At 60.6% G+C, this 115,055-nt stretch carries 103 protein-coding genes and 2 pseudogenes (1 of these 105 running past the window's edge); 51 read left to right on the forward strand and 54 right to left on the reverse strand.

The genetic code is table 11. The features are described from left to right. A partial coding sequence (locus tag CXQ93_RS15405; RefSeq protein WP_146073235.1) for an MFS transporter occupies positions 1-866 on the reverse strand: 866 nt, incomplete at its 3' end. A gap of 30 nt (positions 867-896) precedes the next feature. On the opposite strand from CXQ93_RS15405, the gene CXQ93_RS15410 reads away from it, so the two are divergent. Next, a complete protein-coding gene (locus tag CXQ93_RS15410; RefSeq protein WP_104111320.1) occupies positions 897-1,454 on the forward strand; it encodes a TetR/AcrR family transcriptional regulator in 558 nt (185 codons plus the stop codon). A 166-nt stretch (positions 1,455-1,620) separates the two neighbouring features. Here CXQ93_RS15410 and CXQ93_RS15415 read toward each other — a convergent pair whose 3' ends face one another. The 3 genes from CXQ93_RS15415 to CXQ93_RS15425 form a co-directional block, all read right to left on the reverse strand. Next, entirely contained in the window at positions 1,621-2,559 is a 939-nt protein-coding gene (locus CXQ93_RS15415) for a MerR family DNA-binding transcriptional regulator (RefSeq protein ID WP_104111321.1), read from the reverse strand. 362 nt (positions 2,560-2,921) lie between these two features. Then, entirely contained in the window at positions 2,922-3,236 is a 315-nt protein-coding gene (locus CXQ93_RS15420) for a PadR family transcriptional regulator (RefSeq protein WP_104111322.1), read from the reverse strand. Continuing rightward, positions 3,233-4,237 (reverse strand): hypothetical protein, encoded by a 1,005-nt coding sequence (locus tag CXQ93_RS15425; protein ID WP_104111323.1) that lies wholly within the window; start codon positions 4,235-4,237, stop codon positions 3,233-3,235. Before CXQ93_RS15425 ends, CXQ93_RS15420 begins: the two co-directional genes overlap by 4 nt. A 357-nt stretch (positions 4,238-4,594) precedes the next feature. Between CXQ93_RS15425 and CXQ93_RS15430 the strand changes: the two genes are divergently transcribed. The 4 genes from CXQ93_RS15430 to CXQ93_RS15445 all read left to right on the forward strand — a co-directional run bounded on the left by CXQ93_RS15430 (position 4,595) and on the right by CXQ93_RS15445 (position 9,204). Next, positions 4,595-5,041 (forward strand): cytidine deaminase, encoded by a 447-nt coding sequence (locus tag CXQ93_RS15430; protein ID WP_104111441.1) that lies wholly within the window; start codon positions 4,595-4,597, stop codon positions 5,039-5,041. A gap of 725 nt (positions 5,042-5,766) precedes the next feature. After that, on the forward strand, positions 5,767-6,357 hold the full coding sequence (locus CXQ93_RS15435; protein ID WP_104111324.1) for a hypothetical protein: 591 nt from the start codon (positions 5,767-5,769) through the stop codon (positions 6,355-6,357). Positions 6,358-6,567: 210 nt separating this feature from the next. Further along, positions 6,568-8,949, forward strand: a complete 2,382-nt coding sequence (locus CXQ93_RS15440) for an Ig-like domain-containing protein (RefSeq protein ID WP_146073236.1) — start codon at positions 6,568-6,570, stop codon at positions 8,947-8,949. A gap of 63 nt (positions 8,950-9,012) precedes the next feature. Continuing rightward, positions 9,013-9,204 (forward strand): hypothetical protein, encoded by a 192-nt coding sequence (locus CXQ93_RS15445; protein WP_104111326.1) that lies wholly within the window; start codon positions 9,013-9,015, stop codon positions 9,202-9,204. Here the strand turns inward: CXQ93_RS15445 and CXQ93_RS15450 are convergent. Further along, positions 9,199-9,651, reverse strand: coding sequence for a GNAT family N-acetyltransferase (locus CXQ93_RS15450; protein ID WP_104111327.1), 453 nt, complete (start codon positions 9,649-9,651; stop codon positions 9,199-9,201). The two genes, CXQ93_RS15445 and CXQ93_RS15450, sit on opposite strands and share 6 nt — an antisense overlap. A gap of 279 nt (positions 9,652-9,930) precedes the next feature. Here CXQ93_RS15450 and CXQ93_RS15455 point away from each other — a divergent pair, with 279 nt between their 5' ends. After that, the gene (locus tag CXQ93_RS15455) at positions 9,931-10,578 is read left to right on the forward strand and encodes a LysE family translocator (protein WP_104111328.1); all 648 of its coding nucleotides are present in this window, start codon (positions 9,931-9,933) and stop codon (positions 10,576-10,578) included. A gap of 80 nt (positions 10,579-10,658) precedes the next feature. On the opposite strand, the gene CXQ93_RS15460 is transcribed toward CXQ93_RS15455, so the two are convergent. Both CXQ93_RS15460 and CXQ93_RS15465 read right to left on the reverse strand, forming a co-directional pair. Then, a complete protein-coding gene (locus CXQ93_RS15460) occupies positions 10,659-11,549 on the reverse strand; it encodes a hypothetical protein (RefSeq protein ID WP_104111329.1) in 891 nt (296 codons plus the stop codon). A 249-nt stretch (positions 11,550-11,798) separates the two neighbouring features. Beyond that, positions 11,799-12,431: a recombinase family protein gene (locus CXQ93_RS15465; protein WP_104111330.1), complete on the reverse strand. Its 633-nt coding sequence runs from the start codon at positions 12,429-12,431 to the stop codon at positions 11,799-11,801. 482 nt (positions 12,432-12,913) lie between these two features. On the opposite strand from CXQ93_RS15465, the gene CXQ93_RS20410 reads away from it, so the two are divergent. Beyond that, positions 12,914-13,423: a hypothetical protein gene (locus CXQ93_RS20410; RefSeq protein ID WP_146073237.1), complete on the forward strand. Its 510-nt coding sequence runs from the start codon at positions 12,914-12,916 to the stop codon at positions 13,421-13,423. Between the two features lie 1,520 nt (positions 13,424-14,943). Here CXQ93_RS20410 and CXQ93_RS21280 read toward each other — a convergent pair. From CXQ93_RS21280 to CXQ93_RS15475, 4 genes and pseudogenes are all read right to left on the reverse strand, one after another. After that, positions 14,944-15,561 (reverse strand): PDDEXK nuclease domain-containing protein, encoded by a 618-nt coding sequence (locus CXQ93_RS21280; protein ID WP_308470633.1) that lies wholly within the window; start codon positions 15,559-15,561, stop codon positions 14,944-14,946. Then, a pseudogene (locus CXQ93_RS21285) lies at positions 15,538-15,804 on the reverse strand (DUF1016 N-terminal domain-containing protein); the annotation flags it as partial. The gene CXQ93_RS21280 and the pseudogene CXQ93_RS21285, both read right to left, overlap by 24 nt. A 12-nt stretch (positions 15,805-15,816) precedes the next feature. Further along, positions 15,817-15,990, reverse strand: coding sequence for a hypothetical protein (locus CXQ93_RS21290; protein ID WP_308470632.1), 174 nt, complete (start codon positions 15,988-15,990; stop codon positions 15,817-15,819). 313 nt (positions 15,991-16,303) lie between these two features. After that, on the reverse strand, positions 16,304-16,693 hold the full coding sequence (locus tag CXQ93_RS15475) for a MerR family transcriptional regulator (protein WP_104111442.1): 390 nt from the start codon (positions 16,691-16,693) through the stop codon (positions 16,304-16,306). A 180-nt stretch (positions 16,694-16,873) separates the two neighbouring features. Between CXQ93_RS15475 and CXQ93_RS15480 the strand changes: the two genes are divergently transcribed. Beyond that, positions 16,874-18,397, forward strand: coding sequence for a SulP family inorganic anion transporter (locus CXQ93_RS15480; RefSeq protein ID WP_104111331.1), 1,524 nt, complete (start codon positions 16,874-16,876; stop codon positions 18,395-18,397). 92 nt (positions 18,398-18,489) lie between these two features. Here the strand turns inward: CXQ93_RS15480 and nhaA are convergent, their stop codons facing one another. Continuing rightward, entirely contained in the window at positions 18,490-19,830 is a 1,341-nt protein-coding gene (gene nhaA, locus CXQ93_RS15485) for a Na+/H+ antiporter NhaA (RefSeq protein ID WP_104111332.1), read from the reverse strand. A 412-nt stretch (positions 19,831-20,242) separates the two neighbouring features. Here nhaA and CXQ93_RS15490 point away from each other — a divergent pair, with 412 nt between their 5' ends. The 4 genes from CXQ93_RS15490 to CXQ93_RS15505 are packed head-to-tail and all read left to right on the forward strand — an operon-like array spanning position 20,243 to position 23,439. Continuing rightward, positions 20,243-20,839 (forward strand): recombinase family protein, encoded by a 597-nt coding sequence (locus CXQ93_RS15490; RefSeq protein ID WP_104111443.1) that lies wholly within the window; start codon positions 20,243-20,245, stop codon positions 20,837-20,839. Positions 20,840-20,854: 15 nt separating this feature from the next. After that, complete coding sequence (locus CXQ93_RS15495) at positions 20,855-22,321, forward strand: Mu transposase C-terminal domain-containing protein (protein ID WP_258069050.1); 1,467 nt, start codon at positions 20,855-20,857, stop codon at positions 22,319-22,321. Continuing rightward, positions 22,318-23,130 (forward strand): AAA family ATPase, encoded by an 813-nt coding sequence (locus tag CXQ93_RS15500; protein WP_104111333.1) that lies wholly within the window; start codon positions 22,318-22,320, stop codon positions 23,128-23,130. The genes CXQ93_RS15495 and CXQ93_RS15500 overlap by 4 nt, the downstream gene beginning before the upstream one ends. Before the next feature lie 54 nt (positions 23,131-23,184). After that, positions 23,185-23,439, forward strand: a complete 255-nt coding sequence (locus tag CXQ93_RS15505) for an SHOCT domain-containing protein (protein ID WP_219817367.1) — start codon at positions 23,185-23,187, stop codon at positions 23,437-23,439. A gap of 40 nt (positions 23,440-23,479) precedes the next feature. Here the strand turns inward: CXQ93_RS15505 and CXQ93_RS15510 are convergent, their stop codons facing one another. The 4 genes from CXQ93_RS15510 to CXQ93_RS15530 form a co-directional block, all read right to left on the reverse strand. Beyond that, on the reverse strand, positions 23,480-24,952 hold the full coding sequence (locus CXQ93_RS15510; protein WP_258069051.1) for an AarF/ABC1/UbiB kinase family protein: 1,473 nt from the start codon (positions 24,950-24,952) through the stop codon (positions 23,480-23,482). Between the two features lie 155 nt (positions 24,953-25,107). Further along, positions 25,108-26,646 (reverse strand): DUF4389 domain-containing protein, encoded by a 1,539-nt coding sequence (locus CXQ93_RS15515; RefSeq protein ID WP_104111336.1) that lies wholly within the window; start codon positions 26,644-26,646, stop codon positions 25,108-25,110. Between the two features lie 340 nt (positions 26,647-26,986). After that, positions 26,987-28,066 carry a zinc-dependent alcohol dehydrogenase family protein gene (locus tag CXQ93_RS15525; RefSeq protein ID WP_104111337.1) on the reverse strand — a complete coding sequence of 360 codons (1,080 nt, stop codon included), beginning with the start codon at positions 28,064-28,066 and terminating at the stop codon, positions 26,987-26,989. Between the two features lie 40 nt (positions 28,067-28,106). After that, positions 28,107-28,676 carry a pyridoxamine 5'-phosphate oxidase family protein gene (locus CXQ93_RS15530; RefSeq protein ID WP_258069052.1) on the reverse strand — a complete coding sequence of 190 codons (570 nt, stop codon included), beginning with the start codon at positions 28,674-28,676 and terminating at the stop codon, positions 28,107-28,109. Positions 28,677-28,784: 108 nt separating this feature from the next. On the opposite strand from CXQ93_RS15530, the gene CXQ93_RS15535 reads away from it, so the two are divergent. Both CXQ93_RS15535 and CXQ93_RS15540 read left to right on the forward strand, forming a co-directional pair. After that, on the forward strand, positions 28,785-30,506 hold the full coding sequence (locus tag CXQ93_RS15535) for a GAF domain-containing protein (RefSeq protein ID WP_104111339.1): 1,722 nt from the start codon (positions 28,785-28,787) through the stop codon (positions 30,504-30,506). Then, the gene (locus CXQ93_RS15540) at positions 30,496-31,767 is read left to right on the forward strand and encodes a wax ester/triacylglycerol synthase domain-containing protein (RefSeq protein WP_146073238.1); all 1,272 of its coding nucleotides are present in this window, start codon (positions 30,496-30,498) and stop codon (positions 31,765-31,767) included. Before CXQ93_RS15535 ends, CXQ93_RS15540 begins: the two co-directional genes overlap by 11 nt. Before the next feature lie 159 nt (positions 31,768-31,926). Here CXQ93_RS15540 and CXQ93_RS15545 read toward each other — a convergent pair whose 3' ends face one another. From CXQ93_RS15545 to CXQ93_RS15570, 5 genes are all read right to left on the reverse strand, one after another. Continuing rightward, the gene (locus tag CXQ93_RS15545) at positions 31,927-32,826 is read right to left on the reverse strand and encodes a LamG domain-containing protein (protein WP_104111341.1); all 900 of its coding nucleotides are present in this window, start codon (positions 32,824-32,826) and stop codon (positions 31,927-31,929) included. Further along, positions 32,823-33,164, reverse strand: coding sequence for a hypothetical protein (locus CXQ93_RS15550; protein ID WP_104111342.1), 342 nt, complete (start codon positions 33,162-33,164; stop codon positions 32,823-32,825). The genes CXQ93_RS15545 and CXQ93_RS15550 overlap by 4 nt, the downstream gene beginning before the upstream one ends. Positions 33,165-34,014: 850 nt before the next feature. Further along, on the reverse strand, positions 34,015-34,383 hold the full coding sequence (locus tag CXQ93_RS21140) for a helix-turn-helix domain-containing protein (RefSeq protein ID WP_104111344.1): 369 nt from the start codon (positions 34,381-34,383) through the stop codon (positions 34,015-34,017). A 173-nt stretch (positions 34,384-34,556) separates the two neighbouring features. Next, entirely contained in the window at positions 34,557-35,084 is a 528-nt protein-coding gene (locus tag CXQ93_RS15565) for an IS30 family transposase (RefSeq protein WP_146073239.1), read from the reverse strand. Next, positions 35,081-35,488 carry a hypothetical protein gene (locus tag CXQ93_RS15570; RefSeq protein WP_104111346.1) on the reverse strand — a complete coding sequence of 136 codons (408 nt, stop codon included), beginning with the start codon at positions 35,486-35,488 and terminating at the stop codon, positions 35,081-35,083. The genes CXQ93_RS15565 and CXQ93_RS15570 overlap by 4 nt, the downstream gene beginning before the upstream one ends. A gap of 506 nt (positions 35,489-35,994) precedes the next feature. Here CXQ93_RS15570 and CXQ93_RS15575 point away from each other — a divergent pair. Next, positions 35,995-37,407 carry an alpha-L-fucosidase gene (locus CXQ93_RS15575; protein WP_104111347.1) on the forward strand — a complete coding sequence of 471 codons (1,413 nt, stop codon included), beginning with the start codon at positions 35,995-35,997 and terminating at the stop codon, positions 37,405-37,407. A gap of 79 nt (positions 37,408-37,486) precedes the next feature. Here the strand turns inward: CXQ93_RS15575 and CXQ93_RS15580 are convergent, their stop codons facing one another. Further along, entirely contained in the window at positions 37,487-38,521 is a 1,035-nt protein-coding gene (locus tag CXQ93_RS15580) for a LacI family DNA-binding transcriptional regulator (RefSeq protein ID WP_181036182.1), read from the reverse strand. Positions 38,522-38,615: 94 nt separating this feature from the next. On the opposite strand from CXQ93_RS15580, the gene CXQ93_RS15585 reads away from it, so the two are divergent. The 6 genes from CXQ93_RS15585 (at position 38,616) to CXQ93_RS15610 (ending at position 47,585) form a co-directional block, all read left to right on the forward strand. After that, on the forward strand, positions 38,616-41,690 hold the full coding sequence (locus tag CXQ93_RS15585; protein ID WP_219817368.1) for a glycoside hydrolase family 2 TIM barrel-domain containing protein: 3,075 nt from the start codon (positions 38,616-38,618) through the stop codon (positions 41,688-41,690). 57 nt (positions 41,691-41,747) lie between these two features. Further along, complete coding sequence (locus CXQ93_RS15590) at positions 41,748-43,148, forward strand: extracellular solute-binding protein (protein WP_181036183.1); 1,401 nt, start codon at positions 41,748-41,750, stop codon at positions 43,146-43,148. After that, positions 43,145-44,134, forward strand: a complete 990-nt coding sequence (locus CXQ93_RS15595) for a carbohydrate ABC transporter permease (RefSeq protein ID WP_258069053.1) — start codon at positions 43,145-43,147, stop codon at positions 44,132-44,134. Before CXQ93_RS15590 ends, CXQ93_RS15595 begins: the two co-directional genes overlap by 4 nt. After that, positions 44,131-44,979: a carbohydrate ABC transporter permease gene (locus CXQ93_RS15600; RefSeq protein ID WP_219817369.1), complete on the forward strand. Its 849-nt coding sequence runs from the start codon at positions 44,131-44,133 to the stop codon at positions 44,977-44,979. The genes CXQ93_RS15595 and CXQ93_RS15600 overlap by 4 nt, the downstream gene beginning before the upstream one ends. A gap of 156 nt (positions 44,980-45,135) precedes the next feature. Continuing rightward, on the forward strand, positions 45,136-46,779 hold the full coding sequence (locus CXQ93_RS15605; RefSeq protein ID WP_104111350.1) for a hypothetical protein: 1,644 nt from the start codon (positions 45,136-45,138) through the stop codon (positions 46,777-46,779). Between the two features lie 53 nt (positions 46,780-46,832). Further along, the gene (locus tag CXQ93_RS15610; RefSeq protein WP_258069054.1) at positions 46,833-47,585 is read left to right on the forward strand and encodes a copper homeostasis protein CutC; all 753 of its coding nucleotides are present in this window, start codon (positions 46,833-46,835) and stop codon (positions 47,583-47,585) included. 756 nt (positions 47,586-48,341) lie between these two features. Here CXQ93_RS15610 and CXQ93_RS21145 read toward each other — a convergent pair. From CXQ93_RS21145 to CXQ93_RS15645, 7 genes and pseudogenes are all read right to left on the reverse strand, one after another. Continuing rightward, a pseudogene (locus CXQ93_RS21145) lies at positions 48,342-48,558 on the reverse strand (transposase); the annotation flags it as partial. Between the two features lie 1,000 nt (positions 48,559-49,558). After that, positions 49,559-49,990 carry a nuclear transport factor 2 family protein gene (locus CXQ93_RS15620; RefSeq protein ID WP_104111352.1) on the reverse strand — a complete coding sequence of 144 codons (432 nt, stop codon included), beginning with the start codon at positions 49,988-49,990 and terminating at the stop codon, positions 49,559-49,561. Continuing rightward, positions 49,981-50,787: an MBL fold metallo-hydrolase gene (locus tag CXQ93_RS15625; protein WP_104111353.1), complete on the reverse strand. Its 807-nt coding sequence runs from the start codon at positions 50,785-50,787 to the stop codon at positions 49,981-49,983. The genes CXQ93_RS15620 and CXQ93_RS15625 overlap by 10 nt, the downstream gene beginning before the upstream one ends. A gap of 118 nt (positions 50,788-50,905) precedes the next feature. Continuing rightward, the gene (locus CXQ93_RS15630) at positions 50,906-51,400 is read right to left on the reverse strand and encodes a MarR family winged helix-turn-helix transcriptional regulator (protein WP_219817370.1); all 495 of its coding nucleotides are present in this window, start codon (positions 51,398-51,400) and stop codon (positions 50,906-50,908) included. Between the two features lie 604 nt (positions 51,401-52,004). Then, complete coding sequence (locus CXQ93_RS15635; RefSeq protein WP_104111355.1) at positions 52,005-52,607, reverse strand: TetR/AcrR family transcriptional regulator; 603 nt, start codon at positions 52,605-52,607, stop codon at positions 52,005-52,007. Continuing rightward, on the reverse strand, positions 52,604-53,653 hold the full coding sequence (locus CXQ93_RS15640) for a saccharopine dehydrogenase (RefSeq protein WP_104111356.1): 1,050 nt from the start codon (positions 53,651-53,653) through the stop codon (positions 52,604-52,606). The genes CXQ93_RS15635 and CXQ93_RS15640 overlap by 4 nt, the downstream gene beginning before the upstream one ends. Positions 53,654-53,880: 227 nt before the next feature. Beyond that, positions 53,881-54,693, reverse strand: a complete 813-nt coding sequence (locus CXQ93_RS15645; protein ID WP_104111357.1) for an SDR family oxidoreductase — start codon at positions 54,691-54,693, stop codon at positions 53,881-53,883. Positions 54,694-54,792: 99 nt separating this feature from the next. Between CXQ93_RS15645 and CXQ93_RS15650 the strand changes: the two genes are divergently transcribed. Then, positions 54,793-55,392, forward strand: a complete 600-nt coding sequence (locus tag CXQ93_RS15650; protein ID WP_104111358.1) for a TetR/AcrR family transcriptional regulator — start codon at positions 54,793-54,795, stop codon at positions 55,390-55,392. Between the two features lie 913 nt (positions 55,393-56,305). On the opposite strand, the gene CXQ93_RS15655 is transcribed toward CXQ93_RS15650, so the two are convergent. The 4 genes from CXQ93_RS15655 to CXQ93_RS15670 are packed head-to-tail and all read right to left on the reverse strand — an operon-like array spanning position 56,306 to position 60,526. Then, positions 56,306-57,625 carry an enterochelin esterase domain-containing protein gene (locus CXQ93_RS15655; RefSeq protein WP_104111359.1) on the reverse strand — a complete coding sequence of 440 codons (1,320 nt, stop codon included), beginning with the start codon at positions 57,623-57,625 and terminating at the stop codon, positions 56,306-56,308. After that, complete coding sequence (locus CXQ93_RS15660) at positions 57,622-58,479, reverse strand: ABC transporter ATP-binding protein (protein WP_258069057.1); 858 nt, start codon at positions 58,477-58,479, stop codon at positions 57,622-57,624. Before CXQ93_RS15660 ends, CXQ93_RS15655 begins: the two co-directional genes overlap by 4 nt. 23 nt (positions 58,480-58,502) lie before the next feature. Further along, entirely contained in the window at positions 58,503-59,510 is a 1,008-nt protein-coding gene (locus CXQ93_RS15665) for an iron chelate uptake ABC transporter family permease subunit (protein ID WP_258069058.1), read from the reverse strand. After that, positions 59,507-60,526 carry an iron ABC transporter permease gene (locus tag CXQ93_RS15670; protein WP_104111361.1) on the reverse strand — a complete coding sequence of 340 codons (1,020 nt, stop codon included), beginning with the start codon at positions 60,524-60,526 and terminating at the stop codon, positions 59,507-59,509. Before CXQ93_RS15670 ends, CXQ93_RS15665 begins: the two co-directional genes overlap by 4 nt. A gap of 508 nt (positions 60,527-61,034) precedes the next feature. Here CXQ93_RS15670 and CXQ93_RS15675 point away from each other — a divergent pair. The 10 genes from CXQ93_RS15675 to fepB all read left to right on the forward strand — a co-directional run bounded on the left by CXQ93_RS15675 (position 61,035) and on the right by fepB (position 78,455). After that, a complete protein-coding gene (locus CXQ93_RS15675) occupies positions 61,035-61,820 on the forward strand; it encodes an SDR family oxidoreductase (RefSeq protein ID WP_104111362.1) in 786 nt (261 codons plus the stop codon). A gap of 42 nt (positions 61,821-61,862) precedes the next feature. After that, complete coding sequence (locus CXQ93_RS15680) at positions 61,863-63,056, forward strand: isochorismate synthase MenF (protein WP_104111363.1); 1,194 nt, start codon at positions 61,863-61,865, stop codon at positions 63,054-63,056. Continuing rightward, positions 63,056-64,687 (forward strand): (2,3-dihydroxybenzoyl)adenylate synthase, encoded by a 1,632-nt coding sequence (locus tag CXQ93_RS15685; RefSeq protein WP_104111364.1) that lies wholly within the window; start codon positions 63,056-63,058, stop codon positions 64,685-64,687. Before CXQ93_RS15680 ends, CXQ93_RS15685 begins: the two co-directional genes overlap by 1 nt. A gap of 43 nt (positions 64,688-64,730) precedes the next feature. Then, positions 64,731-65,642: an isochorismatase family protein gene (locus tag CXQ93_RS15690; protein WP_104111365.1), complete on the forward strand. Its 912-nt coding sequence runs from the start codon at positions 64,731-64,733 to the stop codon at positions 65,640-65,642. Beyond that, a complete protein-coding gene (locus tag CXQ93_RS15695; protein WP_104111366.1) occupies positions 65,639-65,869 on the forward strand; it encodes an MbtH family NRPS accessory protein in 231 nt (76 codons plus the stop codon). The genes CXQ93_RS15690 and CXQ93_RS15695 overlap by 4 nt, the downstream gene beginning before the upstream one ends. A 21-nt stretch (positions 65,870-65,890) precedes the next feature. Next, positions 65,891-74,464 carry an amino acid adenylation domain-containing protein gene (locus CXQ93_RS15700; protein WP_104111367.1) on the forward strand — a complete coding sequence of 2,858 codons (8,574 nt, stop codon included), beginning with the start codon at positions 65,891-65,893 and terminating at the stop codon, positions 74,462-74,464. Next, on the forward strand, positions 74,461-75,294 hold the full coding sequence (locus CXQ93_RS15705) for a siderophore-interacting protein (RefSeq protein WP_104111368.1): 834 nt from the start codon (positions 74,461-74,463) through the stop codon (positions 75,292-75,294). The genes CXQ93_RS15700 and CXQ93_RS15705 overlap by 4 nt, the downstream gene beginning before the upstream one ends. After that, complete coding sequence (entS, locus tag CXQ93_RS15710) at positions 75,272-76,612, forward strand: enterobactin transporter EntS (protein WP_219817372.1); 1,341 nt, start codon at positions 75,272-75,274, stop codon at positions 76,610-76,612. The genes CXQ93_RS15705 and entS overlap by 23 nt, the downstream gene beginning before the upstream one ends. A 47-nt stretch (positions 76,613-76,659) precedes the next feature. Further along, complete coding sequence (locus tag CXQ93_RS15715) at positions 76,660-77,334, forward strand: 4'-phosphopantetheinyl transferase superfamily protein (RefSeq protein ID WP_104111370.1); 675 nt, start codon at positions 76,660-76,662, stop codon at positions 77,332-77,334. A 116-nt stretch (positions 77,335-77,450) separates the two neighbouring features. Then, a complete protein-coding gene (gene fepB / locus CXQ93_RS15720; RefSeq protein ID WP_104111371.1) occupies positions 77,451-78,455 on the forward strand; it encodes a Fe2+-enterobactin ABC transporter substrate-binding protein in 1,005 nt (334 codons plus the stop codon). Positions 78,456-79,483: 1,028 nt separating this feature from the next. Here fepB and CXQ93_RS15735 read toward each other — a convergent pair. The 3 genes from CXQ93_RS15735 to CXQ93_RS15745 are packed head-to-tail and all read right to left on the reverse strand — an operon-like array spanning position 79,484 to position 82,628. Continuing rightward, on the reverse strand, positions 79,484-80,305 hold the full coding sequence (locus CXQ93_RS15735; RefSeq protein WP_104111372.1) for a DUF2177 family protein: 822 nt from the start codon (positions 80,303-80,305) through the stop codon (positions 79,484-79,486). Next, positions 80,302-82,170: a long-chain fatty acid--CoA ligase gene (locus CXQ93_RS15740; protein ID WP_104111373.1), complete on the reverse strand. Its 1,869-nt coding sequence runs from the start codon at positions 82,168-82,170 to the stop codon at positions 80,302-80,304. Before CXQ93_RS15740 ends, CXQ93_RS15735 begins: the two co-directional genes overlap by 4 nt. Continuing rightward, positions 82,167-82,628 carry a MarR family winged helix-turn-helix transcriptional regulator gene (locus tag CXQ93_RS15745; RefSeq protein ID WP_258069060.1) on the reverse strand — a complete coding sequence of 154 codons (462 nt, stop codon included), beginning with the start codon at positions 82,626-82,628 and terminating at the stop codon, positions 82,167-82,169. The genes CXQ93_RS15740 and CXQ93_RS15745 overlap by 4 nt, the downstream gene beginning before the upstream one ends. Positions 82,629-82,770: 142 nt before the next feature. Here CXQ93_RS15745 and CXQ93_RS15750 point away from each other — a divergent pair, with 142 nt between their 5' ends. After that, positions 82,771-83,640, forward strand: a complete 870-nt coding sequence (locus CXQ93_RS15750) for a DUF1295 domain-containing protein (RefSeq protein WP_104111374.1) — start codon at positions 82,771-82,773, stop codon at positions 83,638-83,640. A 506-nt stretch (positions 83,641-84,146) separates the two neighbouring features. Here CXQ93_RS15750 and CXQ93_RS15755 read toward each other — a convergent pair. Both CXQ93_RS15755 and CXQ93_RS15760 read right to left on the reverse strand, forming a co-directional pair. Next, entirely contained in the window at positions 84,147-84,998 is an 852-nt protein-coding gene (locus tag CXQ93_RS15755; protein ID WP_104111375.1) for an NAD-dependent epimerase/dehydratase family protein, read from the reverse strand. Between the two features lie 135 nt (positions 84,999-85,133). Next, positions 85,134-85,661: a DUF427 domain-containing protein gene (locus CXQ93_RS15760; protein WP_181036184.1), complete on the reverse strand. Its 528-nt coding sequence runs from the start codon at positions 85,659-85,661 to the stop codon at positions 85,134-85,136. A 635-nt stretch (positions 85,662-86,296) separates the two neighbouring features. On the opposite strand from CXQ93_RS15760, the gene CXQ93_RS15765 reads away from it, so the two are divergent. The 3 genes from CXQ93_RS15765 to CXQ93_RS15775 all read left to right on the forward strand — a co-directional run bounded on the left by CXQ93_RS15765 (position 86,297) and on the right by CXQ93_RS15775 (position 88,854). Continuing rightward, the gene (locus tag CXQ93_RS15765) at positions 86,297-86,869 is read left to right on the forward strand and encodes a Dps family protein (protein ID WP_104111376.1); all 573 of its coding nucleotides are present in this window, start codon (positions 86,297-86,299) and stop codon (positions 86,867-86,869) included. A 165-nt stretch (positions 86,870-87,034) separates the two neighbouring features. Next, positions 87,035-87,400 carry a hypothetical protein gene (locus CXQ93_RS15770; protein ID WP_104111377.1) on the forward strand — a complete coding sequence of 122 codons (366 nt, stop codon included), beginning with the start codon at positions 87,035-87,037 and terminating at the stop codon, positions 87,398-87,400. Positions 87,401-87,876: 476 nt separating this feature from the next. Beyond that, complete coding sequence (locus CXQ93_RS15775) at positions 87,877-88,854, forward strand: DNA topoisomerase IB (protein ID WP_104111378.1); 978 nt, start codon at positions 87,877-87,879, stop codon at positions 88,852-88,854. Positions 88,855-88,914: 60 nt separating this feature from the next. Here the strand turns inward: CXQ93_RS15775 and CXQ93_RS15780 are convergent, their stop codons facing one another. Next, positions 88,915-89,136, reverse strand: a complete 222-nt coding sequence (locus CXQ93_RS15780) for a hypothetical protein (RefSeq protein ID WP_104111379.1) — start codon at positions 89,134-89,136, stop codon at positions 88,915-88,917. Between the two features lie 125 nt (positions 89,137-89,261). After that, positions 89,262-89,591 (reverse strand): hypothetical protein, encoded by a 330-nt coding sequence (locus tag CXQ93_RS15785; protein ID WP_104111380.1) that lies wholly within the window; start codon positions 89,589-89,591, stop codon positions 89,262-89,264. A 241-nt stretch (positions 89,592-89,832) separates the two neighbouring features. On the opposite strand from CXQ93_RS15785, the gene CXQ93_RS15790 reads away from it, so the two are divergent. From CXQ93_RS15790 to CXQ93_RS20700, 5 genes are all read left to right on the forward strand, one after another. Next, complete coding sequence (locus CXQ93_RS15790; protein WP_104111381.1) at positions 89,833-90,105, forward strand: DUF4235 domain-containing protein; 273 nt, start codon at positions 89,833-89,835, stop codon at positions 90,103-90,105. 1,010 nt (positions 90,106-91,115) lie between these two features. Continuing rightward, positions 91,116-91,589: a hypothetical protein gene (locus CXQ93_RS21150; protein WP_256939558.1), complete on the forward strand. Its 474-nt coding sequence runs from the start codon at positions 91,116-91,118 to the stop codon at positions 91,587-91,589. Positions 91,590-92,011: 422 nt separating this feature from the next. Then, positions 92,012-92,335, forward strand: coding sequence for a hypothetical protein (locus tag CXQ93_RS15800; RefSeq protein ID WP_104111382.1), 324 nt, complete (start codon positions 92,012-92,014; stop codon positions 92,333-92,335). Positions 92,336-92,449: 114 nt separating this feature from the next. Beyond that, complete coding sequence (locus CXQ93_RS15805) at positions 92,450-93,514, forward strand: aromatic acid exporter family protein (RefSeq protein WP_104111383.1); 1,065 nt, start codon at positions 92,450-92,452, stop codon at positions 93,512-93,514. A 1,196-nt stretch (positions 93,515-94,710) separates the two neighbouring features. Next, on the forward strand, positions 94,711-94,884 hold the full coding sequence (locus CXQ93_RS20700; RefSeq protein WP_181036185.1) for a hypothetical protein: 174 nt from the start codon (positions 94,711-94,713) through the stop codon (positions 94,882-94,884). Positions 94,885-95,067: 183 nt separating this feature from the next. Here CXQ93_RS20700 and CXQ93_RS15810 read toward each other — a convergent pair whose 3' ends face one another. Beyond that, positions 95,068-95,946 carry an SDR family oxidoreductase gene (locus CXQ93_RS15810; protein ID WP_104111384.1) on the reverse strand — a complete coding sequence of 293 codons (879 nt, stop codon included), beginning with the start codon at positions 95,944-95,946 and terminating at the stop codon, positions 95,068-95,070. A 102-nt stretch (positions 95,947-96,048) separates the two neighbouring features. Here CXQ93_RS15810 and CXQ93_RS15815 point away from each other — a divergent pair, with 102 nt between their 5' ends. Continuing rightward, positions 96,049-96,423 carry a helix-turn-helix domain-containing protein gene (locus CXQ93_RS15815; protein WP_104111385.1) on the forward strand — a complete coding sequence of 125 codons (375 nt, stop codon included), beginning with the start codon at positions 96,049-96,051 and terminating at the stop codon, positions 96,421-96,423. Positions 96,424-96,439: 16 nt separating this feature from the next. Here the strand turns inward: CXQ93_RS15815 and CXQ93_RS15820 are convergent, their stop codons facing one another. The 3 genes from CXQ93_RS15820 to CXQ93_RS15830 are packed head-to-tail and all read right to left on the reverse strand — an operon-like array spanning position 96,440 to position 98,504. Continuing rightward, on the reverse strand, positions 96,440-97,762 hold the full coding sequence (locus CXQ93_RS15820; protein WP_104111386.1) for a replication-associated recombination protein A: 1,323 nt from the start codon (positions 97,760-97,762) through the stop codon (positions 96,440-96,442). A gap of 2 nt (positions 97,763-97,764) precedes the next feature. Continuing rightward, entirely contained in the window at positions 97,765-98,118 is a 354-nt protein-coding gene (locus tag CXQ93_RS15825) for an MmcQ/YjbR family DNA-binding protein (protein ID WP_104111387.1), read from the reverse strand. Beyond that, entirely contained in the window at positions 98,115-98,504 is a 390-nt protein-coding gene (locus CXQ93_RS15830; protein ID WP_104111388.1) for an MmcQ/YjbR family DNA-binding protein, read from the reverse strand. Before CXQ93_RS15830 ends, CXQ93_RS15825 begins: the two co-directional genes overlap by 4 nt. Positions 98,505-98,583: 79 nt before the next feature. Between CXQ93_RS15830 and CXQ93_RS15835 the strand changes: the two genes are divergently transcribed. After that, entirely contained in the window at positions 98,584-98,964 is a 381-nt protein-coding gene (locus CXQ93_RS15835) for a hypothetical protein (RefSeq protein ID WP_146073240.1), read from the forward strand. Positions 98,965-99,005: 41 nt separating this feature from the next. Here CXQ93_RS15835 and CXQ93_RS15840 read toward each other — a convergent pair whose 3' ends face one another. Next, positions 99,006-99,401, reverse strand: a complete 396-nt coding sequence (locus CXQ93_RS15840; RefSeq protein ID WP_104111390.1) for a nuclear transport factor 2 family protein — start codon at positions 99,399-99,401, stop codon at positions 99,006-99,008. An 84-nt stretch (positions 99,402-99,485) separates the two neighbouring features. On the opposite strand from CXQ93_RS15840, the gene CXQ93_RS15845 reads away from it, so the two are divergent. Continuing rightward, a complete protein-coding gene (locus CXQ93_RS15845; protein ID WP_104111391.1) occupies positions 99,486-99,851 on the forward strand; it encodes a helix-turn-helix domain-containing protein in 366 nt (121 codons plus the stop codon). Between the two features lie 70 nt (positions 99,852-99,921). Here the strand turns inward: CXQ93_RS15845 and CXQ93_RS15850 are convergent, their stop codons facing one another. Then, the gene (locus CXQ93_RS15850; protein WP_258069063.1) at positions 99,922-101,190 is read right to left on the reverse strand and encodes an MFS transporter; all 1,269 of its coding nucleotides are present in this window, start codon (positions 101,188-101,190) and stop codon (positions 99,922-99,924) included. Next, positions 101,187-101,708 carry a PaaI family thioesterase gene (locus CXQ93_RS15855; protein WP_104111392.1) on the reverse strand — a complete coding sequence of 174 codons (522 nt, stop codon included), beginning with the start codon at positions 101,706-101,708 and terminating at the stop codon, positions 101,187-101,189. Before CXQ93_RS15855 ends, CXQ93_RS15850 begins: the two co-directional genes overlap by 4 nt. Before the next feature lie 174 nt (positions 101,709-101,882). Here CXQ93_RS15855 and CXQ93_RS15860 point away from each other — a divergent pair, with 174 nt between their 5' ends. Beyond that, entirely contained in the window at positions 101,883-102,371 is a 489-nt protein-coding gene (locus CXQ93_RS15860; RefSeq protein ID WP_104111393.1) for a helix-turn-helix domain-containing protein, read from the forward strand. Positions 102,372-102,373: 2 nt separating this feature from the next. Here the strand turns inward: CXQ93_RS15860 and CXQ93_RS15865 are convergent, their stop codons facing one another. Then, on the reverse strand, positions 102,374-102,976 hold the full coding sequence (locus CXQ93_RS15865) for a TetR/AcrR family transcriptional regulator (protein WP_104111394.1): 603 nt from the start codon (positions 102,974-102,976) through the stop codon (positions 102,374-102,376). A 170-nt stretch (positions 102,977-103,146) separates the two neighbouring features. Here CXQ93_RS15865 and CXQ93_RS15870 point away from each other — a divergent pair, with 170 nt between their 5' ends. Both CXQ93_RS15870 and CXQ93_RS15875 read left to right on the forward strand, forming a co-directional pair. After that, a complete protein-coding gene (locus CXQ93_RS15870; RefSeq protein WP_104111395.1) occupies positions 103,147-104,223 on the forward strand; it encodes an alkene reductase in 1,077 nt (358 codons plus the stop codon). A 31-nt stretch (positions 104,224-104,254) separates the two neighbouring features. Next, positions 104,255-104,968: an SDR family oxidoreductase gene (locus CXQ93_RS15875; protein WP_104111396.1), complete on the forward strand. Its 714-nt coding sequence runs from the start codon at positions 104,255-104,257 to the stop codon at positions 104,966-104,968. Positions 104,969-105,113: 145 nt separating this feature from the next. Here the strand turns inward: CXQ93_RS15875 and CXQ93_RS15880 are convergent, their stop codons facing one another. Together CXQ93_RS15880 and CXQ93_RS15885 are read right to left on the reverse strand one after the other, a co-directional pair. Beyond that, positions 105,114-105,947: an SDR family oxidoreductase gene (locus CXQ93_RS15880; RefSeq protein ID WP_104111397.1), complete on the reverse strand. Its 834-nt coding sequence runs from the start codon at positions 105,945-105,947 to the stop codon at positions 105,114-105,116. Then, positions 105,944-107,653, reverse strand: a complete 1,710-nt coding sequence (locus tag CXQ93_RS15885; RefSeq protein WP_104111398.1) for an FAD-binding oxidoreductase — start codon at positions 107,651-107,653, stop codon at positions 105,944-105,946. The genes CXQ93_RS15880 and CXQ93_RS15885 overlap by 4 nt, the downstream gene beginning before the upstream one ends. A 17-nt stretch (positions 107,654-107,670) precedes the next feature. Between CXQ93_RS15885 and CXQ93_RS15890 the strand changes: the two genes are divergently transcribed. The 3 genes from CXQ93_RS15890 to CXQ93_RS15900 all read left to right on the forward strand — a co-directional run bounded on the left by CXQ93_RS15890 (position 107,671) and on the right by CXQ93_RS15900 (position 110,409). Next, positions 107,671-108,336, forward strand: coding sequence for a TetR/AcrR family transcriptional regulator (locus CXQ93_RS15890; RefSeq protein WP_104111399.1), 666 nt, complete (start codon positions 107,671-107,673; stop codon positions 108,334-108,336). Between the two features lie 2 nt (positions 108,337-108,338). Then, the gene (locus CXQ93_RS15895) at positions 108,339-109,931 is read left to right on the forward strand and encodes a glycerol-3-phosphate dehydrogenase/oxidase (RefSeq protein WP_104111400.1); all 1,593 of its coding nucleotides are present in this window, start codon (positions 108,339-108,341) and stop codon (positions 109,929-109,931) included. A gap of 85 nt (positions 109,932-110,016) precedes the next feature. Continuing rightward, positions 110,017-110,409, forward strand: coding sequence for a RidA family protein (locus CXQ93_RS15900; RefSeq protein ID WP_104111401.1), 393 nt, complete (start codon positions 110,017-110,019; stop codon positions 110,407-110,409). An 11-nt stretch (positions 110,410-110,420) separates the two neighbouring features. Here CXQ93_RS15900 and CXQ93_RS15905 read toward each other — a convergent pair whose 3' ends face one another. The 4 genes from CXQ93_RS15905 to CXQ93_RS15925 all read right to left on the reverse strand — a co-directional run bounded on the left by CXQ93_RS15905 (position 110,421) and on the right by CXQ93_RS15925 (position 114,625). Further along, a complete protein-coding gene (locus CXQ93_RS15905) occupies positions 110,421-111,548 on the reverse strand; it encodes a sorbosone dehydrogenase family protein (protein ID WP_219817373.1) in 1,128 nt (375 codons plus the stop codon). Between the two features lie 67 nt (positions 111,549-111,615). Beyond that, the gene (locus CXQ93_RS15915; protein WP_104111404.1) at positions 111,616-112,173 is read right to left on the reverse strand and encodes a cyclophilin-like fold protein; all 558 of its coding nucleotides are present in this window, start codon (positions 112,171-112,173) and stop codon (positions 111,616-111,618) included. A 55-nt stretch (positions 112,174-112,228) separates the two neighbouring features. Beyond that, the gene (locus tag CXQ93_RS15920) at positions 112,229-113,269 is read right to left on the reverse strand and encodes an NAD(P)-dependent alcohol dehydrogenase (RefSeq protein ID WP_104111405.1); all 1,041 of its coding nucleotides are present in this window, start codon (positions 113,267-113,269) and stop codon (positions 112,229-112,231) included. Between the two features lie 105 nt (positions 113,270-113,374). Continuing rightward, positions 113,375-114,625, reverse strand: coding sequence for an MFS transporter (locus CXQ93_RS15925; protein WP_258069064.1), 1,251 nt, complete (start codon positions 114,623-114,625; stop codon positions 113,375-113,377). A gap of 167 nt (positions 114,626-114,792) precedes the next feature. Between CXQ93_RS15925 and CXQ93_RS15930 the strand changes: the two genes are divergently transcribed. Further along, positions 114,793-115,055, forward strand: partial view of a helix-turn-helix transcriptional regulator gene (locus CXQ93_RS15930; protein WP_104111406.1) — the beginning only. It continues 679 nt past the right edge of the window; the window shows 263 of its 942 coding nt (coding positions 1-263); it begins with the start codon at positions 114,793-114,795; its stop codon lies off the right edge, out of view.

Genomic DNA, 115,055 nt, shown 5'->3' on the forward strand with positions numbered 1-115,055 from the left:
GCGAAGGCCAGTGCGAACGCGAATGTGGCACTGGATAGCGCGGCGATAGCGGAGACCCTGCGCCGCCCGATGCGCATTGTGAGCCGGTGCGCGGGCCCTGGTATCAGACTCATCACAATGGCTCCAGGCAGGAACACCAGCGCGATGGAAACCACGTCGAGATCGAAGGCCTTTTGAAGGTGTAGCAGCAACAGCAATCCAATGGCCGCTTCAGCCAGCGAGGTTAGCGCGGTGGCAACCAGCATCGGCCGTAACCGTTGCGTCGGAAAGGCCGACTCTGCCTGTTTCGGGGACGCAGAGGGGCGTCGAGGAATGATTGCGATCATCACCGTCGCGACGAAGCATGCGCCGGAGGCGGCCAAGAAAACACCTTGGAAATTAAGCGAACTTATCAGTGTCAGGCCGGCGACGAAGGCCACCCATGATCCGGTTTCCTGCCACGTCATCAGCTTAGGGAAGGCAAACGAATCTGAGCCCGCCGACTCGCTGACTATAGCTCGCAAAGACACCCAGAACAGTGCACCCCCAAGCCCTCCGAGCACCGCGGAGATAAATGCCATCGCCGGATCGGTAGATAGTGCGTATCCAGCGCACGAAATCCCATACAGCGCTGCGCCAGCAGCTGCAATATTCCGGCGCTCCCACACATCGGCCAGTAGCCCGGCGGGGAACCTGGCAGCAAAGGAGACAAGTAGTTCCGTAGCAAGCAACAGCCCGATCACCGTCGCATCCAGCCCGAGTGCCGCGCCCGCCCATAAGGGAATCAGGAAATCTAGCAAGTCCGCCGGGCCACCGACCAAAGCGGCCGCCCACCTCGCTGAGGATTGGCGCACGGGAGCACTTTTGGTACTTGACGGCGATTTCATGATCCTAGAATACACACGTATTCTAGGATCATGAGTACGGAGGTAAACAAGAGGGACGTCTTTGCCGCATCGGTCCTGGACCTAATAGTCCGCGGTGGCATCCAAGCCGTCAGCATTCGTGCAGTGGCAGCAGATTCGGGCTGGTCCGTCGGAGCCTTGCAAAAGACGTTCTCCACTAAGGAAGCCCTGCTACGCGCCGCCGTCGATTTGGTTGTTTCCCGGGCCGAGGCACGCATGGACGCCATCCCTTTCGACGGAGACCCCGTGGACTACCTGGTTCGCATGATCGAGGAGACGTTACCCCTCGACCCGCTGCGTAGGGTGGAGGCCATAGCGTGGAACGCGTTCGCCGCCGAGGCCGTCCACACACCTTGGATCGCCGACATCCTTATAAGCCAGGACCAGCGGACTTCTGAGCAGCTCGTAGAGGCCTTGCGGACTTTCGGCATATCACAGCCGAAAGCCGCTGCGGCTGGCATCATTGCAGTTTCAGACGGCTTCGCCCTCCGGCTGCTGTATGACCCAAAACAGGCAGAAGAATTCTGCACGGCGCTACGTCCGATCATCAGTCATTTGCTCACCATCTAGGCCGTACCTAACAAGGAATCCCGCAAAATGAACGTCTAGCGGGACGGTATTGGTTCGACGAATTGTGCCTTGATTCTTTATGTCTGCGTAGCCTAACGCCAGCAACGGCCGAAGGCGTGTCCGCCAGATGGGGCATGCAAAGTGGCTTGGATTTCCTGGTGGCTAGCTAGCTCCGCAGCCATTCCAGAACCTGCTGGGCATGAGTGTTGGGTGGAAAGATCGGGTAGAACACGTGCTCGATGGTGCCAGCGTTCACGACCAACGTTAGGCGCGTGTAGAGCCGAGCATGGCCCGGTGCGCTAAAGGTTGGAAGTTTCAAAGCGTCGGCAAGGGAGAACTCTGGGTCTGACAACATGGGGAATGGCAGGCTGAGCCTGTCAACGACCTCACACTGGTAGTGAGGATCCTGGCTTGATAGCCCGTAGACCTCTTCGGCCCCAGCCTCCCGTAGCGTCGCGTGGTGGTCACGGAAATCGCAGGCCTCTGTGGTGCAGCCACGTGCACCAGGAATGGATTCCCATCCATCTGGTAGATCCGCTCCAGGGACACCAGTCAGTGGGTACAGATAGATAATCGACCGGCCGTTTCCGAGTGCCGCGAGGTTTACCGTGCTGCCGTCCGTCGCGGAAAGGGTCAGCGATGGCATGGCAAGCCCCCCTAAATGGTCGGCTGCGCCGTCGTCTTCCGGTATGGGGAGATTGTTGGGAAGGGTCAATGAGCTATCGGCCATGGTTTGGCTCTCTGTTCGGAAGGTACGGGACGCGCCGTGATGGAGTCTTTCGGCTAGGTGCTCGCGTCGGGAAGTCAGGGAGGCAATGGTTCGATCCAGCTCGGCGATGCTGGCTCGATAGGCCGCTAGTGAGGCAGGGCATTCATCGCTGTGTTCATGGCCCATGTCAAGGCATTCGATGAAGGGGTTGGCCCGAGCAGGATTGATGCCGACCCCGGCCAGCACGCGTATTTCTCCGACGACTTTCAGGTCATGATCCGAGTAATCGCGGTACCCATTGGACAATCGATTTGGTTGTATTAGGCCCAGCTGTTCGTAGTAGCGAATAGCTTTGGTCGAGACTTGGGCCAATTCAGCCAACTCACTTATGCGCATTCTTTCCTCCTGCCTTTACCCTAAACGTTGCCCTGAGGGGCAGAGTCAAACTGGGGCCAAAAGACCAAGTTCTACAGCGTCCCGCAAGCCGGTCCGGCTCCGGAACGTTGAACCGCCCAGCTCAGCAGTCGATGCCTGATCGATGGTGCTGCCCGCAGGGAACCCCCAACGGCCCTGAAGTGACTCAACCGGTGGTCGGACCGGGTTTCGCGACAAAGACAACTGGCATCTCTAGTGAGCTAAGCGCGACACCCGCTGGCGCATACGGAGATGCGCGACGTGCGTGTTCGCCACTCCCTTCCGACCAGTCACTAGCGCTGCTCCCTTTTGCTTCTCCATCGAACTCGACGAGATCGCCGCGTTTACACGCCGAGCGCTCGGGCTGCTTTGCTAAAATTCTCCCACTCCAGCCTCAAGGTCGCGAGTTGCTCGCGACCCGGACCGGAGATGGAATAGACCTTGCGTGCAGGACCTGATGCTGCCGGCTCCCAGGTCGCGGAGATTGCTCCGTCTGCTTCAAGCTTCACGAGTGTCGGATACAACTGAGCTCCTTTGATGGGCTGGAGGCCAACCTCAACAAGCGCTTGCGAGACGCCGTATCCGTGTCGGGGCTGACTTTCCAGCACGCTGAGGATCAGCATCGGCAGAGATGTCCGCTGCCAGGCTGCGAGACTCATCTTTTCTGTTCCGCCGGGCGATGGCGCCAGCTCGTGTAGGCGGTGACTATGCCGCTCACAAAGAGGAAGATCATTGCGGGTGATCGCCAAGCGCCAAATGACTCGCTGAACGAAATCAGGACGCACATCAACAGAGGCACCGCCACCTGGAAAGAGCTGCTCCATCGCCACCGGCGAATGGCGGCGCGGTTATCGTCCACGGCCAAGGATCGCGCGAACACGACAGGGTGACCGAACTCGACATAGTAGCCACCTTCGCCCTCATCGATCCCGGCCCGCACGCTGCGCTCGTGCTCCCGAGCGACATCCCCGTACACTCCCTGGCTGCGCATCGCGCCGCGAAAGCGTCTGAGCCACTCATCGTCTGCCCATGCGGATCGAAGGGGGCGCCGAGGAACCAAGCGGGCGACGAGTAGGACAAGAACACCGGGCAAAGCCATCCCGATCATCAGCGCCCAGAGCGGAACCCCTGCAATCAGCAAATAGCCAGGCCCTACGGCCGCCGCGAGCCAGATGCACCCGGCCATGTAAGCAAGACCTCCAGCGCCGACCACAAGAGTCCATCCAGTGCTACCTGCGACAAAGAGCGTCCACGCGAGATTCGCCGCGATCGACACTCCTAGAATGCCGAGCACGATGCACAATGGGCCGAGCTCGACATCAATTTGCCAGACACCGCGGGTCAGCATGACTAGCGCGCTGGAGACTCCTAAGAATGTGAGTGCGGTGCCGATAAAGCTCAGCCCCTGACGAGGGCCGCCACCCTCCGAAGCTGAGACGGCCTCCTCATTGGTGCCGAGGACGCGGACATCCTCTTCGGCGATCTCGCCGGGGTCGCCGAAGAGCACATCGGCGGGGGCATCCGCCTCACGCAAAGCGGAGATCAACTCGCGTGCTCGGGCATCGATGGCCGCTGATGACACTTCGGGCCGCGACACTACAACCATGTACCGAGCCGCCCACGGGCGGTCGCGCTCGGGCCATTCGTCGATCAGATTCATGCGCACTCCAGTATCTAGGTATAGATTATATCTAGATACTGTCTCAAAACTGGTGCAGATACAACACGGACATCACGTACCCCCATTCCGCGATTCGATAGACGCTACTCTGGGTGCACTTTGGTGACTCACCTCGACGTAGCGGCCTGGGGACGTCAGGTGCCGCACAGCTTGGGGTTCGCGACAGGAGAGATAGGTACCAGGTCGGATTTGCGCGGCGACGATGCGCTCTTGGTTGTGTCCCCCCGTAAGCGGAACGCTCAGAGGGACGCACGACGGAATGGACAGACGAGGGACCTTGAAAGGTTAGAACTAGCCAATGACATTTTGCTGAGTGGTTCGTGCCAGAATGCGTTAATGAAACTTAACCAAGAACTCGTCAATGCGGCAATAGAACACATCAATCGTCGCTGGCCGGATGCGGAGCAGGCCGTCGCTGCCGCCTTGTACCTCGAAGATGGACAAATACTAACTAGCATCAGTCTCGACAATTTTAATGCTGCGGCTAACCTGTGTGCTGAAACGGGTGCCATCTGTCAGGCGTACAACATGGATCAACGGGTAACCGCCTCAGTTTGCGTGAGTAAGGCAGCCGGTGAAGACCAAGTTAGGATTCTTGCTCCTTGTGGTCTTTGCCAAGAAAGACTCGCACTTTGGGGGCCTGGCGTTCAAGTCGCGGTATCAGATTCCAGCTCAGCTGGAGGGTGGGCTGCTCGTACTCTGCTTGAAGTCAATCCGTACTACTGGGCCACGGAGTTCACCGATGATGGGGCATGGCCAACTACTGCGGACCACAACGGATAGCCGAAGGTAACATTTCTTTCTCGCGTTATTGGCATTTCGTAACTCATGCATTCCACCGGCTAATACAAGGCCACGCTTTACAAACTGCAAAGCCATGTTGCACTAAGTGGACCATTTGGAGTCGTGCCAGCTTTTAGGTTCCCTAGAAATCAGAGTCTACATCTGTCCCGTAGGCCGGTCCGTACACGTGCCAGTTTGGCTTAGAAGGCACCACTTAGGTCCCAGTGCACATGGTGTTCCACTGGGGAACGCTCTACGGGACGCTGGCGTGTGGGAGCCGTGTCGGTGTCTGACAGGTGAGGACATCCAGTGCGACTGGCGGGGATTGGAAGAAATTTTAACCGCATGCGTTATTCGGTGCAGGCCACAGGCCCGAGGCTTAGGCAACCTCCTGCTCTTCCTCCCCGTGGCGGAAGTGCGCGTGGATCTTTTGGTTGGATGGATCATTTGGCTAACGTTTTGGGCCATTTTCGTCATCGAAATGCAGTTCTCAAAAACGGTTGATTAACTGTCTCTTGAGCTGGTGTGGATGAGAGCTGTGGCCTTTAGTACAGATAGTGGATTAAAATTGTCGTCACCCTTAGAGTGGAAGTGTTAGTGCTTGGGGGCGTCAACATCTTGATGATGTTTGATGGGCGGACCGAGCAGTAAAAAATCTCTTATTCGGTCTAACTGCAAGGTCTCAGAAAATGCGTACTCCCTCCTCTCTTACACGTAGAATCAGCATGTTTGCTGCTGCTCCCATCGCGATTTTGATCGCTGGGGGTATGGTCTGGCAAGGCTCACAGGCCGCGTTCACGGCCTCCACCCGCAATGCGGGAAACTCTTGGAGCTCTGGCAATGTGACCCTCACCGATGATGATTTAGGTGCCGCAGCGTTCACGGTGAACAATATTGTTCCGGGCCAGACCGGCCAGAAGTGCATCGTTGTCACTTCTAACTCCACCGTTCCTGGCGTAGTCCGCGCCTACACGCAGAACCTAGTTCCTTCTAAGGGACTAGAAGCGAAGATCTTCTTCGACCTAGAACCAGGCACCGGTGGCTCGTTCAATGACTGCACTGGATTCACCCCGACCGCCAACGATGTTCCTGAGCTTCCGCTGTCTACATTAGCCACTGTTAATCGGGACTTCGCCACCGGCGGTGCAGAGTGGGACACGGCAGGAGCCCCGGGGGAAACCCAAAGTTACCGTGGTACGTGGCGCTTCGACACCACCGGAATGAGCCAAGATCAGGTCAACGCTATGCAGGGTGCAGTTGTGAGTATCGACCTCGTGTGGGAACTCCAGTCAAACGATTCTCCGGTCATCCCGTAACCTGAGAGCTCATAAATAGTGATCCGGGACAGGACCGGCTCTGTGCCGGGTCCGTCTTGGGTTGCAGAGCTTTTCGCTGCTGATGGTTGGGTGCGTTTTTTGGCAGCGCTCACCTCGCGGTTGTATCTAGGCGTGATGCTTTGCCTTGCGTTTTTTGCCGTAGTACCAGTGCTCGTCGGTTGGCATGGCACCGTGGTGCAAAGTGGCTCTATGGAACCGCACATCTCACGCGGTGACGTAGTCTTAGCGGCCCCGTTAGATGCTGGCAGTCCTGTTCCCATGGGTGGGGTGGTGGAATACCGCAGCCCTGCGGAGGCCGAACCAAGCGGGGTTGAGAAGACCCGTTTGCACCGCATCGTGGGAGAAAACGCGGACGGCACGTTCGTGACGGCCGGTGATGCCAACGTTGACGTTGATAGCACCCCGATCACCAGGGAACAAATTAGCGGACAGGCGCGCTTGCTCATCCCATGGGTGGGACTACCGGGCTTGTGGTTAGCAAGCGGGGACTTCCCCTCCCTTGCCTTATGGTCGCTGCTGACACTAACTGCCGTGGCAGCCGCAGTTCTCGGGGTCACTAACCGCCGGCCATTGGAGGATGTCGGTGACAATGCTCCCCGTGACGACGGAGACGACGGAGACGACGGAGACGGTGAACATGACGGAAATGATCTAAACGACTGCGATGATGATGATGATGATGATGATGACGCATCGGGATTGGAAGAATCCGAACAAATCCAGCAAGCTACGGGTTGGCCCGATGAGACTGTTCCTTCACCTATTCAGAGGTTCGGTGCAGCTTTTGGAATTGTGACGGCTTTGGTTGCTATGACGGTGATGGGAGCCAGCGCTTTCTCCTCGGCAGCATTTACAGCCACTACAGCAAATACTGCTAATATTTTTCGTGCTGCCACCGACTGGGTGCCACCCACGGTGGCTTTAGCGAGCCCCGGGACCACGGTCAGGGAAACGGTGCTTTTGAGCGCTACAGCTTCGGATGCTGTCAGTGGTATCCGTAAAGTAGTCATCCAGTATGCTCTGGCATCTTCCGGTACATGGGTCACCCTGTGCACATCTGAATCCATACCCTATGAATGCGCGTGGAACACGACGACTCTCGCAGATGGCGCGTACCTCCTGCGTGCCACAGCGACGGATAAAACCGGTCTCAGCACCGCGACCGAGCCGATCCGCACGACAGTGGCCAACTCCTTTGCCGTGGTGCTAGCCGATCTAGGTGAAACTGCCCGCGGTACTATCAACCTCAGCACAACTCTTAGTAGCCCTGGAACCATCCCTTACACGGTACGGGTGGAATACTCCCTCGCTGACACCAATAACTGGAAACCGATCTGTCAGAAACTCACAGCGCCTTACAACTGTGCGTGGAATACGACATCGATCGCTGATAACGACTACGACCTTCGTGCCGTGGCTGTCTCTGGAACCAGTACTACATATTCCAATATTGTCCCAGATGTACTGGTGGACAATACTGCACCCTTGGTTTCCTTGAAAGATCCAGGAGTCACGATCCGCGGCACCACCACCTTCGAAGCAACTGCCTCAGATGCGACCTCTGGAGTGGCTCAGGTAGAGGTACAGTATCTCCGTTCCGGCACCTCCACATGGGTCACCATGTGCAGTATGGAGGAAGAACCATACTCCTGTCGATTCGATACCACCACCATGGCTTACGGCACCTACAGCTTCCGTGCCGTTGCCACCGACGAAGCAGGAAATACCTCGCTCTCATCTGCTACTTCTTACCGCACAGTTGATAACACAGTGGCCACAGTCTCAGCAGAAGATCCCGGCGCATACCTTACGGGTACCGTCACCCTTCGAGCTTTCGCCAACTCCACCGCTGGCATCAACAATGTCCGTATTCAAACAGCACCAGCGGGGACCACAACCTGGACCACGCGATGCAGCGTAAATGCGGCGCCTTTCTCCTGTCCTTGGAATACTGCCACGGTGACCGATGGACTATTCGACGTCCGCGCAATCCTGCTAGATGCCACCGGCAAAGAAACCGTCTCCAGCACCATTACCAATCGCCGGGTGGATAACAGCCCCTTGCGAGCAGCCGATATTCAAACCATTAACGGTCCCGGGACCGCCGGCCGAATCGACAATGGCGACACCATGAATTTCAGCTATAGCCAACTGGTGAACCTCCACACCGTGACACCCAGCTGGAACGGAGCACCGGTCCCCGTGACCATGCGCGTACGTGACGGGAATCTATTGGGGCAGGGGAACAGTGGGGACACCATAGACATCCAACGCTCTGGTAGCTCTGTTAACTTGGGATCGGTCAATACCAAGGGAAACTTCGCCAAGACTTTCAGGACTATCTATTTGAACGCAACCATGACTGCTTCAACGGTCACGATCAATGGAATTCCCCGCACCGTTATTAGCGTCACGGTGGGCAGTGTAGCCAGTGGTTCCGGCAGCCTGCGCACGAACACGACATCGGCCAACATGGTGTGGAGTCCCCTCTCCTCCGTACGAAACACCAACGGTGCTGCTTCATCCACAACACCAGTGACAGAGACGCCTCCCTTGGACCGGGACTTCTAATCTCACAACTTCAGCCGATCGGAACGCGGTACGGTCAAATCCATTAAGGATTGAAAACTCAAGATGCAACATGAGTATCCCGCAGAGGGCCAGGGAGCCGGTCAGGCGCCGGGTGGTCGGATCGCTCAAAGCATCGACGGCAACGATATCGATGGCGTGCCCACGCGGGAACGCTCAGTGGGACAGCATTTTTTCGAACAAGAGGTTGGGTTCGTCGTAGTAGGCGTCGGTGACACCGAGCGGCTTCATTCATAGGCGTTGGCATACTCGTTGTGAGGGTGCATTGAGCGGATCAGTAACTGCGACGACGGAGTGGAGCCCGTTGTTCGCTGCGTCCGTCATGACAGCACTGGCTGCTTCAGTTGCATAGCCTGCGCCTTTGGCGTCGGGATGTAGATGCCAGCCGATCTCCACGGGAGCTTCATCTTCTACACCTGCCGAGAGCGGGATCGGTTTGAGCAGGATATTCCCGATCAAATCACCCGATTCGCGAGAAGTAATGATCCAGATCCCGTGAACCGGGTCGTCAATAGCGCGACGACGAATGATCGATTGGACAGCTTCGGAGCGATCCGTCATCGGCTTAGCCTGAGGCCCGAGGAATCTAACAGTCTCCCATCGGGACTCTAGGTCAAATAGAAAGTCGGCGTCGCCTAACTCCCATGGCCGCATGATCAATCGCTCGCTGCTGATAGTTCGCATGTGTCAAGTATCTATTAGGACTACGCCAGAGTCAGTGAGCCCAATTTCATGTCCCCCATAATGGTCTGTTTGCCATTCTTAAGACTCGTCGGCGCAGCACTCCGGCATCCGTAATCGAAACCTTCTGCGGGACAACAGTACGGCGCGAACCGCAATCGTCTGAGTCTGCTGCCGCTTAATGGCCGGCCTTTGTATATGGTGACTCCTGAGTGGGAAACTGAGCACAGGTTGGCGTCGAGGCCGATGCTCATCCCAACTCGCCTAATGGAAGAAGTATGCATGATCTCGTTGTCCGCCGCAGCTGGCATCGTTCTGATCGAGCTTGGGCTCGCACTCACACCTGGGCCGAACATGATGTACCTGGTCTCGCGCAGTATTAGCCAGGGATGGCGCGCCGGGATGATGTCGCTCTCCGGTACGGCAGTTGGCTTCGCCGTGTATATGGTGATGGCAAACCTCGGGTTAGCAGCGGTGTTCCTCGTTGTCCCGTGGCTGTTCATCGCACTGAAGATCGCTGGTGCGGTCTACCTCCTCTGGCTTGCTTACAAGACGCTTTGTCCGGGAGGGAAGTCTTTGTTTGAGACCAGCGAGCTTCCGCGCGACTCGTTCGGCAAGCTCTTCCGTATGGGGCTCCTGACGAATCTTCTTAACCCAAAGGTCGCGATCCTCTATCTCGCGCTCATCCCTCAGTTCATTGACCCCGCTGCTGGCAGCATCGTGGCGCAATGCTTTCAGCTCGGTGCGATCCAGATCTTCATAGGCGTCGCGGTCAACGGTGCGATTATTGTCGCCGCAGGTTCAGTCGCAACATTCCTGCAGCGTAAGCCGACGTGGATGCGGTGGCAGAAGTTGGTAACTGGCACGCTTCTCGGTGCGATCGGTGTGAAGCTCGCGATTGATGCTCCTGCACCAGCTGTAGCCCCGTAAGTCGAACACATTTCGGCACAGTGCGATTCATTCAAGGAGGGTGGTCTTTAGTCTGAGTAAGCTTTGATGCTTGGTCGCTTTTACAAGTCGGTGCGTCGAGGAATGACTGAAACCAGTCGCTCCTGAGCATCACTAATTATTTTCGCCAGTTGCGGTTCATAGCCTGAATAGTCAGCGAATCGCAGAACACCATAGGTAAGCACCGCGTCCGCTACCTTGAGAATTTTAGTAATAGCCAGGGGGTCAGGGGCCCTATCAGTTTCATATAGGCCAGGCAGTATCTCTTTCCCGGGGTTTACAACTTGCAGCTCCAACGACGGCCACCTCTTGCCGTGGGCTGATCCTGCCGATGCTCGCCATAGGCGTTCAACCACGTCCGGGTCGGCCAGATCAGCATCCACTTTCCCTTTAACAGCCACAGTTGCAGCGGCTTCTTTGACGATGGCCATGTATCCCGGGAACCGTCCTATGTCTTTCTCGCTTATGACGGACTCAAGCCTCTCTAGTACGACTTGGCGGGCTGCCTTAAGGCGTGCCTTTCGTTCATCGCCCATTGCGGCCTTTCGCTGCTCGTCTAGATCATCGAGTAAGAGGCAGATATGCCGCCGGGCGCATTCACGCGCAGATTCGCCGTTCATCATCCAAACTGCCTGCGAAGCAGCCTCGATTGCAGCACGGGACAGAGTTTGAACTGGACGGAAAGTATGGGTTACCTGTGCTTCCTCGTCGAATCGAAGAGGTGCCACATGATCTGCCCACATTGTCATGTGTTCGATACCAGCAGTTAGAAATTCTCGGCACCAGTCGGAAGACCGTTCGGGAGGGTAATGAGCGTTGACGACGTCAAAATTTGAACCGATCTTAGGCTCACCAATCTGCGCAAGAATATCGAGCAACAGCCGCGACGAGTGGGCCACTGCAACCCAAGGCTCAATAGTGGATCTGTCGATTGCAATTCTTGTCATGGTCATGGGCTCACCCTATGCCCTCTATCCCATGGTCGTCAGTTCTGCTCAAGTCCAGTTAATTCAGCAGCGTCACACGTCTACCGAACAGACCGCGTCGCAGCGTGTCCCGCAAGCCGGTCCCTCACCGGACGAACCATCTCCTGACCTGCGGTTATGTGATGGCGGATTTTGGACTGTCCCGTAGGGGTGGCCCGGTGAGCTGTCCGGTGACGGGGCGTCGTACGGTACGGGCTAGGTGTCTTTGAGTGTCGTTCAGCCGAGTGGGGGAGTGGGTTGGGCTTCTTGGGTGTTCTGCATGGACTTTGGTGGGATGAGTGTTTGTGCGCGTCGGTAGAAGGTAGCGCGGGACATTCCAAGGTCGCGGGTGACTTGGGCTGTGGGTTCTCCGCTCTCTATGAGGCGGATGGCATTCTGGATTTGGCTGTCGGTGATGCGGCGGGGACGGCCACCGAGGTCTTTGCCTGCTGCTCTGCGCTTATTAATGGAGTCGGTGATGCGTTCGCTTTTAATATCGTGTTCCATTTGTGCCAAGGCGGCCATGATGGTGAAGAGCATCGATCCCATGGGTGTTGATGTGTCTACATCGCCGCCGCCGAGGTTGAGAACGCGTAGGCCCGCGCCCCTCTTGTTGAGCTCTTGCGCGAGGGTCAGCATGTTCTGGGTAGATCGCCCGAGTCGATCCAGTGTGGTGATTACCAAGGTGTCACCAGCAATCAGAGCATCGAGTGCCCGGTCGAATTGAGGCCGCGATGCTCTCGCTCCAGAAACGCCCTGATCAATATAGAGGTCATCTGCCCGGACGCCGGCGGCGAGAAGGTCAGCTTGCTGCCGGTCGGTAGATTGCTGCTTCGTCGATACGCGCGCGTAACCGATTAATTTCCCCACAGGGCACTCCAATGTGTCTCATAACTAATAGTGAACACACTAATTCAATCAGATAGTTTCGAGACATAGTTACGAGAAAAAATGGTTGAAGGCAATTCCCTGTGATCTTGCAGGATTTGAAGCATGCGCCTGGGGGAGTCGGGGGTAGTCGGTGAGACGTCTTGAAACCCTAGGGTTACGAGACACCGGGATTATTGGAGTTAGGGCCGTTCCCCAGTCAGGCTTGGCGTGGTTGTGTCCTATGGAGAGGAGTAGTGCCTCGCGGAAGTGTGTCAATGTGTTGATTTTTCCTTCTTGGTGACGGGTAAATTGCCGTCTTTTGTGCCTCAGTTTCGTTGACCCGTTAGGGGGCGTGCTAGCCGTAGCGGCTGAGTCGAAGGAGAAAAGTCTTCTACACCTCCTAGCCTTTGGCTCTCAGGGTTTTCCCAGATTGACGTCAAAATTCACAGGTTACTTTCAGGTAGGAGCGGAAGGGTGAACGGATGAAGCCGATTAGTAAATTCGCAGTAGGAATTGTGGCACTGGCAACTGTCGCAACTCTTGGGGCTTGTACTGGAGTCAATACACCAGTTTCGTCCTCTACATCTACATCTACGTCTGCAAGTACAACATCTACGTCTGCAAGTACAACCGGCTCTTCATCGGTATCACTGCCGAGCGATGAAACCGTCTTTGGCGCTCAGTCAAAGGTTCTTCTTGACCAGAATCCAACTGCTTCTGTAGTTCAAACAAGCACTGGCGATGGAGATAAAACCTTCACTATTCCTGCACTGCCTGAAGGAAAGACACGGATCGGGTTAGTCATTAACTGCTCTTCTGGGGACTGGAAAGTGCATATTGACCAAGTGACACCTGCTAGCAGTGGTGCACTTTGTTCGCTGGACATCACACCTTCAGCGGACTTCCCTGTTGATAATCCTGAGAAAGAAAACAAGCTCTCGATTAATGCTCAAAGCTCAGCAAAATATTGGATCACAATTTTTTACAAGTAATTAAACTAGTAAGGAAGAGACGATGAAAATATTAAGAAGTGTAACGGCGCTCCTCGGAGCCTGCGCCTTAGCGTTGACCGGGGTAGCATCCGCGAATGCATCTGATGTTAGCGGAGGCGCTTCCCCTTATGGATTGTGCAACGGTGGTGTTCCAGACCTTTCTGTCACCAATGTAAATCGAGCATACGTACCTGGTTCGTATCAGTTGCCAGGTTCCCCGGGTGCAAACCTCACGATCGCAGTGGGGACATCTTCAACTGTCACTGGATCAGTAACCGTATCAACGAGTGTTGAGGCGGGAGCAATTTTTGCCAAGGCCTCCGTTAGTGCTGGTATTACGCTCAGTGCCTCGACTACCAGCACCGCAACCTATTCTGTAAACGCAACTATTCCCGCTGAGGGTGGGTACATAGAGCTTGGATCTGAAGGACGATCATTTAACTGGTCCGCAACCACCTACAACAATAATTGCGTTGTCACCAATCAAGAAAGCGGTTCCGGAACTGGTGCAACAACAACACCTTACGGATATCTGTCATGGGTAGGTTTTGTCTAAGCCGGCAAATCATGATTTCAAATCAACACAGGTCCGGTAGTTACGTCTTTACGCATAGAGACTGAAATATCTATCAGCTGATTCGATGCAGGATCATCGAAGAGCGTCGACTAGCCTGGATCGGTTCAATTATTCAGTGTGGCCACCAATATTGATGTTGGTGGCCACACCCGTTGGTCAAATTTAGGGCTTCTTGGTCGCTATTCGCGGCTGGGGCAATGCTCTGGTGGTTCCACCTACGCGAGGATGAAGCAAGAAGCCGGATTGCTGTGTTTGGATGAACCCTGAATATCCACCAGATCCCACTCCTGCGTATCGCCAATCGTCGTCCCTGCGCGTGCGGCGATTTTGGCTCAAATATTCATCAGACCGCTCGTCACAAGGACCTACGCGGCAGTAGATCCAGAAATCTTCTACCTAGAACTCCGCTGCACGTTCGTAGTCATCATAGCGATCGCTGGCTCTGCTAGCAGTCTGGCAAATTCTCTCCATTGTGAAGCAGGGAAAAACCTCCACCGGCTCACCGATGCCTTGGGTAAATTTTATGACAGTCAGCCTCAGTCCTCCATTGAACTCATTTGCCGTTCCTCCCATTTTCCTCGCTCCCCAAGAATCAAGGAGTACGGAATAATTCTCTCTATCGTTGTTCACGCTACGCAGTCGATGTAGGAACAAAGATGTTTAGTCCGACCGGCAATGCAAACTCTGTGAATATGACGTCGAGTTGCTAAGGAGTGACGCTCACTTCAGGTCTGGATTATGTGAATAGGCCCCGCGAAGAGCCCTGAAACTCCGACCGTCAAAAAACCGTGCGGCAGTTCTATATATTGAATTGCCACTGCATCGTCGTTGTTTGTCGTCCGAGGCGGAGCAGGACTTCCCGCTGACTGTCTCATAACCCAAGTGTCCCGAATCCCATGCGTTACATGACGCCACTAAATAGTCTGTTTTGCCTGTTTCATCGTTACAGCTCGGAGGCGTCCGTGTGATCTTGCTCGAGGGCTGCGGTGATTGCTTCGGGTGAAGGCAGAGTGGCTTGCTCATTAGCAGGAAGAGCTTCGTAGGTGTAGGACATGACGGTCAGGGGTTGGGATGAACCGTCGAGTGCATAGCGGACGGTGCGCTCATTCTTGGAACCGCACGCGAGAATCCCGACAGTCGGTGCTTGCCGGGGCAGGCGGAGCATGTCGTTGACTGCTGCGGCGTAGAAATTGAGCTGGCCTAGGTGTTCTGGTTTGAACTTGCCGGCTTTCAATTCCACGACGACGTAGCGGTCAGAAGGTACGTGGTAGAGCAGCAGGTCGATGTAGAAGTCGTCTCCGTCGACGTCGAGATGGTGCTGACGACCAACGAAGGCAAACCCCGGGCCAAACTCGGTCAGCGTCTGCGCCATCCGGAGCGTCATGGCCTCTTCCATGGCATGTTCCTGGGCTTCTTCAGTGAGACCGAGGAAGTCAAATATCAGGGGGTCCTTGGCAACAGCCCTTGCCAGGTCGGTGCCTTCTCCGGGCAGTCTTGCTTCAAGGTTGTTCGGGGCCGAACCTGTGCGGCTGTGGAGGCTGGTGAGGATCTGGTGTTCCAGGACGGCGACAGACCAGCCATGCCCAACAGCCTTTGAGGCGTACCATCGGCGCAACTCTTGGTCATTGAGCTTGTTCAAGAGCACGACGTTGTGACTCCAACTCAATTGTCCAGACGGTGTCTGGACAATTGGTTCCGGGCCATTCCACGAGGCAGCGAATGCACGCATGTGATAGACATTCGTTCGCGAAAAGCCTTTCATATGCGGGAATTCTGCCCGTAGATCGCGTGCCAGCCGATCAAGTACCTTATTCCCCTAAGGTTCGGTCACTTGCCGGGTGAGAATGGTCTGCCCTATGTTCCAATACAGCTCGATCATGGCGGTATTGACCACACGCTGCGCCCGTCCTTGTGCCTCCCGTACGAGGCTTTTCAAAGTAGTGAGGGCAGCTACGTAATCTACTGGGAAGTCCGGCTCAAGCGTGGTCATGAATCCACCCTAGTGCGCCGATCCAACGGGTGAGTCCGTAGTTGTCCAGACGGTGTCTGGACAACTCATCACTACGAGGTCATAACCAATGGTCAGCTCTGCACTGTACCGAAAATTACACCTGCACGCGGAAAGCGGAAGCTACTTTTGACACTAAATTTTGGGATGGTCCTATTACGCGGAGCCCGAAAACTTCGTGTCCGTGACTGTTAACTTCGTTTGGCGGTTAAATCGCAGATTGGTTTGGCGGTTTGCTTGCTAAGTTCTTGGGGATATTACCGACCAAAGGGTCGGTCTATAAAGTTGCCATGCGCTATCCATGGTGGGGTGTGTTGAGCCGGTGGATGAACTCGTCAGCTTGAGCCAGATTGCGGGCCATTTTGGCTCGTTGATGGCGAGCCTTCTCAAGAAATTCCGTCAATCGGGCCTGCGCGTCAGTACCTGCTCCCTCGGTGCCATTCAGGGCCAAGATGCTCAGGATGTCGGCCATTTCCTCTAGCGAGAAGCTCAGGGGCTTCATCTGCTTAATGACCATGAGGCGTTCGTAGTCGTCCTCTAGATAGACGCGAAAGCCGCCCTCAGTGCGGGTGCTGGCCGGGAGTAGGCCCACGTCGTCGTAGTGCCTGATAGTGCGGTGCGACAACCCTGTTCTTTCGGCGAGTTCTCCTATATGCATCGTTGCTGCGCGCGCCTTCTCTGTCATTCGAGTCTCCATCAGTAATTCCTACATCAACTCTACCCTTACGTTAGGGTACAGTTGCAAGTGAGTGGTGAGTCCTTCAAGGCTATCTCCCGCTCCTTTGGCGCAGGGTCGCGTCCCATAACTCTTGAGAAATGCGAAGGCACTGATTTGTGCCTTCTTGACCATGAATGGAGCCAGTAAATGGCCATGACAACAGTGGGTGCCAAGCCGCCTCTTACCCCGGAACAGCTTCAATCCGTGCGGGAAACACTTCGATCTCCACGCCGCCTCAAAACTGAGGTCTTGGCCGGTCTCGTCGTGGCGTTGGCATTGATTCCCGAGGCTATCGCGTTCTCCATCATCGCCGGTGTTGATCCGCGGATCGGATTGTTCGCCGCGTTCACGATGGCGGTGACGATTTCTTTCGTGGGTGGACGCCCTGCCATGATTTCCGCCGCGACCGGGGCTGTGGCGCTGGTGATCGCACCGCTGGTGAAGTCCCATGGCATCGATTACTTCATTGCCGCCGTCATTCTCGCGGGCATCTTCCAGGTTATCTTGGGCCTGTCGGGGGTTGCGAAACTGATGAGGTTTATCCCCCGTTCGGTGATGGTTGGATTCGTCAATGCCCTGGCCATCTTGATTTTTATGTCCCAGGTCCCGGAACTGCTCGGCGTGCCGTGGATGGTTTATCCCTTGGCGGTTATCGGTTTGGTCATCGTTTTCGGCCTGCCGAAACTAACCAAGGCTGTGCCAGCCCCTCTGGTCGCCATCGTTTTCCTAACCCTCATTACCGTGGTGGCGTCAATTGTTGTTCCCACAGTGGGCGACAAGGGAGAATTGCCAAATTCGCTACCGTCCTTGTTCATCCCGAATGTTCCCTTCAGTCTGGAAACGCTGCAAGTTATCTTCCCGTTTGCGCTGGCTATGGCTTTCGTGGGTCTGCTGGAATCCTTGATGACTGCCAAGCTCGTTGATGACGTTACTGACACCCATTCCAACAAGGCCCGGGAATCGTGGGGTCAGGGAGTGGCCAATATTGTGACCGGTTTCTTCGGCGGCATGGGCGGTTGCGCCATGATTGGCCAGACCATGATCAACGTTAAAGCCTCCGGCGCCCGCACCCGCATCTCCACCTTCCTCGCCGGAGTGTTCCTGCTCATCTTGGTCGTGACTCTCGGGGATATTGTGTCCGTGATCCCCATGGCCGCCCTGGTGGCTGTGATGATCTTTGTATCCGTTGCCACCTTTGACTGGCACAGCATTCACCCCAGCACACTGGCGCGCATGCCCAAGAGCGAAACCATCGTCATGGTCTCCACCGTGATTGTGGTTGTCGCCACCCACAACCTGGCAATCGGGGTCGGTGTTGGTGTTCTGGTAGCGATGGTCCTTTTCGCCCGGCGGGTCGCGCACTTGGTCACCGTTGAACTCCACCTGGCAACCATCGATGGAGTAGAAACGGCCACCTATGTTGTGGACGGTGAATTGTTTTTCGCCTCTTCCAATGACCTGTTTTCTCAGTTCGACTACGCGCTGGACCCGGAGAACGTCGTTATCGACATGCACGCATCCCACCTGTGGGATGCCTCCACCATTGCTGCGCTCGATGCGGTCACCGAAAAATACCGGCGCCACGGCAAACACGTCACCATAACCGGACTCAACGAAGCCAGTATCCTCATGCGTGAAAGGCTCTCCGGGAAACTCGGAGCAGGCCACTAACGCCCACCGCATCCCAGACGTGCGCTCAAATAAAGAACCCCTTCTCGGCCCTCAGGCCGGGAAGGGGTTCTATTTTTGAGTTGGTGTCCCTGTCAGGGGCGGTCTTGTTGGTAGACGTCAGGGATGCCATCATGGTCGGCATCCTCTGCTTCTTCGGCGTGTAGTTTCCGGTAGTAGCGGTTTCTGGTCGACAGGACGGCTGTGGCAAGCAGTGCCGCCAACACTGATGCGGCAAGGATGCCGATCTTGGCATGGTCATCATGGGCACTGCCCTGACCAAAGCTCAACTCCGCCACGAGCAGTGACACGGTGAACCCGATCCCCGCCAACAGGGACACCCCGAACACGTCGATCCATTTCAGAGAGCGGTCCAAGGATGCCTTAGTGGTTTTAGTCAGCAGCCAGGTCGTGCCCAGAATTCCGGCCGGTTTGCCCAGTACCAGTGCAACCACAATACCGATGGCGACGGGGTCTGTGGCGGCCGAGAAGAGTCCGTCCCATCCGCCGATGGCGACGCCGGCGGAAAAGAACGCAAAGACCGGCACGGCGATACCTGCTGAGATAGGACGGAATCGGTGCTCAAAAATTTCTGACAAACCCGGGCCGTTGCCTGGGCCGCCGCTGGCTTGGGAGCGGATCACCGGGATGGCGAATCCCAGCAGCACCCCGGCCACTGTCGCATGAACCCCGGAAGCATGAACTAGGGCCCAGGTGACCAAGGCCAGGGGAAGCAGGATGACCCAGGCAGCCCACGCCTTGGTCCCAAAGAAACGGCGGTATTTTTGTGCCAAGATCGTGTAAATTGCCAGCGGAATCAGAGCTAACAGCAGCGGCCCGAGCTGGATTTCATTGGTGTAAAAAATGGCGATGATGCTAATCGCCAACAGGTCATCCACTACCGCCAAGGTCAACAGGAAGATCCGCAGGGCACTGGGCAGGTGGGAACCAATGATGGCCAACACCGCCACCGCGAAGGCAATGTCAGTGGCCGTGGGAATGGCCCACCCTCGAAGCGTCTCCGGACTGGTGAGGTTAATCAACGCATAAATCACAGCGGGTACCACCACGCCGCCCACTGCCGCTGCGACAGGGACAATGGATTTACTGAACTGTCGTAAATCTCCGGCCACGAATTCGCGTTTAAGTTCCAGCCCCACCAGGAAGAAGAAAACTGCCAGCAACCCGTCAGCCGCCCACGCACCCAAGCTAAGTTCAAGGTGCCAGGGTTCGTACCCGACACGGAAGTCACGCAGGGCAAAGTAACTGTCCGAAACAGGAGAGTTAGCCCAGATGATGGCTATCACGGCTGCGGTGACGAGCAAGATGCCACCCACGGTTTCTTTGCGCAGGATCTCTCCGATTCGCAGGAACTCGGAATAGCTGCCCCGCCCGAAAACAGTGGTCCGTGGTGGTGTGGAAGGTTCTTGCGTCATAGAGAAGTCCTTGATGGGTCGCCAATAAAAATGTCGACCAGACTTCCCGACTCACCTGCGAAAATCCTATCGCGGCGACCCCCTCTTCCTCTAACGGTGACATTCACGCAGGCGCTCATGGCACGCCCACATACCGCTCCGATCCTTGAACTTCTCAGCTCGATGAGATTCAATGTTCTCAAGCTTTGACCGCCCCTCCTCGACATTCGAGGCCGATCACTACCCCTTTCCACCTCCATCGAGGCGCACAAGACAGTTACTCCACGGTGTCTCAAATACGGTCGTTTATGGAACGCACGACCCTCATCGTCATATGGTGTCTCGTGCAGGGCTGTTCTTTGTAGCAAAAGCCAGTTTCATTTTCTATGCTTCGCTTCTACCCCCAGATGATGGGTATTGGTACATTGCGGGTATGGGACATCTCTTGGGTTACGCCCGCGTGTCAACGGCTGACCAGGACGCTGCCCTGCAGCAAGATGCGTTGGAAGCTGCTGGCTGTTACCGGGTATTTACTGATACCGCATCGGGTGCCGTGCAAACTAGGCCTGAGCTGTCTAAGGTGCTGGATCAGTTGAGGCCCGGTGATGTTTTAGTGGTGTGGAGATTGGACCGGCTCGGGCGGTCTATTAGGCATTTGATCGATCAGCTGGCAGTTCTGGAAGAACGCGGTATCGGCTTCCGGTCGCTGCATGAATCCATTGACACCACTTCCTCCGGTGGTCGTCTGGTGTTTCATCTATTCGCGTCTTTAGCGGAATTTGAACGTGACCTTATTAGGGAGCGAACTACTGCTGGTTTGGCAGCTGCCCGGGCCCGCGGCCGAAAAGGTGGGAGGCCTTCGCTGCTGACCAAGGAGAAGATTGATACTGCACGGCGGCTGTATGCCCAGCAGGAAATGACGGTCCGCAAGATTGGTGAAGTCATTGGGGTTAGCCGCAGCACCGTTTATAGGGCGTTGCAATACGACCGACAGACTGATTCTTCGCCTCGACCATCCGCCACTGAATAGAACACCCATGTAGCCATGAATGCCGGGGCCGGCTCAAAGAGCCAATATCAATTCTTAGAACCTGACAATATCGCCGTTGCCCGGTGGATGGTTTTGCGAGAACATGTCGAAAACGGTAGCCCACTCACGACACTTGCAAGCGAACACGGTATCTCGTTGCGAACACTGCAGCGATGGCACCACGCATACAAGCTCTACGGCAACGCCGGGCTAGAACCTGCTCCCCGGCCTAAGCGCGGACGAAAATCACCGCCTGAACTCATTATTTTGATCGAGGGCTTGGCGTTAGTAAAGCCGCGCAAGACCACCGAAGCGATCCATCAACAGGCCAACAAAGTAGCCACGCGACAGGGATGGCCGACCGTTTCTTATTCGACCGTCCGCTCGATCACCGCCACCTTGGATCCGGGAATGCTGACCCTGGCGCATCAAGGCCCGGTAGCGTACCGCGATCAGTACGAACTTGTATGGCGGAGCAGGGCCGAACGTCCTAACGCGGTATGGCAGGCTGACCATACCCAGCTGGATCTCTTGATCCTAGACTCCGACGGCAAAACAATCCGTCCTTGGCTGACAACAATCTTGGATGACCACTCTCGCGCGATCTGTGGATACATGGTTTTCACCGGCGCGCCCTCATCCATGAACACAGCGCTGGCACTACGCCAAGCGATCTGGCCAAAAACAGACAGCACGTGGCCGATGTGCGGAATCCCCGATGTCCTCTATGTTGACCACGGAACCGACTTCACCAGCCACCACCTTGCACAGACCGCCAAAGACCTTCACTTTGAGATCGTTTTCTCCGCAGTCGCAAGGCCCCAAGGCAGGGGAAAGATTGAACGACTATTTGGCACGATCAATACTGAACTTTTGTCAGGCTTACCCGGATACCTGACCCAAGGAGCCCGTAATCCTCGCCCGCAGCTCACCGTCGCTGAATTGAACGGCACTATCGCTGACTTCCTGACACACGCCTATAACCAGCGTGAACACCAAGAAATAAGACAAACCCCACAGCATGCGTGGAGCGGCAACGGGTGGCTGCCACGGCTACCGGCAACCATTGAAGAGCTCAATTTACTCCTGCTCACTGTCGCCAAATCCCGCATCGTCCACCGGGACGGTGTGCACTTCCAAGGACTGCGCTATATCTCACCGCTCCTTGCCGCCTATGTAGGAGAACACGTCATTGTCCGCTACGACCCGGCGGACATAGCCGAAATCAGGATCTTCCACCGAGGCGCCTACCTCTGTAAAGCGGTTGACCCCACACATGAACGGTCCACCGTAAGCCTGAAAGAAATTCAAGAAGCCCGCGCAGCCAGGAAACGTGAGTTACGGGGGCAGATCAACGAGCGAATAGCCACCGTTGCCCACCACCTGCCTGCTAAGAACCGGGACTTCACGACCGAACCAGAACAAAACAGGCGACCACCCGTAAAACATCGATTAGACACATACCAGGAGGATCGGTCATGACCCCCTCAGGCTTCATAGCGACGAAGGAACACCGCCGATTCGTGGAATTCGCCAACGCAGTACGTCGGCAACGAACCATAGGGATCTGCTACGGCCAAGCAGGCATTGGTAAAACTCTTTCAGCCCGCCACTACGCAAGCTGGCAACAAGCAGAAACGCTCCTAGAACAATGGGGCCCACGGCAAGACAGCGACCCAAGAATCTACGCGGCCCTAGCAAAAACACGATCAGTGTTTTTCACCCCAGGTGTCCTCACCCGACCAAATCAGATCCAAGAAGAACTAGCTCGTACCATTACCAGGGCCTCAGCGTGCATCGAGGAACACCTACGATCCACGAACACCAAAAAGGGTCCAGCAAAAGATCAAAACAAATATGTTGAACTGATCATCATCGACGAATCAGAAAGACTAACCGCTACATCCCTAGAAGTCCTCCGCGATAAATACGACCGCAGCGAAATCGCCATGATCATGATCGGCATGCCAGGCATTGAGAAGCAATTCAGCCGCTACCCCCAGCTTTACAGCCGCGTGGGTTTCGCCCACGAGTACAGGCAACTCGTAGATGAAGAACTCAACTACGTTCTTCAACGAAAATGGCTCAAACTCGGTCAAAACCTAGACCCCGAAGATTTCACCGATGCCCAAGCCATCGCCGCTATCGCAAGGATCACCCGCGGCAATTTCCGTCTCATAGACAGACTCTTCGTCCAAATGGAACGAATCATGAAAATCAATGAACTCACCACCATCACCGACGACGTCGTCGAAGCAGCACGCTCCACCCTCGTGATCGGAATCAGCTAAACCGCCATTCCAGGCTGCGAGAAAACCGCCACTAGAAGTTAACAGTCACAGGCCATGATGTATCCCATGTATGGGAACGGGTGGTTCGCTGTGGCCTTTGGTGTGTTGGGTGTGCAGACTCTATTTCTCGGGGGAGTGGCAGCTGCCGCTCTTATCGTGGCGCTTCGTCAGCAGGTGGGGCGAGCCGCCGCTGGACACGCACCCTGGAGGGAGGATGCTCAGGCCATTCTGAATGAGCGTTTCGCCGAGGGTGAGATTGATGAAGCTGAATTCACATCCCGACGCGCGGTGCTCAACGGCCGGGACTGAAGTGTTAGCAGGACACGAGGAGCTCAAATGGTACTCAGTGTCATCTCTGGCGCCGGGCGGTCCAGACTAGGTAGCTGCCTAGGGTCGTCACGACACCAGCGCCGCCGGCAATTAGGGCGTTTTGCCAGGTACGCAGTCGTTCCCGGTCTGCCGCTGTAAGCTCGCCGATCCCTCGAACAAATGCTGCAACTATCATCCCGGCGACCAGACGGTTGCCGATTCGTTCAGCTCTGCTCACCAGCGGGACCAATTCCTCTGACCGCAAGTGGACCTCGACGCCGTCGTCAAGAATGTCAAGTAATCGCCGTATCTTGTCGGGAAGATTGGCGCTCAGATCCGCGGCCTCCAGCCCCCATTGAGACAGGTTGCGGATGAGATTGCGGGGAATTGCCCGTTCGAAGGTCATCTTGCGGGCATAAGGCTTAATCACTGTGCCGAGGTTGAAGTTCGGATTCAGTCGCGCGCCCATTCCTTCGGTCATGAAGATCATTTTCGTCAGCATGGCGATTTCGCTCGGGAGTTGAACATGGTGATTGCGCAGAATGGCCAATATTTGCCTGATCAGGGGCGAGATTTCGATTTGGCCTAGTTGACGTCCTTGATATTGCTCCATGAAGCGCAGAACGTCTTGCCTTAGGTGGTCTCGATCCGTGACGGGACGGTTGACGGAAAGTTCGAGCAGTGCACGGGCGATTCGATCGGGGTCATTGACGCTAAATGCCATCAACAAATTCCCGAGCCGGTCCCTTAACTCTTGGCTCACCTCACCCACCATGCCAAAATCGATCAATCCTATGCAAGCAGTTGATTCAACAAAAAGATTGCCTGGGTGTGGATCTGCATGAAAAAAGCCGTCCTCGAAGATCATCTTGACGGCGGCCTTGGCTGCTAGGTCAGCCAGTCGATTTCTGTCGACGGCCGGCATGCCTATGACGTCGTCGTCGTCGATCTTCAATCCATAAATCCGTTCGATTGTCAGTACCCGGGACGTGGTGGTGGCCCAGAAGATTCTCGGAACATGGATGCTTGAATCCTGGGCGAAATTCTTGGCGAAACGTTCCGCGTTTCGGCCTTCCTGCAGATAGTCGAGTTCCGCGCGAAGTGTTGCGGCAAACCCACTGGCGATCGCCTCAAGATTGTAATCAGCCACCGCCGCCCAGTTTCGACTTGTTTGGTGGGCGAGGTTCGTCAGAATCTCTAGGTCCTCTTGGACTTGGGCGACGACTCCTGGGCGGCGAACCTTGACCACGACTGCGGTGCCGTCATGCAGTGTTGCCGCATGGGCCTGGCCAATAGAGGCACTTGCCAGTGGAACGTCACTAAAAGTACTGAAAAGCTCTTCGGGTGTTGCCCCGAGCTCCTGCTCGATGAGGGAACGGATGATAGCTGGAGGCACTTGCGGTGCCTCGGTTTGAAGTCTGGATAGTTCGGTGAGGAAGTCTGGCGGAAGGATATCTGGCCGGGTGGAAAGTACCTGCCCGAGTTTGATGAAGGTCGGACCAAGCTCTTCCAAGGCCCGTCTCAACCGCTCTGGATTTGAAACATCGTCAACTGGCCACGTTTTTGGCAGTAGGTGCAACCGTCCCAGCCCCATTCTTGTGGCCAGGGAGCCAAAGCCATGCCGTGCCAAGATTTCCGCGACCTCGGCGTACCGTTCAAAATGGTTGCTCATGGATTGCTCCCATCATTGGTGACCATACGGGATGGTTCGTCTGGCCCTTGATCCAGTCTGAACGGCGGATACTCGTCCCGCAGAAGGAGTGTGTAGGTGGCTACACGGTAGATCCACCGGTTGATGCCCATGATCAGGTCAAAGAGTGAGCGTTGGTATCGGCCAGTGAACAGGAGCAGGATGGCGACGATGAGCACCAGGATGCCAAGCAACGAGAACCCAGCTGCACGGGAGTAGTCCGATGACCAAGGGTCCCCCTGACCCCATGTCGACCACGTTGCGCTAGTGAATATGGCGACTATTAGCAGGTGAGGGAGGGCCAACAGCCACCCTTTCACCAAGACGAGTCCGTGGGAGAGCCGCTGGGGGTAATCGACCTCGAAGTCGGCGGAATAATCGGTCGACGCCAAAGTGAATGGTGGATACTTATCGGTGGCCAAGGCCGAGTAGGAATAGAAGGTCACCCTCCAGTTCCATCGCAGGACACCGACGCTGAAGTTGAACAGAGCCCATGGATAACGCCCGGTAAAGAGGATGGCGAACCCGGCAATGATCGTGCTGATGAAGACTGCGAACCACAGGAAAAACAAAATGAAAAAATGGGGGATGACCAAGAGCCATTTGACCAGCCACAGCCCTCGGGACAGTTGCGGGTCTAGTTGCCCGGAAAGTCTTGCGGGATAGTGCCGCACCGGAAGAATGTCGGAGGGGGGCACGCCGTCGTCCTTGTCGAAACTCAGCGTCTTCTCGGTGGGCATGGGACCGAAATCATTCTGCTCCTTGGCTTGTGGCCCAAACGTTCCTGGCTTAGCCGACGGGACTCGCCGGCCTAGGCCGATCGCAGCTACAAGGATCAATCCCGCCCCGATGATCAGGAAGAATATGCCTGAAATCAACAAGGCTGGTGTGAGGGCACCAAACAACTCCGAGTGGAATCCGGCGTGCATGTTCACACTGACCCCAGCGGTGGCATCGGCGTTCATGACCACCATGACCCAATCGCCACCGCGAAGGGCCATGGTGATTTGCTGCGGACCTATGCCGGAAGACGATTCAGCCCAAAAACTCTGCGCTGCCGGTGGTGTTGGGATTGCCGTGCCAAGGCTGTCAGCGTAGCTCACCCGAAATGGGGACGTTTCGATACCGGTGATTTCGGTCGTATGTACACCCCTTAGATAGTTCTCCACGTCAACCTTTGGACCAATGCCAATGAACACTTCGCCGCTGGGGGCAGTGGATGTGGCGTCAAGCCGGATGCTGCCAAGGTCAAAGGGAACCTTGTCGACCCCGATCTGGGCTGGGGGAGAGGAGAGCACGTAGGAATTGGTCGAGAGCCCGCGCGTCGGGGAATTGAAATAACCGTCAGTACCTTGCTGGGAATTGACCACTGCTGAGGCCACGCCGCCGACGATCCCGCCGACACCGAGCAGCGCAAGCAGCATACCCAGCACCAAGGCAACAACGGCGCCTACTCCTCCTCGTCGCGCATTGCCCGAGGGAGGGTTCGTGATCTCAATTGCCGAGTTGTTAGTCATGTCATCACACCGCTTTCGTTGCTTACCACTGTGTGTCCAGATGTGGCAGCACTAGAGGCGAAGGTCCCCGCTGGCTCGATCGCTGCACAGGGTCGGCTGAGGCTACTCATGTCGTTGGGACGGCCTCTTGGCCACCTGTCAGTCCATCTCCGGGATACTGCATATCAAAAGCAGAAGATTCAGTGAGGGGTAACGGTGATGAGCGTCCCGGAACTGCTCATTCTGGACGAACCAACCAAGGGCTTCGCATCGACAACCAGCCGCTGATCCCCTCTGGCTCCAGCAGCTAGAGGCTGGGCATAGAATACGCGAGCAATTCGCCGATGCGGCACCGTGGCGATTAGACGGCAGTGCCGGTGTTTCTAGGACGACTAAGGATGACTTTGAGAGCCTTGGTTTCCGAAGCGCGGGAGAAGGTGTCGTACGCGTCGAGAAACTGGTCAAAGGTGAAATGATGCGTCGCCAGTTTGTCGGCAGGGATCTTGCCCTGTGCCACGAGTTTGAGGAGCATGGGGGCGGTGTTGGTATTGACGAGGCCCATGCTGATGGTGATGTTGCGGATCCACAGCTCCGCCATGTTCAGTGTGACATCTTGCCCGTGGACCCCAACGTTAGCCACGTGTCCACCGGGCCGGACGAGGTCTATGGCCATGGTGAGTGTTAGTGGGGTACCAACTGCTTCGATTGAGACGTCCACGCCGGCACCATCAGTAAGGGCTAGTACTTGTGTCTCCCACCCGGTGGAGCCGGAAACCACGGTGTGGGTGGCACCAAAAGTGACAGCCTGTTCGAGGCGATTCTCATCCAAGTCGATGGCGATGATTGTCGCTGCGCCGTAGAGCCCGGCTGTGGCAATGGCGGCAAGTCCCACAGGTCCGGCACCAATCACTGCCACGACGTCTCCTGGGGTGACATGACCGGCTTGGACACCTATTTCAAATCCTGTCGGCAGGATGTCTGAGAGCATGACCCCTTGATCGTCGCTGACGTTCTCCGGCAATTTATATAGAGAGTTGTCCGCATACGGCACCCGAACATATTCCGCCTGGGTCCCATCGATGAGGTGGCCGAAGATCCAACCGATGCCGGGTTCCCCTTCCTCGCCGAGGCAGTGAGAGTAAAGTCCCCTTCGGCAGTTGGTGCAATGCCCGCACGACTTGATGCACGAAATGATGACACGGTCGCCCACTGCAAAGTTGCTGACGGATGAGCCCAGTTCGATGATTGTTCCGACTCCTTCGTGGCCCAGAATGCGCCCCTTTTGCACTGCAGGAACATCGCCTTTGAGAATATGAAGATCCGTGCCGCAAATGGTCGTTGTATCGACGTTGACTATGGCATCGGTAGTGTGGCGGATTACCGGATCAGGGACCTCGTCCCAGCTGATGTGTCCTGGCCCGCCGTAGACGAGTGCTTTCATTGCGTGTCCTTACTTTTGGGGCGGGTTGTCAAACAGGGTGCTACTCAAAAGAGGCACGGCGGGCATCGGCCAACGGTGTTCTCCAAATGTCGGGCTTGGTAACGTGGAATCTCCGGCCACTGATGTTTAGTGGCATGATCTGCATCAGGTGATTTTTGACGCCAGCTTGCCACGGCTCTAGTGTGAGATTTTCTGCCATGGCAAGCTCAGAGTCCGCGCGGATCGCCAGAACCGTGCCTCGCAGGACTACACTCCACGCCTGTTCTGTTTGAGGCTCATAACCATCAATTTCAAAGGCAACAGGTGTGTTGCTCGTTGAGCCGTGCAGTTTGGTGCCTTCGGCTGTTCTGAAGACGAGTGAGCCATTGCCGACGGCGTAGTTGATGGGAAAAATGTCAGGATGGTCTTCAACGACAACAGCGAGTCGCCCGATTACTTGTCCTCGGAGCCTTTCCCAGCATTGATCCTCGGATAGGAGCTGAATCTCCGGCGTGGTACCTGATGGTGGCGGCCTAGTAGTCATGAGATCGACACTAGTCACCCTCATCTTAGGAACATAGGGTACAAAGTCCCCGGCTTGGGATACCTCAATAGTGCTGTGCTGACTCACGCTAACGGCAGGAATGCTGGTATCGGGCGTAGGCTGTCAATGATGGCCCGGACTTGTGGGGCCATTGGCGCGATGACCGATATCCGATGTTCATTCCAAGGTGGGTCTATGAACGAATCTGATGCGCATGAGACCGTTCCATTGTTGCCCAACGCTGCCACGATCCGGATTGAGGACTTGCTGCGGGAGTTTGTAGACCGGGCGGGCGAATTGCTCTCCACACAGGAAAGGATGCGCGGCTTGCTGGAAGCCGTGGTTTCCGTGTCGGAAGACCTCAGTCTCGATGCGGTTCTGGAAAGGGTTGTGAAATCAGCCTGCACACTTCTGAAGGCCCGCTACGCGGCGCTGGGAGTCATTGGTGAAGACCAATCACTGAGTCACTTCATTACCGTTGGCATAGATCAGGAACTCACCCGCAAGATCGGTCCCTTACCCACCGGGCACGGTGTCCTAGGACTGCTGACTAGTGATCCGCGCCCATTGCGGCTGCACGACTTGCACGATCACCCTGCCTCCTACGGTTTCCCTGAACACCACCCACCCATGGTGACCTTTCTGGGAGTCCCAGTGCGAGTGAGGGGAAAGGTCTTTGGAAACCTGTATCTGACTGAAAAGGATGGGGGTGAAGACTTCACGGCCGAAGATGAGGAACTGGCGGTGGCACTGGCCGCCGCGGCAGGGGTCGCTATTGAAAATGCTCGCTTGTTTGAGGATGCCAGACGCCGTTCGCGTTGGCTGGAAGTGTGCATGGATGTCACTGGCAAGATGATGGATGACGAACGCAACATCACTGAAAGCAGTCTGGATATGATTGCTGCCACCGCTTTGGTGGAGTCGGATTCTGCTCTGACGATGATCGGGGTCTCCTCAGCGGGTGGACCTGAATTATATGTTGCTGCCGCCGCTGGCGAGCGAGCGCCACTCTTGGCTGGCCGGTCGTTGGCTTTGGACTCTCCAGCAATTGCGCAGGTATTGCGGACTGGCGTCCCTACGGTGTTCGATGACGCTACTGACCTGCTCGGTGCCGAGGACGGGACAGCGTTTGGGCCCATCATTGTCATTGCCTTGGGGCCCCAAGGCGAGAATCAAGGCTTGTTGATCTTGTCGCGCAGCCAGGGATCTGGCAGCTATTCCAAGGTCGTGGTGGAGATGAGCGCTATTTTTGGCTCCCATGTTGCTTTGGCCTTGGAATTGGCCAGGACTCACCGGTTGCGTGAACAGATCATGATCTTTACAGACCGGGATCGCATTGCCAAGGACCTGCACGACGTCGTCATCCAGCGGCTCTTTGCCGCGGGTCTGAGTATCCAGAGCCTGCAGCGGTTTATTACAGACAAGACGGCGTCCAATCGGATCCGGGCCGTCACTACAGAACTCGACGAGACTATTCGAGAACTCCGCAACACCATCTATTCATTGCGAGTCAGTTCCGGTGAAACAGAGTTGCTGAGCGACTTGATCTTAAGAGCCGTCCGCAACGCTGCCAAACCACTTGCTTTCGCGCCGCGATTGAATTTGGCTGGCCCCATCGACTCTGAGATTTCAGAGGAGACAGCCGAGCATCTTCTGGCTGTCTTGTCCGAAGGGTTAAGTAACGCTGTTCGACATTCAGATGCCGGGGCTATCGAGGTCTCTGTCGATGTGAACGTGGAGCACGTGACGCTCATTATTGACGATGATGGGGTTGGTCTGGGAACTCCGGAACATCGTAGTGGCCTCACCAATATGGGCCAACGTGCAGCATTACTCCACGGGACCCTTGAGCTCGAAAGTACAAGTGCCAGTGGAACCCGCCTGATATGGCGTGTTCCTGCTGCGGATGCTCAGTGACAGTCATCTCGGCACGAAACATTTCACCACCAATTTCCTGATTGGGGCAGTGCTGCTTCTCAATGCAGGACACGGCCTAGAACCGGCGTGGGCGTTCGACCTCCTTGCTCAGCGCATCACGGCGGTCCCACGGCTTCGTCAACGTCTGGTGAACACCCCATTCGGATGTGGCCGGCCGGTCTGGGTTGATGACCCCTTATTTAAGATCGCCAACCACGTGACCACGTTGCCGTGCCCAACTCCCGGGGGCGAGTCGGTGGTGCTGGGTATTGCAGCCGAGCTGATCGGACGTCAGTTGCCCCGTGATCGCCCGCTGTGGGCGGCAACGCTTGTGACAGACACTGCACCAGGGGAGGCGGCCCTGATTTTGGTCTTCCACCACGTGCTGGCCGATGTGATCGGAGGGTTGGCGGTTCTGGCGGGACTTGTGGACGGCGCAGGGGAGAGGGACAAGCCGATTGAGTTTACGCCAGAGGTGGCCGACGTGGGGTTTCCGCGACCGGGCCCGTCGAGAACGCAGCTGGCTATTGATGCCGCATTCGGACGTATCTGTTCACTCCAGCGGCTCCCCGCGGCACTGTGCCGGATCGGTAACGCGGCGGCCGAACTACACCCAATGGTCCGGGTAAGAGCGGCACCCACATCGCTCAATAGGCGGACCGGACCCAAACGCACCTTTGTCATCGTCCGGACCGATGTCAACATGGTTCACCGGGTTGCCCACGCCCGCGGTGCCACGGTGAACGACGTCGTGCTTACATCAGTCGCCACTGCGCTGCAACGCCCCTTGGAACGGCGCGGCGAGCTTGTTCATGAGATCGTCATTTCCGTACCATTTTCCGAGCCTCGCCAAGACAGGAGCGGGAACCTCGGCAACCATAGCGGTGTGATCCCGCTGGCCATCCCGGTCGTGGGGGACCCGGTTACTCGACTCAAGGCGGTCTCAGAGCCAACGCGCGCCGCCAAGCAGAAGCCACCCGGGGCTTCCACGGCTGTGCTCAGCCCGCTGTTCCGACTGTTGAGGCGAGTGGGGCTGTACCAGAGGCTCATCACTTCGCAGCGGTTGATCCATACTTTTGCGAGCACGATGCGCGGCCCAGAGATTAGGCAGGCGCTGCTTGGCTGTCCGATTACCGGTATGTTGCCCCTGAGTGTGCCGACGGGAAACATCACGGTGTCATTCGTGGTGCTCAGCTATGCTGGCGAGCTTGCAGTGACGATCGCCGACCATTGCACCGGGGCCTGTCGAGTGACCAGGTAGCCCACCGGAAATCGGCCGGGCTGACGAACCGGATCTCCCGCTGCCTTGGTTGAAGCACGTTGTTGAGAGTGAAATCGCTAGTCTGAGTTAACCTATGACTGTTTCTCTCGTGGGGCGCCAGCATGCTCATGGTGCAGGGTATGTATTACGGTGGATTCTTTATGGTCGGTTTGTTGCAACTCGGCCTGCGTTGTAGTGGGCTTGTGCTTGGCTCAGGGTGAAGGGCTTGTTGTTATAGATGGCAACGTTGTCGAGTTCCCCTTGGAAAGAGTTGTTGATCCGTCCCTCGGGCCATGCAGTGGAGGTTCCCGTGCCTATGACCCAGGTGCCTGTGGTGGCCGGGCCTGTTTTGACTGAGAGGACTCCATTAGGATTTTTGCCGTCCACAAATATTTGAAAACCTCCAGAATTGGACAAACTGACAGCAACATGATGCCAATTGCCATCGTTCAATCTAACGTTGGGGGTCAAATAGTCCGCCGTTGAATAGGGTGGCGTGAGCGCAAAGCGGAGCTGCCCGGTGGAGAGCATGGAGAGAACTCTGTCGTCGGCGGTGTCCGCGGATGTCGGGTTTTTGACGGTGAAGGACATCAATTTACCGCCTAAGGTGCTGGTGGTTCGGAACCACAGTTCGTAGGAAAAGGTTTGGGGTGCCTGAATGCTTTGGGTTGGGGTGGTGATGCTGTTGGTGATTCCGTCAAAGACGGCAGATTTTCCACCATCACCAACGCACGAGGGGGTTGACTCCGTCCGGATGCCTTTGAAGGTCGCGTTGGCAGTTCCGGGCGCCACAGAATCAACTACTGTGGACCCCGTGTCGGCGTCGAATTGGTAGAGGGAGCTGGGCCCGTCAGCCAGTATGGTCGCGCCACAGCTCAATGCGCCGGTGAAGGCATTGCTGGCGTTGCGCGAAGTTGCTGTGAAGGCAGCATGGGCGGCAACGGGAACTGATCCGAGCACCAGGGCTGAGGCCACAACTGCCGCACCCAGACGCACACTGCGCCGGCCTGTGGGCCGCATCTTGGTGCGCATCATGGCAGGGGTTTGGTTGCCAGTCACTCCCAGAGTCTCCAGACCGCCTCGGAAGTTTCGTGGGCGGAACCACCTCGGTCCTTGCCGCGCGCGGGTGGATTCGCTCGGTGTTTGCTCCGCTGCAAATCCCGATCGAAGGTACTGGCCCAGCACATGAGAATGAACGTACCCACTACGGCAAAAACTTTCAGCCACTGTGCCGTGGCCATCCAGTAGACGGGGAGCCCCACATACGGGACATTGAGGAACCCCACACCATGAACGGCGGCCGGAGCAACAGGGGAGGCGTCATTGTCATTGTTGGCATCCCCACGCAGCACCAAGGATCCGGATTCATTGGTTTCCAGTGTGATGTCTCGGGTCATAGTTCTCACTTGATGTGAGGAGAAAATAGTTCCACCTCGGTCTTCGGATCGGGGTGTTTCTTTTTTGCCTGGTAGTTCTTGCTTCCGTCGAGGATGAATTCGGCGATGATCTCTCCGGTGTCGCGATGGACGACGATGACGTCGAAGTCTTGTATGAGTAACCGAACTTTGCTGTATTTGTAGGCTCGCCGATGCCAAAATGAAGCAGTTTACCGCCGTAGCGCAGGCTCACGGTTCCTGTTGCATAGATCCGGTCCGTGCGCGCACGGAAGTGCGGCTGACCTTCAGCCATGGTCGGTGTTGCTTTGGGTGTCGCGAGGTAGCTGGCGATGGGAGTATTGTCGGCCTAGCGCGCGATGAGGACGCTGCTCGTTGTAGATGTGCTGGAAGCGGGCAAGCTACTCTTCCAGGTCCCGCCGGCTTCTCGCGGGGGTTTGCACCGCCAATCAGTTCTTCAGCGTTTGATGGAAGCGCTCGATCTTTCCCTGGGTTTGCGGATGATACGTGGAGCCATTCTTCTGGGTGATCCTGAGCCGCTTCAACAAATACTCGAACGCGTTGGGCCCGCCTTTGCCGGCGCGAAACGGTTCGTGTAGCCCATGCCGTTTCCGGTCAGCGTTGAGGCCGGGTACCCGTACACGTCCGCGGTGGCAGTGAACGTTGTCGTAACAATGATCCCGGTAACGCGCGCGTGGGCACTTATATGGAGTAGAAAACGGGAGCAGTCATCGAGCCAGGAAATGACCTTGACATCATCTCCGCCAGCCAGAACCCGGTGGGTGAAATCGGACTGCCGTGTCTGGTTGGGCTGGGCTGCTTCAAAACGGTGCCAGGAGGACCGAGGCTGCTTCTAAGGCTGCGGAATAACCATCTGCGCGCTCCGCAGCACCCGCCAGATCGTCGAAACAGCCGGAACACTGGCCCCTTCACGACCTAGGTGGTCGGCAATGGACTCCGCACCCGCGTCCAGCCCGGCAGCGGCCAGTTCAACACGGAGTTCCCGTATCCTGGCCCGCACGACTTCCGGGGTTGCCCTCGGGTTCGTGGCCGGGCGCCGCGAGCGAAGTTCCAGCCCCGCCTCAACGCTGTGTTTATAGCGTGTCAACAATACATGAATCCATTGCCGGCTGACATTGAAACGACGCGCCGCCTCCTCCGGAGACAAACCCATCTGAACAACAGCCAGATCAATGACACGATTTTGATCCAAAGATGACATAACCAATCATCGCCACCGTCAACGATGTCCCGACATCACACACCACCTTGGGCACGTTGAAAAGAAGACCTCTTGGAAACATTAACTGCCCCTATCGGGCCCGGACCAGTTCCTGCCACTCTCTGACACCCATCCCACACCTCGATCAATTAGGTGTTGCGACGACCGGTTGACTACGGTCGGTCTTCGACCTCTGTCGGGCGTTCGGGAACGGGTCGGCGTTCTTCCGGTGATTTGTGAGTTTTGCGGAGGGTCCGCTCGGCCCGCAAGGCTTCCATGACTTCGCGCCGAAAGCCGCCACGGGCCTGGATATAGAGTGCCTGGTAGATCGTTTCGGGGCTCACGCGCATCTGCTCGTCATCGGGGAATTCCTTGATCAACGTCTTTGAAATCTGTTCCGGGGACCAGCAGGTGAGTAGCATTTCCTTCACGTACTCACGCAACGGACCGTCGGCTGCCAGTTTGCTGGCTTTGGGCCTGGCACGGGCTGCGACAGCCATGCGGTGGGCGCCGTAGGGCTGGTAGCCGAGCCGGGGATGGCTGTTGCGTGAGATCTCCCGGCTGAGTGTGCCCGCGCTGCGTCTCGGAGCCCGACCGATCGCCCCGATCGACTTCTTGGCCCGCAGCATGTCGGCAATCGCCAAACATTTATACGCCACTGAGGGCTTATCGCTGGCACCGGCGCAGGACTTGATTGTCAAGGATTCTTGGTCCCAGCGGTACCCGTGCATCGGTTCACTCGTACCGCCGTGATGGCGGCCTTATGGGTTGCACCTACAGCACACAGGCGGGTGTATTCCGCGTGCTTCTGTGCACTCCTCTTGACATTTTCCACGCCAGCGACGCGCGCCCAACTATCGCCCTGACTACGCGTAATTCCGGTTTCCCGGGCGGCCACACCGATGTTGCCCACACGTTCGAACACGACTAGGAACGGGGCCCTTTTCGGCGCCAAGACTTCCTGTCGGGCCGTCATTCGCTGGCGCGGTTTGCGTTCGAGGGCCGTCAAGGCATACGACCAACCGAAGGCCGTTTGCGTGTTGCTGCCCAATCCTTGGGCCGCGGCACTGACACTGCCCAAACGCTCCTTGGCCTCAAGGAACACGCCCTATCCTCCAAGGATTACTTGCGGTTCTTCCGGACGGCCGAGGCGACCGATGAAGAACTGCATTTGTTCGTTAAAAAAGCATCTTGAAATGATAGTGGTTCCATGAGCGTGAAAACTCCCGAAGATCGGAGGTGTTTCAACGATCACTAGAACTCAAGTGGTGCATCCAGTTCTGACGTTGACGACCAGGTGCAGGGATGTAGGCGCGCATCTCGACGCCAAGGTCAGAACTCGATTCCCGGGCCCGCGCCTGCCGTCCGGACTTACGCCGTCGCTTTGGCCCCGGGGCCCCGTCCGTAAACATCGGATGTATGGGCTTGCCAATTGCTGTGACCGTGGTCATAATGGGATGGAATTGCTCCAAAGTTCGGATGTTACTAGAACCTGCGGCACGTTCCCAAGGCTTGCTGGCAGCGCACAGTCGATGCTGCGCATATTCTTCAGGTGGGCCCGGCCCGCATTTCCTCCTTCATCCGCTTCCCCCGATTGAAAGGCACGTCCCCATGGCCAACGCACCCCACCCGGAGCAGGCAGACTTCACTCCTGACAATATGGCAGCGGCGGGAGCCGTCGGTGCCGTGGTGGACGAAGGGTACGTCTGGCCGGAAGACCCCCGCACGCGCGCCGCCTTGGAGCATTGGCGCTCGCTCAAGTTCGGCGTCATCATGCACTGGGGTCTCTACAGCCTGATGGGCCAGGACGGCAGCTGGTCCCTGTGCCGCGAGAATAAGGGGACGTTCATGGACCCGCCCGCCAGCTGGACCGGCAGTCTGGACGACTATGCTGCCCACTACCGCGGGCTGCGCCGTGAATTTTCCGGCCAGGACTACCGCGCCGCCGACTGGTCCGCGGCCTGCGCCCGCGCAGGCATGAAGTACCTGGTGTTCACCAGCAAGCACCACGACGGATTCTCCATGTACGACACGGCTGAATCCGACTACAAGTCCACGGCCCCGGACGTGCCCCTGGGCAGGGACATCCTCAGGGAAACCTTTGATGCCTTCCGCGCCGAGGGGCTGGAGACGGGCGTCTACTTCTCCAAGGCTGACTGGGCGCACCCGAACTACTGGAAGTCAGATGCGAAGACTGTGGACCGATTCCACAACTACGACATCGCCGTGGACCCTGAGTCCTGGAACAGCTTTGTCCAGTTCACTCAGCGTCAAATAGATGAATTGCTCACCAACTATGGAGACATCAACGTCCTCTGGCTCGACGCCGGCTGGGTCAAGGCGCCAGAGGAGCCCATTGGAATCGACGCAATCGCCGAGAACGCACGCCGTCGCCAGCCCGACATCCTCGTCGTTGACCGGGTGGTCCACGGCGTCAACGAAAACTACCGCACCCCCGAACAGGAAGTGCCCGCGGAAACCCTCGACTACCCTTGGGAATCCTGCATCACGCTGACGCCGGGTTGGTGCAGCATGCGCCCCGAGGAAGTCACGCGCCCAGTCCATCAGATCATCGAAACCCTGGCCACGATAGTCAGCCGCGGTGGAAACTACCTGCTCGGCATCGGCCCGGACGCCACCGGCGCCCTCTCGAGCCATATTGTGGCGGCGCTGGAAGAGGTTGGCGCCTGGATGGACGTCAACTCCGAGGCCATTTACGACACCGTGCCCGGCGGTGCGCACCTGGTGGTCGCTTCCGATGGCGGAGCGGACCTCACGTGGCGCACCACCCGGACCGCTGCGGCCCTCTATGCCATCGGCCTGCTTGGGTCCGCGGAGGGCCACGACAGTGCTGAAATCTTGGTGCGGACCTCCGCCGCCGTGGCCAGGGTCCGCCTGCTGGGCCACGAGGCGCCTCTCCATTTCACAACGGACGACGGCGGGGCAGTGCGCGTCCTGCTGCCGGCCACCGGGGCGAGAAACGCCGTCGTCCTCGCCTTTGATCTGGCAGCCGCGGGAGAGTAGCCCGCAACGAAAAACGGCCCCGCCCGGGCAAATCGACCGGGCGGGGCCGCCTCAGTGGAAGCACGAGCGGAGGAGAGAGTTAGTCCTTGAGTCGCGCCGTGGTGCCGAAGAGCGGCTCGCACTCAAGCTCAACGATGATGGGCGCAGTATTCTGGAGCTGCAGTGGGCGGGCGCCAGAAACGTGGTCGATCAGCGCGTCCTGTGAGGCGATCGTCAGCTCGCGCACGGGCCAACGGACCGTGGTGAGCCTGTGGCTGATCTGGGCGCCGTTGTCGAAGCCGCCGAAGCCCACCACAGAATAGTCCTCCGGCACGCGCAGGCCGTCCTCGTTCAGTGCGTGGAGCACGCCGAACGCCAGATAGTCGTCCGCGCAGAAAATGGTGCGAACCCGGGGCAGTTCGTTCCGGATTTGGCGCATGGACTTCGCGCCCGCATCGGCCAGCCAGGACTCGGCCTCAACCACATGGACAAAGCCGTCAAACATGCGCAGGGCAACACCAAGTCGTTCGGGCTTGTGTCCGGGGCCCAGCACAATGGCAACTTCCTCATTCCGGGCCAGGTCCAGTTTTCCTAACACGGCCTCCACGCCGCCCGTCTGGCGGATCATGGCATGGCCAACGCCCGGCGGGTGCATGGCCGGGGTGCCGAAGGACATCCATACCACCGGCACCTCCATTTGGTGCAGCCGGTGTCCGGCAATCGCGTTGCGGGGCGACATTTCACTGACCACGCCGGCCAGGTCCACGTCCGCCAGGACGCGTTCCACGTAGGTGATGTCCTCGCCCTCGCCGCCGGGGTCCGCAAACGGCATGACCAGGTATTGGCGCTCTTGCGAGCGCGCAATGGCGGCAGTCACCACGTCGTGGAGGATCGGCACAAAGACATTCGGCGGCAGCGGGCCCAGCATCAGGCCCATGGTGCGCGATGCGCGGCCACGCAGGCTGCGCGCCGATGCCTGCGGCACATAGCCAAGTTCGGCGGCGGCGGCCTTGACGCGCCTGACCGTTTCGGGCGCAATGCGCAGCGACTTGGCGCGGTCGTTGAGGATGTTTGACACGGTGGACGGTGCAACGCCGGCCCGCTTGGCAACATCGGCACGTAAGGCTCTAACCATGGGACTTAGTTTTGCACAAATCCCGCCAGCAAGAACAATCGACAGCAAACTCGTGATAGTTATAAGATTCATCTGACTACGAAAGGGAGCCAATATGGCGGAAATTGACGGGCCGGCCCGCATCAGCCCCGGATCCGGGCACCGGGTGCCGGCACGAAGTGCAATAGCGACGGATGCTTGCATCCTGGACCTCTCCGGCCGGTGGGACTTCCGCTGGTCTGAAACCGCCTGCGCCCCGGTGGACTTCCTTGGCCCCGGCGCGCTGGCGTCCGAACAGTGGAGGGGCATCGACCTGCCGGCGCACTGGGTCATGCCGGGGGAGCCCGGAACGGACAGGCCCATCTACACCAACGTGGTGTATCCGTTCCCCGTCGATCCGCCGAACGTACCCGATGAGAATCCCACGGGCGACCACCGCCTGGTGTTCACGCTGCCCGGGGACTGGCCCATGACCGGTGCCACCCACCTTCGCACCGACGGCATCGAGTCCTGGGCCCGCATCTGGCTCAACGGCCAGGAAGTCGGCACCCGCTCGGGGTCGCGCCTGGTCCAGGACTTCGACGTCACCGCCATGCTGCGCCCCGGGAGCAACGTGTTGGCCATCCGCGTGACGAAATGGTCCGCCGGCTCCTACCTCGAGGACCAGGACCAATGGTGGCTGCCCGGCATTTTCAGGCCCGTCACCCTGCGCCACCGCCCGGCCGGAGGGCTGGCCGACGTGTGGCTGCGCGCCAACTATGCCAACGGCACAGGACGACTGGATCCGGAGATCACCGCGGACGACGGCGCCTGGCCGCTCACACTGGACATCCCGGCCTTGGGCGTGAGCCGGCGCTGGGAGACGCGTGCCGACGTCGGGCCCTTTTCCGTGGGCGCCGTGCGGCCTTGGTCTGCGGAAGAACCGCAGCTGTATGCGGCAACCGTGCGCTCGGCCGGTGAGACCGTGTCGCTGGCGGTGGGCTTTCGCAGCGTCGAAGTGCGCGGGGGAGTGCTCATGGTCAACGGCGAGTCCATCAAGCTCCGCGGCGTCAACCGGCATGAATTCGATGCCCAGGCTGGGCGGGTATTCAACGAGGACGCCGCCCGGGCGGAACTGCAGGCGATGAAGGCCGCCAACATCGACGCCGTCCGCACCGCCCACCAGCCCCCGCACCCGCGCTGGCTGGACCTGGCCGATGAACTCGGCGTGTGGGTCATGCTCGAATGCGACGTGGAAACCCATGGTTTTGAGGAATTCGGGTGGCAGGGGAACCCCGTGGACGATCCAGCGTGGCACGAAGTGCTCATGGACCGCATCGAACGGACGGTGGAACGCGACAAGCACCACCCCTCGGTGATCATCTGGTCCCTGGGTAACGAGTGCGGCGACGGGGCCAACCTCGCAGCGATGGCCGAATGGGTGCACCGCAGGGATCCCGGGCGTCCGGTCCATTACGAGGGTGACCGCCGCGGCGCCTACACGGACATTTACTCGCGCATGTACCCGGCCCTGGAGGAAATTCGAGCCTGGCAGGGGAGCGGCCCGGAGATTGCCGTGGCCCACCACCCCGCGTCGCGCGTCAGCGCGGAGGACGCTGCCCGGGTGCGGAGCATGCCGTACCTCTTGGTGGAATACCTCCACGCCATGGGCACCGGCGCCGGAGGTGCCCACGATTACGCAAACATCATCGAGGCCGACGAGCGCATGGCCGGCGGATTTGTCTGGGAGTGGAAGGACCACGCCATCGCCGTGCCGCAGCCGGACGGCTCGGTTCGGCTCGCTTATGGCGGGGACTTCGGAGAGGTCCTCCACGACGGCAACTTCGTCTGCGACGGGCTGGTCCTGGCCGATGGCACCGCCACCCCTGGACTACTGGACTGGAGCGAAACCATCGCCCCCGTGCGGGCCCGCTGGTACCAGGAGGGGCCGGAACTGGCGATCTTGGTTGAGTCGCTTCGCCGGTTTGCCTCCACCCGCGGGCTCAGGCTGGTCTGGACCTTCGAGGTCGACGGCGTCCCCACCGCCAGCGGGACCGTGATTCTCGGTGCCGGGCCGCGTTCTGTGGAGTCCGTGCCGGTCCCGGCCGAGCTCCGGGATGCCCTGGCCGGCCCCTACTCCCCAGCCAGCGAAACCTGGCTGACACTGCGCATTGAACTCGAGGAGCCAACGGCATGGGCCGGGGCCGGGCACTGCATCAGCCGGCGCCAATACGCCGTTGAGGTGCCGCGAACCCCGGACGGGGAAGAACTGGCTCCCCAGCCTCTGACCGCCGTGCCAACAGCCCTGCGAGGCGGCGGCTGGGTGCTGGGGGTTGCCTCATTCAACTCCCATGGCCAGCTGACTGCCGTCGGCTCCCAGGAGGTGACCGATCACGGCCTGTCCCTGTGGCGCACGCCCACGGACAACGATAACGGCCATGGCGCCCTTGACTACGAGGCCGCCGACCCGCGCCTCACCCTGGGAGCCGGCGGCGGACGGCGGGGGCCGTCGTCGGCCGACAGGTGGCGCAAGGCCGGACTGGACCGACTGGAGCGGCGGACCGTCAGTGTTGCCGCCGGCTGCGGCGGGCTGGACGTTGTCACTCGCACCTCGCCGGCTGGTGCCATGCACGGGGTGGAAACCCGCTGGGAATGGACGGCCGACGCCGGGGGTGTGTCCTGTGCCCTCACGCTTACGCCGTATGGCGACTGGCCTGGCACCTGGCCGCGCGTGGGATACCACCTGGACCTGGCCGGCGTTGATGCGCCCGTTCGCTGGTTTGGGCTGGGGCCCGGCGAGAGCTGGCCGGACATGTTCTCCGCCGTCCGCGTTGGTGAGTTCCAGAGCCGGACCATGGAGCTGGACACGCCCTATTTGCGCCCGCAGGCCTCCGGTCACCGCAGCGACGTGCGCTGGTTCGACGTCGGTTGCCCCCAGAAGGGAGGCGTGCGCGTGGAACGGCTTGCCGGAGACATGGGGTTCAGCATTTCGCCCTGGAGCCCGGAGGAGGCTGACGTCTGCCACCGGCACGAATTGCCGGCTCCCACGGCGACCCATGTCCACATCGACTTGGCACACCACGGGTCGGCAGCCGCGCCTGCGGGCCCGATGTGCGCCCCGAGCACCAGCTTTGGCCTCGGGACATGGCTGCAACTTTTCGAATTTCTGAAATTTATGCAGAAAAGGGGGTTGCAAACACGAGATAGCTAGGTCAGAATGTATCTTGCCTCACTTTTTCAACTTGCTACTACTCCCAGGAGTCATTCCATGCCAATCTTCAACCGTCGCCGCTCCGCCCTGGGTGCGGCCACCGTTCTCGCGGTTAGCCTAGCCGTCACAGGCTGCGGCCTTGGAGGTTCCACCGCATCCGGTCCGGAGGGCAATGGTGCCCCCAAGCCCCAGTTGGATTGCGACGTTCCTGCCCAGAACCTCAGCGCCGACAAGGTCGACATGTCCAAGCCGACTGGCGAGATCCGCTTCGCAACCCAGGGCCTGAAGAAGGACTTCGGCAGCTTCTTTGATCCGTTGATCAAAAAGTTCGAGGACGCCCACCCCGGCACCAAGATCAACTGGGAAGACACCCCCAGTGCCGACGACTTCGATTCGCGGATGGTCACCGACGCCCGCACCTGCGTCATGGCAGATGTGATCAACGTGCCTTCCTCGACCATCATGGCCCTCACCCAGGCCAACCTGCTGGTGGACTTTGACAACAAGATCCCCGGCATCGGCGATCGCTTCATCCCCGGCATCTGGAAGGACGCAGGCCTCGGCCCCAACAAGCACCACACCGCACTGCCGTGGTACTGGGCCCCGTCCGTCGTGACCTACAACAAGGACCTCATGAAGGAAGCCGGACTGGACCCGGCGAAGCCGCCGGCAACCGTCCAGGAACTGCAGGCACAGTCACTCAACGCCGCCGAGAACTCGGGCGGCAAGATCCAATCAATGTGGGGAAACACCGCATGGTCCTTCGTTGACCAGTGGCTCAACTCGGGTGTGAAGGTCATGAACGACGACAAGACCGAGTTCACCTTCGCCGACGACGCCGGTGCCCAGGAATGGCTGTCCAACATGGCCAAGCTGTACGCAGCCGGGGCCATTCCGAAGGACTCCGTCACGGGCAAACCGGACCCTGGACAGGCCTACAACGAAGGCGGGCTCATCTTCGGCTCACCTAACCCCTCCTTCCTGCGCAACGTGAAGAAGAACGCCCCGGACCTTTACCCCAAGACCGGTGTATCGGCCACCTTGCGGGATCCGAAGATCGGTGCCAACTTCAACGGCCAGTTCATCTCCGTGGCCGTGAGCACCAAGAACCTCCCGCTTGCCGCTGCATGGGCCGACTACATCACGAGCGCCGAAAGCGAGCTGGGCTGGGTGAAGGACCCCAACGTGGTCATCTTCCCCACCGTCACCTCGGTGCTGGATGATCCCTTCTACACGCAGCAGGACGTCAACGACCCGCTCGGCCTGGCACGTTCCGTGGCAGCCGAATCGGCCAAGTCCGGTGTTGCCAACATTGAGAATTTCATCATCTCGGGCAAAATCCAGAAGGTTATTCTCCAGGGCATCCAGCTGGGCACCACGGGCCAGAAAACGCCCCAGGACGCACTGAAAGACGCTCAGACTGAGGTCAACAAGCTGTTCAAAGCCAGCCAGTCGTGACAAGAGTCGAATATCGTGAACGTGTACGGGCCCAAGTCGGAGTGAAAGTTAACACCAAGGCGGCGGCCCGTGCACGGCGCGGACAAGTTCTCAACGGGGCGGCACGCTTCCGCAAGTGGTGGGTGCCGTGGCTTTGGATGGCCCTGCCGCTCGGAGCCGTCCTGGCGTTCTACATCTTTCCCTTCGGCAACACCGTCCTGCTCTCGCTGACCAACGCCAAGCCGCTCGGCGGCGGAACGTTCGTGGGGCTGGAGAACTACATCAGCCTCGCCACGGACCAGACATTCCTCAACGCACTGCTGAACTCACTGCTCTACGTTGTCTGTGTTGTTCCGCTCATGACCTTCATTCCGCTGCTACTGGCCTGCCTGGTCAGGGACAAGATCCCCGGCATCGGCCTGTTCCGGTCGCTGTATTACCTGCCAGCAATCTCCTCGGTCGTCGTCGTTTCTCTCTCGTGGTCCTTCCTTCTGAAGGACAACGGCATTGTCAACGAAGCACTGACCGGCATGGGGCTGCTCAAGGAGTCCGTCCCGTTCCTCACGGACCGCTGGCTGCTGCTGGGCAGCGCCATGGTACTGACACTGTGGAAGGGCCTGCCCTACTACATGATCTTGTATTTGTCAGCCTTGGCGAATGTGGACAAGAGCCAGTACGAGGCCGCGGAAATGGACGGCGCCAACGCCGTCCAGCGCTTCTGGGGCGTCACCGTCCCGGGCGTGCGCATCATGATGTACCTGGTGGCAGTGCTCTCGGCCATTGGTTCCATGAAGGTCTTCACCGAGGTGTACCTCCTCTCCAACGGCACCGGCGGCATCGCCGGTGAATCCTCCACCCTGGCCATGTACATCCGCGACGTGGGTGTTGCTGACAGCACCTACGGCTCCCTTGGCATGGCCAGCGCTGCATCCGTTGTCTTGTTCGTCCTCACCCTAGGGTTGATGGTGGCAAGCCGCCGACTAAATCGAAAGGTTGAAGAACAGTGAGTTTCCCTTTAATCCTCAGCCGCAGAAAAACCCGGCGCCTTGCCCTCCAATACGTAATCCTCGTCGCGGTCCTGATCCTCATGGTGGGGCGCCTACTGGCGCCCCTCATGGCTGCGTTCAAGGGGGCGGGGGAGCCGCTGTTCGGCCCGCAGGCCTCCATCCTGCCGAGCCAGCCGAGCCTCTCGGCGTTCCAAGAGCTCGTCACCAAAACCCCCATCGTGTCCTCCATTTCCAACAGCCTGATAGTCTGCGCCCTGTCCGTGGCCAGCCATATTGTGCTGGCCACCCTGGGCGGGTACATGCTCTCCCGAAAGGGCTGGAGTGGGCGGACCATCTCTTTCCTGATCATTACCTCGGCACTTATCTTTCCGTTCGAGTCGATCATGGTCTCCCTGTTCGCCCAGGTTCGCGACATGGGGCTGTATGACACGCTGCTCGGCGTATGGCTGCCGGGCATGCTGGGGCCCTTCCACGTCCTCTTGATGCGCGCAGCCTTCCTGGGCGTGCCCGAAGACATGGAGGATGCCGCGTTCCTGGACGGCGCCGGTGAGTTCCGCCGCTTCTGGAGCATCTTCCTGCCCCAAGCCAAGGGCGCCATCACCATCGTTGCCCTGACTTCGTTCATTTACGCCTGGGAAGACTACCTGTGGCCCCTGCTGGTGGTCCGCAGCAACGGCAATTTCACGATGATGCTCTCCATCGCCCAGTTGCAGTCCTCCTTCGGCTTCGACTACCGGGTGGTGCTGGCCGGAGCCCTGCTGGCACTGCTGCCTGTGGCCGTGCTCTTCTTCTTCACCCAAAAGTTCTTCTTCAAGGGCATTGAAGAAGGCGGCATGAAGTTTTGACGGTGGCGGCCCTGGGGGAGGGGCGCCACCACCGATTGACCTGTTCCATCCCGCCGGCACCAAGACCGGCACCACACCCAACGGCTGTCCATTCCGGAGCCCTGCTCCCGGGATGCACCGCCGTGCCCTGTGCACCAACTGAAAGGAACTGCGAACATGAACCCCTCATTGCGACGACGCACCCTCCTCGGCGGCATCCTCGCCGGATCCGCAGCCGTGGCGGTCGGCTCCACTGCCGTCCAGGCAGCCCCCGGAAAAGCCCACCCGGGCCCGGGATTCTGGCACAGGCCCACGCAACTGGGCACCCAGGACAGGGTGTTCCTGGAACGCGGCCTCATGCACGCCGCCTGGGTCCGGTCCGGTCGAGAGGACGGTTGGTACCCCAACGCCGGGCTGTGGAACGGCTCCGGCTTCACCACACCCCAGTTCTACAAGGAAGTGCTGGCTGTTTCGGCAAGCAAGAAACTCGAATACTCGGACGAGGTCATGCGTGGGCTGGACCAGCCCACCTGGGCCATTGCCCGCGCCCCGTTCGGCGACCACATCAACCCCGATGCCCAGCAGTATCCCGGCACCGGATTCCCGGATCCCACCGAGGAGTGGATGACGGAGAAGATGCAGGCGAACGTCCAGAACCTGTTCACCGTCTGCTTCGGCGATGAGGAACCGTACAGTGCAGACAGGGTGGATTTCTTCGCCAAGGCCTACGCTGCCCTGCGCGAGCGTTACCCGTGGATCCTGGTCCACAACAACCAGGCACTGAACCAGTACAGTGACGCACAGCTTTCCGCCTACACCCGCACGGCCAAGCCCGACCTGCTGACCTGGGACTGGTACGTCTGGCAGAAAAACCAGTTCCACTTGGGCGGGCGCCCCAATGCCCTGTTCGCCCATCTGGAACGCTACCGCCGCATCGCCCTGGCCGGGCACGACGGCACCGGCGCCTCACCCATCACCTTCGGCCAGTACACCACCGGGTTCCGGCTCCAGCCCGAACGCCCGGCGGATGACACCGCCAACCTCACCCGGTTCAAGCGGCGCCTGCACCTGTCCGAGTCCCAGCTGAACCTTGTCCCGTTCACCACCTGGGCCGCGGGTGGAAAGTGGCTCTCCCTGTTCCGCTGGGAGCTCACCGACGACTACACCGATCCGGTCAGCGGCAACACGTGGGAGACGGACGGGCTGTTCCTCACCGACGGTGCGCAGAATCCCTACCCCGCCTACCACCACTATGCACGCATCAACCACAACATGCGCTCCATCTCGCCCTATTTGACCCGCCTCCGCTCACAGTCGATCGGGCGCGTTGCGGGCCAGGACGCCACGGGCAAGGCACTGTCCGCCTTGGCCGGAATTGCACCGTGGGCGCCCGGCACGGACGCCGGTTCAGGCCTGGTCGGCGCATCGGTGAAGAACCTTGGAGCGGCCAACGGCGGCCAACCGGGTGATATCTTCATCGGCACCTTCCGTCAAATTCCCGGCCTGTCAGACGGGGAAAACCGCGCAGTCCTGCCGGACCGGACCAATGCCAGCGCCTTCATGCTGGTCAACGCCATGGCCTATGCCCTGGATGACTACACCGATCCCTTCAGCCAAGGCGGCAGCGGCGCAGAGCTGCGCCAGCGCCTCACCGTGGAGGTGGCACCGGCATCCGTGGCAGGACGAACCAACGCCATTCTCTACCGGGTTGACCCGGCCACAGGCGGTCTCGTAGAGGTCGCCCTGGTGAACGACGGCGGCAAGCTCACCTTCGCCGTGGATCTCGACGGCGGCGCCGGCGAGCTGTTCATTTGGGGCTGAGTGCCGTCACTGGCGCCGGCCTCGCCCTGCCAGTCCACGGACAGGGGCCCGGCATGTTGACGGGCCTGCAGCTGGAAATTGCGGTCACGGGCGCGGACGACGCCGGCATTGCCGCCGAGGAGGGGGCAGACCGGATTGAGCTCTGCAGCGCCTTGGAGCTGGGCGGCATCACACCCACACAAGGGCTGATGGAGGCGGCATGTGAAACCGTCGCCGGCAGGCTCGGGGTGCATCCGCTGATCCGCTGCCGGCCGGGCAGCTTCAGCTACACGCCCTCCGAGGTGGACACCATGGCCAGGGACATCCGCCACCTGGTGCGCCAAGGCGCCCGCGGAGTGGTGGTGGGAGCCCTGGCCGCAGACGGCGGCATCGACCTGGCGGCCGCCAGGAAGTGGATGGAGGCCGCCAGAGAGGTGGACGGGGCGGTGCAGCTGACCTTTCACCGCGCGATCGACAGCGGCCGCGACGTGCTGGAGGCCGTTGATGCCCTGGTGGAACTGGGGTTTGACGGCGTCCTGAGCTCCGGCGGTGCACCCACGGTTGCCGAAGGTGCGTCGGTGCTCCGGCGCATGGTGGCTAGGACTGCCGGTTCGCTGGAGGTCATGGCCGGTGGCGGGCTGACGGTTTCTGACATAGCCGCGGCCCGCAGCTGGGGCGTCGCGGCCGTTCACCTCTCGGCCAAGCGCATGGTCCAGGCCCGCTGCCTCGAAGGCCGACCGCGCGTTTCAGGCAGCGGCGAACCGGCCCTGCACATGGTGGTAGACCGCTCCGTCGTCGCCTCCGCCAGGGCCGCCAGCCTGGCGTAAACGGATTGCACCATCCCCTCAACGGAGCCGGACAGCTTTGTTGAGGGGATTGTGCGAATCCGGTCCGCCATTGTCGCCGGGGCGGCACCAGGTGGGATGCATGGACGGCGCAATGCGCAACTTGGCCAAACATATCGGTGTTGACGGCCACAGCCAGCAAGGACGGATGTCGTTATGGATCGTTTTGTTCGTATTGGCTTTGTGATTAAAGGCCTCGAATGGCTGGCTGTCATTGGCATCGTCGTGTTTGTGGCAACAGCTGCCGTGGGCTGGTTCCGAAACCGCGGCAGAATCAGGGGCTGGCTCCACCCACTGGTTCGCCTGGGAAATCCGGACGGTCTTTTTGTTACACCGGCTTTTCCGTCACAGTCCAATTTCCCTGTTCAGCAATGGTGGGCACGGCGTCGGCGAAGTCGCTCGGCGTTCCAGGGACGGCCCGGTGGGTGCGTTTGAGGCTGTGCCGGTCTTCGGCGTGTTAACGCCCTTGGCGTGCCGACTGTCGTTCTGCGGCAGAACTTTCCCAGCAGCTTGTGCACAAGGGTGCCGGTTTGGTCCCTGACGGAATCTTATATGGCTTAGACAGACGCCTGCACCGAGCCCTGGTTTCACAGGCGGGCGCAGGATTTCTTCAAGTTCTCCCAGTGGGCACGCCCGGCACGCACTCCCGGAACGTATCCGACGGTCATCCGGCCCGAAACGTCAATTTTGCCTTTTTTACGCGGTGCTATGTTAGGTAAGGCTTGAAAATCCGAAGTGAATTTCGGCGGAGAATGCGCCGAGGGTTGCTGGCTGGTCCACGATGACAAGGATCTTTCCTTTGGTGCGCAGGTCCGCGTATACCTCGGTGATCTTCGCTTCGTCATTGGGCAGGAATCTGTTCCAGACTTTCGTGCGGTCCCTGGTGACGGCGCAGGCGCAGTGGTCGGTTTTCCAACGTCCAGACCGAGGAAGATTCGATGTCGCTGGTGATCATTCTTAGCACTCCCTGTGAAATCGTAACTATTCAAAAGTCGGCCAACCCATTGGCAGCAAAGTCTTACATCCACGTTATGACAGGCGCCCAAAGTGCCGGCGCCGCGCCCCCAAAACAGCAATCACCCCGCTGCCATCCCGATCTCGGTGGCGACACCCCCTGTGAGTATTGGTTACACAGGGGCAAGACACCAAGCCGACGCTGGACGGCCAACAGTCCCCATGATCCTCTTCTCAGGGACTAGCAAGAAGATAACGGTGGGTGCGGAGCCGGGCCTGATCCTGACGCCATCCAACTGGTCAGTTTTGGACGACTATTTGCGCGTGGAGGGGATCTCATCTGAACCCCGAATTGGGGTGTTGACAGTGTCAATACTTTTCTAATCGGACTGGCCCGTATTGGCGAGGTGGCTTGCGAGTTCCCTGTGTTTCCGTGGGTATAAATCATTTTCGAATCCCACCTTTATTTAACGAAGAATCTACAGGCAAACTTGACCGGTCGATCCCCTGAAGAGTCTTCTTATTCGGCGCCCAGATACTCCGACTACCCAGGTCCCGATTTAGCGGTTTGTCATTGGCGGCTCCCTATTGTCTGTTCGGTGAAATTTCCCTTGCACCTAGTTCATGGTCCGCCGAAGGCCTAAGTACATGACCTCGGGTGGCAACCAGCCCAAATTACGAAGGTTTCTTCTGCATGCGGCTGTGCTGGTGATCAACGCCTGCGATTCCAGACTGCGCCACCACGGCCCGGAAGATTATGGGCAATCGTCTTGTGGTCATAAGGGCCGTCTCTCTACCTGCGGGCACCAACAAACGGCACTGTAGTTTCCAGAGGCTGGTGGGCAGAAACTCATGGCTCGCCCAAGGTGTGAAGTATGTCGAGGATTTGCGACGTTCATGCTGGAGGATCTGCCCAAGCTGTCGACTAAACCTTGGGCAGACCCGCTGGCGGCACCGGAACGATTCTGCGTTGGCGCCGCCAGCCGAGTGAGAACGGGATGTCAGGCTGTGGGGTGGCTTGCTTCGGCGACCAATGCAGTATCGACGAACTGTTCGAACCGGACAATGAGTCCTCCCCGAACGATGAAGTGATGGGCTACCCTCACGTTCAGAGGCTTTCCGGTGGCCCGATGGGTGGCTGTGTATCTAGCCAGAACCACCACGTTTTCACCGTCGACGACGTAGCTATCGTCGTGCGCGGCCCAGCCTTCCCAGTCCTTGCCCAGGACTTCCATGACATTGGAAGTTACTCCAGTTGGGGTCCGGTAGGTTCCAGCAAGCGGGAAGCCTGCCATTTCGGTCCACTCGACGTCCGGGGCCATCGTGGCACGGAGTGCTTCAAGGTCTCCCGCGGCGGAGGCAAGGTACTGCCGCCGGACGACGTCGCGTGGTGCTGTTGAAAGTGCGGGTTCAGTGGCGTTGGTTAGCCCCATGTCATTTCTCCCTTTGCGACCTTTGGTCCGATTTGTGCGGCAATGAGCATCCCAGAATTTGGGTAGCTTTCGATCAGTGCGGTCGTGGCGGCAGCGCCGTCGGCGGAGCGGGTAATAATACTCTCGAATTCCTTGAGGTAGGCCCGCGTGTAGTCAATACCGGATGCGTCATTGGCCGTCCCGGGCAAGCGGTGCCCGGCAATGACGAGCTCCGGATTTAGAGCCTGCATTTGATCCAGCAGGTCAATCCATGCCTGACGCTGTTCCGAAGTGGCTGTGTCCGCTGTCCATACGTGCTCGTTGTGAAAAACCAGAACGCCGCCTAGGACTGCCTTGTAGTCGGCATTGTAGAGGTAGTGCCGGTCGGGAAGGATTTCTGAGCCGCCACGGAGTTCAAAGACGTAACCGTCGATCTCTAGGGCCTCTGACGTCAGAGGCTTGATCGCTGGCAGACGTGTGGGAAGGTTTGCGCCTAATGCCGCCCATGCCTGCAGCTTGCCCTGGTAACTAGCTTCTATGTGCTCAATCACGATGGGCGTTGCCAAGATCGTGGCCGCCGGGAACGCATCCGCAATGACTTCCAGGCCGAAGTAGTAATCAGGATCGGCATGGCTGACGAAGACTGTTTCCAATTCTTTGCCTGAGTCAAGAATGGCCGCTACAAGTCGGTGGCCGTCGGCGCGGGTAAATCCGGCATCGACAAGCAAGGCTTTGGTGGGGCCGGTGATCAATGTTGCTGACTTGTTGGGTGAACCTGCAGGGAAGTCGAGGTCGAAGACCTCAAAATTCAGTGACATGCGGTGAACCTTTCTCGGATGAACCCGGAAACCCGGGATTGAGTCGCATGTTGCGCGCTCATTCAATTCCAACAATAGCTGACTAGTCAGGTATTCCCAGGGTTCGTTGCACACCTGATCATGGCATGTTCGGCAGCTCTTGCGCAGCGTTTTTGCTGACCTTTTTCAAGGCGGAACCAAGCACTTTCGCCTCCGTCGGAGTGAGAAGATTCAGCATGTATTTTTCGATATTCTCTGCGTGACGCGTACTGGCGCGGAGCAACACGCCTTCACCATGGTCGGTGAGTCGAATCAGTTGAATGCGGGCATCAGAGATTGAATTTTGCCGGTCAACTAGTCCTAGGGCCGTAGCCCGCTGCACCAGTCGAGTGGCGCCACCGGAGGTGAGGACTCTCGCCTGGGCGATGTCCCGCACCGGTAGCCCTTCGTCTCCTGCCCTTGCAGCCAGAAGGAGGAGCTCAAAGATGGAGTGACTGATGCCGAACCCTTGCTCCAAATCGCGACCAAGAAGATATTCGAGCCGATTCGCTGCGCCAAGAAGACGCCCAAATACCAGGACTCGAGGATCATTGGAGGCCTCTTGACCGGACTTGAATTCCATAGCATTGTTCACAAACTAACCATACGCGAGCCAGAAAACGGTCAAGACGGCGGGCTGCGCATTCACAGATCAGGCGGACAACCTCGATCACGCTAAACCCCTTGATTGCGTGGCTCAAGCGTGCCTTAGTTGCTGCTTTGCCAAGTCCGTGGGGGCCCACTGTCAAGCTGCCTGTTGACAGTGTGAAAACTTTTCCTGCCGGACTGCGTGGTCCAGGGCCATATTGGCGAGTTGGATTACGGGTTCTACTCGTTTACGTGGGTCTAAATCACTTTCGAATCCCACCCAGCACACACATGCTCGAAAGCCCCCTGGAGCAAGGGGATTTTCGTGTCTAAAACATGACTTTCAGGTTCTCCAGAATATTTATGATCCCAGAGCGTGTCTCTTCAATGGCAGCGCCAAACAGCGCCGAGTACCGGGTCAGTGACGTTGAGACTTAACTGCACTTTGGTGGCCACAAGTCGGCAGAATTCAGTGGCCGCGTACGGCGAGAGGCCCATGGGCCGTGAGGCTGTAGCGCGTTTGTGCGTGATCCGGAAAACCAGGAGATGGCAGGTCCACGTTCGGCTGAGGGGCTGAATTCAGAGCGGGCCTTCCTTTAGTAGCGTCTCGGCTAAGACCCGTGAATGAGATGTTGGATGGCTTCCAACAGTTCGTTGTCTGTGTTCTCGGACCGAAGGCCGGCAAAACCGGCGCTCACGATAGCTGCCCCTTCGAAAAGAGCAACAACAGCGTTTGCCTTCGCTTGGCGTGCGCCGGCTGCCAATCCTGGTTGCGCACGGTTGACGATGACTTCGACGCACGCCGCGTAGTCGGCGTAGAAATCTCGGAGCACAGTAGCAATTTCCGCGTCCGAGGCTGCCATCGCCCAGATTTCAACGTACAAACGCACAGTGGTGGGGTCATTTTGCTGTTGCATCAACGACGCTACAACCATGGCGGTTTCCACGCGGGAGATTGGAACAACATCATCAACCTCAAGGTCGATCCCCGTCGTTTCTCGCATCCAGGCCAGGGATCGTTGAAGTACGCGTTCCAGTACGGCCTGCATGAGATCCGAACGGGTAGGAAAGTAATGTTGCAAATGGCCAATGCGAACGTTAGATGCCGCCGCGAAATTGCGCATCGTGGCGTTGGCATTGCCCGACGTGACGAGCACCTGCTCCGCAGCATCGAGGAGAGCAATCCTTCTCAACTCACCTTTTGTCGATGTCATAGGGTTTCCACCATTACCTTGTTGGACTGTATTTCAGCTAGGGCGGCGGCCATGTTTGGTTGGGATTCTGGGAACATCACGCCCACCGCGGCCCCAGTAGCCAGGACTTGTTGGAGTCCAAGATACCCGCCCAGTGCTGTGAGGTGGGCTTGGCCGGCAGGATCGGTGATCACGGCCGAGCGGGTTCCTTCAGCACCGCGCGCGTCGATCCGGATGATGGCGCTCCCTCCTTGCCCGGGGGAGTAAAGAAGTGAACGCCGTAGGCCGGTCCACCGTTCGCCGCGCCCCCAGCGGAAGAAACCTAGAGCCTTGGCGGCGAGCAAGGCAGTGGTTGAGGCGTTGGAACTAAAACCGATTCGGGTCGCCACGGATTCCACCCCCAAAGTGAGGGGCAGCGTGAGTTGCTCAGGTGTATCCAGCCGGGCCACCTTTGTACGGTGCCCGCCGATGTCTACCCACTTGGCATCGGAGAGCGGGCTGACTGTTGCCAACGTGCCATCACGGCGCACCTCGTAGTCTTGGCCCAGGCGGTCCATGAAGTCCACTGAGTCGACCCCAGCCCGGTCATTGACGTCGTACCTGATAGCAATTTCAACACTTTGTGCGCCGCCCATCTCCTGGCTGAGGGATGCTGCCGCAATATTCACGATGCCGCCCATCCAGCCTGATGACAGGAGGACGGGCGCCGTCGGCTGGAGCAGGTTTGCCAACGTGGCGGCCCGCAGCATTCGACTCGTCCAGCGGGTCAGATCCACATAGGGGATTCCTGCGCTTACCGCAGCGCGTAAAACCCGATCTTCGGGGTCATTGACGGTGCTGACAATAGCCCTAGCTGTGGCGGAAAACGGCTCTGGATCGTTCAGATGCCAGCGACGGACGGTAGCTCCAAGCTCGGAGGCCAGCGTTTGTCCTTTTGATGGGTTCCGACCGGCAAGCAGCAGCGGCCACGAGGGTGCGCAGAGCCGCGCGAGTTCGCTGCCCACGGTGCCGTAGCCGCCGACAATGAGGATGGGGCCGGTGGGTGAGTGCTGCAGATGATCTGTCATACAATCAATTTAGGTCATTTGACCTATTAAGTCGAATTGGATATCCCAGTCCTCGAAACAAGCGGCGGCCCGACAAGTCGTCAGGAACGAACGTCAGAGCCGCCGCGTGAGCCTCTCGTCGCTAATGGGCAGCGCCTGGGAATCCATTAGCTATGAATCAGTCATGCCCAAAGATTCTGGGGAACTGTGGCAGGCATGCGGCACCCGGACCGGGGGTACCGCCGTCGTCAGCCAACTTGCTGCGCGGCCAAGCGGACCTCGCCCAGCACGCGGGCACTCGTCCTCGCCAGTGCTCGGCGAGAGAGCAAGCGAGTGCTGAGAGCGGTGAAGTGGTTGATCCGGCCTGAGACGATGCTCGGGCGACCGTTTGCCTTGTCCAGTTCCTGGAACGTCGCATCGATCACCTGCGAGGGTGTCTGTTGCACTCCGACGGATGCCTCATTAGTGCCGACGACATCAAAGAACTCCGTTTTTGTCGACCCGGGACTCACGGCGAGCACGCGAAGCCCTGTGCCCCGGGCCTCGGCCCAGAGCGCCTCGGTGAAACTCAGTACGAACGCCTTGGTCGCGCCGTAAACGGCCATGCCGGGAGTCGGTTGGTACGCTGCGGTGCTCGCCACCATGATGAGCGCACCTGGGCCCTGAAGCAATTGAGGCATGAAAGCCCGGGAAAGCTCGACGACGGCGCCCATGTTGAGCTGCATCTCGCCGGCCATGCGTTCCGGGTCTGCCTGGTCGAACGCGCCGTGGCTCGCGAAGCCGGCATTGTTGATCAGCGAGGTGATCCGTATTTGGCGGCGCTCCAGCTCGTTGCGCAAGGCGATCGCGGCGCCAGAAACTCCGAGGTCGGTAGGAAGCACCTCGATGTGCACGTTCGTCGCGGCGCGCAGTTCGGATGCGAGTTCCTCAAGCCTTTCGGCTCGGCGGGCGACGAGCACCAGGTTCGATCCGCGCGCTGCGAACCGCCTGGCAAATTCGACGCCGAGACCTGAGCTTGCGCCGGTGATCAGTGTGGTTCCGCCGCTAAGGTCAAGCTTCATATTGGATTCCTTCGGTTGAAACGGGCAATGTTGTCAGTGACATCATTCTGCAGGGACTCATCTTTGTTGTCAATGTCAACATCGCGGTAGGATCATCAGGTGCCCATTCACTCTTATCATCACGGCGATCTCCGCCGCACCCTATTGGAAGCGGCTGCGTCCAGCATCGAGATCAACGGTGTAGACGCGCTCTCGTTACGGCAGCTAGCCCGCGATGCCGGCGTGAGCCATGCTGCCCCGAGTCGACACTTCCGAGACAAACAAGCACTTCTGGATGCATTGGCGGAGGATGGGTTCAACCGTTTGGCTGCATCCCTCGAGGAGGCAACCCAAGGTGCGCCGACAACCTCGACGGAGGCTCGGCGGCGATTCGATGACCTCGCACGCAGCTATGTCGGGTTCGCTCTCGCCCAGCCCACGCTCCTGTCGCTCATGTTCAGCCTGAAGCACGCACCCAGCGCCCGCGTCGAGCTTCTTGCCGCAGGACACGCGTCGATGGCGCTGACGATGCGCGTCGTCGTGGCAGCTCAGGAGATTGGCGCGATCGGCCCCGGAGACCCACAGCGGATCGCACTTGTTGCCTTCGCGACCTTCCACGGTGTCGCGATACTTGCCTCTGGAGGCCTCCTTGACGAAGTGCCGGCAGCCGATCTGGTCGCGACCGCGAGCGAGCTTTTCTGGAATGGCCTCCAATCCTGACCGGCGCCGGGATGGTCACTCGAACAAGTCGGTTCACTCGCTAGGGCCAGAGTCGAAATTCATCCTCCGGAGACCCCGTTGTTTTAGCGGGTGACTTGCTACCAGGGCAGAAGCTCGGTTGTTGTCTGTCGTCAAACTAGGGTGGGGTAGTACTCAATTTAGCTTTACTTTAGCTATTGGCACACATAGTCGGACTGTTCCGTCCAGTCTCATAGAAGCCCTTATTGCTATGAGTATTTTTGTAGCTGCAGTTCATGCCAACTTGCCAATCTTCGCGTGAAAGCAGATCTGTGTGGTCAACTTTTCGGACAGATCAATGGGCTGGAGTTCTCCGAAACGCTCCGCGAACTTGACTAGGGAACTCGCCGATCAGGAGTTGCGGACTTCACTGGCGCGACGGTCCGTGCAGGCCGCACTGGCAGGGCTGAATCCCACCTATGTGTACTTCACTGGCGCGACGTGGCATGCCCCCTCTCATGAGGAGGAGCCTCGGTTGGATCGTCCATCGATCTCACACCATGATTGGGCATGCAATTCATGTTCTCCTGCAATGCGGCGCAGTGGAATGGGATAAAGGGTGTGACAGGCAGCGGGCTGCTGGCCCGTCAGATGGTTTGGGCGTCAGCCGGTGGACGCCGAGGGCCAGGCCGAACCTGACCTCTCGCGAGTGGCATCCTAGTGGCACTCCGTCACGCCTGCCTCGTTCGCAGCCCTAGTCGACAAACCATCGGCTACCAAACGCCGAAAGAACTTGAGAACAAATACCAGCAACACCACGCCCAGGAAAAACTGGGCGGGTGAGAATAAAGTCTCTACACGACCAATTATGGTTCAGTACGCAGATCGGGCCCGGACAAAGATGTTCGACGCCCCAGCACGATCATGGTGCAGGGCTGCAACGCCGTGGTCCCGCTTATCCCAGCAAGTCCGCAAGCCCGTGGATGAGCCAAGGATTCCACCATGTCCAGTCGTGTCCGCCCGTAATTGAACGCAGAGAAATGTCCGCGTCGAGCGGCACCAGATCCGCGAGTAATTGCACCGAGGCGGCATGGATGTCCGCCTCGTAGATGCCAGCCTGCAGCCGCAGCACCACACGGTCCGCCACCTGGGCCAGCGGTTCGGCAAGGTCATAGCGCCACAGGGACGGCGACTGCGCCAGCGCCACCCCCACCAGCTCCGGGTACCGGGCCACCTGCCACAGCGATGCCAGCCCGCCATAGCTGGCCCCCGAAACAATAGTTCCGGCAGCATCCGCGCGCACCGCAAGGGTGCGGCGCAGCAGCGGCAGTAGGTCAGCCGCCACGAAATCCACGGTACCCACGGGCCCGCTGAGTTCCTCGGACCGGGTGGCGCCGTCGTAGGAATCCACCATGGCCACGTGCAGGGGAGGCACGACGCCGTCCCGCACCGCCGCATCTAGGGTCGCCTTGAGGTTGAGGTACTTCGCCCACACCTGCCCGTCATGCAGGATGAGTAGGGGCGTTGGCTCCGCCACACTTCCGGGCGGCGAGTACACCCATACGGTGCGCAGGCGCCCGTTGCACGAATCCACAAGCTGCAGTTCTGTCAGCCCCTCCGAAGCGGCATGGCCCGAGCCGCCAGCCAGCACGCCGCCCATGACGGGCGTGGTGGCATCCGGATCTACCGAGGCCCGTGCAAGCCACGGTGCCGCAGGGGCTCCTGGCAGTCGCGCCACCGACATTGCACCTCCGTTCATGCCTGCCCCCAGCACCGGGTTGAGGGGATCGGGGCCGCCCGCGTCGGCAGCCATGCGGATGCCCCGGCGCATTGTGGCGGCCTGCCACGGTGCCTGCCCAGGGCCGCGGTGGACGGTGATCCGGTATCCACATTCCCAGTCCGCGGGCATGAGGTAGCTCAGCGCCCATAATCCGGATGGCCCGATCTGTTCAAATTCGCTGGCTGCCGTGTTGCGGTGGTCCACCAGGGCATTGGCCGACAGAATCACGGCGGTGGCATCCGGGTCCACGTGCAGGAAGGTCACGGCCCGGCGGCCAACGCGCCCGTCCGGCGAGGGCTCCACCAGAGGGAGACCGCCGCCGGCATCGGAGCCGGAAAGGAGCCGCCTTAGGAACGCCTCCTGCCGCTCGGCACCCCATGCGTTCCAGCGGGCAGCGAAGTGCCCGCGAAGCACCGGAATCTCCGGGGCTTCACTAGCGACCGGGTCCTTCGGTGCCGGAAACGCCTCGGTCCGTGTGCCCTGCAGCCCGCTCACGCCGGCACCTGCAGTGTGTCGGCAGCGGCCGCTGGTGACACGCCGTCGGGCTCCAGCGGAACCACCAGCGGTCCGCCCGTGGCCGGGTCGGTGATGACAACTGACTCAATGCCGTACACCTCCCGCATGATTTCCGGGGTGGCGATCCGAGATGGCGGGCCCTCGGCGACGATGCGGCCGTCCTTCATGGCGATCACGTGGTCGGCGAAGCGGAAAGCGAGCGAAAGGTCGTGCAGCACGGTGACCAGAGTGTAATTCCCCGTGAGGTGAAGCCGCCGGCACAGGCGCAGCACCTCCAGCTGGTGGGCGATGTCCAGGAAGGTGGTGGGCTCATCCAGCAGCAGCACCGGAGTATCTTGGGCCAGCGCCAAGGCCAGCCACACGCGCTGTCGCTGCCCGCCGGAGAGTTCACCCACGGCACGGTCCGCCAACTCCGTGACCCCTGTGGCGGCCATGGCCTCAGCTACCTTGGCTTTGTCCGTCTCCGAGAACTGCCGCAGCACACCCTGGTGTGGGAAGCGGCCGCGTGCCACGAGGTCTGAGACGGTGATGCCGTCCGGTGCGGTGGACTGCTGCGGTAGCAGTGCCAGGCGCCGCGCCACATCGCGGGTGCGGTAACTATGGATGTTCCGCCCGTCCAGATCCACCTGGCCCGCCGTGGGCTTGAGCAGCCGGGACAGGGCCCGCAGCAGCGTGGACTTGCCGCAGGCATTGGGACCAATAATGGCGGTAAAAGAGCCCGGCGGAATGACAACGTCCAGCCCCTCGGAGATGCGGCGACCGTCGTAACCCAGGTCCAGGGCGTGACCGGACAGCACGTCGCTGCCCTCAAGGTGCGAGCTTGTAGTTTTCATCGAGTTCCTTCTTATGTTGTGCATCAGATGCTCCGGCTGCGCGTGACTAGCCACAGCAGGTAACAGCCGCCAACCAGGCCTGTCATGAGCCCAATGGGCACGTGGACGGTCATCGGCAGCCTTTGGGTCAGGAGGTCGCAGGCCACCATGAGGGCGGCACCCATGAGAGCGCCCGTGCCCAGAGGAACCTGAACCGACCGGGTCAGCCTGGCTGCGAGTTGTGGTGCCGCCAAGGCAACAAAGGCGATGGGGCCCACTGCGGCCGTGGCCACTGCTGTCAGGCCGACGGCGGCCGCCATGGAGGTCAGCCGGCTCGCCTCGACCCGGACGCCAAGGGCGCGGGCCACGTCGTCGCCCATTTCCAAAAGTCCCAAGCTCCGGCCCTGCACCAGAAGCACCGGAAGCAGTAGCACCACAGCAGCCGCAACGGGCACGGCGTGCTCCCAAGTCCTTGCCGCCAGGGAGCCGGAGAGCCACATTTGCGCCTGGAGCGCCAAGTCTTCATTGCCCTTCAGGAGCAGCAGCGTGTTGACGGCCCCGAGCATGGCGCCGATGCCGATCCCCACCAAGATCAGCCGGTAGCCGCCGCTGACGCCGCCCCGCACTGAGAGGGCGTACACCACGGCGGCGGCAAGCAGCCCGCCGGCAATGGCTGCCAGTGCCGTGGCGGCCGGCCCGGCATTGAACAAGATGATCTGGGCTACGGCGCCGGTTGCCGCGCCGGTGGTGAAGCCAATGATGTCCGGGGAGCCCAGGGCGTTGCGGGAGATGGACTGGAAGGTGGCGCCGGCAGCTCCTAGGCACAGTCCGACGCCGATGGCCGTCACCGTGCGCGGCAGGCGGATCCGGTGAATCACCATGCCGGCTTGCGGGTTGTCAGAGAGGCCAAAAACGGCTGCCATGACCTCGCGGAAGGAAAAGCTGATGGTGCCAGTCTGCATGGCCAACACACCCAGTAAAGCGGTGGTCGCGAGCAAAACGATTCCTACCACAACGGTGCGGGGTGCTGCGGGGATGCGTAAGGCGTTCACAGCTGCACCAACTTCCTGCGGCGGGCCAGAGCAATGAACACTGGTGCGCCGATAACAGCACTCATGACCCCGGCCCCGATCTCACCGGGGTAGGCCACCACACGCGCCAGGATGTCTGCGGCCAACAGCAACAGCGCACCCAGCAGCATGGAAAACGGCAGGAGCCGGCTGTGGTTTGGGCCCACCACAAAGCGGGCCATGTGCGGGGCCGCCAGGCCCAGAAAGCCAATGGGTCCGGCCGCTGCCGTTGCCGCACCCGCCAGGAGCAATATGGCCCCGGTGCCCAGCAGCCAGGTGGTGCGCATCTTGATACCCAGCGCGTTGCCCAGGTCGTTGCCCAGTGACAGCGAGTCTAGGCTCCGTGCGGTGGACAGGCCCAGCACCATGGCCACGGCGCAGGCACCGAGCACCCATGGCAGCACATCGTAGCCGCGACCCTGGAGGGATCCGCTGGCCCAGCTGACAAAGTTCCGCAGTCGCTGGGCATCGCCGGCAAGGATGATGATCGCCGTCACCGAGCCAAGCATGACGCTGAGCCCGGCCCCGGCCAGGACCAGCCGGACCGGATTGTTGCCGGCGTCGTGCGCCCGGCCCAGCGCGTAGACCAACAGGGAGGCTGCGGCGGCACCGGCAAAGCCGAACCACATGTACTGAGCCGGCCCCGTTACACCCAGAAAAGCGAGCCCGGCGGCTACCGCCGCGGCGGCCCCGGCATTGATGCCCAGGATGCCCGGCTCGGCCAGGGGGTTGCGCGTCAGTGCCTGCATGAGGGCGCCGGCCAGCGCCAGTGCCGCACCGACTGCAATGGCCAGGAACGTGCGGGGGAGCCGAAGCTCAACCACCAGTAGGTGGGTGCTTTGGGTCGGGTCAAAGTGTGTGAGTGCTTGCCAGGTTTCTGCCGGGGAAATGGCGCGGCTGCCGATCGACAGGCTGGCCAGGGCCAGGGTCACCAGGAGTGCCAGGCCGCCAATCCAGCCGGTTCTTATCCGGGAATGCTTGCGCGGGGACTGGAACATCTCTAGGCACCGCCGTTGCTACGGGGGGTCATTGCTGGAACTCGATTCCTTGTGCTGAACCGGCCCAGGTGAGGGTGCCGGCGATGTGGCATAGGTAAGCCTAAGCTAATAAGTCTGCATGGATATGCATGAACTTGGAATGTTGCTCAAGGCTGAGGCGGGCCGAAAATGTGGGATGTTTCACATTTTCGATGCATTGCGAGCCAGGCGCCCCCGGAGCCGTCCTTCCGGCTCGGGTTGATCCGCGGTGGCCGATTGGCGGGGAATTGAGCCAAAAATCCCGCCCTTGCAGGACTTCCGGCGACTTCGGGCCCCGCCCTTGATGGGTCGGCTTCCTCGGCAGAGGCCATTTCGCCTACCGCTAGCTTGACGGGCTTGTCAAGTGGCAGAAATCCTCATAACGAAACAAAAATGTGACGTAAATAAGTTAGGTAAGGCTATGCTCACTTCTGATCAAGTGTTCGGATGAGCCGGACCTAACAATGGCGAGAGGGAGTCCATCACCGTGATGAAGCCAAAGACACTGCTCGTGACAGGGGCTGCCGGAGGAATTGGCAGGGCCTGCGCCCTGAAACTGGACCGGGACAGCCCTGCACAGGACGTCTTGGTGCTGGCAGACCGCGATGGCCCAGGCCTGGCGCGGCTGGCGGCGCAAATACCGGGCCGCGAGGTGCTTACCGTCCCCACGGATGTCAGTGACCCGGATTCCGTTGCATCCCTGTTCAATGCCGTTGCGGCCCGCCCGGAGCCTTTGGCCGCGCTTGTCCACGCCGCAGGGATCCTCAGCGTGGGCTCCGCACCTGACGTTGACTTCCAGACATGGCGCCAGACGCTGGCAGTCAATGCCGATGGTGTTTTCTTGGTGACAACCGCAGCCGCCCGAATGATGCTGGAACGGCCAGTGAACAACCGCTCCATGGTGTTGCTTGGCTCCAATGCGGCCGGCGTCCCACGCTCCACCATGCCGGTGTATGCGGCGTCCAAGGCGGCGGCGGCGGCATTCATGAGGTCACTTGGGCTGGACCTGGCACCACGCGGGATCCGCTGCAACACCGTGTGCCCGGGATCCACCAACACCGGCATGCAGCAGGCATTTTGGGGCGCTGATGCCCAGGCCGGGCGGCAATCGGTGTTGGACGGCGATGCCCGTGCATTTCGGGTCGGCGTCCCCCTGGGCCGCATTGCCGAGCCCGAGGACATTGCCGACGCCGTGACTTTCCTGCTCTCGGAACAGGCTCGGCATATCACCATGCAGGACCTGTATGTGGATGGCGGCGCAACGCTGCGCGCCTGAACCAGACCCCTTTTCGATTCGACTTTCACTGAAAGGCACACCATGACCGCTCAACTGGCGCCCGCGCCGATCCCAACCGCAGCCTGGCTGCGTGACCCTCTTGCCGAGTACCGGCAAGGCGACTTCCTCATGTCCGGAACTGCCGGCAGCGTCCTGGGGCGCGGCACGGAAACCCTGCGCATGGATGCGAGCAACAGCCGCGACGTCCTTGCCGCACATTTTGGTGCCGCATCGCAGCGCCCGGCCATCGCCGGAGTCCTGCCGTTCCAGCCCGGCAAGAGCGGCGAGTTCCTCGTCATGGACACCACCCTGCGCGGGCCCCGCCTGGCACGCCCCGCCTCTAAAGCCGGGGCGGTGCAGGGCACTTCCGCGCTGGGCACTGCAATCCGGGGCCAGCGCGGTGGAACCCCCATGGCCCCGCAGGCCGCGGACGGCCACTACACGGACGCCGTGGCCGCGGCCCTGAAGAAGTTCTCGCCCAGCGGCCTGCAAAAGGTGGTGCTGGCCCGTTCCCGCAGCGCGGCCCTGCCGGCCCCGCTGGACATCACCGCGTTGCTGGCACGGTTGTTGGGACAGAACCCTTCGGCGTATGTGTTTGCCGCCCCGCTGCCCGGCAACAAGACGCTGGTGGGCGCAAGCCCCGAACTGTTGATTCGCCGAAGCGGCACCCTCGCCCTGAGCAACCCGTTGGCCGGCTCGGTGCCCCGCTGCGCCGACCCCGTGCAGGACGCGGCCAATGCCCAGACCCTGCTGCGCTCCGTCAAGGACCTGCACGAGCATGCCATCGTGGTCGATATGGTGGCCGGGGTCATGGGCGGGCTGTGCCACGACCTGGTGGTGCCGCCCCGCCCGGAGCTGGTGCGGACGGACTCCATGTGGCACCTTTCCACCAAGCTGCAGGGCAGGCTCAGAGACCCGGAGACCACGTCCCTGGACCTGGCCTTTGCCCTCCACCCCACACCGGCCGTATGTGGTTGGCCCACCCAAATGGCCTGCGAGCTGATCGAGGAGCTGGAGGAAAGCGCACGCGGCTTCTACGCCGGTGCAGTGGGCTGGACAGATGCGGCGGGCGACGGCGAATGGGCCGTGAGTATCCGCTGCGCTGAAGTCTCCAACGACGGCGTACGGGTGCATGCAGGTGCCGGGATTGTCCCCGGCAGTGACCCACAGCTGGAGCTGGCCGAGACCGAGGCCAAGTTCCGCACCATCCTGGCCGGGCTGGGGGTGGCTCCGTGATGGCGACAACGGGAACCGAGCTTTGGCCACGGGAGTTGGTCGAGCAATACCGCGAGCGCGGCTACTGGACCGGCGAGCGCCTTGACGCCGTTGCCGCACGCCATGCCCGCACGAATCCGGACCGGATCGCCCTGGTCGATGAGCAGGAACGGATTGGATATGGGGAACTGGAACGGCGCATAGCCGCGCTGGCCTCCGGGTTCGCCGCCTCGGGCATCCGCCCGGGTGAACGAGTACTGCTGCAGCTGCCCAATAGGGTTTCCTTCATTGTTGCAGCCATGGCACTCATGCGTGCCGGGGCAGTCCCGGTCTACCTGCTGCCAGCCCACCGCCTCAGCGAGTTGGCCGCCATTGCCGTCCAGGCTGCCCCTGTTGCGTACATTGGCCCGGCGGTACATGCCGGCTTCGACTACCGGCACCAGGCCGCCGCCTTGTCCCAGGGGATCCCGGGCGGGCTGCAGCTGATCATCGATGGCCCGCCGGGTGAGGGGCAGGTGGCGTTGGAGGCCGTGGCGCGCAACGGTGTTGCCCTGGCGCAGCCCACAGTACCTGTGAACACCACGGAGTTGGCGTTCCTACAGCTCTCCGGCGGAACCACCGGAACCCCTAAACTCATTCCCCGCAGTCATGACGAGTACTTGTACTCGGTTCGGCGCAGCGTAGAGGTTTGCGGCTTCACGGCCAGCACGGTCCTGCTGCTGGCGCTCCCCGCGGCCCACAACTTCCCCATGAGCTCCCCAGGATTCCTCGGCGCACTTCTGGCCGGCGGCAGGGTGGTCCTGGCCGGCAACGGCTCGCCGGATCTGGCCTTCCCCCTGATTGAGCTCGAGCAGGTCACGTGTGTTCCGTTGGTGCCGCCGCTAGCCCTGGCCTGGACCCGTGCCGCCCGCAACTCCTCGCCGGATCTCAGCAGCCTGGAAACCATCCAGGTGGGTGGGGCGAAATTCCTACCGGGTGCCGCCGTCGAACTTCAAAAGGTCCTGGGCGTGCGCCTGCAACAGGTCTTTGGCATGGCCGAGGGGCTTGTTTGCTACACGCGTCCCGAGGACGACGCCTTCACGGTGGCGCAAACTCAGGGGCGACCCATGAGCGAAGCCGACGAGGTCTTGATAGTTGACGACGACGGCCAGCCGGTGGCCCCAGGGGACATCGGCCACTTGCTAACGCGCGGCCCGTACACCATCCGCGGATACTACAAGGCGGCTGAGCACAACAAGACGGCATTCACCGCTGATGGCCACTACCGTACTGGGGACATTGCCCGGGCGCTTCCCGGCGGGCACCTGGTGGTGGAGGGCCGCAGCAAGGATCAGATCAACCGGGGCGGGGAAAAGATTTCCGCCGAGGAGATCGAGGACCACCTGCTGGCACACCCGCAGGTCCACGACGCCGCCCTCGTTGCGGTGCCCGACAAGTTCCTCGGTGAGATTTCCTGTGCCGTGATCGTTCCCGACGGAGTGGCCCCCAGCCGGGCGGAGATCATCACCTTTGTGCGCGGCCGCGGTGTCGCGGCGCACAAAATACCTGACCGGGTCCACATTGTGCCGGACTTCCCCCTGACGGGTGTTGGCAAGAACAGTCGGGCGGAACTGCGCCGAGCTCTCGCCGCCCAACTCAACGCCACAGCCTGAGCCACAGCAAAACCACTTAACAAAAACACGTAAAGGATTCCCCATGCGCAACGATCTTCCCCAGACCATCTCCTATCAGCTTCCGGCCACGGCCGATCTGCCGCGGCGCTGCGTTCCTTGGACGCCGGACCCTTCCCGGTCGGCACTTCTGGTGCATGACATGCAGCAGCACTTCCTGCGTCCCTATGGCGCAGAGCAAGAACCGGGCCGGTCCCTGCTGGGCAACATAGGCCGGTTGCTCACGCAGGCCCGTGAACTGAACATCCCCGTTTTCTACACGGCACAGCCCCCACACCAGCAGGCCGCGGACCGTGCCCTGCTGACCGACTTCTGGGGACCCGGCATCGGCGCCAATGAGGAAGGTGCCCGCATTGTTGACGAACTGACACCCAAGCCGCAGGACACTGTGCTGACCAAGTGGCGCTACTCCGCCTTCCAACGGTCAAATCTGGCCGAAACCCTGCACGCGGCAGGCCGTGATCAGCTCATCATCACCGGCGTCTACGCCCACATTGGCTGCCAGGTCTCTGCTGCGGACGCGTTCATGCATGACATCCAGCCATTCATGGTGGCCGACGCCGTGGCCGACTTCACCGCCGCCCACCACGCCCAGGCTCTGGAATGGGTGGCCGGGCGTTGCGGGGTGGTCACGGGTACAGCGGAACTGGTTGCTGCCTGGGCGGGTGCCACGGATACGTCCATGCCCGTGAGCGAGCTGGTCCGCAGCCGCGTGGCCGAGCTCATTTACATGGATGCGGCAGACATTGGCGATCACGACGACCTGCTGGAACTGGGGCTGGACTCCATCCGCATCATGGACTTGGTGGAGACCCTGCGCGGGGATGGCTTGGAGGTCTCCTTTGAAACACTGGCGTCCGCGGCAACTGTGCAGGAGTGGACCACCGCTCTGGAAGGCCAGGCACCGGCACCGGCATTGCAGGGGGCCGGGGCATGAGTGCGGCAGGCAACCCCTTTGACAACGACCAGGGCGTCTTCCTGGTCCTTGCGAACGCCGAGGGCCAGCACAGCCTGTGGCCGGAGTTTGTCCCCGTACCCCTGGGTTGGCACATCATTCACGGGCCCGACTCCCACGCAGCCTGTAACGACTACATCGAGCGCCGTTGGACTGACTTGAGGCCGCTGAGCCTGCTCGGCCAGATCCGCGCCACTGTGTCCCGCTAGCCCCCACCGACAGGAAACTCCATGGCAACGCCATCACTCTCCACCTTTGAAATGCCCACACTCGATCCGGAAGCCACCCACGTGCTGCCCCTGGTTGGAGCCCAGCCGGGCATTTGGTATGCCCACCACCTCGAGGGGGAGCGCGCTAGCAGCTACAACGTGGCCCGCAGCACCGCAATCGAGGGAAGGCTCGACGGCGCTGCCCTCGCCGAAGCAGTGCGCCTGGGCCTGGCAGCCGTAGACACCCTGGGATTTGCCTTTGGCGAGGTGGGCGGTGCGCCAGCCCAGTGGCCCGCGCACAGCAGCCGCGAGCCGCTGGAACACGTTGACCTGCGCGGACAGGGCATGGCAGCCGCGGAACAGCTCATGGCAGCCGACCTGGCCACCCCTGTGGCTCTGGAGGGTGGCGGGCCGCTGTACCGTCACGTGCTCATGCAGCTGGGGGACACGCAGTGGCTCTGGTACCAGCGCTACCACCACATCCTGGTGGACGGCTACAGCTTCACCTCCATCACCCGCCACATCCTGGCCCACTACCGTGCGCTCGTGCAGGGTCTGCCGGCACCCGCGTCAGCGTTTACGCCGACCCAGGACGCGGTCAGCGCCGAGGAATCCTATCGGGGGTCGCTGCTGGAAGAAGCCGACGCGGTCTTCTGGCGCGACTACTGCCAGGGACTGCCGCCGGGCACCAGCCTTGCCGTCCCCGAATCCCGCACCGCAGGTACCGCCAGTCTAGGAGGAAGCCGACGTGCCGAGGTGCGCCTGGGTATTGGACTCAGCGCCGGCATTACAGTACTGGCGAGGGAGTACAAGGTGAGCTGGGCCGATGTGGTGAGTGCCGGAGTCGGCAGTTACCTGGCCCGCATGGCAGGCTCCTCAGACGTGGTGATCGGCGTGCCGTTCATGGGCCGCATGGGCACAGCGGCCCTGAATGCACCAGCCCCCGTGGTGGCTGTCATGCCGCTGCACCTGCAATTCGCACCAGGCGGAGGTCTGGGCCAGGCCGCCATGGCCACGGCCTCGGCTCTGGCCCGGATCCGCCGGCACAGCCGCTACGGAGCCGAACAGCTCCAGCGCGACCTAGGCATGGTTGGCAGCGGCGCGGCCCTGTACAGAACTGTGCTGAACCTGAAGATCTTCGAATACCCGTTCGAACTTCCGGGTGCCACGCTGCACACCCATCACCTCTCTGCCGGACCCGTGGACGATCTCGAGGTGTCCGTGTACAAAAACGGCGGCGAGATTGTCCTGGAACTCGAGGCGACTCCCGGCCTGTACACGCAGCTGGAGACGGAACTGCACGCCCGCAGGCTGGCGTCCTGGCTTAAAACACTTGTCGAGACGGGGCAATCCCTGGGGGATGCGGCTCTGCCCCTACCCGAGGAGCTGGGCAAGATGCAGGGGGAGTGGGGCACGGGGCCGGACCTTGCCCCAGTCGCTGACACCATCACGGGCCTGCTTGACGCCCACGCCGCAGCGCACCCGCAGGAGACGGCCCTGTCCGATGCGGGCGGAAACCTGAACTTCGCCGAGCTGGCCGCACGCACCAACGCTCTAGCCCGCTTGCTGATTGCCCGCGGTGTGGGCCCGGGCACCGTGGTTGCCATCGCTTTGCCCCGTTCCATGGACACCGTTGTGGCTATTGCCGCTGCGCTCGCAGCCGGTGCCGCTTACCTGCCCCTTGACCTGGACTACCCCGGCGAGCGCCTGGCCTTCATGCTCCAGGACGCCGCGCCCCAGGTCTTGGTAACCGCGGCAACTGTCCAACCCGCTATTGCCTTCGAAGGCCCCACCCTCACCCTGAACTCACCCGCCGTCGTAAGGGAACTGACAGGGCAGGCTACCGCGCCCATCGCAAAGAAGGAAAGGTTGCGACCGCTCTACCCTGCCGATCTTGCCTACATCATCTACACCTCGGGCTCCACGGGACGGCCCAAGGGCGTCATGACAACCCATGAGGGGCTTGCCAACCTCCTCACCGTCCACGGCGCCGGGGTTTTTGGGGAAACCGTGAACGCGCTCGCAGGCCGTCGCGTCCGGGCCGGACACAGCGCCTCCTTCTCCTTTGATTCCTCCTGGGAGCAGCTGATCTGGCTTTTCCTGGGGCACCGGTTACACGTGCTCGACGACGAACAGCGCCGCGACCCGCAGGCCATCGTGGAGGTGATCCGGGAACAACGCATCGACGCCATCGACATCACCCCGTCTCTGGGCACCCAGCTGCTGGACTGCGGGCTTCTGGAAGAAGGTGAACACCACCCCGCACTGGTGCTCTTTGGCGGGGAGGCGGCCTCCCCGTCCTTCTGGGCGGCCCTGCGCGCAGCCCCCGGCACACGCAGCCACAACTTCTACGGACCCACCGAATATACGGTGGACACCCTGGGTGCCGACGTGGCGGAATCGCCGCACCCCGTGGTGGGCCGGCCCATCGGCAACACTCGCGTGCACGTGCTCGATTCCCGCCTGTGTCCCGTGCCGCCGGGAGTGGTGGGGGAGTTGTACATCTCCGGAGCCGGCCTGGCCCGCGGCTACCTTGGTCGCCCAGCACTGACCGCTTCCCGCTTCGTCGCCGATCCCTTCGTGCCTGGCGCCCGCATGTACCGCACGGGCGATTTGGTCCGTTGGCAGGAGGACGGCCAGCTTGACTACCTCAGCCGCGCCGACGACCAGGTAAAGATCCGCGGCCACCGGGTGGAACTCGGCGAGGTCGAGGATGCACTGGGCGCGTTGCCCGGCGTTGCCGCCGCCGTGGTCATTGCCGAACAACTGGGCCAGACGAGTCGGCTGGTGGGCTACTACGTGCCGGCCCAGGCTGCTGCGCCGGTCAGTGCGGCCGTGCTGCGTGCCGGGCTGGCTGCCACCGTGCCTGCCTACATGGTCCCCGCCGTGCTGGTGCCCATTGCTGTGCTGCCCCTGACAGTCAACGGCAAGGTAGACAAGACGGCGCTGCCTGCGCACAGCGCCGCGGCCTCCGAGGAGGCGGGCCGCGCCCCGGCTAACGACCGCGAGGAGCTGTTGTGTGCGGCCATTGCGGCCCTGCTGGGCCGGGAATCTGTGGGTGCGGAGGACGACTTCTTCGTACTGGGCGGCGACAGCATCTCCGCCATGGCCGTGTGCGGGGCAGCCCGCCGCGCCGGCTGGGCGCTGCGGCCCCGTGACATCTTTGCCCGGCGCACCGCGGCCGCCATGGCCGCAGCCCTCGAACCACTCAACCAGGGCGTGCGCCAGGACGTGGCCGCGGAGGGTGATGTCCCCCCGCTTCCCATTCAATGCTGGCTGGACACCACCGCAGGGCTGGACGCCCACTATGCACAGGGTGTCTGTGTCAGCGTCCCGCAGGAATTGACGCAGGAGATCCTTCGGCAAGCACTCGCGGCATTGCTGCGCACCCACCCCGCCCTGCGCGCCCAGGTACGCGACGGCATGCTGCACATCCCTCGCGGGAAGAGCCTCGCCGCTGCCCCTATCACCATGGACTTGTCCGGGGTCCCCGGTACCACCGCAGATGCCGCCTTCCACGCAGCGGCCCAGCTGCTGGACCCCGAGGGTGGCACCATGGTCCAGGCCGTGCTGCTCGACGGCGCCCCTGTCCAACCCGTGGCGCCCGGCACCCGGCTGTTGGTGCTTGCCATCCACCATCTCGTGGTCGACGGCGTCTCCTGGCGCACGCTGCTGTCCGACCTTGAGCTCGCTGTGCAGGAACTATTGACCGGCCGCACGCCACAGTTGGAGGCCGAACAAACCTCGCTGCGACATTGGGGCAGCCACCTCCACGCGCAAAAGGAAGATCGGCGCGCGGAGCTGCCGCACTGGCTCGACCAGCTGCGCGGAGGTCCCGACCCACTGGGACGCGGCAGCCTTGACCCGGGACTGGACACGCAGGCCACGGCTGGCAGCAGCCGGATCTTGCTCAGCGAAGCAGCCACCGCTGCGATCCTCACCGAGCTACCAACCGCGTTGCAGGCCACGGCTGAGGAGACGCTGCTGGCCGTCACGGTGCTGGCCGCTGCGCACCACTTCGGTCTGGACGCCCTGGCCATGACCCGCGAATCGCACGGACGCCACAGCGACACCCTGGACCTGGAGCGGACCGTGGGCTGGTTGACTGTTGAACACCCTGTCCATGTGGCCCTCGACGGCCTCGACACAGCTGTGCTATTGACCGGCGGCGGCGACCCCGCAGCCGTGCTGCGTACGGTCAAGCAGGCCGTCCGAGCTACACCCGGAGACGGCATCGGTTACGGCATCTTGCGCCACCTTGATGCCGACAAGCAACCCGAACTTCTCGCGGCGGCGGCACACAACCCGCCGGCTCTATTGGTGAATTACCTGGGCCGTTTCAACTCTCACAACGGACATTTCACACCCGTGCAGTCCGGCGGCGCCTTCGCCGACACCTTGGCCGTCAGCCAGGACTCCACCATGCCGCTGGCCCATCCACTCGAACTGAATGCCTTCCTGGACGGAAGCCGGCTGGCCCTGTGCTGGAGCTGGGCCGCCCGGTTACTCAACGAGGCAGATGCCACGGCGGTGACTGCCAGTATGGAACAAGCCGCCACGGTACTGGCCGAGTTCTCCACAGCACAACCCGGCAAGGCAGCCGCCACCCTGGTGCCGGCCGATGTCCCCGGCACGGGTCTGGACGCGGCCGCGCTGAATCGGCTCCAGGAAGCCCATGGCCCGGCGCTGGCAGTGCTTCCGCTGGGGCCGCTCCAGCAGGGATTGCTGTTCCATGAACAGCTCGGCGATGATGCCGGCAGCTACAGCTCCGTCACCGTCCTGGAGTTCGCCGGCCCCGTGGACACGGAACGTCTTCGGGCCGCGCTGGAACACCTGGTGGACACCCACCCGCAGCTGGGCGCCTCCTTCAACACCACGGCAGGCCCAATTCCCGTGCAGTTCATCGGCCACCCCGGCTTCCGCAGCCCCGTGGACTTGAAGGAAATCACCGTGCCGGCACATGGCGACGGGCCTGCAGAAACCCTGACCCTGGAACGCTCCGAGGCCGCACGCCGGTTCGCGGTGGAGCAGGGGCCTCTGCTGACTGCCCGCCTGGTCCGCTGGGCCGACGGATCCGCCCGGCTTGTGCTCAACGCACACCATCTGCTGGTGGACGGCTGGTCCACGCCGCTCATTGTCCGATCCCTGCTCGATTGCTACAACACTGGGCGGCCCGCTGCGGCCACCACCCTGGCTGGCTATGTCGCGGCTTCCGGGGCACGCATCCCCGTTCCTGCCGACAGGAAGGCTTGGGCGGCAGACTTCGCCGGTGCCACCCCAACCCTTTTGGAGGGCACGCTGATCCCCGCCGCGGAAACCGGTGAACCGGCTACGTCCTGCCTGGAACTGGACGCCGCCTTCACTCGCTGCTTAGCGGAAACCGCACAGCGGCACGGCGCCACCCACAATTCCATCTTCGCCCTGGCCCACGCACTGTTGCTGAGTGAACTGACGGGACGGACCGACGTCGTCTTCGGCACCACCGTCTCCGGCCGTGAGGACCAAGCCGTCCAAGACGTAGTGGGGCTGATCACCAACACGGTCCCCGTCCGCGTGCAGCTGGACCCCGCCGGCACGCCTGCCGGACACCTGGCGGCGCTGCAAACCCACCAGTCCGAACTACGCGAGCATGCCACGCTGGGCCTGGGCGAGATCCAGCAGCTGGCCGGCACCGGAACGCTGTTCGACACCCTGTTCGTCATGGAAAACTACCCGGCGCAGGAGGCAGTCGAACGGCCCGGTCCGGACACCTTGGCAGTGGCCGGGCTGCGCAACCGCGGCTACACGCACTATCCTCTGACCGTGCTGGTCCTGCCGGCAGGGGATGGATACCAGGTGGTGCTTGAACACCGACTGGGTGTTTCCGCGGGCGCCGCCATCCTGCCCCGCTTCCACGCGGCTCTGAAAAAGATCATCGCCGCAGACCAGCACCCCCTTGTTGCCTCCACAGCCCTGCTCCCAGCAGAGCGCACCGCCTTGGCCGATGCCAACGACAGTAACCATGACGTCCCGGAAACCACTCTGCGGCGGCTGCTGGCGGAGCGCGTTGCCGGATTTGGGCAAGCCGCTGCCCTGCATGACGGTCCACAAACCCTCAGCCATACTCAGCTGCGCGAGCGTGTCCTGGGCCTGGCGGGCAGGCTGCGCGGCGCAGGCGTGCGCACCGGCGACATTGTGGCTGTGTCCATCCCGCGCTCGGCCCGGCTGAGTATTGCGCTGCTGGCCGTCATCGAAGCCGGCGCCGCCTACCTGCCCTTGGACACCGGCTACCCGGCCGAGAGGCTCGCCTATATGCTGGCGGACGCGGCGCCCGCGGCCGTGCTCACTACGGCCGAACTTGCTAGCGGATTCCCTCCCGGCATGGTCCGCATTCTGGTTGATGAGCCCTGCGGCGACGCCCCGGTGGGTGCGCAGGGCCCGCCCGGCTGGAGTGCGCAAGTTGCAACGGAATTGACCCCGGACCACCCTGCCTACGTCATCTACACCTCCGGCTCCACAGGCCAACCCAAGGGAGTGGTGGTGCCGCACAATGCCATTGCCAACCGGCTGTTGTGGATGCAGCACGAATACCCCCTCGGGGCAGACGATGTAGTCCTGCAAAAGACTCCCTCCAGCTTTGACGTGTCAGTCTGGGAATTCTTCTGGCCCTTCCTGGCCGGCGCGGCACAGCTGGTTGCGCCGCCGGAAGCGCACAAGGACCCCGTGGAACTCCATGCCCTGATGAGCCACGGAGCCGTCACCACGGTGCACTTTGTGCCGTCCATGCTCGCCGCCTTCGTGGCCGCACACGAGGACTCCATGAACCCACTGCCGGACCTGCGCCACGTCTTCTGCAGCGGCGAGGCGCTGCCGCGTGACCTGGCAGTCGCAGCCGAACGGCTGTTGGGTGTGCCCATGCAAAACCTGTACGGTCCCACGGAGGCCGCGGTGGATGTGTCCTTCCATTCCGGTGCAGGGGCAGTGGAGGGGCAGCTGGGCACCGGAGTCCCCATTGGCAACCCTGTATGGAACACTCAGCTGCACGTGCTGGATTCCATGCTGCGCCCGGTTGCCCCGGGTGTGGCCGGCGAGCTGTACCTGGGTGGCGTGCAGCTGGCTACCTCCTACCTGGGCCGCCCTGCCCTGACCGCCGGACGCTACATCGCCAACCCCTTCGGCAACGGCACCCGCCTGTACCGCAGCGGCGATATTGTGCGGCGGCTGCCGGGCGGCGCCCTGGAATACCTGGGCCGCTCGGACCACCAGCTCAAGATCCGCGGCCAGCGCATTGAGCTCGGTGAAATTGAGGCTGTCGTTGCGGCAACCCGTGGTGTAGAGGCTGCCGTGGTGGCGGCCAAGTCATCGGCAGCAGTCACCGGCCCGGCTGGCGCGGATGCGCGGATTCTTGTGGCTTACGTGATGCCATCCATGGTCCGCACCGGTGATCCTGCGGCGGCTGCCGGGCAGGCACTCCTGGCCAGCTGCAAGGAGGCTTGCGAACGTACCCTGCCAGCACACATGGTGCCGACCTCGTGGGTGCTGCTGGACGCGCTGCCGCTGACAAGCAACGGAAAACTGGACCGCAATGCGCTTCCCGATCCCGTCATCAGTGGCGGCATGGGTCGCGAACTACGGACGGGATTGGAGGAGACCGTGGCGGCCGCCTTCACCGAAGTGTTGGGCGTGCCTGCCACCAATGCAGGGGACGACTTCTTTGCCTTGGGTGGCCATTCCCTGCTGGCCATGGCCCTGGCCGCGCGGCTTAGCCGCTCCCTGGGCCGGCCGGTAGCCGTCGGCACGGTCATGGCCGCCGGCACCGTGGAAGCCCTGGCCCGGCGGATCGCGGAGGAATCCGATGGGCTGGAGGCACTGGGCGAGGTCCTGCCCATCCGCACCGGCAGCACCTTGCCCTTGTTCTGCATCCACCCGGCCTCCGGGTTTGCCTGGCAGTACCGCGCCCTGGCCCGCCACCTGGATCCGGCACAAACCCTGGTCGGGCTGCAGTCACCGCGCCCCGGTGGTCCGCTCGCCACCGCGGCCACCATGGCCCAGGTCCATGAACGGCACTACACCACCATCCGCTCACTGCAACCCCACGGCCCCTACCACCTCCTTGGCTACTCGCTCGGCGGCACTATTGCCCATGCCGTGGCAGCCCGGCTTGCCGCCGAGGGAGAGGACGTGGACTTCCTGGGACTACTGGACACGTATCCGCCCGAAGGTCAGGACTGGGGGCCCGGCGCCGAGGAGGAAGTAGTCGCCGAGGCCGAACGCGAACAGTTGGCGCAGGGGCCCGGTGGCACCACGGCCGAACAGGCAGCCATGGCCCAGGACATCGTGAAGAACTACCGCGACTCCGTCCGGCTGCTCTCACGCGCCACCACCGCCACCTTCCCGGGCCGTGCACAGCTGTTCACGGCAACCAAAACCATCCCGGACGGGCACGACCCCGCCCGAGCCTGGGCTGGCCTCATCGGCACACTGGACGTTGAACACATTGACTGCTCCCACGAAGACATCTTGGCACCCGAAACACTCCCCGTGCTCGGGCCCCTGCTGGCGGACCTCTTGGCCCAGAGCAGGGACGCCAGCAACCAAGGAAAGGCAACACCATGAGCAAACAATCCACAGAAGACAGTCCCATCCGACTCGTCATGCACCCCCTGGTGCCGCGACTGCTCCACGTAGCGGGCATTGAAGCCCTGACACCGTCCATGCGGCGGATCACGCTGGCGGGCCTGGCCCCAGAAGCGCCGTTTCCGTTCACACCCATGGCCGCCTCCGACCACGTCAAACTGGTGTTCCCGGAAGCTGAAACGGGGCAAATTCACCTGCCCACGGTCGTCGATGACAGGCTCGCCATGCCGGAGGGGCGGCCGCGCCCCATCTTCCGCGACTACACAGTGCGCGCGCACGACGGCGGCGCCGGCACCCTAGACATTGACTTCGTCCTGCACCAGCACGGGCCCGCCGGACTCTGGGCTATTGGGGCGCAGCTGGGAGACACCCTGGGCGTGCTGGGACCCCGTGGTTCCCACATCTACCCGAGCGATTTTGACCAGTATTTGATTGCCGGGGATGAGACCGCTGTGCCTGCCATGGCCCGCTGGCTGGAGGAACTGCCGCCCGGTGCACAGGCCACGGTCCTGGTCAGTGTGGCCTCCCTGGCAGAACAGCCCGCCCTGTCGCACAGAGTCGGTACATCCGTCACCTTCCTAGACCGTTCGGTGCACGGGGCCGGTGTCCTGGCTCAGGCCTTCGCCTCCGTCGTGCCCGTACCCGGCCGGTTGTTCGTCTGGGCGGCCGGGGAGGCCGGCTCGCTCAAGCCCATCCGTCGGCATGTGCGCGAGGTCCTGCAGCTGCCACCGGCCCACGTGGACATTGACGGCTACTGGAAGCTCGGCGTGGAAGGTTTGGACCACCATGAGCAGGACAGCGATGACTGAGCCAGCCAAGGGACGGCTGCTGCGTGGGCTGGTGATCGACACCAGCCCACTGCGCAGCAGCCCGGCGTTTAGGCGCATCTTCATTGCCCGCACCATCTCCATTTTTGGCCTGGGCATGCTGGCGGTCGCCGTTCCGCTGCAGATCTTTGAACTGACCGGCTCAACACTTCAGGTGGGAGCTGCGGCAACGCTCGAGGGGCTGTGTGCCTTCGCTGGATTGCTAGTGGGCGGGGACCTTGCCGACAGGTTTGACCGAAGACGCATCATTCTCTTTTCCCGAGTGGTGGGCGGCAGCGGATTCGTGCTCCTGGCCATCAACGCTTGGTTGCCCGAACCCTCCGTCGCAGCCATTTACGTGGTGGGCGGCGTGGACGGTTTCTTCGGTGCGCTCAGTGTCACGGCCCTCATGGCCGTCACCCCCACCCTGGTACCGCGGAACAAGCTCGCCGCGGCCGGGGCCCTGAACATGCTCACGGTGCGGCTGGGCACTATGGCTTCGCCTGCGTTGGGCGGTGCCATCATCGCCGTGGCCGGAGTTGGCTGGAACTACGCATGCGCCGCCGCGGCAACGCTGGTGACAATCACACTGCTGACGGGTCTGCCCAGCTTGCCGCCGGACCGGTCCGGGCCCCGCAGCCACCCCGTGAAGACCGCCGTGGAGGGTGCCGTGTTTGTCTACCGGCAGCCGGTGGTCCGTGCGGTAGTGCTGCTCGGAACGCTGGCGACAATGGCCTCCGGGGTGCGGATCATGCTGCCGGCCTTGGCCGCCACTACCCTCGGTGCCGGGCCCCAAGGGACGGGCCTGCTGTTTGCGGCCGTGCCCTGCGGAGCAGTCTTGGCCACGCTGTTCAGCGGCTGGACTGCCACAACACGGCGGCCCGGGCGTTCCCTGACACTGCTGTCGGTAGCCTCGTTCCTGGTCCTGGCGGCCTTAGGCCTGTGCACCGGACTGCCCGCAGCACTGGCACTGTTGACCCTGTTCGGCGCCTTGGCGTCCATGAGCGGCATCCTGCAGTACGCACTGGTCCAGGCCCACACCCCAGACCGGATGCTGGGGCGCGTCAATGCCCTCTGGCTGGCTCAGGAAGTGGGCGGCGATTCCATCGGAGCACTAGGCCTGGGCGGTTTGGGGCGCGCCGTGCCCGCAGCCACCGCCGTCGTGGTGTTCGGTGGCGCCGCCGCCTTGTTGGGCTTGGCCGGACTGGTCGGCTTTGGGTCGCTGCGCCGCACGGGGCCGGTGGGTGGGAGCGATGCCGGGAACGACGTCGGCACGGCGCAGGTGCCTGCTGCCACAACCGCCGGGGCGGGCACTCCGTGACGCTGGACGCCGAGGTGTGGATCTGTCGGGCACCACCGGAAGTCGGCATGGACGTGGCTTGGCTCAGCGATAGCGAACGGGGTTCCATTGCGGCCAAAAGGCTGCCTGCCGACCGGGCGCGCTCGGCCGCAGCGCGCATTCTGCTCAAGCGAGTGTTGGCCGCCGAGTTTGGCATCGACCCCGCCACGGTGGAACTTCTGGCGACCGGTGGGCGGGGATCCCGACCCGAGTTGGCCTGGGTCCAGCAACCCGGAGGCCCTCCAGGGCTCAGCGCCAATATCTCCCACGCGGGGGACCAGGTGCTGGTGGCCGTTGCCCGCGGCGGCATGGTCGGGGTGGATGTGGAACAGCATTGCGCAACCGGCTTTGACGGCTTTGACCAGGTGGCACTGTCGACGCCGGAAAGGATATTGGTGGCCGGCACCCCTGCGGCACTCCAGCCACGGTTGCGGGCTGAATTATGGGTCCGCAAGGAGGCCGCGCTGAAGGCCGTGGGCGCCGGCCTCCGGCGCGATCCCGCGGAGCTATGTTTTGCCGCGGATGGGCCGGGGGACAGGGTGGCGGGAGCCCGCCACGGGGTAGCCGTGCACCTGCTCGAGGCTGTGCAGGGGTACTCAGCGGCAGTTGCCGTGGCCGGAGCCTCGAGCATTAGCTGCCGGGAAGTTGCGGCACCTTCGGTACCCGCGAATAATTACGCAACAAAAACATGGCCAATTAGTTAGTTAGGTAAGGCTATGCTAAGTTTTTCCACGGCAAGCGCGGCCAAGCCGGCGCTTGAAACCGTCGGACGCATTCGTCCACACGCCAATCCGGCACCACCCTCTGAGGAGACACAACTGTGAAGTTCCAACGCAAGATCCTGCCCCTGCTGGCGGCTGTGGCCGTCGCCGGAATCGCCTTGAGCGGCTGTTCCGGCTCGGCGGATGCCACCTCGGGCAGTGCCGGCGCAAGCGCCTCGGCGAGCCAGGGCGAGTGGCCCCGCACCATCAAGCACGAATCTGGCGAGACCGTCATCCCGGCCAAGCCCAAGAACATTGCCTCCACCTCGCTAAGCGTCACGGGCACACTGCTGGCCATCGACGCCCCTGTCACGAGTTCCGCCGCCACGAACCCCAGTGATGTCACCGACAGCCAGGGCTTCTTCTCGCAGTGGGCCAAGGTGGCTACCGATCGCAAGGTCGGCGTGCTGTACCCCGCCCTGGAATTCGATCTGGAAGCCGTAGTTGCGGCCGCGCCCGATCTAATTGTGGTTTCCACCTCCGGGGCCGACAGTGCCGCCGACCATTACAAGGAACTCAGCGCCATTGCGCCAACCATTGTGGTGAACTACGGTAGCCAGTCCTGGCAGGAGCTTGCTGCGGAACTGGGAGAGGCCACGGGCCAAGAGGCTGCCGCCAGCGCTGCGGTTTCCACGTATGACGCCCACGTGAAAGATATTGCGGACAAGATTAAGCTCCCCGAGGCCGAGTCCAACATCATCAGCTTCAATGGTGCGGGCCAGGACAATGGCGTGGCCAAGAAGGGTGGCTCGCATGCAGACGTCCTGGAATCTCTCGGATTCAAGGTTGCTGACATCCCCGAGGGCCTGGACACCAGCGCCCAGCCCCGCCAGGACTTTGCCTTTATTTCCTTTGAGAACCTGACCAAGGCAGCCACCGGAAACACGGTGTTCCTGCTGGCAGCAGACAATGCAGTGGTGGAGGCATTCAAGGGTGAGAAAGTGTTGGCCAACCTGCCCTCGGTCAAGTCGGGTCAGGTAATTGCCATGGGGCCCACCTCGTTCCGTCTGGACTACTACAGCTCAACCCAGCTCGTGGACCTGCTGGGCGAGACGTTCAGCTAGTCCCAAACCATCCCAACGCCCCCTCAGGTTCTGCGGCTGCTTCGATAAGAGCAGTCACGAATATGAGGGGGCGTTGTCTGTGCGGGGTCGCTTTGGAATCCGCAGATTCATCCACCGAACGAACAATTCTCTGGGCGTGGATACGGGTACAGGAACTGTCAGCCTGTTGTCGCTGACCGGACTCGTGCCTCGGTTCAGGCTCAGGCCGCGTTGCAGGAGTTGAACCAGAATCTGGTGGGCTAACGCAAGGAGGCCGGCGCCTAGATGCACATCGCGTCAGCGAGGACTGGCACCATGTCTGGGTGACAAGCGTTATGGAAGGCTGCCATGTCTGCGTTCTCCCTATAGCCTCGGACTTTCATGACGCGAGGTCTCTGGTGCGTCAGGGCTGACCGCCTGCCTGATGGCTCCTATTGTGGCATTTTGACAGCGGCCCGTGCCTCTTTCCCTACGAACCGGCTTCACTTGGCCATCGCGGAACTCACGTCGTGGCCTGAAACAGGGCCAGCTATCGCGGCGGGTCTTGTCCAGGAACCTGTGGAATGGCTCGATGACTCAGAAACTGTCGAGCGTCCCCGAAGCGTGGCTGGACCGATCTGAAAGCTACCATCAGGAATTCTCTGGCTGAGGCGTGGGATTTTCTGACCAGAACGCCCCAGTCTGCCACCCCCAACAACTAGCGCCTGCGCGGTGAGCTGGGTGTTGTGACGATTAATGGGTCTAGCCATGAGCGATGGCAATACAAGCCAACGCTGAAAGGTGACGCGCGTATCTGGTTCTTTATTGTTGGCCACGTCGTCTACCTGGAGCAGGTTTATACGAGCCATCGTAACGAGACTAAATAGCAATGCCGGAAAACTGAACCGTACACACAGGCATGTTTTCGGCCGTGGCCTTTAAGTCTGCGTACGGCTGGTTATAAACGATCTCAATCCCCATATAAGGGTGTTGACAGTGAAGAGTCAACACTTTTCCTGTTGGACTGGCTCGGTCTACGTCGGACTGGGCCGTACTGGCGTGGTGCCACGCTATTTCCCTTTGTTGACTCGGGGTTGAATCTGGTTCGAAGCCCACCGTGGGCACGTTGTAAAGAACACCTCCTGGAAACGGGTGGTCTTCTTAGTTTGGAACCTGCCGAGATTTGCTAACAAAAATTTACATGTCTTCGGTGCCTGCACCGGGTGACTTCTGAATTCGGGAAGCAGGATCGAGTTTGAGAAGTCGTCAGGATCAAACCCGGGACCGTTCATCCTGCTCGGTTTGTTCGTATCAGCGCCAACGTTTGGCGCAAAGCTTTTTAGTAATGGATGGCAGCTCCGCTCGAAAGGTCGGCGTGGACTTTTTCGATACTGCCTGCGCGTGTTCTTATGCCAGAGTCCAGGAACACACACATTTAGTAGTTGATCCTCGTTAAAGCACGGGTTGCTGCTTGCGGTTTTCCGAAGCGCCGTCGACACCATGAGTGTTAGCCACACCACCACTGAAGAGGCGCCAGCACCCCAGAGGATATCGGTGATAGCAACACTGAGGGGAAAGTCCTTCAGGATTGAAAATGCCGTCAGGGACCAGGTTGCGTAGCTGAAGAAGCCAAAGAGTGCCCCCGCAACCACGCGATGGCGCAGCGGTTTTTTCAAATCGAGAGGGCGGACACCGTAGTGGACTATTCCTGCCACATAGATCAAGTAGAAGACTCCAGCGCCGGCCAGTTGGGGCGTAGCGGCCAACAGATCCGGGATATACCGCTGGTACTGCGGCAGCGCAACCGTAAGAATCCACACCACATCGATGACGGCGAAGATCACCGCCGCGAGAACATAGTGCAGGAGCCACGATTTGCTGCGGGAGGTCATATTTGGGGCCCTGTCTCAGCATAAATTTTGTCAATAAAAGTCAGTGAACGTTCGGTAAAGGTGTTCCGCTTGAGCTTCATGGTGGGGGTCACTAGTCCGTTGGACTCGCTGAGGTCGGCCACCAGCAAGACGATCTTACGTACCTGTTCCGAGCGGGCAATCTTGGAGTTGGCCGCGCTCACCACCTTGCTGATGGCCCTAAGGAGGCGAGCGTCGTTGATTTCCACGCACGCGCCGTCGTCGGGGGTTCTTAGACTTTGAAGATCAGTAAAGCCCTTACTCTGCGCCCATTCTGAGACAGAGCCGGAATCCAGGAGGACCAGTCCTCCCAAGAAGGGTTTGCCCTCGCCCACCATGACGGCGTGGGCTATCAGGGGATCACTTTCCACATAACCTTCCCAGATGGTGGGAGAAACGGTCTTTCCTCCGGCGGTAACAATGACGTCTTTGATCCGGCCGGTGAGGGTGAGACGTCCTTGATCATCGAGGACGCCGGTATCGCCGGTGCGGAAGAAACCATCCTGGAACGCGTGAGTGTTATCTGCAGGCCTGTTGTAGCCGGCAAAAACTCCAACGCCACGGGCCAGTACCTCGCCGTTTTCCGCGATGCGGATAGTGGTTCCAGGCATGGGCACACCAACGGATCCTGACTTGATGGAGCCCGGCAAATTTCCGGTCAGCGGCGCCGTGGTTTCCGTGAGACCGTAACCCTCAATCACCGGCAAGCCCAGCCCCCGGAAGAACAGCGAAAGTTCGGCATCCAGCGCGGCTGCCCCGGAGAGCAGATATTCTAGTCGTCCGCCCACGAGTTTGCGGATGCGGGAGTAGAACAAACGGTCAAAGAGTGCATGCCGAACCCGAAGCGAGAGCCCGGCCCTACGGCTAGGATCACTTTCGCGTTCCTGCGCCAGAAATCCCCAGTCTACGCCGGTGGCTTGCGCCACTGCCCAGAGGCCCCCAAGGTTCTTCTTCGCGGCGGCACCGGCTGCGGACGCCTGAATCTTCTGCAGTACCCGGGGCACCACCACCAAAAATGTTGGCTTCAGAACGCCCAATGCCGGCACTACCTCTTTGGTATCGCTGAGATGGGCAATGCGCATGCCGTTGGCCAGGCAAATGAGTTGCAGGCCGCGGGCCAGCACATGAGCCATGGGAAGAAAAATGATGGTGTTCCCGGATTCCTTGACCACCTCGGTATACGCGCCAGCAACACTGCGCACCTGGCCCACAAAATTTCCGTGTGTGATGAGTGCGCCCTTGGGTGCGGCTGTTGTTCCGGAGGTGTACACAATGGTGGCCACCGAGTCTAGGGTGGCCACCAGGCGCCGAGCCTCTAAAGCTTCTAGGGTGATATCCACACCGTCATGGGCCAGATCTGTGAGTGTTGGCCCGGCACCTGCGTCCATGGACCAGAGCTGCCAGCCGGACACGCCAGCCTGCGTAAATCCTTGCTCCAGTATCTGGGCGTGTTCGGTAGTGCCAGCCACGGCGAAGCGCACGGAGGCGTCTTGAAGGATCGCCGATACCTGATTCAGTGCTGATGTTTCATAGATAGGTACCACCACGGCAGAAGCAAACCATGCAGCCATATCCATCAGGGCCCACTCATAACGGGTGGGGGACATGATGGCCAGGGTTTCACCGGGCTCCAACCCAGCCGCTATCAACCCCTTGGCCAAAGCCCTGACCTCAGTGACAAAGTCTCGGGTGCTTACCCTTCTCCACGGATCGGTGATGGAACTCCCGCTAGAACGCACCTCAAAGGCGATGTGATCTGGCGCGATGCGGAGCCGCTGCATGAGCAGTTCAGTCGCATTGGGGTAATTGGAGCCTCCGGACAAAGCTGGTGTGGTGATCTCTTTCATGTGGCGTCCTTGCTAGAAAGTGTCTGCAGATGTGTGCGCATGAGATCTTGCGTTGTATCAAGAAAAGCAACAACCGTAGTGATTTGATCAGGCGGGAGGGTTTGGAGCTGTTCGGAGAGGACAGATACCAAAGGGAACGTTAGGTCCAAGATTCGCTTGGACGCTTCCGGGCTTGCCGACAAGGTAACCAAGCGCCTATCTGTCTCGCTGCGCTCACGGGTCACATATCCGTGTAATTCCAAGCGGTTGGTGATCGCTGTGGTGGTAGCTGCGGTACAGCCCAATTCCTCGGCCAGCCGTCCGGAGGTGAGCGGCGCTGACTCCACAAGCGCACACAGGGCCCTGTAATCCGTGAGGTTGAGACCTAGTCTCTGTGCCATCTCCCGCTCGCTTTCCCGGACCAGAGCAACCAGGGCCCGGAGGGTGACAGCAACGGACTCGCACGACGATTCACTCACGGCTTTCCTCACATTCTTAGGCCTCAATCATACTCAATTATCTTTGATCATCAAATCAATTTGAACAAGCTAGAGTGTAGGGGGAGATACGTCACCCATGGCATCTCCACTTACAGCCCGCAGTCAAGAGAGGTCACCTCACATGAAACAATCTGATCGTAAGGCGCTCGTTATCTTTCCCGTGGTTTTGTTAATCGGAGCACTCCTTGCACTGGCTGGCAGCAGCGGCGGTAGCTTCATCGGAGCCATCCCCACCTTCACGCTCGCGGTAGCAGCTGCCATCACGATCCAGTGGATCGTCTTCATTCCTTCTTTCATGAAGCAAACCGAGAAGTTCTATGACATCACCGGAACATTGACCTACGTCTCCATCACCGTGATGATCCTCCTGGTGACTCCCGAGCTCGACGCGCGATCCATGGTCTTGGGTGCTCTGGTTTTGGTGTGGACCTTACGACTAGGCATCTTCTTGTTCCGGCGTATCAGCAAGGCCGGCAAGGATGATCGCTTTGATGCACTCAAGCCCTCTTTCGTACGGTTCTTGAATGTCTGGACAATTCAAGGACTGTGGGTCACGTTCACGGCAGCGGCAGCCTGGGTTGCCATGACCTCCGGAAAATCGGTACCGCTTGATGGCTTCGCACTCGTAGGAATTGTGTTGTGGGTGCTGGGATTCGGCATGGAAATCATCGCTGACCAGCAAAAATCACGCTTCAACGCCGACTCCGCAAATAGGGGCAAATTCATCTCCACAGGTCTCTGGTCTATCTCTCGCCACCCCAACTATTTTGGCGAGATTCTCTTGTGGATAGGAGTGGCCATTATTGCCTTCCCCGCATTGGAAGGCTGGCAAAACATTGCGCTCATCTCACCGGTGTTCGTCATCTTGTTGCTGACCAAGGTCAGTGGCGTGCCGCTGCTGGAAAAGAAGTCAGATTCCAAGTGGGGCGGACAGGCCGACTACGAGGCCTACAAGGCGAAGACGCCAGTTCTGATCCCCAAGTTCCCTTAGCCCAACCGGCGAACGGTGCTCTTTGTCGATACCTTGTCTCCAAGCAGCAAGACAAGTCGATACCTTGTCTCCAAGCAGCAAGACAACTCGCTTGCCTGGATCAGGCACGCTCGCCAGACCCCGCATTCGCTGGTTCTTGACTGGAGCGCCGGCCTAGCCTGCCTCCAGGCTGAGAGTGATCAGTAGCGAGGATTTCGCACCTTCAGTACAGGGGAGGCTGCACTCAGAAATTTCTTGGGTGCGGTCGTTCGGGCTGCTCACAGGGCTGAAAGTACACGGCTGTTGCTCGCTTCTGAAAGTGAAGCGGCCGTCTCAGAGTTCCTGCTGGCGGATCTGGCGTAGTCACTTAGGTCCACTACTTCTGAGCAGGACAAGAGTCCGTGAGTTTGTACCAGTGCGGTGCATGTTCGGGTGAATGTGCTGGTGTGACTCCTGAACCTATTGAATAGTGGACCTTGGTCGGATGAGATCTAGACCTTCATTGAGCAAAGTCGGGGCAGAGCCAATCAGGGGTGCCTTGTGCCGATTCCGGCTAGCAGTGACCTGTAGCCCTCGATGTAGCTAGGGAACGCGAACGCGAATCCGCTGGCTTTCAGACGAGTGTTCAAACAGTGTTTGTCGCCGCCGCGGGTGTTGGGCACCGACCCTGTTGGTGGTTCGTCATAGCTCATCTCATGTGCAAGGAAGCGCAAGACTTCTCCTAGATCTACGGGGTGTTCGTCTACGCCGAGATAGAGGTCGCTGGGGTTGGGAACCGTTAGTAGGTGAACTGCTGCGGCTGCGGCATCGTCGCGATGAATGCGATTTGTCAGGCGAGGGCTGTCGGGGATGACGGCTGTCTGGTTTGTGATGAGGTCGATGAGTCGAGTCCGGCCCGGTCCGTAGATGCCGGCCAAGCGTAAGACAATGCTGTCTGTTGAAGTGCCTGCGTAGCGGGCGTGGAGTATTGCCTCTGATTCCAGTGTAATTCTGCCGCTAAAAGAGCTGGGCGTGGCAATCGTGGTTTCATCCACGTGGCCAGTTGTATCTCCGTAGACAGCAGTAGATGAGATCAGAAGTACCCGTTCTGGCTTAATCTGATCCCGTTCAAGGGCATCCAGAACATTTGTCAGCCCTGTCCTATAGGCCAAATGATAGGCCTCTTCGGTGTACCTATCAGCGGCGACGGCCACGATAACGGTGCTGACGCTCTGAGGAATATGGGGGAGATTGCCAGCCAAATCTACGGCAACGCGTTCAAATTTTTGGGGGAGCACATCGGCCCTACGACGCCATGCAACAACGTCTTGCCCAGACGCGACGAGTCGAAGCCCTATTTCCGTTCCAAGGTCTCCGCATCCCACAATCAAGATAGTCATTGGACTATCGTGCCAGAAAATTTCCCCGCCACAGTCATCGAAATCAACCTGACACCCGGCCGGCCAACTGACAGGTTCTCTGCCCGGTGTAGAGGTCGATGCAAACCGGTTCGTGTGCGCAGCGGAGGAAGGCGCTCACCAGCCGGCGGTGCCCGGGCCGCCCTTGAATGGTCCAACGATCTGCGCAGTGACCCAACCGCCGTAGAAGTCACCTTCTTGAAAGCTGACCTGCTGGCCATTGACCGTGCAGGATTCCATTCGGCCTGGGTAGAGTGCCACGCGGGTACTGAGCATCTCGAAACCCAAGGCTGGTTCCGGGTAGGTCCACCCGGCGCGGTAGGCGACGATTCCGCCGGCCATGACGTCAAAGTAGTGCGCTTCTCCCTTGTACTCGCAGATGCTGGTGCCCGGAGCTGGGACGAGTACACCCGAGGGGAATGCGTCCAATGGCAAGTAGTAGACGGGAGGATGACTCGTCTCTAGGACGCGTACAGCATCGGTGGTGTCGGCAACTACCTCTCCACCAAGGCGAACAATGATCCGTTCAGATCGTGGCTCAACTCTAGGTGGTCGAGGATAATCCCATACCGATTCCTGGCCGGCTTTGGGCTTGGTGGGCTGGGGACGGCGAGAGGAGCCTGAAGAATCTTTAGCAGCAGTCATATCCCCATCCTGCCACCTTGGGATGGGAGGCCACCGTGAATGCCGGGGATGGTCTCGCTTGGTTTACGGCTGATGGTTCAATGCTCAGCGCCGTAGCCATAAACGGTTTGCATCTCGCCGCCGACTGGCAAAAAACGGCACAGAGAGGAACGTTCTTAGTGGATAGGCTGATGGGCCACCGTCGCGGGTCCGGAGCCAGCTTGCGGGATATGGGTGCGTTCTATTTCGGTGTGAGTTCGGTGCGAGCAAGCATGGCGGCGATGACCTCAGAGACCAAGTCTTCCTTCTCGCGATTCTTGGCATCTCATTGCTGTTGTCCCTCGAACCCGGACTAAAGCCCACAGAGAGAGTGCGGACACGTAGATGACAGGACTCGAGCCAGCCCATCCACAGCTAAGACTGGATCATCACGAGCCGACGATAGCGCCCGGCTGCTGGCGTCTCCCAGTGGATTATTGCTCTAAAAACGGTCCCTTACCTGTTCGCAAGAGAGCCAATAATGTTGGTGCAATCCCAGTATTTGCAAGGGATTCGGGCCGATACCCATAACGCGAGGGGTGGTAATCCGGTGGTGCACTCGTTACGGTGGAAAACAAGACGGTCGATGAAGGTTGACCGCTTCGAGAGGAGTTCCAATGGTTTCCAAGAAAACTTCCACTGCAAAATTTACGGTCCCTGGCTTGTCACTGAAGGACGGGCACCGTGTGGCAACTATCCTGCAGGCTAGGTTGCACGCCTTGAACGATCTGCAGCTCACTTTGAAGCACGCTCACTGGAATGTGGTGGGACGGGACTTTATCGGTGTCCATGAAATGCTGGATCCCCAAATTGAACTGGTTCGGGCCATGATTGATGAAACAGCCGAACGCATTGCCACTCTCGGGGTCTCCCCGAACGGGCTACCCGGAGCTTTGGTCCAAGAACGCTCCTGGGATGACTATTCCATAGGACGCGCCTCAACCATTGAGCATTTGGCGGCCTTGGACATTGTGTACGACGGCGTGGTCTCGAGTCATAGGGAAGCCATCGCCCACACCGGTGAACTTGATCCCATCACAGAAGATATGTTGATCGGCCAAACAGCGAAGCTGGAGCTCTTTCAGTGGTTCATGCGGGCACATTTAGAAAACAGTGACGGCAAATTAAGCCACGACTCGGGCTCGAGTGAAAAGTCGGCGGCTTCAACCGCCAAGAAGAAGAAGAAGTAGCCGTAGGCGGAGGCTGGATCACCACCTGGATTCTGGCAATCGTTGGTGGCTTGGTAGTGGCCAGTGCTTACGGCGCCTTTACGGGTCGCGCTAAGAGTCGAGCTTGATAGTTCTAACCCGGGATGGCAAACACCCGGCACACATTTATAGGAAAGGAGCCCCTCAATGAAGGGAAAACTTGGATTCGTTGCCGGTCTGGCCGTTGGCTATGTGCTCGGTACACGGGCCGGTAGGAAAAGTTACGAGTCTTTGAAATCAAGGGTGAAATCGTTGTGGCACGCTGATCCAGTGCAGGACGCTGTGGCCAGTGTGGAGAGCGAACTCAAGGATGTTGCCGACGGCTTGGTTGAGAAAGCCCAGGCTGCCGTCGTCAACCATCTCCCTGCCGATCTTGGCAAGCGCTCGAAATCCGCTTCTGGCACTGGAGCCGGGGACGTCGTCACAGACCCGGCCCTTAACGACCACTTGGGTCAAGACTGGTCAGACGAAGGTGGTGCCACTCCTAGCGGTCCGGCTACTTCATCCAACTGACAGCGGCCAACACGCAACCCGAGAGCGCTCCTGACGCCAACCTGTCAATGACTTGAAGGGGCTTTCCTGACTGCTGGAGTTGCAGTCAGGAAAGCCGCGGGTTGAGACGTTGGGCAGGGTCAGGGTTTGCTGCGCGGGAGGCGGTGAACCCGTGGAGCGTCTCGCCATGCGCTTCTCATTAAAAGGGCTCTGACGCCCCACTGTGGTGCGTCACTCACGGAGACATCCCCTCTCCGTAAATTTGAAGCGCGTAAAGCAGTCAAAAGCAGGAGGAGGACTCATGAATAGTCCTCAATACCCCACCCCGGATGCGCCTTCCTCGGAACCTCTTTGTGACGTCGCGGGGTTTTTGAAGGTGCGCTGATCGTGACTCAGGTCTCATTTCATTCTCTGAAGTACGTTCGGTGCCATCTGCCCTTTGACGCGGCGCGTTTGGCTGGCAATATTCAAGGGAGAGGAATGTCCAAGGAGGGGCCATGGCACAGCAGTTGCATCGGGTGGAACCTGGCTCAGCCGGGATCACACGGAAGAGAGCCGGACGCGGGTTCAGCTACCTAGGCCCGAGCGGACGGCGAATCCGTTCCCATACTCGGTTAGAGCAAATTGCGGCATTGGCTATTCCTCCGGCGTGGACCAGCGTGTGGATTGCCGCTGGGCCACGGGCGCACATTCAGGCGACAGGTATTGATGCGGCTGGGCGCACTCAGTACATCTATCATTCGCGATGGCGTGAACTGCGTGAAAACGAGAAATTTATTCGGTCTTTGGCTTTTGCTCAGAGTCTTCCCGCCGTGCGCCGAGCCGTCACGAGGGATCTAAAGCAACGTCAGGATCTGCGGCGCCGGGCGCTTGCTGCTGCCGTTCGGATTATCGACAGGGGAGGTCTGCGGGTTGGCGGTGCCGCCTATGCCGAGGATAACGGGTCCTTCGGCGCCACAACTTTGCAGCGGCGGCACGCGAGCGTCGAAGGGGCCACCGTCCACCTGGTCTTCCGTGGAAAGTCCGCCGGGCACTGGGATGTTCACTTCACCGACGGGCTGTTGGCCGAGTTCCTCACTGCTGTGCCGACGACGCCGCGCAAAGCCCCGGTGCTGTGTCACCCGAGGATGTCAGGGAGGCGAAAAACCTGGCAGGCAATTTCGGACTCAGAGGTCAATGCGTATCTGGGCGAGATCGCCGGAGGCGGCTTCACCGCCAAGGACTTCCGCACATGGCAGGGAACCGTGGTGGCTGCGCTTTCCCTCGCCCGGTCCGCACGCGCCGGGGAAACATCCCCGACGGCGGTCACCGCAGCCATTCTCGACGCTTCACAGTGGCTCCACAACACCCCCACCGTTGCCAAAGACTCTTACGTCAATCCACGCGTCTTAGCCTTGTTTGAACAGGGAAAGGTTGCTGTGCTCAATCGCCAGCCTGACAGTGCGGTCTTGGCACTGTTGACAGAGGGCGAATAACAGCAGCAAATGTAGCTGCCAATCACTACCAAGAGTGGCCGGAAAGTTCAGCCGGCATTATCAGCCGGCATCAAACGATTGGCCACTATCTTCCTGGCCGTGCTCGCTACTGGCGGGGCGGGTACTTCCAGAACCATCAGGAATATGGTTAGGATCCTTGGCACCAGGCTGTCCGGCGGAGCTGTGTTCTTGCTCCCCGAGTTCTTGCTCATGGGGATGATCCTGTGTCGGGTTCAAGGATGCGGGGTTCTTAGCACTGTCCTGATCATGATGTGTTGGCATGTTCTACTCCTTGTGGGGGCTGGCAATGCCAGCAGGTTTGTGTGTGTATCAGGCGGCTTTAGCTGCCGACGGCGGCGGCGGGCAGGGATTTCGCTACCGACCGCGGCTGTGCTGGCGGGGCCTGGTTAGAGGGTTTCCCCGGATGCGTCCGCGTCGGCATCGACCGTGGCCAGTTCGTCGCGGAATTGTTCGTCAGTTCCGCCCAGACGCCCGGCCCCGGGCTCCCCGTCGCTGCTTGCGTCTTCGTTGTCAAAGAAGTTCTTTTCAGGTACCCCCACACTTTTATCGCTACCGAGGGATTGCGCGTCGCTGTCCTGCCCTTGCAAGGTGGGGTCCGGGGAGCCCGGGTTAGTATCGGCTCCTTCAGGCATTTCGTCTTCCGGGGTGGGGGCTCCATAGCCGCCTTCGGCCGGAGTCCGTGCGTTGTCGGAGCTGGTGGCGTCGTTGCTGTTCATGGGAGTTCTCCTTCGATCATTGATGCGACGGATTTGTTTCCAAGGTGGCTTTGAAGTTGCGGGCCAGTTGTGACCGAGCTGGCAGGCTAGGAGATGAGCCACCAAAGCCCTGCTGCTAGGGGCCGTTGCTCTCACTGTAACCACAAGTGGTGACTTGCGAAAGCCCGCGTTGTTCGGAACAGTACGTGGTGTAGGAAACCTTATCCAGTCGAGACCCCGTCGAGAAAATGGAGAGAGTGCCATGAAATTCGTCATTAAGCTATTAGGAATTGGTGCAAGCCTCGCCGCTGGTGCGGCAGCTCGGAAAGCCTTGGAAATGGGGTGGCGCAAAGGGACCGGGAACGCAGCTCCCAAGGAGGCCACAGATCTTCGAAACCCGCTCCCCGGCGTGTTGGTCTTTGCTCTGGTCACTGCCGTTTCAGGTGCGCTCATCCGGGTGCTCACCCAACGCCTTGGTCAGAAAGCCACTTTGATGCTGGAGCGCAGCGAAGGCTCTTCCCTCAGAAGTGAGTGAGACCTCTTCGGTCGTGGACAGTGTCAGGATTGCCGCTTCGATCCCAAAGACGGCGGCCACAAGATAACCCTTGCGCGGACGCCGTCTTGGCCGCGGCTACCAAGATATTCATGAAGAAAGCAAGCACCACAGTGGCGAAACCCCGTTGACCGGGGCTCTCTGATACTGGCAGATTCCTCAATTTGGAAACGTTGTTCTCCTTGACCATTGACGCGCAGCGGGTTCGGCAAAGTGCCCGTGGCACAGGCTGGAGACCCGTAGCGACAGCACAGCGGGAGGGGAGTAGAGGGCTTTTCTAGAAAGAATGTTGAGAACTTCATGTTCGGGGTACAGAAAAGGTGTAAGTAAAAACGCTGCAAGGACACCACGAGGAGGCCCTCATGACCGCGCAACTTGAGTTCCAGGAGTGCGCCGTGGATGCCACGTTGAGGAACCGCCAGCGGATTTTTACACCCTTGACTCACACCGCGCTGAGGGCCCCGGGTAAAACCCCGTGGCCCTCGTTCACAATATTGCCTTGTCACAGTTTGAGTCCTACCTTTCGGGACAATTGGCTGGCTACCTGCGTTACAGCATGCGTGGGGCCGAAATATGGGTACTTTACTTGCACGAATCAAAGCGTCCCGAAGCTAAATTTGTGCCTCAGGACTTGATCAGCTTGGTCCTCGACGATGCAGGTCGGCACCGTATCGCGGTCCATCCCTATTGCTTGGAAGTACGGACCTTCATGCGCGATCACCCTACCTTTCTGCAGCTGGTGCCCCAAGAGTGGCGTGCCCGATTCCGGCTTCCGCTAGCGCGTGAGCCAAGCCAGAATAACCGGGCCGGAGGCTACCCGATAGCTGGCTCAAGCATGCGTATCGAGACTAGGCACGCCACTCCTGGAGGCATAGCTTTTCCCGCCAGCCCTCGCTACAGTCGAAAATGGCAGATGAAGTAGACAGCACTCAGCCAAGGCGATTGGGACTAGGGACTAATGACGGCAACACTCAACGAATCAGGAGAATGCGATGAATGAGAGCAACAGCGAGCCGGTGGAAATCTCGACACGGCTGCGCCCAGGCGAGTGGACTACGGAATCGCTCACCGAATTGGTGGGTTCCTATGAGCACAAGCTGGCGGAAATGGGTGCACCCGAGGCCGAGATAGAAACGTCAGTAGAAACCACGGAGGATGGTTCCGCAAAGGTAAAAGTTAGCTGGCAACGTTCAGGAGTTCGTACCTTCGCGGCCACCGGTCAGGTCCCTGTCGCTGAGGCTGAGAACTCGCGCGGCCACGGTGAGTCCATTCCACCCGGTGACACAACCAAGGACTCCCAAGGGCTGGGTGCGGTCTATGGTGATGCCGAGCGTTCGCCAATTGATGCCCCTCCCACCAGCCGGGCCCAGGCAGCGGCAGAGCAGCTACCGACGTCGGACTATGTTGCCTACACCGATGCCGATGGAAAGAGCTACCTGGAGGATGCAGAGCCCGCCAAGGAATGACAGTCGCGCCCAGCCCTTTGGTTGTGCCGACGATGAGCGAGCAGAGAAGCTACATAGGAACAGGCTATGACACAAGGAGAAATGAATTGGGTTTGGCCGACAAGCTGATGCAGCGAAGGAGAAGATCGCAGACGCCAAGGCGCATCTGACGGAGGATGCGGCAGACCTGCACACCAGCTACACAGAGGGCGGCTTGGGAGGCATCTAAAAGCGCACGTCACAGCGGCGGGAGCGCCGGTCCTGTCGAGGCCGCTGCTTCCGCCTCGCGGTGCGTCGTAGTTTCATGCGATGGGGAAAGACCTTGGCGTATTGGTGGTCCGACCTTCCAAAGCGGCCCACAGGGCAGCACAGCGTCACCGCAACCACACTAAGATTCCGTTTGCGCTGCGAAACAGGCACAGAAAAGGTACATCATCTCCACCATGCAATGGCTTTGGATAGTGATCGGCATCATCGTTATGTTGATCATCGTTGGAGTACTCGTCAAAGTCAGCGGGACCCGCGGGCGCAATCAAACTGATCAGCAGCTAGTGGCGGACCGGCAACAAGCTTCCACGCTTCCAACGGAAGCAACAGACTCCGAATTAAACGTTCGTGAGTTCCAGACGGCTGAACATCGCCACTCAGCCCTGGGCCAGCAGGGGGAATTGTTGCAGGGATCCCACCACGCCGATGAGATCGACCCGGACGTCGACGGCCCGGGCCGCCGCGCTTCGGAGTCCAGACTGGAGAACCACAATGCCTAGACAAGATGACATCAGCGGACTCATGCGGAAGGCAAATGGGGCTGCAGCGGCCGACAATGTCGCAGGGGGCTCCTTATCCCCGGACACAAAGTGCTCGGCGGCTTGAGAAATTGGATGAAGTCGACGGTCACCGGCCAGCGACTCCTGCTTGCCGCCAAGGCTGCCTTGGCGGTGGGCGTGGCTTGGTTTCTGGGACTTCATATGCCCGGAACCGCCGACGACTATCCTTATTACGCCCCGCTGGGGGCACTCGTGAGCATGTCTGCGACCTTTATGGGATCAGTCCGGGTCGGATTTCAGACGCTCATTGGATTGACGTTGGGCATCCTGCTAGCTGTCGGGGTTTTGTTGTTGGGTACCCCGAATATCGTGACAATCTCCCTTGCCGTGGGGGTGGGTGTATTGCTGGCCGGCCAGCCTCGTTTGGGAGCAGGCAAGGAATACGTGCCCGTGGCGACGCTCCTGGTGCTGATCATTGGCGGCAGCAACGCCGATGCCTTTTCAGCAGGATATGCGCTCCAAATGGGGCTCGGCGTAGTGGTGGGTTTGGTCATCAATGTCACCATTTTCCCGCCATTGACCCTTGATGATGCCCGACTTCATATTTCACGCGGGCGCCAGGTTCTTATTGGCCAACTCGAGGATATGGCCAAGGCACTCACCGAACAATGGCCGCCTAAACATGAGGACTGGGCTGGCCGTCATGACGTGATGGCCGCTTCCGTCAACGAGATCCGCGGTGCCGTCCACGAGGCCCGTGAGAGCCACAAGGCCAATCCTCGAGCTTATCGCCGTTCCCGTCACCGTCTAGTGCGGGAGAGTCAGGGAGACTTGGAGGCATTGGAGAACGTCACAATTTACATTCGTGACATCACCGAGGTGCTCTCAGGATCTATCTGGCACGGGCCCCTGGAACTCCATCTCACGGCAGAGCTGAGCGAACCCGTCAGCGATTGCCTTCAAAGTCTTGCCGAGCTAGTGAGGGCATGGGAAGAGGGAAGAATTGATGTCGAGTCGTTCGACGGCGCTAGCGATGCCCTGGGCCGACTCACCACTGCGCTCGCTAGCGCCAACGGTGAGGGCTCCTTCGCGCTGAATCCAGGGGCCGCAGTCGCACTGGATGTGCAGCGGATCCTCACGGTGTTGAGGCACAGCGTACTTGACGATGATGAAAGCTGACCTCTCTGGCTTCTCTAGTGCCGACGGTGGCCGTACTCCCAATCGCTGGCGTTCCGGAGGCTGTGCGCACCTCGGCGAAGTGCAACTCAGTCAGCTGCCGGGAGTCACCGGAAGGAAAGAGCAGATCCTCCGCTCGTTGCGACCGTGGAGCCGGGATTTACGCTGTCGTGATGCTGCATGTGAAGCGATCAGTCCTAACGGCTCGGATCCCGCAATATGCCCAAATTCCATGAACAGGTTACTGACCAAAACTTGAACGGCTACTTGAACTCCGAGGCAACCACAAGCGACACCTGTGCGGACCGGGCTGGAGGTGCTTGGTGTTGGCCGGCCAGCTGCAGGCGTGGACGCCACGTTGGACTATTTGCGGATAGGACGGCGGTGTGGCGCGCCGTACCGGCGATGATCACCAGGAGGAACGGCAGGAACCGTGCAGTCGAGGGTGGTGATCAGCGCAGCGCCGGAGGATTGCATAACGATGGGAGGCAGTCCTGAAAGTCCCCACCAACTGGGGACCGGAGGGTCAAACGCGTCGCCACCCCCGATGTAGGGAACAAGCCAGTCGCGAATCGTGCCGCACTCGATCAACGGGTCATTTAAATCCGAGCGCGTGCGGTGTGAGTCGCTGGCCAGGTCCAACCAAAGGCAGATCAGCCCCAAGGAAGCCGGCATCGGGTGGGAGTTGTTACTCAGGTACTTGGCCAGGGAGAATGCCAGGCCGCCGCCATGGCTGTAAATCAGTATCCCGGATGACCCTCCCCTTGGAGGGGTTAGCCGCTCCGCCGGAACATTCGCGAGTCTCTATTTGCCAACCGACCACAGCTCGCATGTCGTCCATGAGAGGCCTCGCTGCCTCACGCAGGTCAAGAGCTGAAGTACTTCTGCTGCCAATCACCCACAACATACTCACATGCTGAAAGATGAATCACAGTATGGACTCAATCGGCGATCTAGAAACCCGTTTGATCACGGTGTTACTACAACCTGTTGTAAGCATAGGCCGGGATGCTTCCTCGATGATCGCGTGTTCATTACTCGTGACTTCTTTACCAAACATGACGTCGTTGCAGTTCACGGCCCCGACTGGTTATGTTCTCAGTCACACCGCGCCCCTTTAGGTGCGTTTGCTGGAATAGGCTGACGTTGTTGCCTCAATGAGGAGGCAGCCGGCAAACACTCAAAGAAAGCAATGGCGCATGAACTTTGAATCCAACTCCCTGACCCTGAAGATCTGGGACCGCTCCACGATGGACCTCACCTTGGAAACTGCGATTGCGCACGTTTCCACAAAGGCCAATGCACCGCGAGACCTCGTGAGGGTCATACGAAGTGGGCCCAATCAATTCACCGTGAGCGTCACCGAGGCATAATCGGTAGGCGTCGCCGGTCTCAGTGGCGCTGGTGTCTAAACCTGAAGTGCCGCCGTGAGAAATACGGTCATACACAGTTGGGCCCCCGGAATTCCGGGGGCCCAACTGTGTATGCACCATTACAAGGCGGGTACTGCTCCGTTGGTAGTGCTCAGAACATAGCGCTCGATGTCCTCGAATTCGTTAGGCTTTTGCAGCTGAGAGTGCCTCGGCAGCTGCCTGAACCGCGACTGACAGAGGTGTCGAGGGGCGCCCGATCAGTGCCTGCAGCGCGCCGCCGGTGACGAGCAAATCGCCACGGGCGATGCCCAGGTCGCTGTCGGCCAGGATCTGGGCAAATTGTTCGGGCACTCCAGCCCCGACCAAAGCCTGTGTGTAATCTTCCGCCGGCAGCTGCTGGTAGATGACCGGTTGACTGGTGGCGGCGGTGACCGATTCGGCGAGTTCACCCAGTGTGAAGGCAGTATCTCCACCAAGCTCGTAGACCTTCCCTGCCTGATCGTCGCCGAGTAGCACTGCTGCCGCAGCGTGAGCATAGTCAGCCCTGCTGGCTGCGCTGACGCGGCCTTCACCGGCGCTGCCGAGCACGGCTCCGTGCTGGAGGAAGTTGCCAAGTTGCTCAGTGTAGTTCTCTAGGTACCAGCCGTTGCGCAGCAGGACAAACGGCATACCGGACTCGCGCAAGGCAACTTCTGTGGCTTGATGTTCGGCAGCCAGAGCCATGCCTGTCGTGTCAGCGTTGGCGATGCTGGTGTAGGCAATCAGGCTGACACCGGCTTCCTTGGCCGCGGCGATGACATTGAGGTGCTGCGGGAGTCGCTGGCCCACTTCGCTTCCGGAGACCAGCAGTACTTTATCGGCACCAGAAAACGCCTCGCGCAGGGATGCCGAGTCGCTGTAGTCGATCGCGCGAACCTGAACGCCGCGGTCCGCAAGGTCGTCAAGCTTGGCCAGGTCCCGGCCCGTGGCCACGAGTTGTCCGGCAGGAACATTCAGGTCAAGAAGTGCTTCGACGACGAGGCGGCCAAGCTGGCCTGTTGCGCCGGTGATAACAATGCTCATGTGGGAATCCGTTCGTTGGGGGAAGTCTTTCACCTGTGCCAACAGCAGCTGTGCGGCATTTCTTCCGAAAGGAGAGTACGCACTTAAAGGTAAGGTACATACATGAAAGTAAGTACCCAATCAGTCCAGCCGCTCGCCCCTCTCATGGGCGGCATTTTTCCGGCCGCATGTCCGAGCAGGACGGTGCTCGATCACGTCTCCAGCAAGTGGGGTGTGCTTATCCTTGTGGCTTTGGCCCAGGGCCCCCAGCGCTGGAGCGAATTGCGCCGTCGAACCGAGGGCATCAGTGAAAAGATGCTCGCCCAAACTCTCAAGACGCTCGAAGGCGATGGATTTGTCCATCGCGACGCCCAGCCGATCATTCCGCCTCGGGTTGACTACAGCCTGACCAGCCGCGGCCTTGACCTTGTTGCGCTCCTCATCCCCTTATTGGAATGGATCAACGAGAACGCAGAGGACATCGTCAACGGGTCATGATGAGTGAGCAGATGATCTAGATGGCGTCGGCTTCGGGTGTTGGGCCACTGGTGGAAGAGTCCCGGAGCGCAGCCCAGTGGCGTAACCGTTCGGAGATGGCCCGCTCGTACCCGAGGGTGGTGGGTTCGTAGTAGGTCTCTCGGCGCAGGCCGTCAGGGAAGTAGTTTGCGCCAGAGAATCCGGTTTCAGTATCGGGGTCATAGACGTAGCCCTTGCCGTAGCCGAGGTCCTTCATCAATCGGGTGGAGGCGTTGAGGATATGAGCGGGTGGCATGAGGGAGCCGGTTCGTTTGGCGGCGGCCAGTGCTTTGCTGAATCCGCGGTACACGCCGATCGACTTCGGCGCGGTCGCGAGGTAGATGACAGCTTGGGCGATGGCGAGTTCTCCCTCGGGTGATCCGAGTCGTTCGTAGACGTCCCAGGCTGCGAGGGCTTGATGGACGGCGTTCGGGTCGGCCATGCCAATGTCTTCGGTGGCGAATCGAGTGATGCGACGGGCAATGAAGAGGGGGTCTTCGCCGCCGTCAAGCATCCTTGCCAGCCAGTAGAGTGCAGCGTCGGGGTCGGAACCGCGCATTGACTTGTGGAGTGCGGAGATGAGGTTGTAATGGCCTTCCTGCGATTTGTCATAGAGCGGTGCTCGTTTCTGCACGGCGGCAGCGAGGGCGGCCGAGTCGACGGGGGCGGGTAGGCCTTGTACTTGTTCGATCATATTCAGCAGGTACCGGCCGTCGCCGTCGGCCATGGCAGTGAGCGCCTCGCGTGCTTCATCAGTGAGGGGTAGTGGCCAACCGAAGAGTGCTTCGGCGCGGGTGATGAGGGTGCGCAGCGCGGCATCGTCGAGGCGCCGGAGAACGAAAACTTGGCAGCGGGAGAGCAGTGCGCCGTTGAGTTCGAAGCTGGGGTTTTCTGTGGTCGCGCCGACGAGGATGACGGTGCCGTCTTCGACGTAAGGCAGGAATGAGTCTTGCTGGGCGCGATTGAATCTGTGGATCTCGTCGACGAATAGCAGCGTGCCCTGACCAATCTCGCGCCGACGTTGCGCGAGCTCAAACACCTTGCGAAGATCCGCGACGCCGGAGAAAGTTGCGGAGAGTTGTTCGAACGCAAGGTTGGTTTGCTCGGCGAGGAGGCGCGCGATAGTGGTCTTCCCGCATCCCGGCGGCCCCCAAAGCACCATCGAGACGAGTCGCTGAGCGTCAACCATGCGCCCGATCGGCGCTTCCGCGGCGAGTAGATGGTCCTGCCCGAGGACGTCCTGCAGGGCGCGCGGGCGGAGCCGATCAGCCAGAGGGCGGGAGGCGTCGTCGACCTCGAATAACGACGGCGTATCGCTCACGTCTACTGCTCCCGGTGGGGAGGGTTGGCGAGGTCATAGGAATCGAGCACCAAGTCTCCGATCAGCTCAGTGGTGATCCCCTCGCCGGGTCCGATCGAGATCCAATGCTGCTTGTTAAAATAGCGGCCCATGGTGATGGAGTTGAAATCACGGCGGAGCGCATCCCCGTGATGTGGGTCGGCCTTCACCGTGATGATTTGCAGGTCCGGATCGTCGTCAGTGACGATGAGGAAAACCTTCTCATGCACCTTCCACACGTCTAGGTGGGCCGTGAACGGGCGCCCATGGGTGACTGCCTGGAGCTTCACGGCGCTCTCGCGGGCGTGTTGCTGCAGCTGCTCGCCCGAAGGGATCACAGTCCCCTCCGGTCGCCGAAGATCTCGGGATCGACGGGGCGTTTCGCGCGTGGAAGATTCTCGACCACCAGTAGGTAGGACTCGGTGACGAGGTCCTCGACGAGATTTTTTTGCAGAGTTTCTCCTGGATTCAAGGTAATCCAGTGTTTCTTGTTCATGTGGAATCCCGGCGTAATGTCCCTGTGGTTCTCGCGAAGAGTTTTACTGTTTTCCGGATCTGCCTTGACGATCACGATCGGTTCCCCGATGACGTCTGTCATCAGCATGTTGACCTTGCCGCGGACTTTGAACACCTCCCAGTCGAGACCAAAGGGGTAGACGATTTCAGCCCCCGGCAGCTCCTCGACCCGGTCGCGTGCTTGCTGCTGCAGCGTGTCACCGTCCAAGGCGCTCCTCCTGAAGTTATTGATATGAACCTGACTGGCATGAACGAGGGTATCCCAGTGTGTGGACCGAGGTACAGGCGTGTCTTTGCCGGGACGGGCGCACGTGCGGAAGGGTAAACCGAACAACCCGGGACGACGGTCCCACATCCTGCGGATGACGCGTGAGGTGATCTGCGCAAACGTCGTCGACGCCGACCACGCCATCCTCGACAGCTCCACCCAGTCCACGCCAAACGGCATCGTGCCGAACAAACCCTCGCTCCCTGGTGAAACCAGCTTCTGGGCTGAGGCGGTTGCTGCAATGAAGAGGGAGCTGGAAATCCCTCAAGGTAGGCAATGGCGCATGAACTTTGATTCCATTTCCCTGCCCCTGAAGATCTGCGCACCCTTCACGAGCGAGCTCGTGAAGGGTGCGCGAAGTGGGCCCGAGCTATTCGCTGTAAGCGCGACGGGTGCCTAACGGGTGCCTAATCGGTGGCCTAATCGGTGGCCGAGACGGCCCTACCCCCAGAAGATGTCTTCGGCCCGGCCGTCTTCGGAGAACAGGTGAACCTCGATGATTTTGCCGTCGCGGATGGTGAGTAGGTCGATTCCGCCCATGTCCATGGAGCCTTGAGTGTGTGTGCCGGTAAATCGAACCGGCACCGCAACAAGCTCACCGTTGACCATCGACGCTCCCGTAACGGAGAGCTGGAAACTACCTTCGCTGACGTCCATCATGCCGCTCAGTAATGCGCCGACCCCTTCGATGCCGGTGTGGTCACCTGAAAAGCGATTTGCTCCGGGTTGGTGCCAAACCACCCGGGCATCCAGCAAGCCCATGGCTGTGGACACGTCTCCCCGTCCAAGAGCGTCAAAATATGCGGCCGCGATGGCCGCGGGTGTCAGTTCCATCATTGTTTTCTCCCTGGTTTGTTTGCGAACTTGTCCATGATTACATTTGGTAACCTGTTACCTCAACGTAACTAAAGGAGATTGTTAATGACTCACCCTGAATGGAACGTTATGGTCGCCACATGTCCGTCACGGACGTCATTGGCTCGGATCGCGAATAAATGGACAGCAATGATTGTCATTGCCCTCAGTGGGGGCTCGCTTCGCTTTGGGCATATTCGACAAGCAGTCCAAGGAATTAGCGGGAAGGTTTTGACTGACACATTGCGTGACCTTGAGCGCGATGGCATTGTGTCCCGAAAGTCCTTCGATGAAATGCCCCCGCGTGTGGAGTACGCGCTGACAGATCTGGGGCGGACCCTTCAGGAGCCCCTGACCGCCCTAGGAAGATGGGCCGAGGCGAATATTGAAGAGGTAGAGCGTTCCCGCAACTCCTATGACGCCAACCGATAAAGGGCGCATCAACGTGTACCTTCCCTTTTTTCCAAGCGAGAAAGTCTGGTTGAGCAGCTCGGACGCAGTCCTACCCCGAACCGCTGAGCGGATCAACACCTTGTGGCCCACCGCGGGCCGGTAGCTTGAGCAGGATGACAGCGAGGAGGCAAAGGCATGTCAGGGTGGCCGCCGCGGCGGTCACGGCATTGCTGAGGGTGCCGCTTGAAGCAAGCGCGCCGACTCCGATGGCCGTGCCTGCTTGAAAGAAGTAGGCGATGAGGTAGAGGAAGGAGAGCGTGGCGCCGCGATGGTGCTTGGGTGCGACGCTGTTGATGAGGCCAAGCCCGCCGGTGAATGTCAGGGAGTAGGCGATGCCACCCACCAAGCACCAACTCAGGAAGAGCCAGACTGATCCGTAGATGCTCGCGGCAACCATGATGGCAAGGCTGAGCACCGTCAGTGCGGTCCCTGCCCATATCTGGGCACGGGCAGGAACACGCCCCAGTAGCAGTGCGGTGAGGCCTATGGACGCGGCCGAGGTTGCCAGAAGCGCCCCGGTGATTGCCTTGTTGTCGGTCTGAGCGAACGCGGAGATCATGTGTGCCCCGAGCGAGAGGAAGATCGCGCCCATGGAGTAAGCCAGCACAACAGATAGTGTGGCGATCATAAAACTGAGCCGGATTCCGCGGGGTACGTGGGGTGCTTGAGGGCGCCATCGATGCCGTGTCGGAGGACGGTCGCTCGGAGTCATGAGCAGGGTGGTCATCGTGGCCAGGGCCAGCACGAACAAAACGATGTAGCTCAGCACCAGGGGGAGTGGTGCGAACTGGGACAGCAGTCCGCTGACGAATAGGGCCAGCGTTAGCCCAGTCGCTGTAGCCACTGTGGCCATGGTGCTGGCGAATCGGGGGTTGCTGCGCGGGTTGTTCTCGATCAGTGAAACAGTTGCCGCTCCCATGGCTAGGCCGGAGCCGATCCCCTGCAGTGCTCGCCCAGCGAACAGGAAGCCAACGTGTGGTGCGAACGCGAACAGCAGGGTGGAGAGGGCGATCAGTAGCACTCCGCCGATCATGACCAATCGCCTGCCATAGAGATCGGAGAGGTTGCCGAAGAGGGGCAACGCGACGATGAGGGCTAGGGGATAGGTGGCGAAGATGCTGGTAATGACTACCGGGGCGAGGTCCCATTTCTCGGCGTAACTTGGGTACAGCGTGCTCGGCGCCCCGGAGGACCAAAGCACCAGGGCGAGCACGAACGCTGCGGACAGGAATGCCCCGCGCTTGCCCAGCACTCCTGACCCGCGGGCAGAGCGAGGGGCGGAGCCGTTGCGCGTCAAGGCCGCCTCTGTGCGTTTCATTGGGTGGGGCCAGGCTGGATGATCAGGCAGGTACTCGAAGCGGTGGCCAGCACGCGCCCCTCGCTGTCACGGATGTCCGCCTCAGCAAAGGAGGCGCTTCTGCCGCGGCGGGTGACCCAGCCGTGTGCTGTGACTGCTCCGGTTTCGGCGGTGATAGGGCGGAGGAAGGAAACCTTGATCTCCAGGCTCGTGTAGCCAACGCCTGCCGGCAAGGTGCTGTGCACGGCGCACCCGCATGCCGAGTCAAGAACCGTCGCAAAGAATCCGCCGTGCACCGAGCCGATCGGGTTGTAATGGGACTCATCGGGTTGCGCGGTCATGACGACGTCGCCGTCAGAGACGGACACAAATTCCAGCCCAATGTGACTACTAATGGGTGGTGGCGGGGCGGTCCCGGCAATCAGGGCACGCAGCGCCTCGATGCCTGTCTGTTCAAATAGTTTCCCCTTGTCCGCTTCGGGACTCTGGTAGTTGATGGTGCGCGAACGGTGTGTTGGCGGCTCGGACTGTTGCGTCACAGGATTTCCTTTGATTGCTAGATTTTGCCTCCGTCCGCTGAGCTTCACAAACGAGGCAGCTACACCCGAGCTTATGCTAGCTTGGTTAAAGCAACTCAGGGTGAATATGACAGATCGAGTCACCCTTGGGCAAGTTGCTGATGCACGCTGAGCAGCTTTGGAAAGGAGGCGATCATGCCCCCAAAATCACGAATTCTCGTGGATGCCTTGGGTAGCCAGTGCGCTATTGCCAGATCTCTTGGGGTACTCAGTGATCCCTGGAGTTTTCTCCTGCTGCGCGAGGCGCTGCTTGGACGGCGCACGTTCGCACAGTTCCGAGAATCTTTAGGCATCGCCACAGACGTTTTGACGGCCCGCCTCAACGCGCTGGTCGATCACGGGGTGTTGGAGAAGGTGCCGTACCAAGAGCTGGGGCAGCGCACACGCCATGCCTATGTCCTTACCTCTGCCGGGGAAGAATTAAAGCTCGTCCTAGTGGCGATGCAACAGTGGGGTGAGGTGCACCTTCCGCACGGGCCAGGCTCCAGCGTGATTCCGGTGATCGGCGAGGCTCGGGAGCGCGTCAGCGTTGCCTTGGTCAATACTCGAGGCCAGATAGTGAACCATGAGGATGTGGAGTTCCTTCGTTTCCCCGCACTGGATGAAGCGAGCAGCCCCAACTGACGCTATTGGGGGAGGATCGCAGCAACCTGCCCGCGGATGCTCTGGATAATTTCTTCCATACCAGCTGTTGCGTTGACACTGCTGGCCATGGTCAGGAACATGATGGCGGAGATGACGCGGGCCAGTGTGGTGGCATGGGAGGAGTCAATGAGTTGATCTCGTTGAAGGACCGCGGCGATGGCCTCCTGCGTCTGTTGCGAGAGCTCGAGCGCTGCGCGTCTGTGTGGTTCTTCCGGGTCACCGAAGACCATTTCGCGTAGGTACGTCCGGCCGTTCTCGACTTGCTTTCGGTTGCAGTGCACCACCTCGGTGAGGATCGCCATGACGGCCTCTAGCGTCTGGGGGATTTTCTCCGCGGCAGTCCTGCCCCGTACCAGCGAGTTGGCATAGCTGGAGTTTTGCACCATCAGCAATAATTCGCCTTTGGACTTGGCATAGAGAAACAGGGTGCCAGAGCCAATGTCGGCCTTTGCGGCAATTTGCGCCGTGGTGACATCATCCACGCCATGGTCGAAAAACAGCTCGTCGGCGGCGGCAATGATGCGGTCAAGTTTGGCTTGCTTGTTCCGCTCTCGCCGCCCCAGAGGCGGGGATGATTCTGGCACGCTGGTCCTTTCAGGAATAAAGTATGACTACCCTCAGTTATGAGTATAGTCGGTACTGCTTGGGAATGGATGTGGGTCCCCTCATTCTCCCATGACGGACCGGAGCTCCCAGCTTCGCGTGCCGTAGCGCCGGTACTATGCCCTCCCTAACTAGAAGGAACATTTTCCCCATGACTTTGTCTTCTCTGTGGCAACCATTCACTCTGGGCCGTGTGGAGCTTTCACACCGACTCGCACTGGCACCGATGACGCGTAACCGGGCTCAGGCTGACGGAACTCCAGGCGATCTTGTCGCTGAGTACTACGGTCAGCGCACTTCCTTGGGGCTGTTGATCACCGAAGGTGCCCAGCCCTCGGCCGACGGTCAGGGTTATGCGAACACGCCCGGCATCTATACGCCAGAGCACATTGCGGGCTGGCGGAAAGTCGCTGATGCTGTGCATAGCGGTGGGGGATCCTTGTTCATCCAGCTGATGCACGCGGGCCGGACCTCTCACCCGGACAACACCCCGCATCACCGTCAGCCGGTAGCGCCGTCGGCCATCTCCGCCGGTGTGGACATTGGCACCCCGAGCGGACAGCAGCAGACGCCGGTGCCGCGTGAACTGAGCATCGAGGATATCCAAGCCACGATCGCCGAGTTTGTCCACGCCGCTGCGTCCGCGATTGCTGCCGGTGCCGACGGCGTGGAGATTCATGGTGCGAACGGGTACCTGCTGCACCAGTTTCTTTCCCCAAATGCGAACCACCGCACCGATTCCTACGGTGGGTCAATCGAGAACCGCTCCCGCTTTGTCATTGAGGTGGCCCGTGCTGTGGCGCAGGAGATCGGCGCAGACCGTGTGGGCATTCGCCTGTCCCCGTCAATGCCGTTGGGCGGCATCAACGAAGGTGAGGTTGCCGATGTGCGGGTTCAGTATGGGCACCTGGTCGGTGAGCTGGCCGGCCTGAACTTGGCCTATCTGCACCTGCACCACGTAGGAGATGATGAGTTGTTGCAGTCCTTCCGTGAGGTATGGCCGACGGCGGTTCTCGTGGTCCGCTATGGCCGCACCCGCGAGCAGATCGCCGCCGACATCGATGCTGGCTTTGCCGATATTGCACCCGTGGGGCGCATGGCTCTGGCCAACCCCGACGTCGTCGAGCGACTGCGTGCCCAGGCTCCCATGAACGATTTGGACCCCGCCACGATCTACGGTGGCGGCGAATCCGGATACACCGATTACCCCGTCCTGGCGAACGCCTAACAACCCATAAATGCAGAAAGTAGGAAAAACCATGCCCTCACTTAAGGGAGCAGTTGTACTTGTCACCGGAGCAAACGGCGGCATCGGCACTCATTTTGTCCATCAAGCCCTGGCCCGTGGCGCGGCCAAGGTCTATGCCTCCGCCCGCACCCCGCGTGCGTGGGATGACGAGCGGATTGTGCCGCTGACCTTGGATGTCACCAACTCCGCCTCGATCCAAGCAGCCGTTGCGGCGGCACCGGATGTGACGGTGCTGATCAACAACGCCGGAGCCTCCACATCCACCCCCGGCATTTTGAGCCACACGGATGCGGAAATCCGGGCCAATGTGGAAACGAACTTCCTGGGTCCGCTCTTTTTGGCCCGCGCCTTCGCACCGATCCTGTCGGCCAAGACCGGAGCGGTCATCATTGACATCCACTCCGCGCTGAGCTGGTACGCCGTCGCCGGAATCTACAGCGCAACCAAGGCAGCGCTGTGGTCGGCAACGAACTCCCTGCGCCTGGAGCTGGCGCCGGCCGGCGTTCACGTGGTGGGAGTCCACGTCGCCTATGTTGACACGGCCATGGCCGCCCACTCCAACGATCCGAAGAAGGACCCCGCGGATCTGGTTCACGTAGTGTTCGACGCTGTCGAGGCGGGGGAGTATGAGGTGTTGGCTGACGACACTTCCATCAACCTTAAAGCCGGACTTAGCGCTCCTCTGGAAAACTTCTACCCACAGCTGGCAGACGCAAAGCTGTAAATCACGGGATGGACCAGTACCGGGGCCGCGCAGCATGTGCGGCCCCGGTACTGGTTAACCCTGCGCTGGTGGGCATCCTTGGCCGTCATGATTTGCGTCGGGGCGGGATGCGCAGAAATTTCCTCAGGATGCTGTGCTCGGCTTCCTATTTCCGGCCGGTGAAGTGCTCCATGGATTTGTAGACGCCAAACACCCGCCCAGCCACCACATCCCAAGCTGCTGTGGGCAGGACGCCACGCAGGGCAGAGCCCAGTTTCACCGTCCACGGCATCATCAGGATGGGTGTGCCTTCCTTCATGGCCCGCCACACGCGTTCGGTCACGGCTTCCGGTTCCATGAGTGGGGTCAGCAGCGGCCCGCGGGCCCCTTCAAACATGCCTGTCTTGATGTACGAGGGGCAGAACGTTGTCACCTTGACGTGGTCGTGGCCCGCCTGCACCAGTTCCAGCCGCAAGGAGTCGCTCCAGCCAATCACGGCCCACTTGGATGAGGAGTAAACGCTCATGCGCGGGTTGGCCAGCAGTCCGGCCGCCGAGGCCACATTCACGATTCGCGATGTCCTGCCGCCCTCGATCATGGCGGGTAGGAATTCCCGGGTGATGTGCATCAGCGCCAGCGTATTGATGGCCATCGTCGCAGCAATGTCGCTGCGCTGGTCGTGCTCCCAAAAATACTTACCGCGCACTATGCCGGCGTTGTTGATGAGAATGTCGGGGGTTCCGACGTCGTTGCGCACCTTCTCCGCGGCCGCCTCGATGTCCTCCAGCTTGCTGACATCCACCACATAACTGTGGATCGTTGAGCCGCGGCCGCTCAGATCAGCCGCCGCCGCCGCCAGCTGCTCTTCGTTGATGTCCCAGAGAACCACGTGGGCGGCGTGGTCGGCAACCGCTAGCTGCGCGTACATCCTGCCCATTCCCATGGCGGCTCCGGTGATGAGGACGGTGGCATTGCTCAGGGATTCGATGGTGCCATTCATGATTGCTCCTTGGCGTTAGGTGTGATGGGTGGGTAGCGCTGCGGACGTGTGAAGGGGATGAGCTTGCCCGGGTTCATGATGCCCTCGGGATCGAGGGTGTCCTTAATGCCGGCGAGCACCTCGATGCCCAGGCTGCCGATTTCTGCGCCAAGATAGGGGACGTGATCCATTCCCACGGCGTGATGGTGAGTGATCGTGGCGCCGGCCGCGACGATCGCCTCAGAAGCGGCCGTTTTGACCCGGGCATTCTGCGCCAAGCCGTCCTCCTCCAGTCCGGAGAGAAAAGTGAAATACAGCGAGGCGCCGTCGGAATACACATGGGAGATGTGTGTCTGGACGTAGGCCCCTGCGCCCCGGTCCCCTAGCGCGTCGAGGATGGCTTGCCGGACACTGCGGTAGGTCTGCGCCATCTGGCCCCACGTCGCGGCGGTTTCCAGGGTTTCCACATAGACGCCACGGGTCAGCAACTCATCTCGCAGATAGGGGCCACTGAACCGTCCGTGCTCCCAGGATTTACCTGGCAGCGGCCCGAGCGGGATGCCTCCGGCTCGGCGCAGGATTCTTGCGCTGCGGCGCCTCCGTGCCCGGATCTGGTGGCCGCCGCCCTCCCACACAAAGAGTGCCAAGGCGGGGGTCTTGTGGCCGCGGGCTGAGAGATAGTGTGACAGTGCTGCAGTCTTCCATCCGCCGAGGTTGAGGCTCGACGCCGTCTCAGCAGTGTCGCTCAATCGGCAGACGTGCGGCATATCGCCGCGGGCGCCGTCGTGCATGAGCTGGCGGAGGGCGTCGGCCCCGGCCGCAAAGGTGGGGAAGGCCCAAGAACCGTAGACCTTGTCAGCGGGTGCCGGGGACACCTTCAGCGTTGCACTCGTGATGACACCCAGGGTGCCTTCGCTGCCGACGACGACGTCGAGCAGCTTCGGACCTGCAGCCGTGCCAGGCGCGGGGGAGCCCGCGGTGAAGGGTCCCTGGGGCGTCTCGAGGTGGGCGCTTTTGACCATCTGGTCCGAGCGGCCGTAGCCGGTGGAGGACTGGCCGGAGGAGCGGGTCGCGACGTAGCCGCCCAGCGTTGCCTCCTGGTGGCTCTGTGGAAAATGGCCCAGCGTGAAACCGTGCGGGGCCAGCGCCGCTTCGATAGCGGGCCCCCTAATACCGGCCTCAAAAGTTGCTGTGCGGGACAGCGGATCTAGGTGCAGCAGCCGGTCCATGCGCCGCATGTCAAGGGTGATGACGCCGTCGAACCGTCCACGCAGGGGTTCCACTCCGCCCACCACTGACGTGCCCCCGCCAAACGTCACAACCGCAATTTTTCGTTGCACGCACAGAGCCAGAATGTTCCTGATCTCTTCGCTGCTACCGGGGAAGACCACGGCGTCGGGGGCATCGAGCGCGTCGCCGCTGCGGCGCCGCAGGAGGTCCGGCGTGCTCTTGCCGCCGGCGTGCAGGATCCGTTCAGTGGCGTCCGTTGTGACGTGCTGCGCCCCCGTGATGGCCCGGAGTTCAACCAGTACCTCGTCGCCCATGCTGATGGCTCCCACTCGGACGTCAGCCAGGCTAACGGATGGGTGGTTGGCGGCAACCGTGGTGAGCTGGAGTGTTCGGCGTAAATACTCCAATGCGCCGGGGGACAGGGGTTTGGCACGTGACGGCTCGCCCCAGCCGTACCAAACCGAGCGACCAATTTCCTCTGTGATCTGCGACACCATGAGTTACAGTGTTACACATGAAGTCTCAACGTACCAGCGCGTCGGCAGATGCGAAGCTCTTGGCTGCCATCCGGGAATCCGTGGTGCTGCACGGCGTGCGGCGAACCACAGCCAATGACATTGCCGAACGGGCCGGCATCTCCCGCATGACGTTTTATCGCCGTATGGGATCGGTGGAAAACGCTGTTTTGGCGGCTCTGACCCAGGAGTTCCGCAGCTACACCGGGGCTGTGTGGTCGGGTACGCCAGCCGGTTCCGGACGCGAGCAGCTGGTGCACTTCGCTGTGGAAAATGTGCGGCTTTTTGCCACGTCAGAGCTACTGGCCTCCATTTCCGAGCGCGACCCGGAATTCCTGATCCCCTATGTCACTGACAGATTCGGGGCAAGCCAGCAACTCATCCTCGAGCAGTTGCAGGGACTGCTCGACGCTGGCGCCGCCGACGGCAGCATTGCCCCGGCTGCTGGCACAGCTGTCACGCTGCTGCTCGCTGTCCAGGGTCTCGCTCTGTCCTCTCGGGTGCTGCTGAAGATGGGCATCTTCGACGACTCCCTGACGGAACTGGCGAAAATGCTGGAGCGCTATCTCACCCCGCCGCTCCCCGGGGGTGTTGAACTTGAGGGTGCCACGAACGTCACGTCTGTGGAAGAAAATCCTCTGACCAATGAGCTTGAGGGTCACTGACCATGGACGCTGTGGCCCCGCTGAATCCGAGCTGGATCAATGACCAGACACGACGGCGATCGCTGGCACACCTGGCCGGGCACACCGTTGATGTTGCGGTTGTTGGTGGGGGCATCACTGGGGCAGGGGTGGCACTGGATGCGGTGAGCAGAGGCCTGAGCGTGGCACTGCTGGAGAGCCATGATCTGGCCTCCGGAACCAGCGGCTACAGCTCCAAGCTCATCCACGGCGGCTTGCGATATCTGGCCAGGATGGATCTCCCTGTTGCCTGGGAATCGGCAGTGGAACGGCGCTGGCTGATGAGCCGGATTGCCCCGCATCTGGTCCACCCGCTCGCATTTGTCATTCCTGACGCCCGCAGTGCACCCGCATGGGAAGGTCTGGCGGCCGGCGCCGGAACGCTCATTTATGATGTGTTGCGCAGGCTTTCCGGACTGGGCAGCACGGTGCTGCCGCGGCCCCAACTGCTGTCCCGCCAGGCCGTGGGTGCCCTGGTTCCGGCGCTGGATGGAAAGGCGCTGCGCCGCGGCTATCTTTACTGGGATGGGCAGCTGAGCGACGATGCCCGGTTGGTGCTCGGCGTCGCCCGGACAGCGGCTGGCCTGGGTGCACATATTCTGCGGGATGTGAAGGCCACGGCCGTGACAGCGGAGAGCGTGGACGCCATAGACACTCGAACGGGTGCGCCGGTGTTCATCGGGGCGGCCACCGTGGTGAATGCCACGGGGGTGTGGAGTGCCGATTTCGAGCCACTGCTGAGAGTAAAACCCAGTCGCGGCACGCACCTGGTGGTTCGGGCAGAGCGCCTGGGCAATCCCCACGCCGCACACACCGTCGCAGTGCCGGGACACTTCGGCCGGTACGTGTTCGTCCTGCCCCAGCCTGGCGGCGTCGTCTACATTGGGCTGACCGATGAGGAGGACCACACCTCCAACGGGCACCATCCCCAGGTGCCGGAGTACGACGTCGGCTTCCTCCTTGGCATTGTCAACACCACCTTGGCCGTGCCGCTGACCCGCGAAGACATTGTGGGCACCTTCGCGGGACTGCGGCCGCTGGTGGAGGCTGCAAAACACCATGGCGTCACAGGCGCCGGGGGGACCGCCGACATCTCCCGGCGTCACCTGATCCGGGACGTCCCGGGCACGCCCATTACGGTGGTCGGCGGGAAAATGACCACGTACCGCCGCATGGCACAGGACGCGGTGGACGCCGTCACCTCCCGGCTCGGTTTGGACGTTCCTTGCCGCACCAAGTCCCTGCCGCTCGTGGGTGCCGGGTCTGCAAAGGAACTGCGCGCCGTCGCCGCACCGGCTAGGTTGGTGGCGAAATACGGTACCGAAGCCACCACCGTGCAGGCTCTCGGCCGGCAGTTCCCGCACCTTGCGGAGACCTTGTTTGACGGGACGGCTATCACCGGCGCGGAATTACTGTTCGCCGTGCAGGCGGAAGGGGCCGCCAGTGTGGAAGACCTGCTGGAACGGCGCACCCGGTTGGGCTTCGTGCCCGCGGACGCACATAAGGCCCAAAGTCCGGCCGCCGAAATTCTGGCGTTCGCAGCAAAACTGGCCGCCGGCGAAGGAGCAAGCCCCTGAGTTCTGGGAGCAGCATTCCTTTCTGACAGGACTGTAGAGTCACAATTCTGGAGCATGCAGCGCCGAAAAAGAGGGGATTTCCACAATGGAACTGAACTATGTCATGACCGAGGGCGCTCCGGTACCTGTGGGCCCATACTCCCAAGCATGCGGGATTCCGGGTGGGCTGCTATTCCTGTCGGGGCAGACGCCCATCGACCCGGAGACCGGGCAGTTGGTCAGCGGTGGGATCGAGGTGCAGACGGCTCGTGTGTTCGACAACCTCGGCATCGTTCTCGAGGCGGCCGGTTGCCGCTGGAGTGATGTGGTTAAAGTCAACGTCTACCTCGTCGACATGGATGACTTTGCCGCGATGAACTCCGTGTACGCCAGGTATTTTGACAGCCAATATCCTGCGCGGACTACGGTCGCCGTCGCCGGCCTTCCGCTCAAGGCAAGTGTGGAGATTGAACTACAGGCGATGCGCGGGATGGACTGAGCCTGTCAGGATCATTCGGGGATGAACGCTAGGATCCGGTCATCCTCGGCGCCCGGCGTGCCACGGCCGTCGGTGTTATTGGTGAGGACCCACAACGGCCCGTTCGGAGCAACGGTGACATCTCGGAGACGGCCGAACTCCCCGACGAAGTAGTCGGTGGAGGTGGTGGGGTCTGCAACCGGAACCGCGCGCAGCACTTCTCCGCGTAGGTTGGCGATGTACAGCATGCCGTCGCGTTGGGCCATGCCGCTGGGACTGGCCACGTCAGGTTTCCATTGCTGGACCGGATCGGTGAACCCGTCTGTCGTTGCGACTCCCTCCACTGTTGGCCAGCCGTAGTTGGCTCCTGCGGTGATGATGTTCAGTTCGTCCCACGTGTTTTGACCGAACTCCGTGGCGAACATGGTCCCGTCCGCGGCCCAGGCCAGTCCTTGCGGGTTGCGGTGCCCATAGCTGTAGACGAGCGACCCGGAAAAAGGATTGTCCTGCGGTACGTCGCCATCCGGCGTCATGCGCAGGATCTTGCCGCCGAGTGAGCCGAGGTCCTGCGCGAGGGTCCGCTGTCCGGCGTCGCCCGTGGTGGCGTACAGCATGCCATCGGGGCCAAAGGCGAGGCGGCCCCCGTTGTGGTTGCTGGCCGAGGGAATGTCCTCGAGGATGGTTTCGGCTTGCCCCAGGGCCAGTGCCCCAGGCTTGCCGGAGATTGCGAATCGTTGGATTCGGTTGCCTCCGGCCGCGGTTGAGTACGCGTAAAGGCGTCCTTGTCCATCGACGGCTATACCCAAGAGGCCGCCTTCGCCTGCGCCTTCGACGCCAGCCACGGTTCCTATGGCACGTGTGGAGCCGTCGCTGGCAACCTCCAGAATACGGGAACTGTCGCGTTCGCTGACCAGCGGGGTGTCATTGAGGAACGCCACCGACCATGGCGCTCCCAGTCCTGTCGAGATGGTTGCAGGTGTGCCCATGCCCGACGCCGGCGCCTGGCTTCCCGAGGACGGGTGGCCGGATGTGGGGGTTGCGGACTGCTGCGATGAGGACTGTGACGGTGAGGCTGGTGCTGTTGTGCACGATGACAGCAGGATGCTGGCAGCGAGACTCAAGCCCAAGAAGGTGGCGGCGGACGAACGAGTGCGGCTCACAAGTAACTCCTGAGGTTGTGGCGCCCCTGATGGTTGAGCGCGGTTAAGGAATGGCTCATCACTGTGTTCACCTCACGATGTCCACGGTGATAGCCCCACCTTCGAGTTGGGCCAACTGTGCGGCCGTGGCGTTGTAAGTGCCCAGATGGATGGTTTGATCGGAGTAGCCGATGCCGGCGGCGTTGTAATAGAAGCCGAGGTTTCCCCACGGGGTGAAGTAAATGAGATCTCCGTCTTCTGGGTCGGAGCCGGGGGAACCGTCAGTCACCAAGTCCCGGGGGAGTGCCCCTAGTTTCTCCTTACCTGCGAATTCCTCCACCGGGATGGTCAGCGGGAGCAACGAAAGGAAGTCCCTAGCGGTGGTATTGTCGGCGGCAATGCTGACATCAACAGCGGTTTCCCCGGAGGTGAAGCGGACAAGCACCTTCTCCGCCGGGGAAACTGTTGCTCCTGTTGCCGTTGTTGCCGGATCTGATGCGGCGTTGCTGCTGACCCCTTGGCCCTGGTTTAACGGAGTCCCGGTTCCGCTCGCTGTGCCGGTAGGCCCTGATTCAGTGGCCGATGTGCAGCCGGCCAAGGCCAACAGTGCTGCCAAAGACCCGATGGTGAGGACGCGTCGCCGCATGGGCTTACCTTTCTGAGGCTGGAACCCCAGGGGCTGGCGGGGTCGGCTTGGGTAGTTACAGTGTGGCTGTGTCTATGACAAAGCGGTACCGGACATCGGAGGCCAAGACGCGTTCGTATGCATCATTGATCTGCTCAGCGGAAATGACCTCGATTTCGGCACCCAGTCCGTGCTCGGCACAGAAATCCAGCATCTCCTGTGTCTCGCGGATACCGCCAATGGTGGAGCCAGCGAAGGAACGGCGTGCCGGGATCAATGAGAAAGCTTGAACGGGCAGTGCCTCCGGAGGTGCTCCCACCAAGACCAGCGTGCCGTTAACTGCGAGCAATCGCAGATAAGCGTTGATGTCGACTTCAGCGCTGATGGTGCTGACGATCAAATCGAAGCTGCCAGCTAATTCTGTGAACGTCTCCGGGTCGCTCGTTGCATAGTAACGATGGGCACCAAACTTAAGTCCGTCGTCGCGCTTGCTCAAGGTTTGAGACAGCACGGTGACGTCAGCACCCATGGCCGCAGCGAGTTTCACACCCATGTGGCCCAGACCGCCCATGCCGACGATCGCGACCTTCTTGCCCGGGCCCGCGCCCCAATGGCGCAGCGGCGAGTAGGTGGTGATGCCGGCGCAGAGCAACGGGGCAGCGACGTCGAGGGCGAGGCCGTCGGGGATGGTGACGACGAAGCTTTCTGTGACCACCACGTGAGTGGCATATCCGCCTTGAGTGATGGTTCCGTCGCGATCAACGGCGCCATATGTTCCGGTATTTCCCGCGAGGCAGTACTGCTCTTCGCCGGCCTGGCAATGAGTGCATTCGCCACAGGAGTTGACCATGCAGCCGACTCCAACGCGATCGCCCACTGCGTGACGGGTGACGGCGGAGCCAATCTCAACCACGATGCCGGCAATTTCATGGCCGGGGGTTAGAGGGAAGCTTTGCGGTCCCCAGTCGCCGCGGACCGTGTGGATGTCGGAGTGGCAGATGCCGGCGAACTTGATGTCGATCAGGACATCATGCGGGCCCACATCGCGGCGGGTGAGCGTGGTCGGTACGAGTGCCTCAGTGGCGGACGGGGCGGCGTAAGCCTTGACGGTGAGCATGTTTCTCCTGGTGTGAATAGACGGCTGTGAATGGACTGGTGTGGAACTTTGTTGTGGGTGGATCGCTTAGGGCAGTGCGGGGATCAGCGCAGTCCCGCACCGGTGTTAGTAGTGGGCGGGGAATGCTGTGCGCCGGGCGGTGAAGACAATGATCAACGCTACCGCGCCTAGCACCACCATGACGAGGGCCAGGATCGTTGCGTCGCAGTTGCTGATCAGAACAGCCCCCAGCACGCCGGCGCCGAAAATGGCTAGGTTGAACGCCACCCCGAGCAAAGAGTTGGCAACATCAGCGTTCTCGCCACTTGCTTGGCTAATGGCCGTTTGCAATTGCGGCGCTGCTCCGCCAAAGGCAACTCCCCACAACACTAGCGCGGTGAGTACAGCGATAAGGGAGTGGGCTCCTGCAAAGAAGATCACGCCGGCCGTGAGGAACAGGGCCAGACTAGCCAGCACCAGGGGTCTGGGTGCGCGGTCAATGAAGACACCTGTCAGGGCGATGCCGATCAGGGCGGATATGCCGAACACCACCAGAGCCACATCAACGCTCAGGGGAATGTTTGCCGAACGCAGATAGGACGCGATGTAGGTGTAGGTAGTGTTGTGCGCCAGCATCCACGCGAAAATGACCACAAGGATCACGCTGACACCCGGTATGGCAAAAACGCGCACCATGGGGATCTGGGATTCGGCCCCCTGTCCCGACGCGTCTGGGACAAAGAGCAGGGCCAGCAGGGCCGTGAGAATAGTCAACGCCGAGAGCACCCCAAACGACCAACGCCAATCAAAGGTGGTCCCCAGCCATGACCCGAACGGCGTTCCCAGCGCCAATCCCAACGGGGTGCCAAGGGAGGCGATGGCCAGGGCTCGGCCAGCCAGCTCCGGTGCGGTGATGCGGCGGGCGTACCCGGCAAGCATGCCCCACAGCAGGCCCGAGAATGCCCCGGCAAGGAATCGGACAGCCAGGGTTAGCATGATGTCTGTGGAGAAGGCCGCAACGGTGTTGGCGAGCAGAAATCCCAAGATGCCGACCAGAAAGACTGGTTTGCGCCGCATGCCGCGGGTCAAAGCGATAGCGGGGATCGTGAGAATGACTGTGCCGAGGGCGTAGGCGCTGACCAGCTGCCCTGCGGTCCCTTCCGCAATGTTCAGGCCTCCCGCGATTTGCAGCAGCAGCCCGGCTGGCATCGTCTCGGTGGAGATCAAGATGAATCCCATCAACGCCATGACCAACAAGGCAGGCAACGGCAGCCGGTGCCCCACCGCGACCGCTGGAATCTCCTGTTTGGGTGGCTTGGGTGGCAGCACCGTCGCAGTGCTGCTGCCCTTGCTACTTGGCGTGTTTTTTGAAGTCAAGGTGTTCAGAGTCTTCCTGGTGGCTGGGGCACTTGCGGGTTGTTGGTACCGCGTTGCGGACTGCTTTGAGTCAAGTAAACACCGGTTGGAGCGGCTCAGGGAGTCCCGGTTGGTAGGGGCACTGGCAGGGACTCCCTCAAGACGCGGGCCGTGGATAAGGTGGGGACATGAACAATCGAGCAGAAGTGCGTGAGTTCCTTTCTTCACGCCGCGCCAAGGTCAGCCCGGAGCAGGTGGGGCTCCCCGCTGGCACCAACCGGCGGGTCGCGGGTCTGCGGCGCAGTGAAGTGGCCACCATGGCCGGAGTGAGCATCGAGTATTACACCCGCATGGAACGCGGCGCCATCAGCGGTGCGTCGCCGGAAGTCCTCGATAGCCTCGCCAAGGCGCTGCGCCTTGATGACGCCGAACGCGCTCACCTGTTTGATCT

Origin of the sequence: Arthrobacter sp. N199823, from assembly GCF_002929705.1 — a bacterium.
GTDB lineage: Bacteria > Actinomycetota > Actinomycetes > Actinomycetales > Micrococcaceae > Specibacter.

Bases quoted from the DNA above. Each gene is read 5' to 3' on its own strand.
- CXQ93_RS15660 (WP_258069057.1), bottom strand. From the start codon at position 58,479: ATGAAAACTACAAGCTCGCACCTTGAGGGCAGCGACGTGCTGTCCGGT.
- CXQ93_RS15915 (WP_104111404.1), bottom strand. From the start codon at position 112,173: ATGCGGCGACGCGTCCTCACCATCGGGTCTTTGGCAGCACTGTTGGCC.
- entS (WP_219817372.1), top strand. From the start codon at position 75,272: ATGAGCAGGACAGCGATGACTGAGCCAGCCAAGGGACGGCTGCTGCGT.
- CXQ93_RS15765 (WP_104111376.1), top strand. From the start codon at position 86,297: ATGGTTTCCAAGAAAACTTCCACTGCAAAATTTACGGTCCCTGGCTTG.
- CXQ93_RS15585 (WP_219817368.1), top strand. From the start codon at position 38,616: ATGGCGGAAATTGACGGGCCGGCCCGCATCAGCCCCGGATCCGGGCAC.
- CXQ93_RS15540 (WP_146073238.1), top strand. From the start codon at position 30,496: ATGCTCAGTGACAGTCATCTCGGCACGAAACATTTCACCACCAATTTC.
- CXQ93_RS15610 (WP_258069054.1), top strand. From the start codon at position 46,833: ATGTTGACGGGCCTGCAGCTGGAAATTGCGGTCACGGGCGCGGACGAC.
- CXQ93_RS15840 (WP_104111390.1), bottom strand. From the start codon at position 99,401: ATGATGGAACTGACACCCGCGGCCATCGCGGCCGCATATTTTGACGCT.
- CXQ93_RS15475 (WP_104111442.1), bottom strand. From the start codon at position 16,693: ATGACAGAGAAGGCGCGCGCAGCAACGATGCATATAGGAGAACTCGCC.
- CXQ93_RS15715 (WP_104111370.1), top strand. From the start codon at position 76,660: ATGGACGTGGCTTGGCTCAGCGATAGCGAACGGGGTTCCATTGCGGCC.
- CXQ93_RS15625 (WP_104111353.1), bottom strand. From the start codon at position 50,787: ATGTCACTGAATTTTGAGGTCTTCGACCTCGACTTCCCTGCAGGTTCA.
- CXQ93_RS15885 (WP_104111398.1), bottom strand. From the start codon at position 107,653: ATGGTGTCGCAGATCACAGAGGAAATTGGTCGCTCGGTTTGGTACGGC.
- CXQ93_RS15425 (WP_104111323.1), bottom strand. From the start codon at position 4,237: ATGAATCTGATCGACGAATGGCCCGAGCGCGACCGCCCGTGGGCGGCT.
- CXQ93_RS15875 (WP_104111396.1), top strand. From the start codon at position 104,255: ATGCCCTCACTTAAGGGAGCAGTTGTACTTGTCACCGGAGCAAACGGC.
- CXQ93_RS20410 (WP_146073237.1), top strand. From the start codon at position 12,914: ATGAAGCCGATTAGTAAATTCGCAGTAGGAATTGTGGCACTGGCAACT.
- CXQ93_RS15895 (WP_104111400.1), top strand. From the start codon at position 108,339: ATGGACGCTGTGGCCCCGCTGAATCCGAGCTGGATCAATGACCAGACA.
- CXQ93_RS15535 (WP_104111339.1), top strand. From the start codon at position 28,785: ATGAACGAATCTGATGCGCATGAGACCGTTCCATTGTTGCCCAACGCT.
- CXQ93_RS15445 (WP_104111326.1), top strand. From the start codon at position 9,013: ATGCAACATGAGTATCCCGCAGAGGGCCAGGGAGCCGGTCAGGCGCCG.
- CXQ93_RS20700 (WP_181036185.1), top strand. From the start codon at position 94,711: ATGAACTTTGAATCCAACTCCCTGACCCTGAAGATCTGGGACCGCTCC.
- CXQ93_RS15870 (WP_104111395.1), top strand. From the start codon at position 103,147: ATGACTTTGTCTTCTCTGTGGCAACCATTCACTCTGGGCCGTGTGGAG.
- CXQ93_RS15500 (WP_104111333.1), top strand. From the start codon at position 22,318: ATGACCCCCTCAGGCTTCATAGCGACGAAGGAACACCGCCGATTCGTG.
- CXQ93_RS15900 (WP_104111401.1), top strand. From the start codon at position 110,017: ATGGAACTGAACTATGTCATGACCGAGGGCGCTCCGGTACCTGTGGGC.
- CXQ93_RS15450 (WP_104111327.1), bottom strand. From the start codon at position 9,651: ATGCGAACTATCAGCAGCGAGCGATTGATCATGCGGCCATGGGAGTTA.
- CXQ93_RS15640 (WP_104111356.1), bottom strand. From the start codon at position 53,653: ATGACAGATCATCTGCAGCACTCACCCACCGGCCCCATCCTCATTGTC.
- CXQ93_RS15790 (WP_104111381.1), top strand. From the start codon at position 89,833: ATGAAATTCGTCATTAAGCTATTAGGAATTGGTGCAAGCCTCGCCGCT.
- CXQ93_RS15675 (WP_104111362.1), top strand. From the start codon at position 61,035: ATGAAGCCAAAGACACTGCTCGTGACAGGGGCTGCCGGAGGAATTGGC.
- CXQ93_RS15785 (WP_104111380.1), bottom strand. From the start codon at position 89,591: ATGAACAGCAACGACGCCACCAGCTCCGACAACGCACGGACTCCGGCC.
- CXQ93_RS15480 (WP_104111331.1), top strand. From the start codon at position 16,874: ATGGCCATGACAACAGTGGGTGCCAAGCCGCCTCTTACCCCGGAACAG.
- CXQ93_RS15430 (WP_104111441.1), top strand. From the start codon at position 4,595: ATGAAACTTAACCAAGAACTCGTCAATGCGGCAATAGAACACATCAAT.
- CXQ93_RS21140 (WP_104111344.1), bottom strand. From the start codon at position 34,383: ATGTCATCTTTGGATCAAAATCGTGTCATTGATCTGGCTGTTGTTCAG.
- CXQ93_RS15575 (WP_104111347.1), top strand. From the start codon at position 35,995: ATGGCCAACGCACCCCACCCGGAGCAGGCAGACTTCACTCCTGACAAT.
- CXQ93_RS15410 (WP_104111320.1), top strand. From the start codon at position 897: ATGAGTACGGAGGTAAACAAGAGGGACGTCTTTGCCGCATCGGTCCTG.
- CXQ93_RS15890 (WP_104111399.1), top strand. From the start codon at position 107,671: ATGAAGTCTCAACGTACCAGCGCGTCGGCAGATGCGAAGCTCTTGGCT.
- CXQ93_RS15645 (WP_104111357.1), bottom strand. From the start codon at position 54,693: ATGAAGCTTGACCTTAGCGGCGGAACCACACTGATCACCGGCGCAAGC.
- CXQ93_RS15680 (WP_104111363.1), top strand. From the start codon at position 61,863: ATGACCGCTCAACTGGCGCCCGCGCCGATCCCAACCGCAGCCTGGCTG.
- CXQ93_RS15815 (WP_104111385.1), top strand. From the start codon at position 96,049: ATGAAAGTAAGTACCCAATCAGTCCAGCCGCTCGCCCCTCTCATGGGC.
- CXQ93_RS15515 (WP_104111336.1), bottom strand. From the start codon at position 26,646: ATGACTAACAACTCGGCAATTGAGATCACGAACCCTCCCTCGGGCAAT.
- CXQ93_RS15780 (WP_104111379.1), bottom strand. From the start codon at position 89,136: ATGCCAACACATCATGATCAGGACAGTGCTAAGAACCCCGCATCCTTG.
- CXQ93_RS15860 (WP_104111393.1), top strand. From the start codon at position 101,883: ATGCCCCCAAAATCACGAATTCTCGTGGATGCCTTGGGTAGCCAGTGC.
- CXQ93_RS15760 (WP_181036184.1), bottom strand. From the start codon at position 85,661: ATGACTGCTGCTAAAGATTCTTCAGGCTCCTCTCGCCGTCCCCAGCCC.
- CXQ93_RS15490 (WP_104111443.1), top strand. From the start codon at position 20,243: ATGGGACATCTCTTGGGTTACGCCCGCGTGTCAACGGCTGACCAGGAC.
- CXQ93_RS15750 (WP_104111374.1), top strand. From the start codon at position 82,771: ATGAAACAATCTGATCGTAAGGCGCTCGTTATCTTTCCCGTGGTTTTG.
- CXQ93_RS15755 (WP_104111375.1), bottom strand. From the start codon at position 84,998: ATGACTATCTTGATTGTGGGATGCGGAGACCTTGGAACGGAAATAGGG.
- CXQ93_RS15810 (WP_104111384.1), bottom strand. From the start codon at position 95,946: ATGAGCATTGTTATCACCGGCGCAACAGGCCAGCTTGGCCGCCTCGTC.
- CXQ93_RS15590 (WP_181036183.1), top strand. From the start codon at position 41,748: ATGCCAATCTTCAACCGTCGCCGCTCCGCCCTGGGTGCGGCCACCGTT.
- CXQ93_RS15415 (WP_104111321.1), bottom strand. From the start codon at position 2,559: ATGCGCATAAGTGAGTTGGCTGAATTGGCCCAAGTCTCGACCAAAGCT.
- CXQ93_RS15770 (WP_104111377.1), top strand. From the start codon at position 87,035: ATGAAGGGAAAACTTGGATTCGTTGCCGGTCTGGCCGTTGGCTATGTG.
- CXQ93_RS15740 (WP_104111373.1), bottom strand. From the start codon at position 82,170: ATGAAAGAGATCACCACACCAGCTTTGTCCGGAGGCTCCAATTACCCC.
- CXQ93_RS15800 (WP_104111382.1), top strand. From the start codon at position 92,012: ATGCAATGGCTTTGGATAGTGATCGGCATCATCGTTATGTTGATCATC.
- CXQ93_RS15495 (WP_258069050.1), top strand. From the start codon at position 20,855: ATGAATGCCGGGGCCGGCTCAAAGAGCCAATATCAATTCTTAGAACCT.
- CXQ93_RS15670 (WP_104111361.1), bottom strand. From the start codon at position 60,526: ATGTTCCAGTCCCCGCGCAAGCATTCCCGGATAAGAACCGGCTGGATT.
- CXQ93_RS15690 (WP_104111365.1), top strand. From the start codon at position 64,731: ATGCGCAACGATCTTCCCCAGACCATCTCCTATCAGCTTCCGGCCACG.
- CXQ93_RS15505 (WP_219817367.1), top strand. From the start codon at position 23,185: ATGATGTATCCCATGTATGGGAACGGGTGGTTCGCTGTGGCCTTTGGT.
- CXQ93_RS15700 (WP_104111367.1), top strand. From the start codon at position 65,891: ATGGCAACGCCATCACTCTCCACCTTTGAAATGCCCACACTCGATCCG.
- CXQ93_RS15435 (WP_104111324.1), top strand. From the start codon at position 5,767: ATGTTTGCTGCTGCTCCCATCGCGATTTTGATCGCTGGGGGTATGGTC.
- CXQ93_RS15460 (WP_104111329.1), bottom strand. From the start codon at position 11,549: ATGACCATGACAAGAATTGCAATCGACAGATCCACTATTGAGCCTTGG.
- CXQ93_RS15620 (WP_104111352.1), bottom strand. From the start codon at position 49,990: ATGGGGCTAACCAACGCCACTGAACCCGCACTTTCAACAGCACCACGC.
- CXQ93_RS21150 (WP_256939558.1), top strand. From the start codon at position 91,116: ATGAATGAGAGCAACAGCGAGCCGGTGGAAATCTCGACACGGCTGCGC.
- CXQ93_RS15850 (WP_258069063.1), bottom strand. From the start codon at position 101,190: ATGAAACGCACAGAGGCGGCCTTGACGCGCAACGGCTCCGCCCCTCGC.
- CXQ93_RS15550 (WP_104111342.1), bottom strand. From the start codon at position 33,164: ATGACCCGAGACATCACACTGGAAACCAATGAATCCGGATCCTTGGTG.
- CXQ93_RS15705 (WP_104111368.1), top strand. From the start codon at position 74,461: ATGAGCAAACAATCCACAGAAGACAGTCCCATCCGACTCGTCATGCAC.
- CXQ93_RS15440 (WP_146073236.1), top strand. From the start codon at position 6,568: ATGGAACCGCACATCTCACGCGGTGACGTAGTCTTAGCGGCCCCGTTA.
- CXQ93_RS15805 (WP_104111383.1), top strand. From the start codon at position 92,450: ATGAAGTCGACGGTCACCGGCCAGCGACTCCTGCTTGCCGCCAAGGCT.
- CXQ93_RS21290 (WP_308470632.1), bottom strand. From the start codon at position 15,990: ATGACCACGCTTGAGCCGGACTTCCCAGTAGATTACGTAGCTGCCCTC.
- nhaA (WP_104111332.1), bottom strand. From the start codon at position 19,830: ATGACGCAAGAACCTTCCACACCACCACGGACCACTGTTTTCGGGCGG.
- CXQ93_RS15880 (WP_104111397.1), bottom strand. From the start codon at position 105,947: ATGAATGGCACCATCGAATCCCTGAGCAATGCCACCGTCCTCATCACC.
- CXQ93_RS15775 (WP_104111378.1), top strand. From the start codon at position 87,877: ATGGCACAGCAGTTGCATCGGGTGGAACCTGGCTCAGCCGGGATCACA.
- CXQ93_RS15685 (WP_104111364.1), top strand. From the start codon at position 63,056: ATGGCGACAACGGGAACCGAGCTTTGGCCACGGGAGTTGGTCGAGCAA.
- CXQ93_RS15735 (WP_104111372.1), bottom strand. From the start codon at position 80,305: ATGACCTCCCGCAGCAAATCGTGGCTCCTGCACTATGTTCTCGCGGCG.
- CXQ93_RS15420 (WP_104111322.1), bottom strand. From the start codon at position 3,236: ATGAGTCTCGCAGCCTGGCAGCGGACATCTCTGCCGATGCTGATCCTC.
- CXQ93_RS15455 (WP_104111328.1), top strand. From the start codon at position 9,931: ATGATCTCGTTGTCCGCCGCAGCTGGCATCGTTCTGATCGAGCTTGGG.
- CXQ93_RS15920 (WP_104111405.1), bottom strand. From the start codon at position 113,269: ATGCTCACCGTCAAGGCTTACGCCGCCCCGTCCGCCACTGAGGCACTC.
- CXQ93_RS15525 (WP_104111337.1), bottom strand. From the start codon at position 28,066: ATGAAAGCACTCGTCTACGGCGGGCCAGGACACATCAGCTGGGACGAG.
- CXQ93_RS15635 (WP_104111355.1), bottom strand. From the start codon at position 52,607: ATGACATCGACAAAAGGTGAGTTGAGAAGGATTGCTCTCCTCGATGCT.
- CXQ93_RS15845 (WP_104111391.1), top strand. From the start codon at position 99,486: ATGACTCACCCTGAATGGAACGTTATGGTCGCCACATGTCCGTCACGG.
- CXQ93_RS15695 (WP_104111366.1), top strand. From the start codon at position 65,639: ATGAGTGCGGCAGGCAACCCCTTTGACAACGACCAGGGCGTCTTCCTG.
- CXQ93_RS15605 (WP_104111350.1), top strand. From the start codon at position 45,136: ATGAACCCCTCATTGCGACGACGCACCCTCCTCGGCGGCATCCTCGCC.
- CXQ93_RS15580 (WP_181036182.1), bottom strand. From the start codon at position 38,521: ATGGTTAGAGCCTTACGTGCCGATGTTGCCAAGCGGGCCGGCGTTGCA.